This window comes from Bartonella sp. ML70XJBT (assembly GCF_028618425.1).
Classification (GTDB): Bacteria; Pseudomonadota; Alphaproteobacteria; order Rhizobiales; family Rhizobiaceae; genus Bartonella.
The window spans coordinates 1-108,257 of the sequence record NZ_JAQISX010000005.1 but is presented as its reverse complement, the minus strand read 5'-3'; the positions used below and the strand labels follow the sequence as shown (position 1 = coordinate 108,257).

Sequence of the window (108,257 nt, the reverse complement as noted above, 5' to 3'; positions counted from 1 at the left end):
GACTTTGCCGTGCTGTGGGCAGTGGTTCTTTAAGCCTTGAGGGGCGCCCTGAAATCATGGCGGGTCAACCGCTGCTGCTTCAAGGGTTTCGAGGCGAAATCAATGGACCATGGAAAGCCGCTACCGTTACCCATCGCTATGAAAAGCAAAGTGGTTACACCACAGAAATCATCTTAGAGGCACCAAATCAAGGAAAGGAAAAAAAAATAGAGGCTGGGCTGGTCAACCCAGCCAACGGGAGAAGTTTTGCGAACACCCCGTCCGATGCAACTTAACTTAACATCGCAGCCACTTCTTATCACTTAAAGCAATGAGAAGATGGCTAATATAGATGAAAGAGTGTTAAAAAATTATGGATACACTTTGTAAAGAAACATTAAAATCTGTTGATCCTACGGAACCAGCTGCTGCTTATGTTGGTGGCAAAATCAAGTTGGCGAAGACCATTATTAAAATCATTGAAGGCATTCCCCATCGCACTTATGCTGAGCCTTTTGTTGGAATGGGGGGAATATTCTTCAGGCGGAAATTGATTCCCTTATATGAAGTCATCAATGACCGCTCAGGTGATGTGGTAAATTTTTTTCGGGTGTTGCAACGCCATTATCACCCTTTTATGGATCTGTTGGAGTTCCAGATAAGCAGTCGTGAGACGTTTCAGCGTTTCACTCTACAAGATCCAAAGACCCTGACAGATTTAGAGCGGGCTTTGCGGTTTTTATATCTCCAGCGGTTGAGTTTTGCTGGGCAGGTGACTAAACGAACATTTGGCGTTGATCCTAACCGTGGTGCACGGTTTAACAGTTTCAAACTTGAAGGCTTATTAAAGCTTATATACCGCCGTTTATCGGGTGTGACCATTGAACATTTAGACTGGTCTGAGTTTATCAGGCGCTATGACCGGCCTACCACTTTGTTTTATCTAGATCCGCCTTATTTTGGCGTTGAGGATTACTATGGGAAGGATTTGTTTAAGCGTGAGGATTATCAGACGATGTCTGCGCTGCTTACGCAATTAAAGGGGAAGTTTCTGCTCTCTCTCAATGATGTGCCTGAGATCCGGAAAATCTTTAGCCAATTTAAGATAAAAGAGGTGAATACATCTTATACGTGTGGTTCAAATAATCCGACTCCGGCTCAAGAGCTCATCATCTCAAATTGTGATTTATAGGAGAAGAGAAAAAAGATTCATTAAAGGGTCTTTAAATACCCTTTGAAAGGCCTTTAAAGACCCTTTGAGACCCCCTTAAAAATCATGTGAAAAAAAATAAATTGGTACAAAACCTGGTGTCAAAATATACAAAACCTGCTGGCAAGCTACAGCTGGCAAGCTACACAAGCTACAGCTACATCTAAAGATGGTAGCGGAGGAGGGATTTGAACCCCCGACACAAGGATTATGATTCCTCTGCTCTAACCTACTGAGCTACTCCGCCAAAATAAAATTATAAGTGCAAATAATTACATTTTCTGCGGATATAAGGGGTAGAATAGTAAGATGTCAAGCATCGTTTTTAAGCTTTTTGCTTGTCATTCTATTTTATCCTAGATATGTAAAAGTATAATTTTATATGATAAGATAAGGTAAGGCATAAAAATGGTGCCACGTGTAGCGGTTTTAGGATGCGGTCATTGGGGTGAAAACCATATACGGACACTCCACTCTCTTGGGGCTTTAGCGGCAGTTTCTGATATTAATGCTGATCGTGCTGCCAGTTTTGCAGCGATGTATGGTGTAGAGGTTGTTCCACCAGATGATCTTTTTGCTCATCGAAATATTGATGCGCTCGTATTAGCTCTGCCGCCACAATTTCATACGGAAAATGTGCTGCGTGCTGTTAAAAATGGTAAAGATGTTTTGGTGGAAAAACCAATAGCTTTGAATATTACTGATGCTGAATGCCAAGTCCAAATTGCTCGTCAGTACGAACGGATTTTAATGGTGGGTCATATTTTACGTTTTCATCCGGCTTTTGAAAAAATGTGTGAATTGGTGAAAAACGGGGAATTGGGGGAGGTGCGATATATTTACTCTCATCGATTAGGCTTTGGAAAATTTCACACACACAGTGATGCTTTATGGGATCTTGCCCCTCATGATCTCTCAATGATTTTAGCGTTGACAGGATGTGAACCCTCTGAAATTCGCGGTGAGGGGGCTGCTGTTGTTGATCAGATTTCTGATTTTTCTCATGTTCATATGACTTTTCCAAATGGTGTACGTAGTCATCTTTTTGCTTCACGTTTAAGCCCTTATCGTGAGAGGCGTTTAACTGTTGTTGGGACAAAGGCTATGCTCGTTTTTGATGATATGGAATCGTGGAACCGTAAATTGGCAATGCACTATTTTGCCGTTTGGAAAGAAAATCAAGAGTGGGCTTTTAGCATGGATGAGCTGAGTTACATTGATGTTTGTGAAGATTTGCCACTTACTTGTGAATTACGGCATTTTCTTTATTGTATTCAAACGCGTCAATTGCCTCGTACACATGGTAGTGATGCTATTGCGGTTTTACGGATTTTAACAGCTGCTGGTGTCAATTATAATAAATAAAAGAGATAAGTAGTGCTTTTGTATTCTTATGATGATCAATGGAGTTAATATGCAATTCATCGACCTTGGGGCGCAGCGGGCGCGTATTGAAGATAAAATTAATTCTGCAATTGCGCATGTGGTTGCGAGTGGTCAGTATATTTTGGGGCCAAAAGTAACGGAGTTTGAAGAGAAATTGGCTGAGTATCTTGGCGTTAAACATGTCATTGCATGTGCGAATGGAACAGATGCTTTGAAGATGCCTCTTATGGCTAAAAATATTGGTCTAGGGGATGCTGTATTTTGTCCTAGCTTTACGTTTTCGGCAACAGCTGAAGTCGTTGCTTTGGTGGGAGCTGAGCCTGTTTTTGTGGATGTTTTACCCGATACGTTTAATATTGATGTTGAAAAACTGTCTCACGCTATTGAAATGGTTAAAAAAGAGGGAAGGTTAAAGCCAAAGGCTATTATTGCTGTTGATTTATTTGGGCTTCCTGCTGACTATGTGCAAATTGCTCAAGTGGCTGCAAAGGAAAATCTTTTTGTCATTGAAGATGCTGCTCAATCTATGGGTGGAAGAAGCGGTAATACGATGTGTGGTGCTTTTGGTGAGGTGGCTGCCACAAGTTTTTATCCTGCAAAACCATTAGGGTGTTATGGCGATGGAGGTGCTATGATCACTAATAATGATGATTTGGCAGAACTTTTACGCTCTATTTTGTTTCATGGGAAAGGTGAAACACAATATGATAATGTACGGATTGGTATGAATTCACGTCTTGATAGTATTCAGGCTGCAATTTTACTCGAAAAGTTTGTGATTTTTGAAGATGAAATGGAAAAGCGTGGAGAAATTGCTCAACGCTATTCCAATGGTTTAAGAGATATTGTTACAGTTCCAGAAATAGGAAAGAATATTCGTTCTGCTTATGCACAATATACAATTAAGGTAAAAGAGCGTGATAAATTAAAAGATTTTTTACAAAAAAATTCTATCCCTACAATGATTTATTATAAAGCTCCTTTACATCAACAGCCAGCTTATAAACGCTTTCCTTATGTAAAGGATTCCCTTTCTGTTTCAGAATCTTTAGGGGAATGTGTGTTAAGTTTACCAATGCATCCTTACTTAGCGCAAACGGATCAGGATATCATTATCCAAAAAATAAGAGATTTTTATCACTCTTGAAAGTGTGTTTTTATCTTTAAAATTTGTGTAAAAGCTTTATGGGACCATCCTAGATGGTATTTTTTGCTAGAATGTATGATGCGTATTTTTAATGGGGTCACGCCCCTCACGTAAAACAGAACGCCATCCTGTTGCCAATTCACGGGCTTGTTTTAAAGAAACATCTCTCAAAGCACCCAATCCCATTTCGCGACGACGCCCGTGAAGGGTATAACGATAAATCCATTGAGCACCTCCATCTTTACGCTTATGAAGAAGCAAGCCGGCACCATCATTATATTTGCCAGCCCCCAATGTTGCGACAGACCTTGCATTAAGACGGTTCATAAGGACCATTTTTACTCCTTTCTTATACAAATTTGATCCACACACTCATCCCACTTGTTATGTGCAAATGAGTGGTTTTGACTGATACAACATACACAGATTTGAAATGAGAGAATCCTACGTTATTCGAGACTCTCATTCAACATACAAAACAGTGAGTTATCATTATAAATCAGTGTGTTGACTAAGTGTTATTTGCCTTTAGGACGCATGAAATGTCGTCCTTTAGGGTGCTGATATGACAGGCAAGCGGAATCGTTAGATAAGAAGATGGATTTTTTTAAGTCGTTGTAGGGGAAGAAATTTTTCTTTAGTTTAGCGAGAAAGTCACGTTTGGTAAAAGGCATGTGAATTATGAGAGTTACAATGAACCTTTATTGATTTTTCTCTCCATTGAAAGTGTTTTAAGAAATAACTTATTTAATAGGTTTTTTTAGAGGAGAGACAAGTTATTTTTTTGCGAATGCGTGATGCTAAGTCGTTTTTGCTTTTGGGTTTTTGAATTAATGTGTTGATGGGTGATGTATGCCCCTCCTGTAGGGCTATTTGTGCAGCTAATGTTGCTGCAAGGTCTTTTGTTTCTTCACGGAGTTCTTCCAGTAGTTGGTGGTTAGCAGTCGTATCAAGCTCATGCATTTGGATTTTTTGTAAACGTTGCTGATAGTATGCGATTTTTTCACGCATCATTTTTGATTTCCTTTGAAGCTGTTTGTTTTGACAATATTTTGTTTGATGGCGATCGATTCTTTGGAAGAAGTATTTTGTGCGGGGAGGCATCGCTGATAAAGTTGTTCGGTTACTTGGCTCAGATGTATTTTTTGTTGGGCGTATTTTTTTTGCAAAGATTCGTACTTTTGTTGGTTTTTTGCTAATTCTACAGCATGTTGTGCGCGGATAAAATCTTGGTTTGCTTGTATTTCCGTGAGTGATAATGGAATTTGTGCACAAATATCTCTATGCGCAAAATGAACGGCTTTACGCCAAATGAGAGGAGATAAAAGCACCAGTAACCAAGAAGTGGAGGCAATCCCAAGAATAAAAAAAAGAAACGATTGAATAAGCATAATACCCCTTTTCAAATAAGAATACATTTAAAACGGATTCCATGTCGGTCTAGGTGTTAATTTTAAATATCCTATGTTGATACCAAGGCGTGCACCAATTCCTGTCCGTATTGGGATTAACAAGGTATCACGGTATTTGAGAACATGAAAACCAACACCTGCAATAAAATAGGCCGAACCTGAAATACCACCATAGCGGGCCCATAAATTATTTATGCTCTTAAGATTGTAAACCAAGATCATGAGACGAGAACCTTGGCCACCAAAATCCCATCCTACTGAGGGACCTTGCCAAAAAACTTTATGCTGGCCATAACTTTTGGTAAAAACTTTTCCTTCGCCATAGGTTAATCCAGCAAAAAAGGCGCCAGAAGCTTCTTCTCCTAAAATATAGGCATTGGGATAACCGTATTGTGAAAAAATATTTTGAATTGCGATCGCTAGACCACTGGTTGTTTTTCCAAAAAAAATATGACCAGAATCAATAATTTCTTGAAGTGAATAATGAGGCTCATTTTGCTCTATCGGTTTTAGTTGAGCATATGTAGTGTTTATGGTGACGAATAAAAGGAAGATTAAAGATATAATATTTTTGTACCAGTATTTTAGCAGAGAGAGAGCCATAGAGTTTTCTCCTTTTATTAGTGACAAACAAAAAGATAATATTAGAATTTTCATTCTATTCAAATAAAAAATAAGATGTAAGGTTATTTAAATTCTTGAATTTATTTCTGAATTTTTTTTAGCATGATTGTTAATGTTTTCTCTTATGCATCAGATGTTAAGAGTTTTTCTTTAAAATAGAGTTTGTTTTTTGAATTTAGGAGTTTTTAATCGTTATGACGTTCGCTATTTCTTTGAAGCCTATGGATCTTGCTGCTTTGCTTTGTAGTCGTATTTGCCATGACTTAATTTCACCTGTGGGGGCTATTCAAAATGCAATGGAGCTTTATGACGAGGGGGACGCTGAAGAAGAGGCTTTGCAACTGGTGCGGTTATCTGTTGCGAGTGCTTCTGCACGTCTACAATTTGCGCGATTGGCTTTTGGTTTTGCTGGTGCAAGTGGAGAACAAATAGATACAGGTGCTGTAGAGAAAGTTGCTCAACAATATATGCGGCAAGAAAAAGCATCTTTAAAATGGCAGGTTCCCTCTCTTTTATTACAAAAAAATGAAGTTAAACTTTTGCTTAATTTGTTATTGATTGCAAATGCAACAGTTTCTCGTGGTGGTGAAATTGTTGTTGTGATTGTGCAAGAGGAAAATAAACGTTCTTTTCGATTTGAGATTTTGGGTGAAAATCTCCGTATACCTCCACATTTTCTTGCGTTATATCATGGAGAAGCTCAAGAAGAGCTTATTGATGCGCATGTCATCCAATTTTATTACACAATGTTACTTGCTGAAGTGGCAGAGATGAAAATAAATATTGATGAAAGAGATCATTGTATTGTTTTAGAAAGTATGAAAAAGCTTTGAATTAATAGAGAAGCGCTTAAGCCGTGTTGGGGAAAAGAAACTTCGATCAAATTTACGAGCGATAAAATTATATTTGTGAATAGAGTGTGGCTAATTCTTAAGCTTTAAGCGCTTTCTATATGAGATTTTTGTGTGCAAGTTTTTTTTATTTGTGACAGAGAAAAATCTTGGGAAAAATCTCGGCCCGCTACATCCCGAGATTTTACAATGTGTATCTTCACTGCTTAAGCGGTTTTTCGTACGTTCTCTTCAATTGGATCACGCAATACATAACCACGTCCCCAAACGGTATCAATGTAACTTGCATTAGAAGAGACTGCTTCCAATTTTTTCCGTAGTTTACAGATAAAAACATCGATAATTTTCAGCTCTGGCTCATCCATTCCACCATAGAGATGATTGAGAAACATTTCCTTGGTAAGTGTTGTGCCTTTGCGCAAAGAGAGAAGCTCTAGCATTTGGTACTCTTTACCCGTTAAGTGGACAGGGCGTCCGGCAACTTCGACGGTTTTTGCGTCAAGGTTAACGGTGAGATCACCAGTAACAATAACTGATTGTGCATGTCCTTTAGAACGACGAACAACCGCATGAATACGTGCAATAAGCTCATCCTTATGAAAAGGTTTTGTCATATAATCGTCTGCCCCAGAGCCAAAACCACGAACCTTATCCTCAATGGCATTCATACCGGAAAGGATAAGGACAGGCGTTTTTATTTTTGCCAACCTTAAAGTTCGCAAAACATCATACCCGGACATATCGGGCAAATTCAGATCAAGCAGAATGATATCATAATCATAGAGTTTCCCTAAATCGATACCTTCTTCACCAAGATCAGTGATATAAACGTTAAAATTAGCTGACTTTAACATCAACTCAATGCTTTGAGTAACCGCTCTATCATCTTCAATTAATAATACGCGCATTTTAGATCCCTCACTTTGCTCCTTTACGAATCATAAGGAGCATTTCTATGCTATCAACAGTTGGTAAAACCATCGTTGATAAAAGTAATTCATGAAATCAAACACTTAGTGATAAGCGTTTATGAATATCTCAGTAGTACGCGTAACAATCACTACCAAATTCCCCACTATCCATGATAGTGGTTAACAAAATATTGTTATTTTTGAAAGAGGCTATAAAATTATTTTTAAAAAATCGCGTATTTTTTAACATAATAAGAGATGAAGGTTTTCTTCTATAAGCTTTAATCTAAAAAAAAGCCTTATAAATTACTTTTTTACAATTTTAGTGTTTATTTACGGAGCTTTAAACCTCTTCATTTTATAGTGGGAGGGAAAATAAAGAAATAGTTATGGCTCTTTAAAGAAGGTTGTGTTTGCAGATGCTTTAAGGAAGTGCGGAGTTATAGTCTCATTAATAGACTGTTTTTTTCGGCTAGATATATAACTAAAACGATATAAATTGAGTATGAATGCGCGTTTTGAGTTGGCACAATCAAGGAGTAGTGAGTATGAAGCCACGGGAAAATATGGTGCGGTTGAGAATGTTTCAGGTGCGTGGAAAGCGCCGTGAAATTGCACAGCTTGAGATGATGATTGCAGAATTTGAACGAATGGTGTTAGAACTGGAAACACAAATTTCTCATGAAGAACGTAAATCTGGAAACAATGATGTTCACCACTTTGCTTATTCTGCTCTTGCGCGTGCTGCTCGGCAAAGACGTGATAATTTGCTCAACTCCATTCGTGATTTACAGCTTCAAAAAACCAATGCTGAAATTGCTCTTCATGAAGCTCATACACAGCTACAACATGCACAGCTTTTGGAAGCACGAGAAAAAAAGGCTACCACGGATGATGAAGATATTTCGATTCAGTCTAATTTAATGGTTGGCTAATTCAATGAATGGGTGATCAAAAAAATTATTGAATTAGTTATTTTTTCAGATTTATCTTATTAAAATAATATAAAAACAGCCAAACTTAATAAAAGTTTGGCTGTTTTTATAAAGTGCTTTATGTTATTGATTAATGGTAACTTAATGCCTGTAGCGTTGAATTTTGGTCGTTCGTAATCCCGCTAAGCCGTGTTCATCGATCAAACTTTGCCATGAAAGAAATTCTTCCACAGTTAAAGTATAACGTTGACACGCTTCGTCAAGGCTTAACAATCCGCCTCTGACAGCCGCAACAACTTCAGCTTTGCGACGAATCACCCAGCGCCGTGTTGTTTGTGGCGGTAGGTCGGCAATTGTAAGCGGACTTCCATCTGGCCCAATAACATATTTCATTTGTGTTTTTATCAAATTGGTCATTCGTATCCTCTACCTCTCGTCAAGGACTTGATTCGTTTATAGAGCATGAAATTTAAAAAAGAGCTAAACGCGCTGAAAGAAAAAATTAATAAAGTGATTGAGCGTTTAAAAAAAGGCTCAAGTGAACTGTGAAGAAGCGTCTCTTGCAATATTTTGCCAGATTTTAAAAAAGAGAAAAATTTTTTCTCAATGATTTTTCTAAGTGATTTCCCCCAAGTGATTACCATGGTGCCTTATTTCTATCACTCTTTTTTATTTACAGCTGCTTTTAAGAAAAGTGATGCTATGGTTGTGGAAAAGGTAAAAAAACAATATAAAGGCAATCAATAGTATAAAAGTGGCAATAGTATAAAAGTGGTGAAGAAGCGCATATCAGAATGTTAACATATGGGTATCCATTAATAGAGCAATAAATAGAGAATGAGTATATGTTTTTAAATAGTCTTGATTTACCAGGACAACCTGAGGATTCTCGCATTGTTGTTGCAATGTCAGGGGGGGTTGATTCATCGGTCGTTGCAGGTCTTTTAAAAAAGGAAGGGTATAATGTCATTGGCATTACATTGCAGCTTTATGATCATGGGGCTGCAACGCATCGGGTAGGAGCGTGTTGTGCGGGACAAGATATTGAAGATGCGCGCCGTGTGGCAGAAACATTAGGAATACCACATTATGTTCTTGATTATGAGAAACGCTTTCGTGAAGCTGTTATTGATCCTTTTGCAGAAAGCTATGCTCATGGAGAGACTCCAGTTCCATGTATTGCGTGCAATCAGACAGTTAAATTTGCTGATTTATTAGCAACAGCCCGTGAATTGGGGGCAGATGCTTTGGCAACGGGACATTATATTCGTTCGCGTTCTCATGGAGCGCATCGAGCACTCTTTCGTCCTCTCGATAACGATCGTGATCAAAGTTATTTTCTTTTTGCAACGACACAAGAACAGATTGATTATTTGCGTTTCCCCCTTGGGGATCTTCCAAAGGTGCGCGTTCGTGAAATGGCCGCAGAAATGGGCTTTGCGGTTGCCAATAAGCATGATAGTCAGGATATTTGTTTTGTTCCACAGGGAAAATATTCAGATGTTATCGCAAAACTGCGTCCAGAGGCCGCTAATCCTGGTTTTATTGTCCATATTGATGGAAAGATTTTAGGCAAACATTCGGGGATTGTTAATTATACTGTTGGCCAACGTCGTGGTATTGGGGTGTCAACGGGGGAAGCACTTTATGTGGTTTATCTCGATGTGGAAAATGCCCGTGTTATTGTTGGTCCGCGTGAAATGTTAGAAACGCATAAGCTTTTTTTACGTGATGTGAATTGGCTTGGTGATGAGTCGTTGGATAATTTTCCTTCTCAAGGTATTGAGGTGGCGGTCAAGGTGCGTTCAACCCGTCCGCCTCATCTTGCGCGCTTGCATTATAAAGAAGGTTTTTTTTCCGTTGATCTGCTGGAATGTGAAAATGGTGTGGCACCAGGACAAGCTTGCGTTCTTTATGATGGAAATGGCCATGAGGCGCGTATTCTTGGGGGAGGATTTGTAACGCATTCAGAGCGTGCTGCTGACATTGAAATGATGTTGAAGCGTGTTTTGTGCAATCTTGAAACAGAAGATTCTGTTTCCTCTAAACTTAAAATAACAGCTTCATAAAAAGATAGTAAATTAATTTATAATGATAATTTTATCCTTCAATTTCAATGAGAGGTTTGTGTAAAACTTTCTCATTGCGGTTTTTTTTATGATTGAATCTATCAAAATCATGTCTTTTGCCTATTACAAGGAGGGATGGTGGACAAGTAGGCTTATGGTGGGTAAGTTGATAAAAAGAAATGTAAAAATGTCTTTGATGAATGCTCTCAAATGCTAGCGGATAGCAACTCGTGGGGTTGGCCAAAGAAACACACGTCATTGCAAATTTGTTACAACTTAAAATCTTATCATCTTGAGTGTTCAAAGTCGGTAAAATGGGCGAGGGCAATCCCTGAGGCTGTGGCAACATTGAGACTATCAAAGCCATCAATCATAGGAATCCGTAAGGCTTGTGATTGTTGTAGTATATAAGGTGGTAAGCCATCACCTTCTGTTCCGAAAATAAGAGCCATTCTTTTGGTTTTGTTTGCTTGCTTGAGTGTGTGAGAGGCAGAAGGGGAGAGCGCATAAAGATGAAAGTTTTCATCGTTTAGAGCAGCTATAATGTCGTTTATATCAGCATTTTGCGTATAGGGTACTTTTAGAGCAGCGCCGGCAGAAACTCTGATTGATTTGCGATAAAGTGGATCGCAAGAGGTTTTGTCGACAATAATGCCCTGACTGGCAAAGGCTGCTGCATTACGAAAAATTGATCCCATGTTATCATGATTCGAGATACCACATAAAACCAGAATCAAAGCTTTTTCTGGAAGATTTTGTAAAAAACTTTGTAATGATGGGAGCGTTTTGCGTTTACCGATGCCAAGGACGCCACGATGAACATGAAAACCGGTGATATCATCCATGACTTTTTGTGAAACGCAATAAATGGGACATCGAGGCTGTGTTTTTTCTAAAAGCGGTAGAAGTCCAGGGAGGAGTTTTGTTAGGATAAGCAGCGAGAGAGGAGAAAATTCTTTCGAATGCAATAATGCGGACAACGTTACTTTACCTTCAGCAATAAATTGCTGTTGTCGTCCAACGAGATCTTTTTCACGGATATTATGATAGTCTTTTAGGCGTGGGTCATTTGTTTCGTCGATTGTTGTGATATTTAAATACATGCGAGATTCTTAATGCTTTTTTCTTTCAATTTCCAGTTGTTAGAATTTGTTTTATTTTTAAAAAGAGAGATAAAAAATATTATTTTAAAACTTATGGTAGAATCTATATTGACAACCTATATAAATGGGTGTATTGTAAAAATACTGATGCGGGATAAATTTTATTTTCGTATCGGGTGCAGTGTCTTGGGTCCCCGCTATTTCCCAAGTTCTGTATACCCTTAATGATAAGGGAAAAGAATCTGGGTCCCCAATGCCCAGATTCTTTTTGGGGTCTATAAATCTTTTTCTAAGTTTTTTGGCAATCATATTTTAAAACTTCCTTAAGCTGTAAAGGTATAGGGGAGTTCTCAGTCATTTTTTCTAAAGTGCAGAGATGCTTATAGATGGTGTCATCATGCATATCATAAAATGTAAAAAATAATGCGTGATCATGGCACATTTGAGCAAAAGTAGGTTTTTCGTTCATAAAAGGTGGGATGGCTTTAAGTTGTTCAAAAGATGATTCTATGAAGGGGATTTATTTGTTTATGCCTTACTCTCTTCATCCTTTATTGCTGATGTCCGTGTGACCGGGGAATTTTTTGCAGATAACAAGGGTGCGTTGAGGCGTTTAGTGTATAGTAAAACTTCTGTAATATTGAGAAAATATTGGCGATATGTCACAAATATCGTTATAGAGTTGAAGAATATTATTCCTTGTTTCGTAAAGAAAAGGATGGGTTTCATGAAAGTGAAAATCAATATACAAAGCTTAACTTTATACTCTATTTTTATTGCCTGTATTGTTTTTGCTTTGAAATATTGGGCTTATCATATCACAGGGTCGGTTGCACTTTATTCTGATACCTTGGAATCAATTGTCAATATTCTTGCGTCATTGGCGGCATGGTGGGCTGTTAAAGTGAGTATGAAGCCAGCGGATCATGACCATCCTTTTGGACATCATAAAGCGGAATATTTTTCTGCGATTCTTGAAGGAGTTCTCATTATTATTGCGGCAATTGTTATTTTAAGAGAAGCATGGATAGCACTTGCCAGCGTTAAATTATTGCAGAAACCTGGAATGTGGCTTGTTATTCATCTTGTTGCAACTGTTATAAATTTCATATGGGGTATGGTTCTGATTTGGCAGGGAAAACATCATCGTTCACCGGCTCTTAAAGCTGATGGGGTACATTTTATAACGGATGTTTTTACTTCGCTTGCAATTTTAATTGGTCTGATTGCTGGTTTTGTAGGGGGATGGGGTGTTTTAGATCCTATTTTAGCGATAATCGTTGCTGTTAATATTCTCTTACAGGGTTGGAAGGTGATTAGGAATGCTGTTCAAGGATTAATGGATGTTGGCGTTGAATTGAATGAAACTATGCGGATTCGGGAGCTTATTTCTGCAAATGCAGATGGCGCACTTGAGATCCATGATTTACGCACGCGTGTTGCTGGGAGGGTTACTTTTATAGAGTTTCATTTGGTTGTACCTGCTGTCATGCAGGTCGGGGAAGCCCATAAAATTTGTGATAAAATTGAAGGTGTTCTTCAAAAAGAATTTGATAATGTGCGTATTTCTATTCATGTTGAGCCTGAAGATGAGGCAAAATTGCCTCTCGGTACAACAATGATACCTTTTGTATAAAAAGTTTTTTTCAAATTTCCTGTCACGTTACGAATGTTAATTTTTTACGGTGAGGTAGTTTATATTTCTTGAAAATACAATGATGTTCTTTCTATGATTTTATTGTGGCATCAATAAAATGGAAGGTTAAACTGACTATCTAAGACAAGATTTATTCTGTTGCCGTACGCTATCATTTAAGGGGTGGTGAGATAAGAGCTATAAAATTTGATTTATTAACTTCTTTTAGAGTGTGCGGTAAATATTCAGTAGTAAGGCTTACCGGTGGAGCTTAAGTGAATCACATGAAAATGGTTTGCTGCTGAAATTCCTTTAAGAAGATGGACTGTTTATAGGACTGACGGGAATAGATCTCTTGTTTTTTAGGATGAGGGGGAAATGAAGTTTAATTATAAATTTTATATAAAATACTTTATGAGACAACATCCATAAGATATCTGGCTTTACTTATTCCTACAAAAAATATGCCTTTTATATTCATAAAAATTAGAGTGCGGTAATCTATAGATCATTCTTGGTTGAGAGTATAAAAAGGAAGTGTGATACGATAACAGAGTTTTGCGTGCCTTTAGCTTTCAGTCAGTAAGATAATTTTAAATCTGTAATTTTCCCAAAATGATCTTATTCGTGTAGTTTGTACGAAATTAGAGGTTTATTGAATAACTTTAGTATTTCTATTAAAAATAGAGAAATTATTTTCATATCGCTATGATGTTATTAAAGAGCCCTTAAAACAATGATTCCTGGTATTTTTGCAACATAATCCATAAAAGGGGAATCAACGACTTTTTCGTTTTCTTTTCGTGAAGAGGCATTTCGTAACATTGGGCCTTTATCCGTCATGATAAAGAACCCCACATGTGTTACATCCAATCCAGCAAGTTTTGTGTAAATGCCAATGAAATCACCTGATTTTAAACGACTTATAACTTCTTCATTAATAAAGTTACTGGGAATATACGTTATTGTGCGTTTTACAACTGGAAGTCCAGGAAGATAGTTTCCATCATCAGCTTTTTTATTGAGATATTTTTCTACGCTGATTGCGTGAGGGCTTATTTCAGCGGTAATATCAGTGGCACGTTTATATTCTCTATAAGCCCAGTCTGTAAAAAAATGTTTTCGATTTAAAAAATGAACTTTACCCTTAATGTAACGCGTTTTTATGACGTTATTGATGAACTCTTTTGGAGATTTTGATTTACGCAATGCTTCAACATAGTCCAGATAAGTGAAGCAATCTAAGCCTCTAAAATCAATAATGAGTTTTTCTGGTATCTTTTCTGATCCATGTAACATATTTGCTTTGTAAGGTGTTCCTAAAAAAGCTTTAGAAAAAAAATCAATCAGAGTTCCTTTTTCGTGATCATTTATTTCTGAACGCTTTTGGAGAAGAGCATTTAATTTATTTAAAGTGTAGGGATCTAGCTCTACGTTGGTTGTTTGTTGACTTTCTATTTTATTTTCTAAAATACCCTCTTGTGAATCAGAATTTTGAACATCACATCCTGTCACAAACATTAAAGTGAGAATTAATAGGGATATTTTTTGCATTTTATACACCATTTTTAAATTCACAGCTCACGGTCAACTCTCACTAAAAGTGGTATTTCCTCATGCTTATTCGTTAGATTATTATTGGGTTTAATAATAACATATAATCATTGATGGCCTCAATAAATATGCTCCGTTTTTATAGTGCTAAGTTATTCTGATGATGCTTCTTTAACTCTATCGTATATTTTGAGGATGAGAAAAAACTTTAAAAGATTATCTCTTTTAGGTTTTAATGATTATAGTATATCTCTTCAATAGAATTAAATTTTTTTAAGATGCGATAATGGAAATAATGTTTAATAAAATAAATTATAATATCTCTAAAATTGTTGAGCTTTTCTATTATTTTGTATGTGAAATTTATGCGGTATAGAATACTTAAAAAAGGAAAAGATAAAAGAAAGCGGGGGTAGTGTGCGTGTAAAATAAGTAACTGAGTGTAAAATAGTATGTATGTTATGCAAAATCACATGTTCAATCGCAAAATTTGTTCGGCGTGGGCTCATTTTAGTGTTCATCACTTTATTGTTAGATAGGTATTGTAATTATTTGTCCTGTTTTACTTGTTTCTATTATTTGCTTTGCTCTTGATAATATAGCATGGTGTTATTCTATGTTATTTATCGGGCGTTTTTTGTCAGGAATAAGTGGTGCTAGTTTTGCAACGTATACAGCTTATCTTACTGATATATCTGATGAAAAAAACGTACATGTAATTTTAGGTCTATTGGGCGTTGCATCCTCATTAGGATTTATTTTAGGGTCATTTATTGGTGTTTTTTTTAGGTCAGTTTGATCTGCGTATACTGTTTTATTTCGCTGCTGGTTTTTCACTCATTAATTTTATTTTTTCTTGGGTTATGGTTCCTGAAACTCTTTCTTTATGAAATAAGCGCTTTTTTGATATTAAGCAGGAAAATCCCTTAGGTGCTGTTTGGCAACTGAAGTAATATCCGATGGTTCTTTGGATATTGTTGGTCTTTTTTCTTCATTGGTTTGCGGAATCTATATGGCTTAAGTATTTGGGCATTCATTGCAAAAGAACGCTATGAGTGGAATTCATTTTGCATTAGTTTATATATAGTAGCGTTTTGGGAATAGGTCAATTTACTGTCGTCGCTCTTATTTTGCCTTGTTTTTCTGAACGATGGAGCGATTGGCGTATTACGATAGTGAAGCTTTTGTTTGCATCGGTCGCTATGCTAGGTTATACATTCACAACAAAGGAGTGGATGGTTTTTATATGGTTTGTGCGTGTACAATGCTTGAATATTTTGTTCATGCTCTTATACGTACTATTGCTTCAGTGTAGGTGCCGACAAATGTACAAGGAGCCATGACATCTGTTGTTTCATTAAGTTTAATATTTGATTCTGTTTTTTTATGTGTTTTTCTTTGAGTGTTTTACAGATAAAAATGCACTGTTTTATTTTTTTGGTGCTCTTTTTGTTGAAGGCTTCTTGTCGTTGCAATGGTTATTTTTACCTTGCGCGTAGGTTAATTTGTTGAAGGGGGCTGGTAAGAATATTTTGCTAGAGAATGCAATTTTTTTGTGATATTTGTTTTGCAATATGGGGCTGAATCGTAAAGCTCGTGTTTTTTTTCATTACCCTTCAGTATTCATGAAGCAGTACGTTGAAAAAATGCTCCAGTGTTAGATGCATCAGTGTTGTACGAATAATTTCAAATTTTTGATACTCAAATTGGAAGTAAAATACTGCGTATATTTATTTGCATAATTTCTGGAATCAGAAGCAAATCTCATTTGTGAAGAATATAAAATTATAAAATTGAAAAACCGTTTTTAGCTCTCCTCTTTTCATTCGACGTACCATTTTCAAAATTATTATTTACGCAAATATTTTTTTTAAAGCAGGGATTTATTGCCTTATCTCACACTTTTGTTTATTTCATTTTTTAATAGAAGTGATGCCTCTGAGCCCGAGTAAGAATATTTAGAACTGTATTGTAAATCTAACACTTGTTTTGAGAGGATCGTTTTCAATGGGGCTGTACCAATTTCATGATCATGTCGATGAAAAATGGAAGGGAATAGTTTCTATAAATGGTATAAGATCCACAATACACTTCTCTTTATTTATAAAAGATACATCATCATTTACCTTACCAGTTTTCAATGTTACGACAGCTCTTAGTTAGGCAATAAATATTGAAACTCATCTTGTTTGTGGGGTGTGTAAGCCCGTGATTTTGATTAATACAATCTTAAAAGGAAAGGTATGAGGACGAACAGGAGGAGAGGATGAGAATTTTACGCTATTCAGCATTTTTATTTAAGTTGTAAAATAATGAAAATAATACTTATTCCATAAATTGTCGGTAAAAATACCGTTATGGGTAGGAAAATGATATAATTCGAAGACGAGAAGCAAGAAGGTGAGGCATTTTATTTTAAGATATTTTTTTATAATTCATAATGAGATCAGAAAAATGTTGAAAGAGGTAGTGACTATCTTGTGGTCCCGGAGAAGCTTCGGGATGATATTGAACAGAAAAAACAGGTTTTCCAATGATTCGAATACCACAGTTTGAACCGTCAAAGAGAGAGATATGGGTTTCTTGAACATGTTTTGGTAAAGAGGTAGTATCGACAGCAAAACCGTGATTCATCGATACAATTTCAACTTTTCCACTGTTAAGGTCTTTAACAGGGTGGTTTGCACCATGATGTCCTTGGTGCATTTTTACGGTTTTTGCGCCAACCGTGAGGGCGAGGAGTTGATGACCAAGACATATTCCAAAAATTGGTAAATTATGATCAATCAATGTGTTGATTGTTGGGATGGCATATTGAGCTGTTGCTGCAGGATCTCCTGGCCCATTAGAAAGAAAAACACCATCAGGATTCATTGCCAGAATTTCTTGTGCCGTTGTGTGGGCGGGCACAACAGTGATGCGTGCTTTTTGTGTTGCCATAAGGCGGAGAATATTGCGTTTAATACCATAGTCAATGGCAACGATATGAAGATTGTGCACATTGTTTGTGCTATATCCTTTATTCCAACGCCATGGTTTTTCATCCCATTGCATTGACGATTGAGATGTCACTTCTTTCGTAAGATCAAGATTGACGAGACCATGCCATTTTTGTGCACGTTTTTTTAAAGAAGGAATATCAAAATTTCCATCAGGATTATGCGCAATAACAGCATTTTGCGCACCTTTTTCACGAATAAGGATTGTAAGTGCACGTGTATCAATACCACAAAGTGCAATAATTTTACGGGCTTTAAGCCATTGATGAAGGTTTTCATTGGCACGATAGTTTGAAGGATGTGTAATATCTGCCTTGAAAATAGCCCCAACAGCACCGTGATTGTTGAGAGGTGTAACAGCTTCAATATCTTCACTATTTGCCCCTACATTTCCTATATGAGGAAATGTAAAATTAACGATTTGTTGTGTGTATGATGGGTCTGTGAGGATTTCTTCATAGCCTGTGATGGCGGTATTAAAACATACCTCAGCTTCAGCAATACCTGTCGCACCTGTTCCTTTGCCTTCAATGACGGTTCCATCAGCAAGGACTAAGAGGGCTGTAGGTTTGCTAACACTCCAAGGGCTGTTCGATGAAACTGTTTGTATCATAGTGCTTATCCACAATTTACTTTCTGAAAGGTATAATGGTTAACTTTACACAAAAATCATACCTCTAACAGATGCTGTGTCTATTATTCTAGTCATGTTTCGCTTAAAACAGGAAGTATAAGGATATTCCATGAAGAGGTAAAGTCTTGTTTTTATCTTTTCTAAGATCGAGCTCTCAATTATTTTTTTATCCTCCATTGCAAGATGAATAAAGATTGGTTAAAAGGCATTTCCCGTTTGAACAAAATTGGATAAATTTATGTTGCGTGATCAGATTGATGGGGCTCTTAAGGCTGCTTTGAAAGTGCAGGATAGCGCGCGTCTTGCTACACTTCGTTTAATGAATGCTGCGGTTAGGGATCGTGATATTCTTTATTATGATGAAGGAAAACTAGAAGTCGATGATCAGCAGATACAGTCTGTTTTTACGAAAATGCTTCAACAGCGTGAAGCGTTAATGCGTGTGTATAAAGAATCTGGTTGCTTGGAGTTAGCAGAGAGAGAACAAGCAGAAATAGAAGTTATTCGTGAATTTCTTCCCTATCAGCTTAAAGAGATGGAAGTAGAACAGGTTATTTGTGAAGCTTTGGCACAAACGAAAGCTAAAAAATTACGTGATATCGGTAAGGTAATGGCGTGGCTTAAGGAACGGTATGCAGGGCAAATGAATTTTTCTAAAGTGTGCAATAATCTTCGTAAAAAATTGCAATAGATCTTATCAATTCAAAGGAATTGGACAATGATCTTTTGAAATGAGCCGGTTGTTTTTGGGGGCTTATAGGGCAATAGGACGTTTTTTTCTATCTTACATTTTTCTGTTTTTCAAAGCTGTTACATCATAAAAGAACAAAAAGATTATAGTTTTTTACTTTTAAAAAGATTTATTGTCGTCTTTTGTGATGTTTCAAAGCATCTTTTTGATAAAGAGTTGCTGTTATTTTTTAAGAGTGATGATTATTTAGCAAGAAGTTTAAATGCAGATGGTTTTACCAGTATGGGGAGTATCTGCTTAATTCAAGCGCTGGTTTTCATGATTGTGATAAGGAAGGAAAAACTTTAAAATGCTTTTTTATGAAAAATATTTTTAAGCTGAGATAAAGAAATATTCCGAATAGAAGTCTTTGTTTGTAATTTGTTTTGAAATGGCTTTAAGGATTTTTTGCTCTGATACCTCCCTTAAAACTATGAAAAATCTGTACATTGCGCAAAATAAAATGAGTATCCTCATTGATGGTGGGAGTGCAGTGGTGAGTCTTTTAAAAACAGCTCAGTGAGCAACAATGGCTTCCCCGTTAGCCGCAAACGGGAACGGCGTGCCCATAGCGTTCCTTGTTGGCCAATATGAATGTAATCGCGGGTTAGTTTGTCACTGTTAAATAAATAGTGGCCTAAGGGGATCGTTCCTAAATGCATCAAGGCTTGATTGTGGTGAAGGGTTTCTTGTGGAATGACAGTGCGTCCAAGGAGCCAAGGTTTATTATCACCCATCAATATGACTTCGCGTAACCAATAACGCGCACTTTTGGGAAGATGTTCTGCTTCTTCCTTTAATTTATCTCGTGTAATAAAACATTCGCGTTGTTGTTGAACTTGGAAGCAGGTGCAATATTTTTTTAATCGAAGCGTCATCGAACCCGTTTCCATGAGCCAATCCCGAATGTTTTCTGGTATGGAAGGATTTTGATCAAAGAGCCACTTCAGAGGTGGTAAGATGGAAACTTCAAGATCAGACATCGTTTTACTCCACATCTAAAATCCTATTCCACATGTTATGCTGAGTGCGCTAAAGAGATGGCTTTATTGTAGCACAGACGTATAAAAGCAGCGAGATTTTAATAGGAAAATATCAAATGAAAAATCGAAAGAAAAGATCTTTAAAAGAAGATATGTAAAAATAGGTTATGGAGTATTTTCTACTTTAACATTCGTTTGTAATTGCATAGGAAAAGGGATGAAGAGTAAAGAAAAAATTTTAAGAAGAGTAAAGCCCCTTATATTATATTTTAAAAAGCGGGATACTCAAACCTTTTAGATTAAGATGAAACGGTTATCGTATTTTTTATAATAAAAGTAGCATTATTTAGATAGATTTTAAGTTATATTAATGATTATTAATATCTTTTCATCGTTAAAAATCAATGCACAGAATGTATCATCATTTAAATTTTTTATTCAATGCTTTTGATCCCTTTAATTGATAATAATAAAAATATGGAAAAGGAGGATATCAACTTTATAGCGTTTATTCTTTTATTTTTATCATTTACGCTTACTCCTTATATTTTAAAAATATAAAAGAGCTCTTCGTTTTTTTTAGTAAAAATAGTCTTGTTGATGAAGTGTATAAACGTTAAGTATTACGCGGTAGGATCTTTAATTACCATGATTGGTTTTAGTCGCCTTTGTAGATTGCCATGACAGTGCAATGAGCTGGATTTGCAGGTTTGGTGCCAAGACGCGGTACAAAGTAAGTTCGTATTTTATTAAAATAATGCATACAGCTTTCCGTAATATGCGTAGGCTATAGATATAGAATGGCGTATTATAAAAGTTTTTACCGCTTTTTGTTAGATGTATGATGGTGTATGCTAGAAGTCGTAACTTAAGCACTTCACCATCATACCAAAAATGATATCAATGCGTTACGGGAAAATATTTCAAAATATTCCAATTCTATATTGAACACCCAAAGGTATTTGAATAAATAAATATTTTATGATCGGATTTTTTGTCCTATCCATATAAGAATACAGGCTCCTATAAAACCTGAAATAAGATAACCAAGCCAACCAGCAAAACTTATGCCTAAAAGACTAAAAAGGAAGCTCGCTAAGGCAGCGCCAATAATCCCTAAGATAATGTTTAACAATATTCCTGTTTGGCTTTTCATAATATACTGTGCAGCCCAACCAGCAACCCCGCCGATAATGATCGCTGCGATCCAACCGATATTTGCATTTTCCATTGTACTCTCCTTTGCCTGAATTTAGATTGTAACTAGAGTAAACTTTGTAAAGATCAAGGTTTATTCCCTTTTTACCCAGTGGAAAGGATATTTTGCTGAAGACTTTACTTATTAAGTTTCTCTATATTTAAATAGTATTAATATAATATAGTTATAAATATATTGAGTATGTTTATATATAATAAATTTTATTTATTATACTTTTAAAATAATTGTTTTATACAAAGTTTTTAAATAAAAAATTGTGATTAAAAACAATAAGTCAAATGGATATTTAAATATTTTTAGCTTTCCAATTGATATCAATATTGTTTTTAATGAGATTTAAAAATTTTTTGTTCATACTTTATAAAATACTGTATAAATTCAATCTCTAGAAATATTGATATAAATGTTGCAATTAGGGGGCATTTTGCATTCCTCATCGGATATTTCTTTATTTTCCTACTCCTGTGAAGTGGTCGCTTTTTTCCAAGGTGAATTTAGGCTGGCACGATCATACTTTTGCCATCTCCTTACGCCCCCTCTTTCAAAGCTTCTAAGCTTCATTTTACGACGGTGCTCGTAAAGGGTGATAAATTCATTGAGCATCTCCATCTTTGGGCTTCATAAAAGAGCAAGCCGGTAGTATAACACACTTGTCTCGAATAGTTCTTTGTTCTTAAGACAGTTCATAAGAGGTGTTTTAAGTCTTTTTTTGTATCATCTTATTCCATGCAGAATTATCCACATTTTAATGTGTAAGTGAATGGTTTTGATTGATTTAACAGGGAACGGCTTTGGAATGAAAGGATCTTACAATATCTTGGGGGCTCACTCAATATAAATGAGTAAATTATCATTATAAATCAATCTATTGCTTTATATAAAACACAGCTTTTGCTTTGAAAAGGCGAGACATTCTTTGTTCAAGAGCTTTATTCTACACGAGTTATGGGTCAAACCACTTAAGTACAAGAAAATAATTTTGAGAAATTCATTATGGATAGATTAAAAATGAAAGAAATTTACTCTATTGAAGAGAGTTCATTTAAAACGTCTAAAATACTTATTAAATCAATATATTAAGCAAGATATTTGAAGATTCAAAATTGAATAATTGATGGGGTCTGTTTCTTGTTTGATTTATTTTATAAGTTTAAGATTTTTCTATCTGTTCTTCAGTAGGATTGCATAGGCGCGAACTTTGAAGAAGCCCCTGTTCTTCCAAAATAGGGTAGATCATTGAGGTCAACAGAGAGTTAATTTGTTTAAGATCACGGACAGTATCAAGATGAAGGCTGGATGATTCTACATTTTTGAGATCCCCCTCACGTAAGCGTTTAAAATGTTTTAAACTCATCTCTTTTTCTAAGTTTCGTAGTTGATCTTTTTTTTGGACCAATAGATGGGCAGTGTGAGTATCACGGGAGACGAGAACATTAAATGCGATATGCGCGTTGGCCAGTACAATGGCATGGAAACGAAGGAGATCATTCCAGCCTTCGTTGCTGAACTTTAGATTTTTTTGTTGCTTCTTTTTAACCAGCATCAGCATATTATGAATAATGATATCGCCTGCTTGGTCTAATTTTATACAGGCGCCTAAAAGTTCTTGTGTTTGAAGAGCTTCTTCATCCGATAATTTTTGTCCTGCTAATCGTGCAAGATAAAGTTTGATGGCGATATGTTTTTTGTCCAATATGGTGTTTAGTTGATTGAGCTCAGCAATAATATTGGGATCTGGTTCTTCATAAAGTCCCATGATTTTTTCTAGCATGATGTCTACAAGATCACAAATATGAATAACTTCACGCATGACATTGGAGAGCGCTAGAGCTGGGCGTTCAAGAACGCTATCGTCAAGAGCTGTTTGATCCGATAAATTAAGCGTTTTATCGGTTTGCGTTTTTTTTGTACTCATATGAACGATTTGAGTGGTTAATTTTAAAACCCATTTTGAAAGTGGTATTCCAGCGAGGAGAATGAAAACATTAAAAATGATATGGGCGTTGATCACTTGAGTAGGTGCGTTGTTGCCAAGCCATGTGATGGGAGGTTGAAAAGACAGATATAAGATAAGCACAAGGATTGAACCAGCTCCACGCATGAGTAAATTCCCCAAAGGAACAAGGCGGGTATTCGGAGAAGCATTGCGTGTTAAAAGCGGTGCTATAAGAGAAGAGCCAAAGTTAACACCAAGAACCATGACAACGCAAAGTTGTGTATGGATAAGGTCGTAGTTGGCAAAATTAACCAGTAAAATGATTCCTGCAATGGATGAATGCAAGAGATAGGTTAAAGCCGCAGCTAACAAAAAAGTTGAAACAGAATCGGTTGAAAGGTAACGAATGATGCTCGGCAAAATTTCACTATCCCGCAAAGGTTCTGTCGCTGTACTGATCATTTGTAAAGATAAAATCAAAAGACCAATACCGATGACAATACGTCCTATTTGGCGCCATTCACGTTTTTGTGTTGTCATGAAGATACAAGTACCAATTAAAAGACAAAGGGGCACAACAAGTGTGAGATCGTAGGTGAGAATTTTAACAACGAGTGCTGATCCTAATTCTCCTCCACGTACAGCCATAAGTCCTGCTATTCCAGAGACAAAACCAGATTCAACAAAAGAACCAACGAGAAGCGTTATGGCGGTAGAGCTCTGTAAGATCATCGCTGTAAAAAGCCCAAAACTTACCGCAAACAATGGTTTTGAAATGACGTGGCGCAGGTTATCTTTAAGCTTGTCACCATAGGCACGTTCAATTCCTGTGCGCACCATGCGTGTCGCCCAGAGAAGTAAAGAAACAGCGCCAGCAAGATGAAGGAGTACCAATGAACCATTCATGATACTTTTTCTTTCTCTTTTGTTTATGAATAGGGTTAACTCAAAATTGATAACTTGAAGTTTATTGCTTTTACTTTGCTTTTGCTTTGAATGCTTGATTAAAATCAGAACCGCTTGGATTTTGAAAAACCTTTAGACCAAAACAGTGAAGAATGGAATAAAGATGATCGAAAATATCACCTTGAATTTGTTCATAGTCTAGCCAAACAGTTGTGTTCGTAAAGCAATAGATTTCCAAGGGCAAACCATTTTCTGTAGGGGGCAGTTGTCGGGCCATAAAGGTCATATTGGGGTTGATGTTGAGATGCTGTTGTAGATAAGCAAAAACATAAGCACGAAAAGTTCCAATGTTGGTTAAACGGCGCGTATTGGCTACAACGTCATGATTTTTATCTAATTGAGCGTTCCATTGATCAATTTCTGCTCTTTTTTGCGTGAAATAATTTTCTAATAAATTAAATCGGGAAAGATATTCTTGTTCTTCTTCTGTGAGAAAATGGATACTGGATTGATCAATAAAAAGAGAGCGTTTGATGCGTCTGCCACCTGATTCTTGCATTCCACGCCAATTTTTAAAAGGGTCGGTTACAAGCTTACGGATTGGTACTGAGGTGATGGTGTTGTCGAAATTTTGAACTTTAACAGTATGAAGGGCAATTTCAATAACATCACCATCAGCACCAAGATTGGGAATTTCAATCCAATCACCAACACGAACCATATCGGTGGATGAAATTTGAATACCGGCAACAAGAGAAAGAAGTGTATCTTGAAAAATTAACATGAGAACTGCGGCCATTGCACCAAGACCGGAGAAAAGAATAAGAGGGGAACGGTCAATTAATGTGGCGACCATTAAAACTGCCGCAATCGCAAAAAGTGCAATTTTAGCAATTTGAATATACCCTTTTATTGGTTTTAGTCGGGCTGTTGGCCGTTGTTCGTAAAGGATATTAATGATATTGAGACAGGCAGAAATTGTTAGAACAACGAAAAAGATAATGAAGGCATTGGCAACATTATTGATGACAGTGCTGAATGCATCGGGCAATGTTGGTATAAAATTAACACCGACTGAAAGAATAAAAGCTGAAATGATATTTGCTAGGTATTGAATAGCATTTTTAATATCAGTTGTTGTATTCTTGGGGAGGAGAGAAGAAAGTTTTTTTGCTCCGTGGATGAGTAATTTTCGTCCTACAAAGTTGATTAAAAGGGCAAATATAGTAAGAATAACAAGCCAAGAAATAGCTTCTAACCACGGATATTGAACAAAAAAATCGATCACTTTTACTCTCCATTTCTAAAATTATAGGCAGTTGAGAGATTAAAATTTTACAACTGCTTAAGAGGAAGTCTTGGAATTATGCTCTAAAGTCATTAAATATGCAAAAAAGAATTTTTAAACTCTGTGAGAGATAATGCGTTTCCCGCCTGATTTTCTTAATGAACTGCGTAGCAGACTTCCAATTTCAATAGTGATTGGTCAACGGGTGGACTTTGATCCTCGAAAAAGTAAGCCTTCACGGGGAGATTTTTGGTGTTGTTGTCCATTTCATGGTGAGAAAACGCCCAGTTTTCATTGTGATGATCATAAAGGGCGTTATTATTGTTTTGGTTGTGGGGTCAGCGGAGATATTTTTACCTTCCTGTGCGAGCTTGATGGATTGCATTTTTCAGAAAGTGTCGAGCGTTTGGCTGATTTTGCAGGAATGAAACTCCCTCTTTTGGATCCACAAAGTCATCAACGTCAAATGGAAAAAGCTGACCTTTATGATGTGATGAAGATTGCGACAGATTTTTTTCAATATCATTTACGCGATCAAGAAGGTGCGCAGGCACGTCGTTATCTGGAGGAACGTGGTGTTACGCAAAAACTTATAGAGCGTTTTCGAATTGGTTTTGCACCGGTAAGGCGTACAGCTTTGAAAGAAGCTTTAAGTGCCCGTGGTATCTCAATAAAGCAAATGGAAGAATGTGGACTTCTCACAGGGCATGAGGAGAGGGGGGCTTCTTATGATCGATTTAGAAATCGCATTATGTTTCCTATCGAAGATTTGCGTGGACGTGTGGTGGCTTTCGGAGGGCGCGCGTTAGAAAAAGAGACGCGCGCAAAATATCTTAACAGCCCGGAAACAGTGCTCTTTCATAAAGGAAATATACTTTATAATGCGGCAGCGGCTCGCAAAAATAGTCGCTTTGTTGGCGATGAAAAAATTCATTCACTTCTGGTTGTCGAGGGGTATATGGATGTCATTGCATTGACTAAAGCCGGTTTTGAGGGAGTCGTAGCACCCTTAGGAACAGCATTGACGGAAGCGCAAATTGAGCTTTTATGGCAGATGGGAAAGGAGCCCATTTTGTGTTTTGATGGTGATGCTGCTGGTTTAAAGGCTGCTTTTCGCGTTGCTGATCGGGTATTGCCTCTTTTAAAGGTTGGGGTTTGTGTCTACTTTGTTTTGTTGCCACAAGGAAAAGATCCTGATGAAATTGTTTGTGCTGGTGGTGCGTCCCTTTTTTCTTCTTTTTTGCAAAAAGCCATACCTTTGATTGAGCTTTTATGGTGGCGGGCTACCTATGGAAAGCATTTTGAAACGCCAGAGGCACGAGCGGCGCTTGAAAAACAACTCAAACAACAAATTTTTACGATTAAGGATGAAGATGTCCGTCGTTATTATTTGCAAGATATAAAACAACGTCTTTTTGATTTTTTTCGTCCCTCTTTTTCAAAAAAGAAGGGGGGAGGACGCTATGAACAGGCTTCACCCAATAGGATCTTTAAAGATCAATCCTTTTCTTTGTTAGAAAATTCTGAAATAGTACGAAATTCTTCGCAGGCTATTCCTTTACGTGAAGCTGTGATTTTACTTACTTTAGCTTACTATCCTGAGTTATGGCATGAAAATTTTGAGATTCTCTCTGAGTTAGAATTAAAAAATACACAATTGATGTATTTTCACCAAACGATGTTGGAAATTCTTGGGAATCAACTGCTTCATGATAAAGAAACAATGGTTGCGTTCTTAGAAAAAAGAGGGCAAAAGGCTTTATTAGAGCGTATGAAACATCTTGTGCAAAATATTGGTATGCGTATTATCTTTGCTGGAGCTCCTATAGAAGATGCACGTGCTATATTAAAACAAGCTGTCTACTTGCATCTTCAGGAATACCACCTACATAAGAGGTTACAGGATATTGAAGAACAACTTGTAGAAAATCCTAAGAGTGAGGTTTTTGATCTGCTTCGGGAGATAAAAAATGAGCTGGAGCAGATGCAGGCGACAGAAGCATTAATTGAAGGGTTTGGAAGTTGGTTGGATGAAAAAATAGACGGGAATACACAAGATACGATAAAATGATTCGCTTTTTTAATGCGAATCAGTCACTTAAATTTTAGATGAGGAAGTGTATGTGGAATGACATTTTCATAAAGATGATAATGAAATTTTAGAATGAATTTTAGGAAAAGCGGGAAATTGGTTCTTAACGATAGGGTACAGAGATTATCTCAGAAGGGCTGAGAGGTGTCGGGGAAACTTCTGGAGTTTTCCCGCGTTTTTGTCTGGATGATAAGTTTATCTGGATATTAAGGCATATACAAAATGTATTCTTTCCAATAGTAATCTCTTAAAAGGAAGTATATATGAGAAACTGTTGGTCGATTTAAGTGAGAACAAAAAAGCTGGTCACATGGAAACTATGGTTACATGGAAGCTATGAAGTGATCGAGTGGAGTTTATGGTATGGCAACAAAGGTTAAACAGAAAGATAATACGGAAGTAACAACCCAAGCGAGTTTGGATGGTCCTCTTCTTGATTTTTCTGATGATGCCATCAAGAAAATGATTAAACTTGCCAAAAAAAATGGTTACGTAACGATGGATGAACTTAATGCTGTTCTTCCTTCCGATGAGGTTACGTCCGAACAAATTGAAGATATCTTGGCGATGTTTTCTGAGATGGGGGTTAATGTTGTCGATGATGAGGATGAAGTTGAGTCCGAAAATTATGAAGACGAAGTTACGGTAGAGGGGGGGGATTTAGTAGAGGCCTCTAGCCACGCACTTGCAACGACAACGAATAAACGCGAAGTAACAGATCGTACGGATGATCCGGTGCGTATGTATTTACGTGAGATGGGAGCTGTTGAGCTTCTGTCACGGGAAGGCGAAATTGCCATTGCTAAGCGTATTGAGGCAGGGCGTGAGACAATGATTGCGGGACTTTGTGAGAGCCCTTTAACTTTTCAGGCCCTGATTATCTGGCGTGATGAGTTAAAAGAACAGCGCATTCTTCTTCGTGAAATTATTGATCTTGAAACGACTTATGCTGGTCCAGAAGCAAAACAGGCTCCTGTTATTGAACGAAGTGAAGTTGATAAGATAAAAGAAGAAAAGATGTCTTCTGCTATACGTAATATGGGGGAAAATATAGGAGAAAGAAGCATTGAAGAAGATGATGAAGAAGACGATGATGATGTTAACTTATCCCTTGCAGCAATGGAAAATGAACTTTGTCCTCAAGTTATGGAAACATTGGACTTTATTGCTCAAACCTATGTAAAATTACGCAAATTACAAGATCAGCATGTTGAAAGCAGTTTGGCAGAGCGTAAAGAGGGGGCTCTTACAGCTTCTCAAAAGAAAAAATATATTCAACTAAAGGGTGAGTTGATTCAAGCCGTAAAGTCTCTCTCTTTGAACCAAAATCGTATTGAAGCTTTGGTTGAACAGCTTTATGACATCAATAAGAGATTGATTCATAATGAAGGTAAGCTAAAACGAATTGCGAACAGTTATGGCATTGGCCATGAAGATTTTTTAAAGGAATATCAAGGCCGTGAATTAGATGCGGATTGGATGAATTATATTGCCGCTTTGCCTGCACCGGGTTGGAAAGAATTTTCAATGCGTGAAGCAAAAGAAATTCAAAAACTGCGGAGTGAAATACAAAATCTCGCGCAAGAAACGGCTATTTCTATTGGTGAATTTCGCCGGATTGTGATGCAGGTGCAGAAAGGTGAGCGCGAATCAACCATTGCGAAAAAAGAGATGGTCGAATCTAATTTACGTCTTGTCATTTCAATTGCAAAAAAATACACGAATCGTGGTTTGCAGTTTCTTGACCTTATTCAAGAGGGAAATATCGGTTTGATGAAGGCTGTGGATAAGTTTGAATATCGGCGCGGCTACAAATTTTCAACTTATGCCACATGGTGGATTCGTCAAGCCATTACGCGGTCAATTGCAGATCAGGCACGCACTATTCGTATCCCTGTTCATATGATTGAAACAATTAATAAAATCGTTCGTACTTCACGTCAGATTCTCCATGAAATTGGACGAGAGCCAACACCAGAAGAATTATCTAGCAAGCTTTCTATGCCGTTAGAAAAAGTGAGAAAGGTTCTAAAAATTGCAAAGGAACCTATTTCGCTCGAAACACCTGTTGGTGATGAAGATGATTCTCATTTGGGTGATTTTATCGAGGATAGGAATGCATTATTACCCATTGATGCTGCTATTCAAGCAAACTTACGCGATACGACAACCCGCGTTCTTGCTTCATTAACACCACGCGAAGAACGTGTTTTGCGGATGCGTTTTGGGATAGGGATGAATACAGATCATACTCTAGAAGAAGTAGGACAACAGTTCTCAGTTACAAGAGAACGCATTCGTCAGATTGAAGCAAAGGCACTTCGTAAATTGAAGCATCCTAGCCGCTCACGAAAATTACGCAGTTTTCTCGATTCTTAAATAAAGAAATTGGTGCATTTAAATCATTTTCCCTTTCTTCTTCATAGAGGAGGAGGTTTGTTAATGTGTACTTAGAGATTTTTTGAGAAAAATATGGGAAGACTTCAAATAATCTAGAAAACTTACGATATTTAACGTTTTTTATAGCTTTGAGGTTTTGTACTTCTCTGTTTCAAAAGAATAGATATAAGGCAAAGAGTGGTCATGAAGCAGAGAGGTGAGGGGAGCTTTTAAGAAATGAACGATAAAATATTATCTTGCCTGGAGCGGTTCGTTTTTTCTAAGATGGGATATCTTAAAAATAAATTTACCGTACAGCGTACTGTCTTTTTGATGAGAAAGATGTATTCTTTGTAAGAATTATTCACTTGTTTTTACACAACGCATTTTACTCCTTGTCAGTTTACAAAGGGATTTTTCAATGGGTTATATTCATTTATATGCGCTATTTTTTGAATATGCCTTTTTCTTCAGATCAATTTTAAGAAAATTGTATGAAGTAAGCATTGAGCTGAATCTTTTTAAGAGACAGAAATCAATAAAATTATAGAAATTAAACTTCTAATTTTTTTTATTAATCGTTTTAATTAAAAAGGTGTGTCTGAGTTTATGAGTAGAGAACTTCCTTTTTGGAAAGTAAAAAAATTAGAAGAACTTTCCTTTTCTGAGTGGGAAAGCCTTTGTGATGGCTGTGGTCGTTGTTGTCTCCATAAAGTTGAGGATGATGATACGGGCGATCTATATGTGACTAGTATTGCTTGTCGTCTTTTAGATGGGGAAACTTGCCAGTGTCGAGACTATGTTCATCGTAAATCAATTGTACCAGATTGTATATCGTTAGATATTACAACAGTTAAAACGGCGCGTTGGCTTCCAAGAAGTTGTGCTTATAAATTAATTCATGAAGGAAAAGATCTCCCATGGTGGCATCCATTGATATCAGGAGATTGTCAGACGGTGCATAACGCACACATTTCTGCACGTGGATACATAGAGATCTACGAAGATGAATTGTCATCTGAAGAAGATTACCTTACTCATATTACTGGTCTCCTATGCGAAGGCCAGTAATATGAGCGTTTTATACAATGGTTGGTGATTTAATCGATCGCAAAGACGACAGTGACACTCACATTATAATTTAATTCACCCCCGGCAAAATTTGTATCTGCGTAGCTTGCATCTGCTGCTCTACTCATGAGACGCGGGGTTGGACGATAGTAATCATCTTTTTCATTGATTTCAATAATTTTTCCTAATTTTAAATCAGCCGCTTTTGCTATTGTTTGCGCTTTTTCAATGGCTTCAGTAATGGCTTTTTTACGTGCTTCTTGATAAAATGGCTTTGTATCTGCGTTGGTAAAAGTGATGCCATTCACTGAATTAACTCCCAAGGCCATTGCTTGGTCAAAGATTTTACCAGCATTGTTAAGATCACGAATGCGTACAGTTAAAGAATTTGAAACGTGATAGAGTTTTTCATTATTCTTTTTTTCGTGGGACGACTGATAAATAGATAAACCTGATGTTTGTAAATCATTGGCTTGGATGCCATTATTTTTAAAAGCTTTTATAATATCGTTGACTGATTGATTATTGGACGCTAATGCTTTCTGAGCTGTTTTATCATGGGTGACAACGGCGAGATTAATAATTGCCATATCCGGTGCAGCTTGACTCTCTCCCACTGCGGTCACTGTAATCGTTGCATCTCTTTTATTTTCTTCAGCATAAGCACGTACAATAGTCAACGAAGTGGCTAAGAGTGTGAATATTAATATAGCTATTTTAACCAAAGAACTCTTCAATGGTTGAATTTTCTTTTCTATCATATCTATTCCTTTACATTTGTTATGACTACTCTCTCATTTTTGAGAGTTCTTGTAAAGAAATTAGGGCATTAGAAAAAAAACCAATAGAAAAGAGAAAAAGATGGGTTATAATCCACGTCAGCTCTTGTATCATAGAGCATTTTAGTTTAGAGAGAGACCACCTATATGGGGCCTGTAGCTCAATTGGTTAGAGCCAGCGGCTCATAACCGCTTGGTTGGGGGTTCGAGTCCCTCCGGGCCCACCAATAGGGGATTGTCCAATAGGAAAATGAATACTTAGTGAAAGTTTGAAGATGCTCCTTTGCTTCGTTTTTTGATTTATTTCTCCGTTTGTTCTTGATTGTTTTGTCATTTTTTGTTGCAGTGTTTTTCTATAAATCATTTTAATATATAGAATGATGATATATTTTTCAGTCTCATCAAAAAAATGCTTTCATTTGCAACATTGGGGAAATTTGGATTAATTTGATGTGTGTTTCTGCTTACACTCTTAATTCATATACTGTTTTTTACTTTATTCTGTGAGATGTTTTTCATAAAGTAGGAGTTTAACCTCTTCATGAGGTGAGTTTGTCTATGCTTGTTCTGCAAATGACAGGATCGAATAAAATCAAAGCTAAACATTGTGTTTGTTCATAGCAAATGTCGCGGAAAACGGTGAGTGTCAATCCACTTTCTTTGAATGATCTCTACCTTTTGGGATGTTTGAATAACATCTTCTGCCGCATGCTCAAATTGTTATTGAACTCAGAAAATCTTTTTTGACCTTATTCTCATAAGGAATCGTCCGTATTTTGGTAAATCTTCCATTTTTTTATATTAATTATGAAAAGAGTTTTCTCTTTTCTGCAAAATGACTAACAAGGAAAGTAATTTTTTGTTGGGAAAGTACACTTTTTTTCAAAGATCATAATTTTTTATTTACGTGAGAGAATTTCTTCCTTGTTGTAAATCTATATACAATTTACGTATGGAGATCATAGGTGATGATTCATTTTATTTTTTAAACATCGCCATTTTTATTCATGATAGAGAATTAGTATTTAAAGAGTGTTTTTAGAGGGAGATTGCTTTGTAAATGCATTACAGGGTTTTAGGGATCGTGACTGTTTATAAGGACTTATTCCTATAACATTGTTATATTCTTATTTTGTAATATTGTTTAAAAAACATAGATGGTTCTATGTAGAATAAGATTATGGTATATTTTTCTTTTGAAATAAGCTTTTTCGTATTCTCTTATAAAGAGTTCAGGGATATTTTCACATTAATTTGTTATTGGTCCGAATCATAGGATTTTCGTAATATTATTTGCGTTGTTGATAGGTCGTACCAATTTTCATAAGAAAGTTTGGATCGAGCGATGCTTTCTTTTTCACCATGGTACATAACTCATAGAATTTTATCTTATTTTATAAAATAAGTTTGTACACAATTGCTTCCATACTGCCTATTGCAAATATTTTTTTCTAAGGTATGAGATATATTTAAACGCTTTAGCGTTATATTGTTTGACAATATGGAGTGTGACTATGAAGAGTGATGAAAAATTTGAGGCGACTTTATCGGATATTATTGTTAAATGGGAGTCTTTATCAACCTCTCAAAAGCAAGCAATATTGGATAGAGTAGAAAATTCTACAACTGCTTCTCATTCAACAGAACATTTAAAGCCTCAATCTTCTTTTTATCTCCAGACGAAATCAAAGCTATAAGTTTTAAGTCTTCATCGGAGATGTTGAAGCCAGTTATGACATATATGGCGCTAGCATTTCCGAGTGTATTTAGAATAGCCATCAGTTTATCGACTGAAGGTCTCTTGCCTCCTTTTATCATTTGTTGGACATAGTTTTGTCCACATCCTGCTGCTCTGCTTATTTCGATCATTGTCCGTCCGTCACTTTTTATCAATTCAATTAAGCGTTGGAACCAATCTTTTTCAGTCTTTGTCATTTTTAGACCTTTACACATTTACGCTATAGCGTTAATATTGCGTCGCGAATCCATAATATATGATACAAGGAGCGTGAAAATATCCATGCGTAGCTCTTCGCTAATGAAGCATATAGAGTTGTTTTTAACTAATAACAAAATGTCCCCATACACTTTTAGATTCGAATCAATAAAAATGGTTCCTTAGTTCCACGGTTGTGAAGAAATCAGCGCGTATACCAGAAACGGTAATACGCATGCGTGTTTTCATAAGATTTCGCTGTGATAGTATACGTAGCAGCATTATAAATCAAGATATACCCCAACATCAGCATTTGTAAAAATTCTGTGTTAAGTCGGTATGTGAGCATATGATGAAGCTTTACAGCCTTAAGATATAAAATCGTGATTATAGAAAAAACATAAATTCATAAGTTTAAAATGCTCATTTCTCTTTTATTGTAATAAATTAGGTCACTATCAGATGGTACGTCGTATGTATGTGTTAAAAAACTTTGGAAATATCAAAAAAAGTGATTTTGCTATTTTTATAGAACATAAAAATAATTTGGGGCACGAAGATGGTTGTGTGGGGAATAGAATACACGCAACCAATACTCCTATGAAGATGGGGGTACTTTTGATGATACGACAGTTTATAATAAAATCTGTGTTTATGACAATGCGCTAATATATGATCGTCTAAGGTGGTCAAGAATTTGCATGTTTATGAGGGGGGGGGAGAATTTTTTGTCATTTGAATATGAGTGGAGAGGTATATGTTTATACTAACGTAGTCGTTTTGGGTTAAATTTTGAATGCTTAATATCTCAATATATTGAAGTTTGTAGAGATACTCGTGATTATAGAAAGGCTCGTGTTTATAATAATGTTTTGGTTTGTGGTGATGTAAAAATTTGTGGGAAGGTACAACTTTACAGAAAAGCTGTGTTTTGTGACGCTGAAGATTTTTGTAATAATGAAAAAATTTTCACATACATCCATATTCCATACAGCGAAAAGAGGAAGATAGGGACATTTCAAAGAAGGCGTGTATTGGTTTTATCACATTATTCGTTTTGTTAGGAGTTCCTTATTTTTTATATTTTGGATCAGTAAATATGTCGCAAGTAATTGGTGAGAGCGTGTGGATTTAGCCGCTTTCAGAGTGTTTTTTTGCGTCATTTATCAATGTTTTAATGGAGAAAATAGGAATTCCGAGGGCGATTATTCGCACTTGGAATATGTGGTTTATTGCCTTCTTTTTTGATGGAGGATGAATCAAAACAAATTGCTTAAGATGATCACTTGAGCGGTAATGAGAGGAGATCAAAATGAGTGTAAACGAAATTTTATTGGGAGCAATGATTGTTGTTTTGTTGTTCAGTGGAGTTATATTTCGGTTTTCTTTATATTATCGCAGTCAAATTAAAGCTCTAAAAGAGGAATCCAGAAGGATAAAGCATGAGTTTTTGAGGGATTCTATGAAGATGACTGAAGAACGAGATAGAACTCTTAGAGAGCAAAATATGGTGATTAAAAGACGAGATAAAGCAATTGAAAAACTAAAAAAACAAATTAGGCAATATGAAGAAAATGAAAAAAAATATCAAAAAGTGCTTAAATCTGAAGATAATAAAAGCTAATCATATTCATATTTTGCATCCAATTTATCCATTAAAGGATTTTTAGATGCGTTAGAAAGATTAGAAATAATAAGAAAGAGACATGACTTTCATAAAGTTTATAATGATGCTTATAGAGAGGTTGTCTTGGAAAAGAATATTCAAGGTTACTCTGATCAATAATTTATAAAATCGTTAAAGTTTATAGAAAGGTAATCGTTGGCGACAAAATAAAATTTATGATACTGTCCCAGTTTATAGCTATGCTAGAGCATTAAAAAGGGGATCTATACGGTCCGGCTATTGTTATATTATGTAGAAAACAATTTTGCGTATTCTTCTTAGGTTTTAGGTATAATGTTGCGATAGTTTCAAGGAATAGGCATAAAAAATTGCATGATAATAAAAAGAAAGAGATATTTTATTTTTATGATGATGAAGGGATAAGTCAGTTATGATAATTCGATATAAAATAGAACGATAAATGCAAACGATATTGACAGCTAGGAAAGCACTTACATTCCCAATTTATAATCTATTTTCTCTTCATGGACGTTGTTCTATGAAGAAATGCAGGGCTTGTGGAATTTTTCGCTTGATAGATGCTATAAAAATTCAATTATATCTGAATATAATACACACTCTACAAACATTTAATTGTTACGCACACGTACTAAAAATAATGCAAAAAACTTCTTTATTGAGAAAAAATCAGTCACCTCTCATTCATTACAAAAATGTAACCAGCAATCTCATTATACAAATTAAACTCTTAACCTTAATGGTAAAGAATGTTAAGACTGCAGTTCTTTAATAAGAGCTTTATGGGTAATTTCTTTGATTTGCTCAATATTCATTAAGATATCTTGTTTTGTTGGATATCCTTTACTCGAAAAAGCAATTTTTTGTGCATCTCCTGAGATCAAACGCCAATACCACTGATTGTGAACACCTTGAAACACCTCAAAATACATGTTTCTAACCTCATAAAATAGCTGATAATTTTCAGGATGAATACTCAACTAACCCATTTACAAATACTAATGTATGTCTCTATAGGAAGTCGTCAATATATTCCCCTTAAATTTTTTGACCTTTAAAAATAATTTCTATGAGAGCTATTATTCTTCTAACAAGAAAAAATTTCTTGTCAATAAGATATGAATAAGAATTTTATACTATAAAATTATTTTTCTAAGTTAATGACAATATATGTTTATTTACAATACAAATATTTTTCTTTTACAAAAATAAATTTTATAGAGCGCAAAAACTTCCACCAGGATGGATAGAGGAAAGATACTTGTCTCCATGCTGGTGGCGCTTAATCACTTCTTGTTTTTTTGAAGTAGACGTTTATTGATTAGCAATAACTTCTTTTTGGGATACGCTTCGAATGAGTAAATCAATGAATAAGCTAAGGGTATAAGAATTAGCCATTTTGGCTTTCATGTCGATCAGAGAGGTTGCAGTTTTAGGGTTAAGGCCATTTGATAAACCTTGTCTTGATAAATATTGCTGCAATTTTTCATAAGAGCTATCGATTTTTTCTTGATTTATTTTTTCATTACGATCACACTTGGTAAGTGTTTCTTCTAACCCCTCAATTTTTTTTATAAAATAATTCCAGTCAAAATCACCTTTTGTATATTCGGAGTCAAACATTTTTCCTTGTCCGGTTAAAAGCCAATTAATGTTGACACCATATAGCGTGCGATATGTTTGTAAGACACTAAGATTGGGTTCTCTCTCTCCACGCTCATAAAAAGCAATGGAATTTTTTGTCATACTAAAACTTTTAGCTAAGGTTTCACGTGATGGATCGCCTAAAGCAAGACGTACATAACGTAAACGTTTTCCAAATATGGTTTTTGATTCAGTTTCAGGACGTGCCACGAATTATCTCCCTCAGTAAATCATCATGGTATAAATCATTAAATAATAAAAGCACACTATGTATTAATATTCTATGACACAATGTCAATATTTATCGTTTTAATTTTTCTTTATTTTTTTGTTTTAATGGATAAAAAATACTCTCCCAACTCTCTTGTGTTGACGATTAACATTCATTTCAAAACAAAATTCTTTGTTTACTGCATTTGTCTTTTACTTTTTTGAGAAAATTTCCATGTAACTTTACCATATATATTCTATACACCTCTGTATTAAGAGATGCAACTTTAAAGAAATACAAGCTTTTGATTTGTATTATGTGTGTTCTGTAGGTGAATTAGAAAATAAACTTTGAGGAATGATCATGTCCCTATTACGCTATTTTGGTTTTGCTTTTTTTTTCACCATTATTGGTGTTTTTTTAGGAGGGGTTATCGGTTGGTTTGAAACGGAAAGCATTACTGGTTTTTTTAGATATTTTTTTATTTGCTGTGTTTTAGGGGTTTTGGAAATTTCTTTATCCTTTGATAATTCTATTATTAATGCACGTGTTCTTAGTAAAATGAATCCGTTATGGCGTCGTCGTTTTCTTATATGGGGTATTTTGATTGCTGTATTTGGGATGCGGATTGTTTTCCCGTTGTTAGTAGTTGTCGTGGCTGTTGGGATTAATCCAATTGCGGCAGTTAAATTAGCAATAGGGGAACCACATCGATATGCCGAAGTTTTAACCAATGCGCATATGGGAATTGCCGCTTTTGGAGGAACTTTCCTTATGATGGTTGGCTTAAAATATTTTTTTGATTCTGAAAAAGAGGTACATTGGCTTGATGTTATAGAGAAAGCTGCTCAAAAGTTTGGAGCACTTGTTGGAATGGATATTGCAATTGTTTTGATTTTGATCTTATTCGTATCAGGGCAGATTGGGGCGGAAGATAAAGTCACTTTTTTATTGGCAGCCCTTTATGGACTTTTAACTTTTATAGCTGTTGAAGCTGCCGGTCATTTTTTGGATGCTTCTAAGAAAACTTTGACGACAGTAGCTCAAGGGGGACTCGGGGCATTTCTTTATTTAGAAGTTCTCGATGCGAGTTTTTCTTTCGATGGTGTGGTTGGTGCTTTTGCTTTTTCACACAATCTCTTTATTATCGCAATTGGTCTTGGGATTGGTGCATTTTACGTTCGTTCTATGACAATTATGTTGGTCGAATCAGGTACATTGTTGCATTATCGTTATTTGGAGCATGGTGCTTTTTATGCAATTTTAGTTCTTGCCGTGATTATGTATCTGCAAACGATTATATCGGTTCCTGAAGTCTTAACAGGACTTGTGGGAGTCTGTATTATTGGAATGGCATTGTATTCTTCGCTTCGTTTTAAACGTCGTCAATTGGATAAACATGTTGCGTCTTAACTAATAAAACTTCTATTTTTTTCATAATTTTGTTTATCGCATATTCGTAATAGAATTAATAGAAGAGATCTTTCGTGCAAAACAAAATGCCATTGTCTTTCTTACTTAGTGGAGTCCTTATTTTAAAGTTGAATCTATGACATGCTTCTTCCCGTGAAGGGATAATGTAAAATCTCTTGGATAGATTGGACTTAAATAAAAGGTGCAAACGGGCATTATTATTTTTTATCCGCTTTAAGGACGTCGACAGCTCTTGTATTTAACGATGTATAAGAGGCATTTTTACTGCTTTCTTGAATGATTGTTATTTTCATATTGATCCCATTTGTGACGTGTAAGAGAATAGTTCATTCATTATAAATTAGGTTTGAAATGAGAGAATCTTATCCTATTCTAGGTTTCTCACTTAATATGAAAAAATATGCAAAGAATAATTTATTTCTTATAAATCAGTGCCCTTATAATAAATCGCTAGAAAACAATATTTTAGGAAACCATTAACAGTTCGATACCAGCTTCGTTCATCGTTTTAAGCATTGTGTTCAGGGATTCGTTTACATCAATACCAGCGCAGGCATTTAATGAAACACTGACTTGAAAACCATATTGTATGGCATGTAGAGCAGAAAATCCAACACAAAAATCTGTTGCTAAGCCACACATAACGAGCTTGGTAAAACCATGTTCTTTGAGATAAACTTGTAAACCCGTTGGTGTTTTTTGATCATTTTCAAGAAAAGCAGAATAACTATCCATTTTTTGATTATAGCCTTTTCTAAGGATAAGTTGTGCCTTTTCTACTCTGAGAGATGGGTGAAATTCTGCTCCTTGTGTTCCTTGTATGCAATGATCAGGCCAAAGTATTTGAGGGCCATAGTCAAGATTGATGGTATCATAGGGCTTTTTTTCAGGATAGCAGGAAGCAAAGCTGCAATGGTTTTTGGGGTGCCAGTCTTGGGTTAAGATAACGTGATCAAAACGATTAATGAGATTATTGACGGTGGGTAAAATAGCATCACCTTGTGGTACTGCAAGTGCTCCACCAGGTAAGAAGTCATTTTGAACATCAATGACGAGTAAGGCTTTTTTTTCCATAAATATATTCCTATAGGAGATGAGCTTTTATCGTATTTTTAAAAGCTATATTTCGTCTTGAAGTTTTAAAATGGCTTGTTGAAGATTGATCTTATTTTTATAATTATCAAGCCAAAAGAGGGGAATAGGTAAGTTTTTACAGTTTATTTTATAGTTTTTTACGAAGTGTAACCACGTACCAATGGGAAGCGTACTGTCGTTATTTGTTGCGACGTGTTGACGCAAAGCTTTCATGATCATTGGGCTTGGGACGTCAGATCCCATAAGGCGGCAGTCGTTTTGTAAACGCAATTTAAGCCACATCAAGGCAAGGGGTGAAGTCCATTGTTTCCCGTAACAAAAAACTGATGAAAAGAGGGAAGGATTTTTTACTGCGTAATGCAAAGCCCATAAAGAAAAAAAAGAAGGCGCATAGAGAACTACTTTTCTTTCTGTCTCCATATTACATTGATAGGTTGGTTTAATACGGTAAAAATATAATGTTATATCTGGTATGGAAAAGAGGGGTAATGTTTGATAACATGTTTCTGGTACTGCTAAAAAGATTTTCTTTTTGCTTCTTGAAGGGATGTTTTTTTGCATTTAAAACCATACAGGGGCTTGTGAGATAAGAAAAAATGTACCAATATTAAAGCGAAAAGCTTTTGAGACGATGTAAGCTCTATTTACTGTACAGTTTCAAAAAGCGAAAGCAGTTTTTTAAAAATCCTAATCTTTAATATCGCACAATATAAAAAGAAATTTATATAAAGAGAAATTTATGGCACGTCAATTTATCTACCATATGGCTGGGCTCAACAAGTTTTACGGCAATAAAAAAATTTTAGAAAATATTCATTTGTCTTTTTATCCAGATGCGAAGATCGGCATTTTAGGACCAAATGGTGCGGGTAAATCGACTATTCTACGGATTATGGCTGGGCTAGATAAAGAATATACAGGAGAAGCATGGCTTTCTGAAGGGGCACGCTGTGGCTATCTACCACAGGAACCTTTGCTTGATGCAAGTAAAGATGTGCGTGGCAATGTGATGGAAGGTGTTGCGGATAAACAGGCTATTCTTGAGCGTTATAACGAATTGATGATGAATTATAGCGAGGAAACGGCTGATGAAAGTGCAAAGCTTCAGGATATTATTGACAGTCAGAATCTTTGGGATTTAGAAAGTCAAGTGGAAATGGCGATGGCTGCTCTTGGTTGTCCGCCAGCTCAGGGTGATGTGACAAAACTTTCGGGTGGTGAAAAGCGGCGTGTGGCGCTTTGTAAATTGCTTTTGTCAAAACCTGATTTGTTGCTTTTGGATGAACCAACAAACCACTTAGATGCTGAAACGACGGCTTGGCTTGAAAGGTATCTGCGTGAATATCCTGGCGCTGTACTTTTAATAACCCATGATCGTTACTTTCTCGACAATGTTACGGGATGGATTTTAGAGTTAGATCGTGGTAAAGGTATCCCTTATGAGGGGAACTACTCTGCTTATTTGGGGGCTAAAGCTAAGCGTTTGGCTCAAGAAGGGCGTGAAGAGGCGGCGCGTCAACGTGCTTTATCACGTGAGAAAGAATGGATTGCTTCTAGTCCAAAAGGGAGACAAGCAAAGTCAAAAGCGCGGATTAAAGCTTATGATGAGTTGGTTCAGGCGGCACGTGAACGCCGTCCTGGAGAGGCGCAAATCATTATTCCTATTGGAGAAAGATTAGGGCAGGTTGTTATTGAAGTTGATCATCTCTCTAAAGCTTATGGTGAACGAGTGTTGATTGATTCTCTCTCTTTTAAACTTCCTGCTGGGGGCATTGTTGGCGTTATTGGGGCCAATGGTATGGGAAAGTCGACCTTGTTTAAAATATTGACGGGACAAGAACAGCCCGATTCAGGTCAAATACGGATTGGTGAAACAGTTCACATGAGTTATGTGGATCAGAGTCGCGATTCCTTGGCTGGGGATAAAACTGTTTGGGAGGAGATTTCTGGCGGAAATGACATTATTAAGTTAGGCAAATATGAGATGAATAGTCGTGCTTATTGCGGTGCTTTTAATTTCAAAGGGACTGATCAACAGCAAAGGGTAGCGAATTTGTCAGGAGGGCAGCGCAATCGCGTCCATTTGGCTAAACTTCTAAAAGAGGGGGGGAATGTGCTGCTTCTTGATGAACCAACAAATGATCTTGATACTGAAACGTTGGGTGCATTGGAAGATGCATTAGAAAATTTTGCTGGTTGTGCAGTGATTATATCGCATGATCGTATGTTTCTTGATCGATTGGCAACGCATATTTTAGCCTTCGAAGGTGATGGTCATGTGGAATGGTTTGAAGGGAATTTTGCTGAATATGAGGCTGATAAAGTTCGCCGCCTTGGGGCAGAATCCCTTAATCCTAAGCATGTAAATTATAAGCCTCTTACACGCTAGAATTTCTTAATCTTATTGGAACTTTATTGAGAAAATAAGTGTGTTTTTGTGTTGATGATATTCATCAATAAAGTCGTGTTTGCTTTGTGAAAGTTTTTATTCATTGAAAAAAGGAGAGACTCTTTTATGAGTCCATGGTGTAAATAACGCCATTCTACTCGTGATATAGCTGTTCTTATTTATAAAGTTGCCATGAAGAGGGAGAATCTTTTTATGGAAAATGCTATTCTGCAAATGCTCTGGTCATAATGAAGATTACGCATTGCCTCACGCTTTCGTTTATTGCGTTCTTTAATGGGGGCACGCCCCTCATGTAAAACAGAACGCCACCCAGTTGCCAATTCACGTGCTTTTTTAAAGAGACGTTTTTCAACGCTCCTAAACCCATTTCGCGACGACGCCCGTGAAGAGTATAACGATAAAGCCATTGAGCACCACCATCTTTACGCTTGTGGAGAAGCAGGCCGGCACCATCATTATATTTACCAGCTCCCAATGTTGCGACAGCCTTAGCATTAAGACGGTGAGTGGTTTTGATTGATTCAAGATAGAGAGATTTGAAATGAGAGAATCTTACGTTATTCGAGGGTCTAACTCAATATGAATAACGCTAGATTATCATTATAAATCAATTGGTTATATTAAGAATGAGCGTCTTTTCTTAAAAAGCGAAAAGTAAAACCATCTTATTATTTATTCTCTCTCCATATTGGATCGTTTTTGTTTTGAGATAGTTATGAAGAGGCATTTTATTTACCTTCATGTTTTTTATTCATAGGTCACTGTTTCTGAGGTGCTAGAGAATGGTTTTATTTGATTTACCATGAATAGGTTCGAAATGAGAAAAAATTACGATACTTTAGCCTTTTATTTAAGTTAAAAATGATAAATAACTATTATAAATCAAAATGTTATAATTATTTTTGGCAATGAAATAAGAGCTATTCATTTTTTATAGTGACCCATTTTTTTCGTAGTATAATAAAAAGTGGGAATGAAATAGATAAGAATATGCGCATTATGCTTGATTTTTGTTCTTATAAATAAATCTTTATAGGAAAGGTTAGGGAATAATTATGAAAAAAAGTGCAAGTTTAGATGCGATGATTGTGCTGCTGAAAGCAGTTGCAGAAGTGAGTCATTTACGTGTTCTCAGACTCTTAAATCATGAAGATTTAACAATTCCTGATTTTATTTTTATTCTTAATCAGTCGCAAGCGTGTATATTGCGACATTTGTGTTTATTGTACGAAGCACGATTGATTGGGCGTTATCAGAAGGAAGGTTGTCTTTATTTTAAGCTTTGTCATGATTTTTGGGGTAAAGATATTGTGATGAGCATTCTTTTGTCTTTGCCAAAGCATGATATGTTGTTAGCGCACGATTTAGAACGTTTGAAGGATATCAAAAAGCAACGTCAAAAAATGAGGAAGAAACATTTCTTACAAAATACGTCGCAATGGGATGTCTTGCGATCCTCTTATGTGGCAGATCATGGTGTGGAAAAGGCTTTACTTAAAATCGTGGGTGATAAGCCATTTCAGACGATGCTCAATATTGGAATGGGGGGAGATTCTCTCTTAAAATTGTTTTCTGATCTTTATACGCATGCGGTTGAAGTTGTGCTTGATCGTGATATTTTGCATTTGCCTGTTGGAGAGACGACTTTTGATTTAGTCATTCTTCATTGGGTTTTACATTTTCTTGAAAACTCTGAAATGGTTCTTCATAAGATATCAGACGTTTTGCGTCCTCATGGGCGTTTATTGATTGTGGATTTTTGTTATCATAAAGTTCAGTCTTCGCATTCTGATCAAGTGCCTATGCATTTTGGATTTTCGGCTTTACAAATAGAACAATGGCTTAAAAATACGGGGCTTGTTTTAGAGCAAACGATTTGTCTTACTCCTATACAAAATAAAAACAGTGAGGCGTGTGTGGTGACAATTTGGCTTGCTCGTGATCCGCGTTTATTGGTTGATGATATAAAAGATAAACAAATCGATTTTGCATAAACCGTGTTTGTTAACATGCTTTATTCTCTAATTTTTTTCAAGGAATAGCGCAATGATAAAACTTTATTCAATTATTGAGAAGTTATTATTTTTTTGTATTTGTATTATATCTTGATATCATATTATTAATTCATCAATGAATTGATTTTAAAAGATGAATGATCTTTTAAAATTCCAATAAGGTCTTCCAATACAAGAATGTTTTTCATTTTTACAATCAAAAAGCATCTGTTTTTCTGTTACAAAGAGAGGTTTTTGTGTCAATAAAACCGTTTGAAAAAGGCAATAAACCTTTCATACATATTGCTCAATATGAGAGTAGCTACAATATAATATGGTGGTGGTTTGTATCTTCATAAATGTCAAAGATGGTGCTTTTCAATTTTATCTTACAAGCATTCATATATATGCTTTGTGTTATATTTATAAAAATTAGATTAGCAGTGATTTATGGGTAATACGTGATTGAAAGCAATAAGAAAAAGCATCATATCACATGAAATCTTTGTATTTCTTGATCATGAAAAATCATGAAGGTTATTAAATAAGTCCATTTTTCTTGCCAAAGGTGAATTTCTTTTTTTCTTATGCGGGCATCTTACGGTACAGTTTATGAATGATATAGCGTAAAATTCATGGAGCGGTGTCTTTTTTCGTTTAAATAAAAATTGTAAGCCTGCATCATCATTTTATTTTCAGTTTTCAATATTGTGTCATCCTTGCTTTAAAATGGCTCATCGGAGATATTTTGACTCTTTTTTTATTACTTTTATTCCTATGCCAATCTTATTTATGATATTCTGAGAGTGTGGCTGTGATTGATTCAATATTGGAAGATTTAAGATAGGGGGTGCTTATTAAGATTGGGAACGGCCATTTAATATAAAAATGATCAATAATTATTAAAATCAATATCTTGATATGTGAAAAGAGTAGAGAGATTTTTGAATACAAAAATTGTTTTATTGATCATTTTGTAAGGCAGTTTAAGTGGTAAAGATTAAAAGGTCTGTATTTATCGTTTTTGTTACGATAGCATAGAGGGGGTGGTTGGCTATTGTAAGGTAGTTTATTGTTATTGAGAATGATCATGAGGCATGATTCGAAATAAATGCCTTTAGAATTCTCATTTTTTGTAAGCTGTTTCAATTCTCTTCATTGATGCTAGCAGTCAAGAGATTTGATAGTATTTTTTTAAGGGCTATTTTCAGAAACTTTTATGAAGATAGATAAGATTTTTTCTCTCTAATTTATTGTTTTTATTAAAATAATTTATCTGTTCTTTTGAACAGATGTTTCTACTGTTATTGTAGTAAGGCTTAAAGACGGCGTTTTTCTTTTGCAGTGATCGCTGTTGGACAAGTAATTCTGCTGATTCTATTTTTTATAGGATGAATATATACAGATTACTTGTTTTTTAATGATGATCACTAAAGTTGTGAAAGAAATTATTATAAAAAATTATGATGGTTGTAGATTCTGATTAATATTTTAGAGAATAAAATTGCTTCAAATTGGGTCATTTTAAATTTTTTTTGCCTAAATTCTACCATTTTTAAACAATTTATAATTCTTTTTTGTTTTTTTGCGTAGAAGATGATAAGAATTTCTTGTTGTTTAAAGCATTTTATTCCATAGCAAGAATATTGCATCGGCTATCTTAGTGGTCGATGCGAGAAGACGATCGGGGAACCTCCTCCCCCCCCCCCCCGCGTGGATCCCCTAGATCGTCTGGCCTGACTGAGGATTTCCTCAGTCAGGTTTTTTTATAAATTATTTTAGGGCTTGGTAAGGTGTTTTTAGGGGCCTTAAAAGGTGTCAAATTTATTATTACGTAGCATGTAGTTTTAGGGGGATAAGAGTTCGTTGAGTGGTTCGTGTTATCGTGTTCGTTTTCAATAATGAGAGTTTTTCTTTATTGAAAAATCATTGAATGCTATAAAGAGAAACTGTGTTTGATTCTGTGGTCTTTAGGTAAGAGATAATGGGATTTTCCTCCAGTCGTATTGTTTTTATTTTATTTATATTTCTTCTTTTTGGCGCGGCTATTTTTGCTTCTCGCAGTGTTGTGGTTCATAAGCTCCTTTCTAGCTACCTGTTCTCTTCTTCCTCCTCTTCTTCTCAGCAGGTTGAGGTAACAGAGGCGTTATTGCTAGAGAGATGGGCGATGGCTTTTCCAGATGTTATTGAGCGTCTTTCTAAGATGAGTCCTCAGCAGCAAGAGCTGTTTATTGAGCAAGTGCGTCGCGATGCGGTTTTATTTGCTTCGGAGAGTGGTCAGAGTCGTGAAGAGGCCCACAAGTTTGGTGAAACTGTTGCTATGGCTCTCTCAAAAGCGATGTCTCGTCCTTCCATTGCAAATGCTTATTTTTAATTATTTTTTTTATCGCGCTTTTGGGTTTGATTTTGAGGGGTAGGGCTTTTTGTGATGTTTTGAAAAGTGCATGGAAAATAGTCAATTTGTGAGATCATTCGCAAAATTTATATTACCTAAAATGTAAAATAATCTGAAAGCGCTTGTTGCTAATAAAGCAAAGGCATGGGTTATTATAATAAAGCATGTTAAGCGGATTTATATGTCCGTTATTTTTTTGTTTGAGTTAAGAGAATAGAAAGTTCTCAAAAGGCTTGATCTTCCTTTTCTTGCGGATTTTAAGATGTTTATTCATTTGTACGATTTGTAAAGATGAGGTGCAAGACTGATAAGGTGATAATCTGGGATCAAGTAAAAAATATTTAGATGAGGATGAGAGGTCTATTTTCCTTCAAAAGGCTTTGAGGATATTGCATTTTCAAGAATTAAAAAACAGATAAAAATAATTATTAATCTTTGTTGTATGAACAAAGAAGGATATTGTTTTTAATAGTCATTTTTCCTTTTATACGTGAAGTTTGAATCTCGAATATTGTGGAATTCTCTTGTTTCCAATCTGTTAAAGAAATCAAGATCAGTTTTTTACACAACACAAAGCAAGGGGACATTTGTGGATAAAAACTCTTTTTAGAAAGAAGCAAAAAGCTTCTTTAAGTTATCTCAAATATCAAAGGCTGTTGCTACATTTTGAATTGATAAAGATTATGAGAATTTTGGTATATTTATGAGCTTTTTATGCACGATGCTGAGGTAAGAGATTGGTTTTGGGTTAATGGTTTATTGATGATAAAAAGTGTTGCCGGTTATTTATTGGCGCGTGAGAAGCATGGATAACGGTTTTTATTTTTTGTGAAACTTTTGCGATATCGAGGCTCTTCAATAAAGATGATTTTGTCTCTATTGCTTTGTTGAATTAATTTCAATAAAGAATTTAATCATTGCTTGTAAAAAATATTATGCCTATTTAAATTGCTATCTTTGTACTATAAAATTGGTGATACGACAGCAATAATAGAAATGGATCGAATATATCATATTCATTGAATATGCTATAAGATTAACTATAGTTTCTTTATTTTTTTATTTTATGATATAGGCCAATCTATAATTTGTGCATAAAGAGATTTTCTTTTGATACAGAATTTTATCTTGAAATTATCTTAGTATTTCCTTTTTTAAGCCGTTCTTTTGCTTGCTTTTTTTGTACAATATGCTTGCAAATTATTTGCGGATAGAATTTGAGAATGTTGTGAAGAGAAAGAAAATGCAATTTTTAAAAATCTTGTTAAATACAGCGTGTGCTGTATTTTTTATATTTGATATAAACTGGACTCATAGTGCCTTAAATATTGCAGAATCAAAAGAAGGCTCAGTGATTGTTGCTTCTAAGACACCTGCGCGTCCTTATGAGTTTCTTATTCGGAAACTTGCAACGAAGCATAATGTTCCCGTTAATTTAGCACATGCTGTTGTAAAAGTTGAAAGTAATTATAAGGCAAGCATAAAAGGGGCCGCGGGCGAAATAGGTTTGATGCAAATAAAACCTTCTACAGCACGAGGGTTGGGCTTTAATGGTTCTGTAAAAGATTTGTACGATCCTGCGACCAATCTTGAATATGGTATGCGTTATTTGGCGCGAGCCTATAAGCTCAGTGGTGGAAGTACGTGTGGTACAATCCTTAAATATAACGCAGGTCATGCTGCAAAAAAAATGAATTCCATTTCGGCAAAATATTGCGCAAAAGTGAAAATGTATTTAGCTTCATTAAAATAAAAACGTCTTCTGAAAGGGAGGGGCTATAAAATATTTTTAAGAGGCTATTTTCACGGAGCAGAAAATGTTTTATGATTTAACACGTCAGTCGGCTGGGCAGCCGCGCTTGTCCAATGCTGAAAAGCGGCAGGTGAGGAAAGTCCGGGCTCCATGGAAAGACGGTGCCGGGTAACACCCGGCGGGGGTGACCCTAGGGAAAGTGCCACAGAAAGTAAACCGCCTATTTTTATAGGTAAGGGTGAAAGGGTGGAGTAAGAGCCCACCGCGCATTCAGTAATGAATGTGGCAAGGTAAACCCCACCGGGAGCAAGACCAAATAGAAATGACGTGCAAGATTTAATTGCAGCCGATTTCCGGGCGAGTCATTCGGGTAGGTTGCACGAGGCGGGTGGTAACATCCGTCCCAGATGAATGGTTGCCATGTAAAGTATGAGCTTTACTATACAGAACCCGGCTTATAGGCCGACTGATGTTTCGTGATGATATGCGATATTTTATACGTTCAGTGACGTATGGGCTTTTATGAAGTCTGTATTTGAAATGGGTACTTGAATAAAGAGTATTTTAAAAAATTATAACATTTCTTTAAGTATAATACACTAGGATATGTCTTGGGATAACTTTAGCTTTTTTTATTCATAGTCATTAATATGAAAGTTAAGGATTGGGTTATTCTTATATCGGTTGTTATGAGAGAGCTGTTGATTTGAAACAGCATAACTTCAAGACGGATTATTTTGACAAAACAGGATCAAAGAGCTGAACGCCATATTCCAGTGTTGTTGCAGCCAGTTTTGGCTGGGCTTATGCCATTGGTTGGAGCAAAAGTGATTGATGGCACCTTTGGTGCTGGTGGTTATACGCGCGCCTTGTTAAAGGCAGGGGCACAGGTGATTGCTCTTGATCGTGATCCTCATGCTATTGGTGCGGGGCAATCTCTTGTTGATGAATTTTTTCCACGGCTTCGTTTGGTTCATATGGAATTTTCACAGCTCGATCGTGTCGTTGAAGAGAAAGTGGATGCAGTTATTTTGGATATTGGTGTTTCTTCAATGCAGCTTGATGAAGCAGAAAGAGGCTTTTCTTTCCAAAAAGATGGTCCCTTAGATATGAGAATGGCTCAGACGGGTTTTACAGCAAGTGATGTTGTAAATCATCTACAAGCAAGAGATTTAGCACGTATTTTTAAGATATTAGGAGAAGAGCGTTATGCGGGACGAATTGCACGAATGATTGAAAAGCGTCGTGTTGTTCAGCCTTTTTTGCGTACAGGTGATCTTGCGCATGCCATTGAGGTGTTGGTAGGGCGTAAGCCTGGAGATCGCATTCATCCTGCAACACGTGTATTTCAGGCTCTTCGTATCTATGTTAATGATGAAATTGGTGAATTAGCGCGTGGTTTATTTGCTGCTGAACGCGTTTTAAAAGCTGGAGGACGTTTGGGTGTTGTCAGTTTTCATTCTCTTGAAGATCGTATGGTCAAAAGATTTTTTGTCGCTCGTTCTGGAGAAGGTATGAGATCACGCCATTTACCTGAAACAAAGCATTCTCCAGCAACATTTTTCCCTTTGTTTAAAGGGGGAATAACGGCAAATAAAGAGGAATTACAGCAAAATCCTCGTTCACGTTCTGCGAGATTGCGTGTAGGGGTGCGGACTGATGCAGAAGCTCTTGCAGAGGATATAAAGTTATTTGGTTTAGCAGAGATTGCCGGTTTTAAAGGTGGCAAAAAATGACAGTTTTCCGTACATTTGATATGATTTTAGTGATGATTATGATTTGTATGGCTGGTCTTACTTATAAAATAAAATATGATGTTCAAAAACGAATGAGCGAGGTTCGTCATCTTGAGCATGAAATTGCTGCAGCAAAAAATACGGTGAGTTTGCTTCATGCTGAGTGGGCTGTCATGATAAAGCCTTCACGCATGCAAAAACTTGCGAAACGTTATCAAAAACAACTTGGGTTAGAGGTTATACAGCCGCATCAAATCGTGGAGCTTAAAGATATTCCTGTACGAGAACACGATCCAATTGAAGATATAATTAAACAAAATATCTTGGAAGATAATCAGGATATTTTAGTAAATAATAGGGCTTCTCAAGTCAATCGCGTTGTTCAAAAAGGCGTACAGCAATGAAATCGGCTTGTTTATCCTCACAGAAAAAAAAGCGCTTAAAGGATTCGTTGAATCATCCTAATGTTTCTATTCATCGTTCGTATTCTAGTCGTCCACGTTTGCTTTTTTCGTTGTTCTGTTTTTTGGTTTTATATGGCATCATGGGAGCTTGCCTGATTTCTTATGGGTTGGAAGGTGGACAGATTGAAGAAGCAAAAGGGCCAAGCGTTCTTCAATTGACGGCACGGCCTGATATTGTTGATCGTAATGGTCGTTTATTAGCAACAGATATCAAAACCTATTCACTTTTTGCTGAGCCACGACGTATTATTGATGTAGATGAAACAATTGAATTGCTTTCAACAGTTTTACCGGATCTGAATTGGCAGGAAACTTATAAACGTTTAAAAAGAAAAACCGGTTTTTCTTGGATACAGCGTGGGTTAACACCTATGCAGAAAACGCAAATTATGGCTCTTGGCATCCCAGGAATTGGTTTTCGGACTGAAATTCGTCGTTTTTATCCCGATGGAGCTATAACTTCCCATATTCTCGGCATGGTCAATGTGGATAATCAGGGCATTGCAGGTATGGAAAAATATATCGATGATACGGGGTTGAGTGCTTTGCGTGCTGCTGGTCTTGCCGTGGAAGAATCATTAAAACAAGTTCAGCTTTCGATTGATGTGCGACTTCAGACAATTGTTCATGATGAACTTATTCAGGCTATGAAGCGTTATAAGGCAATTGCTGCAGGTGCTGTTATTTTAAATATACATACGGGGGAAATTTTGGCTTTGGCATCACTCCCAGATTTTGATCCTGGAAATCCTATTGAAGCTTTAAAAAGTGATCGTCTTAATCGGATGACGGCTGGAACCTTTGAAATGGGGTCGATCATTAAAAGTTTTACGACCGCCATGGCCCTTGATTCCGGTATTTTTCACTTAAACAGTGTTATTGATGCTTCAAAGCCTATAAAAGCAAGTAGTGGCTATACGATTCATGATTTTCACGGAAAAAATCGTCCTTTAACGTTATGGGAGGTTTTTATTTATTCTTCCAACATTGGTTCTGCTAAAGAGGCTTTGGCGATAGGGATTGATAAACATCGTGGTTTTTTGCAAAAACTTGGGCTTTTGGATCGTCTTACAACAGAGTTGCCTGAAGTTGCCCATCCTATTGTGCCCCATCATTGGAAGGATATCCATTCTATGACAATTTCTTTTGGGCATGGTATGGCGACAACACCTTTGCAAACAGCTGTTGGGGCTGCTGCTTTAATGAATGGTGGTTGGTTGATTACACCGACATTTTTAAAACGGACAAAAGAACAAACTTTGCACCATGCAAAACAGGTTTTGAAGGCCAAAACAAGTCAAAATATGCGTTACCTTTATAAATTAAATAGTGATATTGGCTCTGGACGTAATGCAAAAGTAGAAGGCTATCGGGTGGGTGGAAAGACAGGAACAGCTGAGAAAGTTGAAAATGGGAAATATTCTAAAACAAAAAATTTCAATAGTTTTCTGGCTGCTTTTCCGATTGATGATCCTGCTTATGTTGTTTTAACAATTATTGATGAACCTAAGCCAGAGGAGGGAAAACATTCCGCAACAGCAGGGATGAATGCTGGACCAATGCTTGCGAATATTGTTCGTCGCTCAGCCAGTTTTCTTGGTATAAAACCTGATTTCAAAAAAGAATATGAGCCTTTTTTAGGTAAAAAGAGCCATTCAAGTTTCGTTAAACAGCGGTAAAATAAATATAAAGGTGTGTCGTTATGTTGTTTGGAACAGTTTTTACAGAATGTCTTGAAGATCAGAAGCTTTCTTCAATAGAAATAACAGGGATCAGTGCAGATTCTCGACAAGTTTTGCCGGGCTATGTTTTTGTCGCTGTTCGAGGAACGAAAGGGGATGGAAGAGACTATATCAATGATGCGATAAAGCGGGGAGCGCGCGCAATTGTTACTGATTACGAGGCGGTTCTTGAGGATTTATCTGTTCCGATTTTACGGGTTACTAATGTTCGTCATAGTCTCGCGTTGGCGGCTGCACGTTTTTATGGCTCTCAGCCTGAAACAGTCGTTGCTGTGACCGGTACAAGTGGTAAAACATCTGTTGTCTCTTTTGTTCGGCAAATTTGGACTCATGTTGGATTGTGTGCTGCCAGTATAGGAACGGTTGGTGTTGTTTCTCCTCACCGGAATGATTATGGTTCTCTCACAACACCTGATCCGGTTGTCTTGCACCGTCTTCTTTATGAAATTTCTCATGAAGGTGTGACTCATGCAGCTCTTGAGGCTTCTTCACATGGACTTGATCAAGGACGCCTTGATGGAGTCCGTTTAACGGCTGGTGCCTTTACCAATTTAGGGCGAGATCACATGGACTATCACAGGTGTGTAGAGGATTATTTGCGGGCGAAAATGAGGTTGTTTGATACACTGTTGCCTGAAGATGCTCCTGCTCTGGTTTTTGCTGATGATGTCTATTCACAAAAGGTTATTAATGCTGTTACACAAGCGCGCCGCCGTATCTTGACAATTGGACGTAAGGGACAATTTATCACGATTAATCGTGTTGAACATCAACGTTCAAAACAGTGTATCGAATGTCGTGTGGAAAACAAGATTTATACATTTGATTTGCCTTTAGCTGGAGATTTTCAGGTAACCAATGCTCTGGTGGCGGCTGGGCTAGCCATTGCAACAGGTCTTTCTCCTGATAAGGTTTTTTCTGCACTTGAAATTTTGCAGGGGGCCCCTGGTCGGTTGGAGCTTGTTGGAAAGAAAGAAAATAATGCGCCTGTCTATATTGATTATGCGCATAAACCAGAAGCTTTGGAGCAGGTTTTGCTTTCTGTTCGTCCCTTTACGCAAGGGCGTTTGGTTGTTGTTTTTGGTTGTGGAGGAGATCGAGATCAAGGGAAAAGAGCTTTGATGGGAAAAATTGCAGCGGATAAAGCGGATATTGTTATTGTAACGGATGATAATCCGCGCACAGAAATACCAGAAAAAATACGCAAGGATATTTTGCAGGCGGTACCAACAGCAATAGAGATAGCAGATCGTGGTGAAGCTATTTCTTATGCGGTGGGGCTTTTGAAAGCTGGTGATACACTCATCATTGCTGGAAAAGGTCATGAAGATGGCCAAATTATAGGGCAGACAACTTATCCTTTTTCAGATCGTCTGAAGACTATAGAAGCTCTAAAGGATCAGAGGAGATGACAGCTTTATGGGATAAACAAGCACTTGTTGCGGCCATTGATGGTATTGGTATAGGAAGCGTGCCGGAAACTTTTTCTGGGGTTTCCATTGATAGCCGTACTCTTGTAGAAGGCGATATTTTTTTCTGCATTAAGGGGAATTATTTCGATGGTCATGATTTTGCTGCGCAGGCTTATGCACGAGGTGCAGGCGTTCTTATTGTTGCGGAAAATCGTTTGAAGGATATGGAAAAGATATCAGCTCCATTGATTGTTGTTCCTGATGTTTTGCAAGCCCTAGAAAAACTTGGAAAAGCCGCACGAAAACGTTCAAGAGCTAGAATTATCGCGATAACAGGATCGGTGGGAAAAACAACAACAAAAGAAGCTTTAAAACAAGTCCTTGCAATGGCTGGGAATGTTCATGGCAATCTCGCTTCTTTAAATAATTGCTGGGGGGTTCCACTTACTTTGGCGCGAATGCCTAAAGAGAGTGATTATGGTATCTTTGAAATTGGTATGAATCATAAGGATGAAATTCGTCCTCTGGTTAAACTGGTTTGTCCGCATGTTGCTCTCATTACGCATATTTGTGCAGGACATATGGGTTTTTTTAAAGATCTTGAAGAAATAGCAGAGGCAAAAGCTGAAATTTTTGAAGGATTGAATGAGGAAGGCATTGCCATTTTAAATGCAGATAGTGATTTTTTTTCTTATCTCGTTCAAAAAGCAATGCAATGCGGTGTGAAAAAGATCTTAAGCTTTGGTGAGACTGAAAATGCTGATTATCAGGCACGGGATATACGTCTTTTAACCGATTATTCTTCTATGATGGTGCACATTGGAGGACAGGATAGGGAGGTCCAAATTGGTGCTCCTGGACGCCATATTGTGCAAAATAGTTTAGCTGTTCTTGCTGTTTGTGATGCTATTGGTGTTGATTTAGACCCTATTGTGTTTTCTTTGAGTCATTTTTCTTCTCAAAAAGGGCGGGGTGTTCGTTATCGGTTGTCTTTATCAAATGAAGGTGAATTTTATCTCATTGATGAAAGCTATAATGCTAATCCCGCATCTATGCGTGCGGCTCTTGAGCTTCTTGCGACAGGAGCAGTCGGGGAAGGGGGGCGGCGAATTGCTGTTTTAGGGGATATGCTAGAGTTAGGAGAGTATAGTGAAAAGCTTCATCGTGATTTAATAAAGCCCATACGTCTTTCTGGAGCTAATCCCGTTTTTTTATTTGGTAAGGCGATGAAATCTTTAGTCAGTGATTTATCTGCTGATGTTGAGGTTCATTATGCTGAAAATATTGAGAAAATTTTACCGCTTCTTTTGGCAGAAATTTCTCCTGGAGATCTCTTGATGATTAAATCATCCAATAGCCTTTGTTCATCAAATATTGTTACGGCATTGCTTGAGCGCTATAAAGCGGTTTCTTCATAGTTTTAAAAGGTTTTTTGTCCCATGATGCTGTTTTTTTCTTCGTTTAGTGATTGGCTTCCAGGTGTGAATGTTTTCCGCTACATTACTTTTCGTACGATAGCAGCGATGCTGACTTCTGGACTCATTGTTTTTTTGTTCGGACCTAGCATCATTGCTTCTCTTAAGTTGCGGCAGGGCAAAGGGCAACCAATTCGTGCCGATGGCCCTCAAACACATTTTAAAAAGGCTGGAACACCTACAATGGGTGGATTAATGATTTTAACCGGCATTGTTGTATCAGCATTTTTGTGGTGTAATTTATCGAATATTTATTTTTGGGTATCGCTCTTGGTTATGCTTTCTTTTGGGGCAATTGGATTTTATGATGATTATCTTAAGGTTACAAAACAAACAGACAAAGGATTTTCTGGGAAAGCACGTTTAAGTCTTGAGTTTGTTGTTGCAGCAATTGCTGCTTTTATCATCCTGCAAATTGGCTCATCTGGATTCGCTTTGCCTTTTTTAAAAGATTATCTTATCAATTTGGGTTGGTTTTTCATTCCTTTTTCTGCTTTTGTTATTGTGGCGACAGGGAATGCGGTTAATTTGACCGATGGTCTTGATGGTCTTGCTATTGTTCCTGTGATGGTTGCTGCCTTATCTTTTGCTCTGATTGCTTATCTTTGTGGTAATATGAATTTTGCTGATTACCTCCAAATACACTATGTATCGGGAACAGGTGAATTGGCTGTTTTATTGGGAGCTGTTGTAGGGGCAGGGCTTGGCTTTTTATGGTTTAATGCACCGCCTGCTGCTATTTTTATGGGGGATACTGGTTCGTTGGCTCTTGGAGGTTTATTGGGGACTGTTGCGGTTGCTACAAAGCACGAAATTGTGTTGGCTCTTATTGGTGGACTGTTTGTTGTGGAAGCTTTTTCGGTCGTTATTCAGGTTGGTTATTTCAAATTGACAAGAAAACGCGTGTTTCTTATGGCACCAATCCATCATCATTTTGAAAAAAAAGGCTGGACTGAAAGCCAAGTGGTGATACGGTTTTGGATTATTTCAATTGTTCTTGCTCTCATTGGTCTTTCAACACTTAAATTGCGGTGAGATTTTGATTTCTATTGCGTGTTATAAGGGGAAAAAAGTTGCTTTGTTTGGATTAGGAAAGTCTGGATTAGCAACGGCACAAGCGTTGATGTGTGGTGGTGCAGAAGTGGTGGCATGGGATGATAATCCTGCGAGCGTGCAAGAAGCTTTTCGGCAAAATATTCCAACAAGAGATCTCCACAGTGAAGATTGGTCAGAATTTGTAGCATTGATTCTCGCCCCTGGCGTTCCTTTAAATTATCCTCAACCTCATTGGGTTGTTAAAAAAGCACGTCAAGCGAATATAGAAATTATCGGTGATATTGAATTATTTGTTCGTGCGCGCCATCATTTTTTACAGCGTTATGGTTTTTGTGATGAGGATGTTCCTTTCATTGCGATTACGGGTACGAATGGAAAGTCGACAACAACGGCTTTGCTTGCACATTTGTTGGAAAAAATGGGTTATGATGTGCAAATGGGGGGAAATATTGGAAATGCAATATTGATGCTTAAGCCTTTTGTTAAACAACGTATCTATGTGATTGAATGTTCATCATTTCAAATTAATCTTACGCCCTCTCTTCAGCCAACCATTGGGCTTTTATTAAACTTGACACCTGATCATATTGATCGTCATGGGAGTTTTGCGCATTATGTGCAAACCAAAAGGCATTTGGTTGCTCAGGCTTCTAAGGCTTTTATTTCAGTTGATGATGCCGCTTGTGAGATGTTGTATCAACAATTGCTTTACGAGGGGCATCAAATTGAGGCAGTTTCCAAGGATCATATGCTAGAAAATGGTTTTTATGCAGAGGGGACCAAGCTCTTTTCTGTTCGTCAAGGACAGCGATATATGCTTGCAGATCTTGCTTCTGTGCCTTCTTTGCGTGGAGGTCATAATGCGCAAAATGCTCTTATGGCTTTGGCAACGTTGCAGGCTTTAAAAATAACCGATCCTTTTATGGACAAGTATTTAGCAAGCTATAAAGGATTGCCTCATCGTATGCAGCAGGTGCGTAAAATGGGGGCGGTTTTATTTATCAATGATAGCAAGGCGACGAATGCGGATGCAACAGCGCCTGCACTTTGCGCCTTTAATGATATTTTTTGGATTGTTGGGGGGCAGGCAAAAAAGGGAGGAATTGAGTCTCTTAGAGATTTTTTTCCTAAAATTCGTAAGGCCTATTTGATTGGGAGTGCGGCAGAAGAATTTGCTCGCATTATTGGTTCTGCTTTTCCTTTTTCAATGAGTTTAACTTTGGAGAATGCGGTGCATGAAGCGAGCATTGATGCAATGCATTGCAAGGCAAAGGAGGTGGTGGTTCTTTTGTCACCTGCTTGTGCAAGTTATGACCAATTTAAAAATTATGAGGTGCGGGGTGAAGCATTTGTCTCTTTGGTGATGCAGTTACAATAAAAAAGTATCAATTATAAAAAAATATTTTTGCGTTAAGACTCCAGAATCTTTTTTTGTATAATTTAGTTTTTAAAGTGTTTGTTAGGCAGGTTGGGGAACCTTATCACTTTGAGACGATTTATAAAACGGATAAGGTGGATATAAATGATTACGCGTGCAGATAGAGACCCAATTGCGAATTGGTGGTGGACAATTGATCGCTCTATTTTTGCTGCTTGTTTAATTTTAATGGGGATTGGCATTATGCTGTCTTTTGCTGCTAGTCCCACTATTGCAAAAAAAATCGGAATTGCTGATAGTTTTTATTTTGTTCGCTGGCATATCATTTTTAGCATTTTAGCATTTTTTACAATGGTTACTATTTCCTTTTTTTCGCTTCCTAATATTCGTCGTTTATGTGCTCTTTTGCTCATTGTAACGCTTGTTCTTATGGTTGTAACTCTATTTTGGGGTCCTGAATTAAAGGGAGCACGGCGGTGGATTTTGCTCTTTGGTTTTTCTGTACAAGCTTCAGAGTTTATGAAGCCGGCTTTTGTGGTGATGTCCGCTTGGCTTTTTTCAGAACAGATACGTAAGAGGGGAATTCCAGGTTACATGTTAGCAACTCTACTTTATGCCATTTGTTGTGTTCTTCTGGTTTTACAGCCTGATATTGGACAAACAATTTTAATAAGTGCAACATGGGGAGGGCTTTTTTTTATTGCTGGTGTGCCTCTTACGGTTATTTTTTTCTTTCTCATTTTTGGCGTTGTAGGAATTATTCTTGCTTATCTTTTTCTGCCTCATGTGCGCGATCGTATCAATGGTTTTTTGACAGGGGAAGGAGATACCTTCCAAGTGGATGTAGGACGTGAGGCTATTTTAAATGGTGGTTGGTTTGGCCAAGGTCCTGGAGAGGGAACAGTAAAACGGATCATTCCTGATAGCCATACAGATTTTGTATTTTCTGTTGCTGCTGAAGAATATGGTATTATTCTTTGTTTGTTAATTATGATGCTTTTTGGCTTTATCGTTATGCGCTCATTGTATATAGCTATGAATACGCGTGATTCCTTTATACGTCTAGGTATTACGGGCATAGCCATGATGATAGGCTTTCAATCAGCGATTAATATGGCTGTTAATCTTCACTTAATCCCTCCCAAAGGCATGACATTGCCGTTTATTTCTTATGGTGGTTCATCAATGGTGGCGATTGCATTTTCAATGGGAATTTTACTCAGTTTAACACGTCGTTGGCCAGAGTCCCGTCTTTCAGCTGTTTCTTCTTCTGTCTTGGATACCTCTTCATGAATGATAAAAAAGTTATTGTTTTGGTGGCGGGGGGGACAGGTGGACATCTTTTTCCTGCTGAGGCCCTTGCTGTTGAATTAAGGTGGCGTGGATATGATGTTCATTTAATAACAGACGAAAGAGCGCGATCTTTTGTACGCAGCTTTGATGAAGAGCATATACATATCGTTTCATCGGCAACATTTATACGACGCCATCCTTTTGCTTTGATAAAAACGTTTTGGTCTTTGCTAAAAGGTATGGGGCAATCGTTGGCGTTATTTTACAAATTACGTCCTGTTCTCGTTGGTGGTTTTGGGGGGTATCCCAGTTTCCCTCCTCTTTTTATGGCGGCTTTAACGAGGCGTGTAACATTTATTCATGAGCAAAATGCTGTTATGGGGCGTGCTAACCGAGTGTTGGCAATTTTTGTGCGTGCAATCGCTGGTGGTTTGTTGTCACCACATGGTCCTTATGCTCATAAAACGCTTTTAACGGGGAATCCAGTGCGTGAGGCTGTGTTGAAAGCGGCAAAAATTCCTTATCAGTCTTCTATAGGTGATGAGCCATTTTATTTTTTGGTTTTTGGGGGTAGCCAAGGGGCTTCTTTTTTTTCACATATTGTTCCAGAAGCGATTGCTTTTCTCGATGATCAGAACCGTAAACGCTTACGCATTGTACAGCAAATTCGTGGTGACGCTGAAGAGTTGATTAAAACCTATCGTGATATGGGGGTACAAGCTGAGGTTGCTCCTTTCTTTGATGATATGGCTGAACGTATGGCACATGCCCATTTTATTTTGTCGCGCGCAGGGGCTTCAACGGTTTGTGAGATAGCGGTGATTGGTCGACCTGCTTTACTTGTTCCTTATCCTCATGCTTTGGATCATGATCAGGCTGCCAATGCTGCTCTTCTTGCACGTATGGGTGGTGCGCAAATTATATTAGAAAAAGATTTAAATGCACAAAAGCTTTCTGCTCTTCTAACGCAAGCTTATTGTGCACCCCATTTATTGGAAGAACAAGCGCTTGCTGCAAAAAAAGTTGGGCAACCTCATGCAACACGGTGCCTTGCTGATATGGCTGAATCCTTAATTGCAGGGCGATTGTTGTCAGATATAAAAGAGGAGCTTTTTGATGAAAATGCCACTTGATATAGGCGTTATCCATTTTATTGGAATCGGGGGGATTGGTATGAGTGGAATTGCGGAGGTTTTTTATAATCTTGGCTATAAAGTTCAAGGGTCCGATCAAATTGAGAGTGCCAATGTTGAACGTTTACGGAGAAAAGGAATTAATATTCATATCGGTCATTGTGCTGAAAATTTAGGAAATGCAGAGGTTGTTGTTTTTTCTACTGCCGTTAAAAAAACAAATCCTGAATATATTGCTGCAAAAGAAAGACATTTGCCGCTTGTCAGACGTGCAGAAATGCTGGCGGAACTAATGCGATTTCGGCGCGCAATCGCGGTGGGTGGTACACATGGTAAAACAACGACTACATCAATGGTTGCAGCGCTTCTTGATGCTGGTCGTTTTGATCCAGTGGTGATTAATGGCGGTATTATTAATGCCTATGGTACGAATTCTCGTACGGGAGAGGGCGATTGGATGATTGTTGAAGCCGATGAAAGCGATGGAACATTTTTAAAGCTGCCTGCTGATATTGCTGTTGTTACCAATATTGATGCTGAGCATTTGGATCATTATGGAAGTTTTGATGCTGTGCGCGCAGCTTTTCGGCAATTCGTCGAAAATGTTCCTTTTTATGGTTTCGCTGTTTTGTGTCTTGATCATCCAGAGGTTCAGTCATTGGCGGGCCGTATTGATGATCGTTGGGTGATTACTTATGGTGCAAATCCACAAGCGGATGTTCGTTTTCTTAATCTTTCGATGGATGGTCAAAAAACCTATTTTGATGTTCTTGTTCGTTCACGCAAGACAGGAAGGACGATTGAGTTGAAAAATTTGCTTTTGCCCATGGCAGGAGAGCATAATGTTGCCAATGCAACAGCAGCGATAGCGATTGCGTATGAACTTGGCATTTCAAATGAATTAATAAAGAAGGGGTTAGCGGAATTTGGAGGCGTAAAACGGCGTTTTACACGAACAGGAAGTTGGCATGGCATTGAAATATTTGATGATTATGGACATCACCCTGTTGAAATAAAAGCTGTTTTGCGTGCGGCGCGTGAGAGTGCAAAAGGGCGTGTCATTGCCATTGCACAACCCCATCGTTATTCGCGTTTGTATCATTTATTTGATGAGTTTGCTGCTTGTTTTAATGATGCCGATACAGTGTTGATTGCCCCTGTTTATGCTGCTGGAGAAGAGCCTATTGTAGGGTTTGGTTCGAAAGAACTAGTAGAACATATTAAAATGGCGGGTCATCGTGATGTGCGCTTGATAAACAGTCTGGAAGACGTTGTATCTCTCGTCTCAAAATTTGCTCAGGCAGAGGATTATGTTGTTTTTCTTGGTGCTGGCAATATTACACAATGGGCTTGTGCGTTGCCTCATCAGTTGTCGGGACTTGATGGTCATGATAAATTTTCAGCACATTGATGGTGAGGCGCTATTGGCGCAATTGCAGCCGCTGTTGGGAGGTATAAGAGGCAAGCTTACCCCTAATGTTGAGATGCGTAAGGTGACATGGTTTCGCACCGGCGGGTTGGCAGAGCTTTTTTATCAGCCTGTTGATGAAGAAGATTTAGCTCTCTTTCTTCAAAATTTGCCTGAAACTGTTCCTGTGACAATTGTAGGTATTGGTTCTAATCTTCTGGTGCGTGATGGCGGTGTTCCTGGGGTTGTGATTCGTCTTTCGCCCAAAAATTTTGGGCAAGTGCAGCAAGTTTCTCCAAAAGGCTTTTTAGTTGGCGCTGGTACCGCGGATAAACATTTAGCAGTTGCCGCTTTAAAGGCAGAAATTGCAGGTTTTCATTTTTATCATGGTATTCCTGGTGGTCTTGGAGGGGCTCTCAAAATGAATGCCGGTGCAAATGATGTTGAAACAGCAGCACGTGTTGTTGAGGTCTATGCACTGGATCGTAAGGGACAACGTCATATCTTGAGTTTAAAAGATATGCATTACTCCTATCGTCATTGTGATATTCCTAAAGGTTTTATTTTTACGGCCGCTTTATTGGAAGGGGAACCCAGTCATAAAGATACTATTCGTGCTGCTATGGATGAAGTTGCTCTCCACAGAGAAACTGTGCAACCTATTCGTGAAAAGACAGGGGGATCAACTTTCAAAAATCCTAAAGATACATCTGCTTGGCGTGTGATTGATGAAGCAGGGTGTCGAGGTTTACGGATTGGTGGGGCTCAAATGAGTGAAATGCACTGTAATTTTATGATTAATACAGGGCAAGCAACAGGATATGATCTTGAAGCATTGGGAGAAACAGTGCGTGCGCGTGTTTTTGCACATTCGGCTCACCTTTTACAATGGGAAATAGAGCGTATTGGTCAATTTGAGCAGGGTCGAAGTGTTTCTCCTTTTGATCCATTTCATTGATTTATTGTTCACTAAAAAAGTATCAATAAAAAATTGAGTCATTTCAAAGAGATAATAAAAAATTTCTATTAAGAATCAATAAATTAACAAAGAATATCTTGCATCAAGCTTTTGAGTCTGATTCATTATGCAAAATGCTAGGTTATTGATTCGCAAGGATAAACTGTGTTTTTTCTGTATGTGGTACTGATGTCTTCTATATAGGCTACATATAGTATGCGAAAGAGGGTGATTTATTATGAAAGATAAACATATAGCTGTGTTAATGGGAGGTTTTTCTTCTGAACGCTCTGTAAGTTTATCTTCAGGGGCGGCTTGTGCTGATGTTCTTGAGGCACAAGGGTATCGCGTGAGCCGCGTGGATGTTGACACTCATATTGCTTCTGTTCTTGAACAGTTGCAGCCCGATATTGCCTTCAATGCATTGCATGGTCCATTTGGTGAAGATGGTCGGATTCAGGGGATTCTTGAATATTTAAAAATTCCTTATACCCATTCTGGTGTGATGGCATCTGCTTTGGCTATGGATAAGGGGCGTGCAAAAATTATTGTTGCAAGTGTTGGGGTTTGTGTTGCTCCTTCTCGTATTATGAACCGCTTTGCTGTTGGGCAGGTACATCCCATGGAGCCTCCTTATGTTATTAAACCTGTGTGTGAAGGATCAAGCTTTGGTGTTGTCATTGTCCAAGAAAATGAAGCTGCACCACCGCATAGTATTGGGGGGGGAGAATGGGAATATGCCGATGAGGTGATGGTTGAAAAATATATTCCTGGTCGTGAATTGACTTGTGCTGTTTTAGGCAATGAAGTGCTGGATGTGTGTGAAATTCTTCCCAGCCAATATTTTCGGTTCTACGATTATGACTCAAAATATAAGATAGGTGGTTCTCTTCACATTTGTCCTGCACAACTTTCACTAAATATTTACCAAAGTGTGCAAAGAATGTCTTTAGCAGCCCATCAGGCGATAGGGTGTCGAGGTGTTAGCCGTTCTGATTTTCGTTTTGATGAGAAAACAGGAGAATTGGTTTGGCTTGAAATTAATACGCAACCGGGTATGACATCGACGTCTCTTCTTCCTGATATTGCAAAAGCGAGCGGTCGTACTTACGGCGATATTGTTCAATGGATGGTGGAGGACGCATCATGTATGCGTTGAATGTTAATAAAATAAATGTTCCGATGGAGGTGCTTTCAGTGCCGGCTTTGCCACGTCTTTATCGTCGTTTTCTTCGGTTTATGTTTGAGTTTGCTTTTGTCAGCATTCATATTCCACGCCATTTCGGCTCTTTTGCTGTTGTATGGTTTTTCTTTATGACAGCTTTTTATGGACTTTCATCAAGTGGTCAGATGCCTATGGTCGTAAACACAATTATATCGGATAGTGGTTTTGTGGTCGTTGATATTGATATCAGTGGTAATAAGCGTTTGACAAAGCAAGATATTTTGAAAATTTTAGAACTTGATGTTGCACCTTCTATATTCACTTTTGATGTTGAAAGAGCACGTTCTCTTTTGGAAAAACAAGCTTGGGTTCAATCGGCAAATGTTCAGAAAATTTATCCCAATAGAATGCGTATTTCCGTCGTGGAGCGTGAACCTTATGCTATTTGGCAACATGATAGCATAATGGATATTGTTGATCATACGGGGCGTGTTATTGTGTCCTTTAAAGGAGAAACTGTTCGGGATTTGCCTCTTGTGGTTGGGCAGGGTGCGCAAAATGCAGCTAAAGGATTTATTCAAGCGCTGTCAGTTTATCGGCAAGTGTATGATCGTGTTCGTTCTTTTGTACGGGTAGGTGATCGGCGTTGGGATCTTGTTTTGGATAATGGAATGCGCCTTATGTTGCCTGAAAATGGTGCTCTTGAAAGACTTTCCTCTCTTGTTTCATCTGGTATAATGCAAGATCTTTTATCACGCGATATTCTCAGTATTGATTTACGTCTTGCTGATCGAATTACTGTTTCTTTATCAGATGAAACGTTGGAGCGTTATCAAGCTCGTGTCGCAGAAGAAGAACGTATTTTAAAGACGCGAAAGGTAGGAAACCCATGATGTTGCTCAGATCACATCATCGGGGGGGGCGTAAGACACGTTTTTTAACGGTTCTTGATGTTGGCTCAAGTAAGATTGTCTGTCTTATTGCCTGTTTACGTCCTTTGAAATATGCGCACTATTTGCATGGTCGTACGCATTCTATGGAAATTCTAGGCTTTGGAGTACAGCGTTCACGCGGTATTAAATCCGGTGTTGTCATGGATATGTTTGCAGCAGAACAATCAATACGCTTGGCGGTTGATGCGGCAGAAAAAATGGCTGGTTTGGTGGTGGATTCAGTAATTGTGAATTTTTCTTCAAGTCGATTACAAAGTACTTTGATTCAGGGAAAGGTCGATTTGAATGGTCGTGAAGTCACTAAGCGTGATATGCGTATGGCCTTTTCAGATGTTTCGCGTAAAGCTTTTGATGCTGAACGTCATATTATGCACTCAGTTCCAGTTTCTTATATCTTGGATGGAGATAAAGGAATTTCTGATCCTATTGGCATGACAGGGGAAACATTTGGTGTCAACGTGCATGTGGTAACAGCAGAAACAGCTTCTTTGCGCAATTTAGAAACGTGTATTAATCGTGCGCATTTGAGTGTTGAAGCAATGGTTGCTACTCCCTTTGCAAGTGGTCTTGCTGTCTTGATGAATGATGAGGCGCATTTAGGAGCTGCTTGTATTGATTTTGGTGGTGGAACAACAACGTTTTCAGTGTTTTTTGAGGGAAAATTTGTTCATGCGGATGCTTTGGCAGTTGGTGGGCATCATGTCACTCTTGATGTTGCGCGCGGATTTTCTATGTCTCTAACAGAGGCGGAACGTTTAAAAGTGGTTTATGGTTCAGCACTTTTAACAAGTGCTGATGAGCGGCAAATGATTAATGTAGCAGAAATTGGAAGTGAACAACGTGAAATTCAATATCCTCGTGCGGTTCTTGGGCGCATCATTCGTGCGCGTGTTGAAGAAATTTTAGAAATGGTTCGTGATTGTTTAAATCGTTCTGGTTTTGGTCACATCATTGGTAAGCGTGTTATTTTGACTGGGGGAGCAAGTCAGTTAACGGGATTGCCGGAAATGGCACGTACTATATTAGGAAGAAATGTTCGTATCGGGCGGCCTTTAGGGATTTCGAGGCTTCCTTCTCTTGCAAAAGGGGCGGCGTTTACATCTGCTGTGGGGTTGTTAATTTATCCCCAATTGGTGGGTTTTGAAGAAAAAACAATGCAGGCAGCAGGAAATCATTTATCGATGGGCACGCGTGGGTATTTTCAGCGTGTTGGTCAGTGGTTGCGTGAGAGTTTTTAGTTAAGTCTAGTTGGATAAATTTCATCGCTTTGGCTTGCGGTGTCTTATGAGAAGGAAAAGAAAATGACGATTAATCTGCATCGGCCAGATATCGCGGAATTGAAGCCACGCATTACCGTTTTTGGTGTTGGCGGTGGTGGTGGGAATGCCGTGAATAATATGATAAATGCTGGTCTTCAGGGAGTTGACTTTGTTGTTGCAAATACGGATGCACAGGCTTTGGCTATGTCAAAGGCTGAACGTGTTATTCAGCTTGGTGCTGCTGTGACAGAAGGTTTGGGTGCTGGGGCTTTACCAGAAGTTGGACAAGCCGCGGCAGAGGAATGTATTGATGAAATTATTGATCATCTTGCAGATTCTCATATGGTTTTTATTACTGCTGGTATGGGGGGAGGAACTGGAACAGGGGCTGCTCCCGTTGTTGCTCGTGCAGCACGTGAAAAAGGTATTTTGACCGTTGGTGTAGTGACAAAGCCATTTCAGTTCGAAGGGGCTCGTCGTATGAAAACGGCCGAGGCTGGTATTGAAGAATTACAAAAGTCTGTCGATACATTGATTGTTATTCCCAATCAAAATCTTTTCCGTATTGCAAATGATAAAACAACGTTTGCTGATGCTTTTGCTATGGCTGACCAAGTGCTTTATTCTGGTGTTGCTTCCATTACGGATTTGATGATTAAAGAGGGCTTGATTAACCTCGATTTTGCTGATGTTCGTTCTGTTATGCACGAAATGGGTCGAGCCATGATGGGAACGGGTGAGGCATCTGGTGATGGGCGTGCTTTGGCTGCTGCTGAAGCGGCTATTGCGAACCCATTGTTAGATGATACCTCTATGCGTGGAGCACGTGGTTTATTGATTTCTATTACGGGCGGGCGTGATATGACTCTCTTTGAGGTTGATGAAGCTGCTAATCGTATTCGTGAAGAAGTGGATGCTGATGCGAATGTGATCTTTGGGGCCATTGATGATGAGTCATTGGAAGGTGTTATTCGTGTTTCTGTGGTTGCCACCGGTATTGATCGTGAGGTTAGTGATGTGATTCAGCCATCTCAGCCTCAACTTCAAAGACCGACCTCTTCAATACGCAAGAACGATCCCGGAACGTCACACAGTTCTTTTCATGTTCAGTCATCGCCCTTACGTTCTGAATCAATGGTTGAAGTCATTGAATCGCTTGAAATAGAAAAAGGGAAGCCAACAGGTGAACAGTTTCGTCCTAAAAGTCAAATTTTTGCACAGCCTGCAGAAGCAATGACGACGCGAAGTGCGACAAAAGCTGTTGCTTATGGTTCAAATATTGTGCAGGATCAGATATCAAATGCTCCACGTATGCAAGGAGGTCGTACTTCTCAACAAACTATGACGGCTCCTGTGAGCATGGAGGCTACAGCGCATGTTCTTGATGAGATGACAGGGGTTGTGAAGCAAAAAGAAAAGCTAGTGCAACCAAAACAAACGCAACAGATGCAAGCGCGTGCTCCAATGCGGATGCCTGAGCTAAAGGATTTTCCTCCTGTTGCTCATGGACAGAGACAAAGAACGTCTGTGACTGATCAAGGCCCTCGTAATCTTTGGCAGCGTTTGAAACAGAGCTTAACACATCGCGAGGATGAAGAGCCAGAAGCAAGGTTGGAACCTGCTGTAAGATCCTCACAGCAGCAAGAGTCTTCTCTTTACAATAAAAACTCTCAGGCGCTTTCTCAAGATGCTTCTGTTTATGTTCCACGTCGTTCTGGTGAGTTGCATCCTCAAGTTCCACAAGATCAGCGTACTTTTATCAGTGAAGAAGATCAGTTAGAAATACCAGCGTTTTTACGTCGTCAGGCAAATTAATTTGTAAGAAATGAGGAAAAGTAAAAAATTTTATAATCTCTTTTGACGATGAGACAGAAATTATAAAGTAAAATATACTGTTGTTTTAGATAAAATACTTTGTTTAAAAAAAAACCGCTTATAACAAGCGGTTTTTTTTATTATTTACTATGAATATTTTCTTTATGGTTTTATAAATTTTGTTAAAAGATGTAAAAGAAATGCAATAAAATAATATGATGAATTTGGTGCCAAGATATCAGTCTACTCTTAAAAAAGCAGTAATATTTAAGGGGATTGGCGTTCACAGTGGCTGTTTGTCAGTGGTAAAGGTTTGTCCAGCAGATGTTGGGTGTGGTATTCTTTTTAAGCGTTGTGGATTAGACGGAACAGAAAAAATATTTCAAGCCCATGCATCGCAAACGGGAGAAACTGAGTTATCAACGATGCTTGGAGATGGAGAAGTAAGAGTTGAAACAATTGAACATTTGATGGCAGCCATTGCTGCTTATAATTTAGACAATCTTGTTATTGAAGTGTCACATAATGAGATTCCTATTTTAGATGGTTCTGCATGGCAATATTGCCAAGCTTTTGAAAATGTTGGCATTGTCCAGCAAAATGCACTCCGTTCTTATTTCATGATAAAAAAGCCGTTACGGGTTGAAGAATCTCATGGTTTTGCAGAGCTTTTGCCATTTGATGGACGCCGTTTTGATATAACGATTTCTTTTCCTTCTCCAGCCATCGGTAAGCAACATTTTAGTTTTGATCTTACGACACAAGGGTTTCGCGATGATTTGTCACGTGCACGCACTTTTGGTTTTATCAAAGAGGTGGAAAAATTACGGCTTTCTGGAAAGGCGAGGGGCGCTTCTTTAGAAAATTCTCTTGTTATCGGTTTTAATGATAAAATTTTAAATTCTAATGGTCCTTATTGGAAAAATGAATGTGTTCGTCATAAGATGCTTGATGCGATTGGTGATACTGCTTTGCTCGGGGGACCTTTTATTGGATTATTTCGTTCTTATTGTAGTGGCCATAGAATTAATGCACAATTGGTGAAAGCTCTTTTGGCAGATGAATCATATTATGAAAAAAGCTCTTTAGAGAAAGAGTAAAAGAAAATTGACAAGATTTTTTTATTGTTTATTTGATTTTTAAGGGGATGATTGACCTAAACTGCTAAATTGGTTATGTGCATTTTAAAGTGATATGGTATAAAAGCTTTTAATAAATTATTTTTGCTGCAAGATGATGTTCTGTGGAGGCCGGGAAAATTATGAAAAAATCTCATGTGTGCATTAGAAATATGGCATATAGGAAATCTAACATTGTACGCAAGATATTAGGTGTGGTGCTTTTGGGAAGCACCTGTATGTTAGCGGGATGTCTCTTTAAAGAGAAAAATACCCTTGATCCATCTGCTTATGTTTTGAAAATAGATCCACCAGATGTTCTTTATAATCAGGGGCTTGCTAGCCTTGAGAGTGGGCGGCTTGGAGATGCAGCAAAAAAGTTTTTGAAGATTGAAAAACAGTATGCTTATACAGACTGGGGCCGTAAATCTTTAGTCATGGGTGCTTTTACAAATTATCGTCTCGGAAAATATGATGATTCAATTAGTATGGCTCAACGCTATATTACTCTTTATCCTGGGTCTAGTGACTCGGCTTATGCGTACTATATTATTGGTCTTTCTTCTTTTCGTCGGATTCCTGATGTTACGCGTGATCAACGTGATACAAAACGCGCTATTGCTGCGATGCAGCTTCTTATAGAGCGTTATCCTCATTCTGAATATGTCAAAGATGCTAAAGATAAAATTCGTTTTGGGCGCGAACAGTTGGCTGGTAAAGAAATGCAGATTGGCCGCTATTATGAAGAAGGGCGGCGTTATCTTGCTGCAAGTAGACGGTTTCGTACCGTCGTTGAAGAATATTCCGATACAAATCAAATTGAAGAAGCGCTTTTCCGCTTGACAGAGGTTAATCTGGCTCTTGGTTTAACGGCTGAAGCACAGACGGCAGCAGCTATTTTAGGGCGTAATTATCCTAAAAGTGAGTGGTATAAATTTTCTTATAATCTTTTGAAGAAGAATAAAATAGCGCCACATGAGCATAAATCTTCTTGGATCTCGAATGCTTTAGGTAGTGATAAGAAGAGGGCACGTTGATTCTCTCATGCTGATACAGCTTTCGATTCATAATATTGTTTTGATCGAAACGCTCGATATTAATTTTACGGCGGGGTTGACTGTTTTAACTGGTGAAACAGGGGCGGGGAAGTCTATTCTCCTTGATGCTTTGTCGCTGGCTCTTGGGGGACGAGGGGATGCTTCACTTGTGCGTCATGGTAGTGATCGTGGGCAGGTCACCGCTGTTTTTGATGTCCCTCTTTTACATCCTGCACGTCAACTTATTCGTGAGAATGGTCTTAATGATGAGGGGGATATCATTTTACGACGTGTGCAATCGAGTGATGGACGCAGTCGTGTCTTTATCAATGATCAGGTGGCGAGTGTTGCCTTAATGCGGAGTGTTGGTCGTCACTTGGTTGAAATCCATGGACAGCATGATGATCGTGCACTTGTTGATGTTGCGTCGCACCGCCAGTTATTAGATGCTTTTGGCGGACTTGAAGATGATGTGAAAAATTTACGTCAATGTTATCGGGTATGGCATGAATGTGAAGAGCGTTTGCACCAACAGCGTCTTAAAGTAGAGAATGCAACGCGTGAGATGGATTATCTTCGGGCATGTGTAGAAGAGCTTGAAAAGCTTGATTTTCAATTTGGTGAGGAAAATGCTCTTTCTTTGCGTCGTGCTGATATGCTTAAATTAGAAAAAATAGCGACGGATATTAAAGAAGCAGATGATCTTTTAAGTGGTCAAAAATCGCCAATACCCGTTCTTTCTAATTTGGTAAGGCGTTTTGAGCGGAAAATTCCTGAGGCAGAAGAGCTTATTACACCAGTGGTGAAATCTCTTGATGAGGCATTGCATGCACTTGCAACAGCACAGGAAGGGATTGAGGCGGCTATGCGGGCATTGGATTTTGAACCTGATGAATTAGAACGGATAGAAGAACGCCTTTTTACGCTTCGCGGTTTTGCTCGTAAATATCAAGTTTCTGCGGATGAATTGGTTCAGTTACGCGATAAAATGGATGCTGAACTTACTGATTTTGAAGAGGCTCAGAACACGTTAACGCGTTTTGAAGATGAGGCGGGGCAAGCACAGAAAAATTATGATACATTGGCACAAGCTTTAACAATAAAGCGTCGAGAGACAGCAAAGCATTTATCTGAAAGTGTTATGGCTGAGTTGCCGGCATTAAAATTAGAAAAGGCAGAATTTATTGTTGAAATGCAGACTGATTTTGAAAGGCGAAGTGCAGAGGGGTGTGATCGTATTGAATATTTTGTTCGAACCAATCCTGGAACACGGGCTGGCCCCATGCTGAGTGTTGCTTCTGGTGGTGAACTATCTCGTTTTTTATTGGCATTGAAGGTTGTGTTATCTGACCGCGGATCGGCTCCTACATTGATTTTTGATGAAATTGATACAGGTGCTGGGGGCGCAGTTGCGGCCGCTATTGGGCAACGATTACAGCGTTTATCGGAGAGAATTCAGGTTTTTGCTATTACACATGCACCCCAAGTCGCATCAAAAGCGCACAGTCATTTTCTTATTTCAAAGATGGAAAATGATGATAAAGGGCACTTTGTTACAGCTATTCATAAAATGGAAGAGCAGGAACGTGCAGAAGAAATTGCTCGTATGTTGGCAGGAGAACAGATTACTGAGGAGGCACGAGCGGCTGCTCAAAAGCTTCTTGCTTAGTCATCATTGGGATAAGATAAAAAGATTGACAAGCATGTGCTTATTTAAGTTCACTTTTTAATTAAAGAGTTGAGATTTTTATGACGATAGTCCACCATTTGGAATAGATTTTATGAATAAGGACGGAATTAAGAACCTTACTGCTCTTGAAGCAGAAAGTGAATTAGAGTGGTTAGCAAAAGAGATTGCACGTCATGATGTGCTTTATAATCGTGATGATCAACCTGAAATTTCTGATGCAGAATATGATGCCCTTCGCCGGCGTAATGCGGAAATTGAAGCTCTCTTTCCTGAACTGATTCGTATAGATTCTCCTTCACATAAAATTGGAGCACCGGTTTTGGAGAAGTTTGAAAAATCTGTTCATACACAACCGATGCTTTCCCTTGATAATGCGTTTAGTTTTGAAGATGTTACTGAATTTGTTGAACGTGTGCGTCGTTTTTTACGGCTTTCAGAAACACAAATGTTAGAAATAACAGCAGAGCCAAAAATTGATGGTTTATCGTTGTCTTTGCGCTATGAAAAGGGGCGGCTTGTATGTGCCGCAACGCGGGGTGATGGAACTGTTGGAGAAAATGTGACAGCGAATGCACGAACAATTTCTGATATTCCAAAAGTTTTGCAAGGAAAAATTCCTGATATTCTTGAGGTTCGCGGTGAAGTTTATATGGGGCGGGAAGATTTTCAAGCACTTAATATCAGCCAGCAAGAAAAGGGTAAGTTAACTTTTGCCAATCCTCGAAATGCGGCGGCTGGTTCATTGCGTCAACTGGATTCACGGATAACTGCCAGCAGAAAGCTGCAATTTTTTGCTTATGCTTGTGGTGAGGTGAGTGAAATATTTGCAGAAAGCCAAATGGAGATGATGAAAAAGCTCAAAGAATATGGCTTTATTATCAATCCATTAACAAGAGTTTTTAAGACAGTAGAAGAAATTATTTCCTATTATCATAATATAGAAGGACGCCGTTATTCTTTAAATTATGATATTGATGGCATTGTTTATAAAGTTAATGATTTGATGCTCCAAAAGCGTTTGGGGTTTGTTTCTCGTTCGCCGCGTTGGGCTATTGCACATAAATTTCCAGCAGAAAAGGCTATGACTCTTTTAGAGGGTATTGATATTCAAGTGGGGCGCACCGGTGCATTAACACCTGTTGCGCGTCTTACGCCTATCACTGTTGGTGGGGTGGTGGTGACCAATGCTAGTTTGCATAATGAGGATTATATTAAAGGAATTGGTCATAAAGGAGAGCCCATTCGTGAGGGGCGTGATATTCGTATCGGCGACACGGTGATTATACAACGTGCTGGTGATGTAATTCCTCAAGTTGTTGACATTGTAGTGGAAAAACGTCCAAAAGACTCTTCTGCTTTTGTTTTCCCTCATCTTTGCCCTGCTTGTGGAAGTCATGCGGTTCGTGAAGCAGAAGAAGCGGTACGTCGATGTACAGGGGGGCTTATTTGTCCTGCACAAGCGATTGAGCGTATTCGTCATTTCGTTGCACGCAATGCTTTTGATATTGAGGGTTTGGGTAAAAAACAAGTAGAGTTTTTTTTCCACGCTCAAGATGAAGCGCTTCGAATTCATACACCAGCTGATATTTTTACTTTACAGCGGCGCCAAGAAAATTCGTTAGTACGTTTGGAAAATATGGAGGGTTTTGGTGCTGTTTCCGTGCGTAAACTTTATGATGCCATTAATGCACGCCGCAAAATTCCTCTCAGCCGTTTTTTGTTTGCTCTAGGAATTCGTCATGTTGGTGAGGTGAATGCGCGACGTCTTGCACGTGCTTATCAAACTTATACAGCTTTTGAAACTGCGGCAATGGAAGCACTTATGCCATGTGAGCAGGAAGATAAAGAAGGTAATGAAGCTTGGCTAGAGCTTACCAATATCGAAGGAATTGGACCACAGGTAGGGTGCGCAATTATTGATTTTTATAAGGAAGCCCATAATCGTGAGGTTTTGTCTGTTTTGCTTGAAGAAGTGACTCCTCTCGATGAGGAGCCTGTTTTGAAAGCATCTTCACCGTTAGCGGAAAAGATCATTGTTTTTACAGGAACTTTGATGCATATGTCTCGCGATGAAGCAAAAGCATTGGCAGAGCGACTAGGGGCAAAGACTTCCGGTTCTCTCTCTAAAAAAACAGATCTTCTTATTGCAGGACCTGGAGCGGGATCAAAATTGACTAAAGCTGGGGAGTTAGGTGTTGAGATTATTGATGAAGAGGCTTGGCTACAGCTGATTGAGGAACATAATGTTTAGGGAGGGGGAATGATGCTCAAGCATTGATGGACATTCTTCTCATTTTTCCTCATTCGAAACGATTTACTGATATTGAAAGCCAATTTATAGTTGTTTTTTTATGTTGTAAGATAGTGTTTTATCAAGATGAAATAATGGAGAGTTTTAATTATTTCCTTATGTTTAGTTTACATTTTTGCTTGAAAAAGGGGTGGGGTTGTTTTTGTTGAAAGCTTTAAGAGGTATCTGTGTTTTTTCACTTAAAGGGGTTTTGTTGCTTCGTTTGCCCATTCTTTCTCTTCTTCATTTAAATAAGGTGCATTCATCTGATAAACACGTGCGTGGTAATTATTGAGCCATTGTCGTTCTTCTTGTGTTAAAAGCTCCGGAAGAATGAGCTTTCGATCAATGGGGCAATGAGTGAGTGTTTCAAACGAGAGCATTTCTTTCTCTCCACCAGAAGTTTTTTGTGCTGGCTTTACAATGAGTAAATTTTCAATACGAATACCAAATGCACCTTCACGATAATATCCAGGCTCATTAGAAACAATCATTCCGGGGATCAATTCTTGGCATCCTTTGCGCGAAATATTTTGTGGTCCTTCATGAACAGAAAGATAAGAACCAACGCCATGACCCGTACCATGGGCATAATCAAAACCAGCTTTCCACAAGGCAATGCGTGCTAGAACATCAATATCTTGTCCGCGTGTTCCTTTTGGAAAGAGTGCTGTTGAAAGAGAAATCATGCCTTTAAGAACCAAAGTAAAACAGCGTTTTTCTTCTTCTCCAATATCGCCAATTGCTATCGTGCGTGTAACATCTGTGGTGCCATCACGGTATTGTCCTCCTGAATCAACAAGATAAAGTTCACCACCCTTGAGTGTTTTATTGGTTTCATTCGTTACACGGTAATGGATAATAGCTCCATTTGCACCTGCGGCTGAGATTGTATCAAAAGAAAGATCTTCAAGTTTTTTTCCCATGTCTTTTGCTGTCTTTATGCGAAATTCTTCTAATTTCTGAGCAGCAGAAATTTCATTTATTGTGCTTGGTGTTTGTTTGTCTAACCAAGCAAAAAAACGGGTAAGAGCAACACCATCGCACAGGTGAGCTTTGCGCGCACCTTCTCGTTCTGTGTCATTTTTAATGGCACGGGGTAGAGCAGCAGGATCGGTTAGTGGGATGAAAGATTTTCCATCTTCTTCAAGTGCAGTGCGTAACTTTTCGCATGCTAACTGTGGGTCTAAGGCGAAAATCATGCCTTTTTGACTATAATCTTTGATCTTGGCAATAAATTGTTCTGGTTCATATAATTTTGTATAGCGTTCCAGATATCGTTTTTGTTCTTCACCAAGCTTTTTACTGTCAATGAATAAGGTTGGTGATTCTTCTATAGGGATTAGAGAAAAACAAAGAGAAAATGGTGTGTTGGAAACATCATTACCCCGTATATTGAATATCCATGCAATAGAGGAGGGATCTGTAAAAATAAAAGCATCTGCATGGGCTTGTTGTATGGTTTTGCGGATTAAAGAGAGCTTTTCATCGCTATCCCATCCTGCATATTGGAGAGGGTGAAGCGATAAGGCAGATTGCGGTGATGGTGGTTGATCATGCCAGATAAGATCGATAGGATTTCGTTGAACTGCTATAAGCGTTCCACCTGTTTTTATCTCTAAGGATTTTTTCAATGCATCTATAGCGGAAATGGTGTGGAGCCATGGGTCAAAGCCAATAGAAAGTTGTTTTCCATTTTTTTCAAGCCATTGTGAGGGAGGACAAGTGATGAGATCTTCATATTCAAAAATATGCGGATCAGTTTGTTGGCGAACTTGGAGTTTATAGCGTCCATCAGTAAAGATAATAGCTTTATTTTTTAAAACGAGCGCCATACCCGCTGACCCCGTAAAGCCAGTAAGCCAGCTTAAGCGTTGAGCATGGGGGGGGACGTATTCTCCTTGGTGTTCATCGCTACGGGGAACAAGAAAACCATCAAGCCCAAGACGATCAAGCTCTTTACGAAGGGATGAAATACGCTCGAGAGCATGGGTGGGATTTGTTGTTGCTTCAAAAGATTGATACATAACAACGTCCTTTTCATTTATTTAAGATGTATCGTAACCCATCCTTGATGGTGGTATGTTTCAAGATGTTTGAGTCCCTGTTTTACATAGGCTCCCAATACGAGATCATGTTGTTCTTCAAGAATTCCAGAAAGTACAAGTGATCCACCTTTTTGAAGAAATTGAACCATTTCTGGTGCAAGTTCAATAAGCGGATTAGCAAGGATATTGGCAATGATGAGATCAAAGGGCGCACGTGATGCAATTTCATCATGGGCAAAGCCTATTGCTGTAATTGCCGTAATATATTTTTCTACACTATTGAGTGTGATATTGTGTTTTGCAACTTTGATAGCAATGGGATCAATATCAGATGCAAGTATAGCAATAGGTTTGAGCTTTGCCATGCCAATGGCTAAGACACCACTGCCAGTTCCAAGATCAAGGGCATTGTGTGGATTTTCGTGTTTCATAATTTTGGCAATCATTTCCAAACAACCGGCTGTTGTTCCATGATGTCCAGTGCCAAAAGCTTGATTTGCATCAATTTCAATGGGAAAAACACCTTGGGGGATGTCGTTACGGTTATGGCTTCCATGGAGAAAAAAAGGACCAGCATGTATAGGTTGTAATCCTTCTAGGCTTTTTTGTACCCAATCAATATTGGGTAAAATTTCATGGTTAATTTTATGAGGATCTATAGAAAGGATCTGTGCAAAACGTTGCAAAACACGCTCTTGATTGTCTTGCTCTACATAAAGTGAAAGTTCATAGATGGTGTTTTTTTCATCTATTTCTGTAAGAGCCAAAGGATACCCTTCTTCGTCAAAAGCTGCTTCTATAAGCGTATAAAATCGCTCTGCTTCACTTTTAAAAGTGGTATAATACAGACGAATTTGCTGTGACATCCTGTTCTTTCTTTATAATTGGCTTTTTATTTAGTTTGAGACAAGTTTTTTGAGTTGTTCAATGGCAATTTGGTCTTTTAACTCATTATTATCCTCGTTGGGTTCATAAGGAATAATACCAGCGAGTTTGCCACCTTTTTTAAGCAAAAAAATTGCAGCCGTATGGTCGTAAGTATAATTTCCATCTGTCCCTGGTATTTTTTCAGCAAAGATATTAAAGGAATTGACCATTTTATGAACTTTTTCAGGATCTCCACTAATGCCAATAATTTTATTGTTAAAATTACTGAGATATTCATGAAGTACTTCAGGGGTGTCACGCTCAGGGTCAACAGTCACAAACCATTTTCCTAATTTATCACTCTCAGGCCCAAGAGCTGTTAACCATCGATCAAGATTCATTAATGTCGTAGGACAGATTTCAGGGCACATCGTAAAACCGAAGAAAATAATTGAAGGTTTACTGCGAACATCAGCTTGCGTAACAGTTTGTCCATTTGAATCGGTGAGAGTAAAGTCATCACCTAAAGGCTTATTGATCAATGTATCATAAATGAAAATCCCCGTAAGAAATATAACTGTTAGTCCTAAGATGCGGATTACATTTTTCATCGCTTGTCTCTCTTAAAAGTGTTGAAAAAATCTAGCATTGGTTGGTTTGTTTTGCAATGTTTGTTTCATGGTTGATTTTATGGATTTGCTTGGTATGTCTTTCCATATCTCTTGATGAAATAATTGATGGAAGGTAATATGAATATTGAGAACGATCTTCGATTTCACGAAAGTAAACCGCGTATCCATACAACGGCACGATTGCATGCTTGTAAATTAGGGCGCTATGTGGCAATTAATGAGCGGGTGATTTTGCGGAATGTGATCGTTGGAGATTTTTCTTATTTAGAACGTAGCAGTGAGGCTATTTATAGCGATATTGGTCGTTTTTGTTCTATTGCATCTCATGTACGGATAAATGCGTTAGAGCATCCTATAGAGCGCCTTTCAACCCATAAAATAACCTATCGTCCAAATGAATATTTTCGTTATAAGTCACTCGATTGTTCTTTTCGAGAAAGGCGTTGTGCGAAACATGTTATCATTGGGCATGATGTGTGGATTGGGCATGGAGCAGTTATTATGCCTGGAGTAACAGTTGGACATGGTGCAATTATTGGCGCTAATGCTGTTATAACAAAAGATGTTATGCCTTATACGATTGTTGCTGGGGTTCCAGCTCAACAATTGCGGATGCGTTTTCCCAATCATGTGATAGGAGATCTTTTAGATATGGCTTGGTGGGATTGGCCGCTTGATAAAATTTACAACGCATTACCTGATATGCAAAACTTGTCCATTGAAGCTTTTGTTTGCAAATGGAAAAGATATTCAGAATAAAATGGCCCTTTGAAAAAACGGATTATAGTTTTCTTTCGTTAAGCTTTGTCTACAAAATTATCCAGTACACGTTTTTCTCCAGCTTTTTCAAACATTATTGTCAATTTATGATCATCTATCGCTGTAATATGGCCATAACCAAATTTTATGTGAAAAATTCGATCATTGATTGCAAAATTTGATGGCGCTTCAGAGACTGATTGAGCAATAACTTTCCCTTCAATATTTTTGTTTTTTTGTGCACGATTTTGTCTTGGTGCAGCATAGTCATTATAAAAGGATTCTTGATGTTGAAAGGAGTATTTTCCATAACCACCATAAGGTGTTTCCATGGCTATGGCTTCTATATGTTCTGCTGGTAATTCATCTAGAAAACGGGAGGGAAGAGCAGATTGCCAAAGTCCGTGAACTCTGCGGTTGGATACAAACCATATATGCAGATATTTTTTTGCTCTTGTAAGCCCTACATAAGCAAGGCGTCGTTCTTCCTCTAAGCCTGAACGTCCACCTTCATCTAATGAGCGCTGATGGGGAAAGAGCCCTTCTTCCCAACCTGGAAGAAAAACTGTTTCAAATTCAAGTCCTTTGGCTGAATGAAGTGTCATGATGTTGACGGCATCCATGTTTTCATTATTTTCTGTTTCCATAACCAGTGCAACATGTTCTAAAAAGCTTTGAAGATTTTCAAATTGCTCCATGGAACGGATCATTTCTTTAAGGTTCTCTAGTCGTGTGGGAGCTTCTGGTGAGCGATCTTCTAACCACATGGTTGTATAGCCAGAATCGTCAAGAATGATTTCGGCAAGTTCTCTGTGGGGGGTGCATTGCAGCATATTTTGCCAGCGGCGGAAGTTTTCAATAAGGCTTCGTAAAGCACTGCGTGCCTTAGGCTTTAGCTCATCTGTTTCAATGATATCAGCAGCTGCAGAAAAGAGAGAAACAGCACGTGCGCGTGCACTTTCATAAAGAATGCGCAAGGTTGCGTCTCCTATGCCGCGTTTAGGTGTATTAATAATACGCTCAAAAGCTAAATCATCAGCGGGGTGGACAACAACGCGTAAATAAGCCATGGCATCACGTATTTCCATTCGCTCATAAAAACGTGGACCACCAATGACGCGATAGTTAAGGCCAAGCGTTACAAAGCGATCTTCAAATTCACGCATTTGAAATGATGCACGTACCAAGATAGCCATATGATTTAATGCATGACCTTTTTGTTGGGCACGCTCGATTTCTTCTCCGATTGCTCGTGCTTCTTCTGCCGAATCCCATGCTGAATGAATTTTTACTTTTTCTTCCTCCCCCTTTATTTGAGCAGAAAAAAGGACTTTGCCCAGTCTTTCTTCATTATGAGCAATCAGATGAGAGGCAGCTTTAAGAATATGGGATGTCGAGCGATAATTGCGTTCTAGACGAATAATTTGGGAAGAAGGAAAATCTTTTTCAAATCGTAATATATTCTCGACTTTTGCACCACGCCATCCATAAATGGATTGATCATCATCACCAACACAACAAAGATTAACATTTCGACCTTGAGGATGTTGTGCTAAAAGGCGAAGCCAAAGATATTGTGCTGTATTTGTATCTTGATATTCATCGACAAGAATATAGCGAAATTGAGAATGGTATTTGCGAAGAATATCTGGATTGTGTTGAAAGATAGAGATAGAATGAAGCAGAAGGTCGCCAAAATCACAGGCATTAAGATCTTTTAATCGATTTTGATAACTGTGATAAAGTTCTCGCCCCATGCCGTTGCCAAAGGAATACGCATCACTTTTTGAGATATGTTCTGGTGAAAGTCCTTGATTTTTCCAAGAATCAATCATCATGGCAAGGTTTCGTGCGGGCCAACGCTTATCGTCTAAGCCTTCAGCTTGAATAAGCTGTTTTAAAAGTCGAAGAACATCATCGCTATTGAGAATTGTAAAATTTCTTTTTAAATCAACAAGCTCTGCGTGTCGGCGTAAAATTTTAGCACCAGTAGAATGAAAAGTTCCAAGCCAAGGCATTCCTTCAACAACTTCACCAATAAGTTCACCAATACGTATTTTCATTTCACGCGCAGCTTTGTTGGTGAACGTGACAGCAAGTATTTGTTGAGGAGAGGCGAGTCCAGAGCGCAGAATATGAGAAATACGGATTGTTAAGACACGTGTTTTTCCAGTACCTGCACCTGCAAGAACTAAAAGAGGGCCCTCAGTATTCATAACAGCTTGTTGTTGTTCTGGATTGAGCTGTCCTAAATAGTCTGTGTTATATGATTTTTTTTTCTTTAGAACATGAGAAGAAATCCCAGAGTCTTTTTTATCATAGGCTGGGGGGGCATCTTCTTCAAAAAAAGGTATGTGATCGGAAAAATTATTCATTATACCTTTTTTGTAATCTTTTTTTCATAAAAGTGCTAGATTTAAAAAACTTTTCTTTTAAAAGCTACAACAGTTTTAATTGAACAAGAAATGTTAAAAGAAAGTATTAAAGACGTTGAGTAAGAATACTTTGAAGGGCGTAAATGCGCAACGAGGCCGAAAGATTGACTTGTTGTGGCCTTTGGCTATCAATATCAGTGATAATAAAGGCTAAAGATTGTCCTTTTTTGCGGGCTATATCTTTGAGAATATCTAAAAATGGCGGTTCTAAAGAGACGCTGGTTGCGTGTCCATCAACGCGAACAGATATCTTTTGCGGAATGACTTTTGACCAATCCATAAAATTACTCTCGTTCATTTTTTCTCCTTTACTCATCGTTTCGCAAACGATTTTGATCAAGAAATTTTTGCGTTTTAAAAGACTTTTTTTGCTCGAAAAGTTTTTCAGTTTTTGTTCGTCCAAAACGATAACGACTTTCTTCGGCATGAAGCGCTTTTTCTGCACGCTTTTTTTGTTTTCGAAATTGGCGAAGATTTATCGGTTCAGTCATGAGAAAAATTATTTTTTCCGAAAAGAATCTAAAGAGACAACATCAGCACTTTGTTTTGTATCGTTATTTGAAGGCTCTTTACTGGTATTGAGACTTTGTTCTTTTGTGAGCATACTTTCTTTTTTTTGTTTGTTTGATGGAGCTATGAGCGTAGATGGAATATTTTCTGAAACTTCACTTTCTACAGAGGGAAGTTTTGAGGGCAGATCAAATGCTGCTTCAAATGTTGCTATAGGATCATAAAAAACTTGAATAGAAGTAAAAGGAATTACGAGCTTTTCGGTAATTTCCCTGAAAGAGAGGGTTACTTCAAAGGCTGTTTCTGAAACACTGAGATCTCTAAATTGATGTTGCAAGACAATTGTCATTTGTTCAGGATAGCGATTTTTTAGCCGAGGAGAAATTTTAACGCCTGGAGCATTTGTAAAAAAAGTTATAAAAAAATGATGGTTTCCCGGAAGTCCTGCTTTAGCAACTTCCGATAAAACTTTACGGATAACTCCACGAAGCGCATCCTGAACGAGAATATCGTAACGGATTTGATCTTTAACCATCGAAGTTTATTCCTTTTATTTCACGTAGCAGAATGGCCGTACTGATGTGTCGATATTGTGTAATAGAATGTATTTAAAAACCAGCAGTATTTTGTCTACAAGATACCTCATTGAATCAAAAAACACAAAAAATAATGTCTGATAATGTCTGAAAGATCAATCAATAACATTTTAAAAAGTGAAGGCTTCTGTTGCCAGGTGCCTTCCAACCCCGCTTAAACCTGCGACGGTTTAAGAGTCAATTTGAAACATTCACACCACCTTAGGCGGCGAGACGTGCTTCCGCATAGTTGTCATTTGCAACTACTCATTTAGCCCGATAACGGTGGTACAATGCCGAGTAAAAGAGCGATCTTTACACCCTTGTCGATCCTATTTCGCCCCCACCAAAATATAATTTTGGTTGTTTATATTTTGGTGGAGGCGCCGGGTACCGCCCCCGGGTCCAATAGGTTTATTTCATCGTCCATTTATTACCATAGCTGGAAAGCCAGCTCTTTAAATATAGATGAAGAACAGTCTTAGGAAAAGGGGGGGTTGTTAATATTTTTAATCCTCTAATTATTTATGGAGCTATATGATGCGGCTATAAAAGTATAGCCGCTCATTTTTGGAGAGGAGATGATGTAAAATGACAAATAATTTAGCAGATATTAAAGTATATGATTCAAATCCTGATGCAGCGGCAGTCGAACGACTTAGTCAGCGTTTAGCTTTGGTGATGAAAAAGCAAGATGCAGCGCTTGTTGCAACATCGGATCCAAAAGAGTTAGAACGTGTTGAAAAATGGGTTCAAGATATTTTAGAAGTTGATGAGCAGAGTGCTAAAATGGCTGTTTCAAAAGTTTCTCAGATGATGGCTGGAGAGCGTAGAAAAAGTCGTATAACTTTTTATTATTTAGTTGCTAAACAACTCAATGCACTTCATAAAATTTAAACAATATTAAATTTGTGATAATGATAAAAAAAGCCCAATTTTTTGGGCTTTTTCGTTTATAGAGGGCGTTAACGTTTTTCATCGTCTTGGAGGTATCCTCCTTGACGCATACTCGGAACAAAAAGAAGAGCAATAAAAGCCATGATCATCACGATAGTTATGTAAAAATAAAAGAGTGATTCATGACCGTATTTTTTTAATCCAAGCGCAACGTATTCAGCAGAACCACCAAATAAGGCATTCCCAATGGCATGAGAGATGCTAACGCCTAATGCACGTATGGAAGAGGGGAACATGGCTGATTTTACGACACCAGAGATGGATGTATACATGCTCATAATGAAGAGCAAGCCAATAATGACAGATAAGGCAACCCATATACTATGGGTATTTCCGATTATCCAGAGCCCAGGAAATGTAAAGATGGCAGAAAGTATACTCCAAATAATGAGTAAAGTTTTTGTTCCAATTTTATCGGCGATGATACCTGCTATGGGTTGGAACAGGATGAAAATAAACAGTACAGCTGTCATAATCGTTGTTGCGGTATGTTTATCAAAGTTAGTGGTGGTGATTAGATATTTCTGCATATAAGTCGTAAAGGTATAAAATGTAAGTGATCCTCCTGATGCAAAACAGGCAATTACGACAACGGCTTTTGTATGTTTGGTGAGAAGTTCCTTAAGACTCCCAGAGTGTTTGTGAGAGCGGCTTTCTTCCTTAGTTGTTTCATGGAGTGAACGGCGTAGATAAATCGCAACGAGCGCTCCACATCCACCAATCACAAAAGGAATACGCCATCCCCATGCTTTTAACTGATCTTCAGACAGATAAGATGCTAAAATAAATATAATGAAACTGGCAAGAAGCTGGCCTGTAATAAGGGTGGCTGATTGAAAAGAAGCAAAAAGCCCACGATGCTTTTTGAGGGCTACTTCGCTCATATATGTGGCTGCTGTACCATATTCGCCACCTGCTGAAAATCCTTGCATCATCCGAGCTAAAAGTAAAAGGATTGCTGATGTTATTCCCCAAGTTTCATAGGTGGGGAGTATGGCTATAAAAAAAGAGCCTCCACACATCATAAAAATAGAAATAAGCATGGAGCGTTTACGCCCATAACGATCGGCGACAAACCCTAAAAACCAAGCTCCAATAGGGCGCATAAGAAAGCCAATAAAAAAGATTCCTGCAGTTTTTAAGAGTGGCGTAATAGCGTCACCATTTGAAGGAAAAAATTGTGAGGCAAAATAAACCGATGCAAAGGAGTAGATATAAAAATCATACCATTCTACAAGGTTTCCTGTTGCACTCGCTATAATAGCAAAAATACGTTTTCTTGCATCCTGTGATGCTGAATCTGTTCCATTTTTCATGAATTGTTCCCCTTTTGGATTTATAATCCATATTTTTAAACATAATGTTTTATGATTGCTAGAAAAATTTAATCGTATAATGATTATTTTTTATGAAAAATATTTTAAATAACATATGTTGGGAAGTTTTATCTATTTATTATATAGTATAAATAGTTTGATTAATTTATTAAATAATTTTTATCCATAGACTAATTCTTCTTATGCGTTGCAAGAGGTATTATTGTGAGGGATTAATATAAAAAGGGTAAAGATGAGAAATTTTTGCGGTATTTAGACTTTTTATTGGATATACAAAATGATAAAAAATTATTGATAACTCAATATGTTATGAAAATGATATCTGAAGATCATAGAAAGTGTTCAATGACTTTTCATGATTGAGAGTAAGATAATGAAATGGGTTTTATACTATAAAAAATTAAGTTTTTGAGTAAATAATTACAAAAAAGCCCAATTTCTTGGGCTTTTTTATTTAGTAAATAAGTTTAATGAAGTTTGTCTTTATCAAGATATCCTCCTTTATCAATATCGGGCATTAGGAGAATAGAGATGAGGGCAATGATCATCATTCCAACGATGTAAAAAAAGAAAACAGATTCATATCCCATATTTTTTAATCCAAGCGCTACATATTCAGCAGAACCTCCAAAGAGTGCATTCCCAATGGCAAAAGCAAATCCAACACCAATTGCTCGGATTGAAGCAGGGAATAGTTCTGCTTTTATTATACCAGCAATGGACGTATAAAAACTCATAATACAGAGTATTCCAATAATAATTAAGAGTGCTGTCCATGCATTATGGGTATTTCCAATCATTTTAAGGACTGGAATGGTACAGATAATGGATAAGACACTCCAAATAATGAGTGAAGCTCTTGCTCCAATTTTATCGGCTAAGGACCCTAAAAGGGGTTGCAATAACACAAAAATAAAGAGTGCGGCAGTCATTATTGTCGTCGCAGTGTGTTTATCAAATCCGGTGGTGGTGATCAGATATTTTTGCATATAAGTGGTATACGTATAAAATGTGAGGGATCCGCCAGCTGTGAAGCCAACAACCAAAAAGAATGCTTTTTTATGATTGCGAAAGAGTTCCTTAAGACTACCGGCGTGTTGTTCAGAACGGCTTTTGAGGGTTGTTGTTTCATGAAGCAAGCTTCGCAGATAAATTGCAACGATCGCTCCAAAGCCACCAATGACAAAAGGAATTCGCCAGCCCCACGCTTTTAATTGATCTTCAGTGAGATAAATGGCTAAAATAAAAATTACCAAACTCGCGAGAAGTTGACCTGAGATTGTTGTTGCATATTGAAAAGAAGCAAAGAGCCCACGATGATTTTTGGATGCAACTTCACTCATATAAGTGGCTGCTGTACCATATTCACCACCAACGGAGAGCCCTTGAAACATGCGGATTAAAAGCAGCAGAAATGCTGCTGTTATTCCCAAAGTTTTGTAGGTGGGAAGTATAGCAATGAGAAAAGAACCTCCACACATCATAAAAACAGAAATAAGCATGGAGCGTTTACGTCCATAGCGGTCAGCAATGAAGCCAAAGAGCCATGCTCCAATAGGACGCATAAGAAAGCCAATAAAAAAGATTCCTGCAGTTTTTAACAGTTGTGTAACAATATCTTCATCTTCAGAAAAAAATTGTGATGCAAAATAAACCGATGCAAAGGAGTAAGCATAAAAGTCGTACCATTCTACTAGATTTCCTGATGCACTGGATATGATAGCAAAAATACGTTTCCTTGTATCATGTGGATCTACAGTTGTTTGGTTATTCATGAAACTTTCCCCTTTTAGATTGATACTTTTCTGCTCGTTAAAGTTGTTAATGATGTATAGCATAAAAATACAATTGTATAATGATAATTTCTTAGAAAAATATTTTAATTTTATTTGTTATAATTTTATTTTTTTTAAAATATTTTATTTAAAATTTAGACAACATAAATAATGTTTATATTATTAATAAATAAAATAAAATTTAATTTAACTATAATGTAAAATATGATTTAATTTATACTGTTTATAATTAATAAATCTTCTTTTATTTTATGATTACATTCTTTTGTAAAGATTAAAAACTTACGATAGTGAAAGAATGAGCTTGCATATTTAAAGTTTAGAACTTTCATTATAAGATTTTTCTAGAGCAATTAATGCTATTTTGAGCTTATGGTGTATTGTTTAAATTGTGTACTTTTAGAATCTTTTTAGGATTTTTTTTGTTTCATTGTGAATTATTGGCATATGAGAGTGTTTTTGAGGATATGGATATTCTTTGGCTTATAGGTTTGATGTTGTGTCGTAAAATGGTGTTATTGGCTATTATATGTGAGATTGGTGTGTGGGTAAAAATCTCTTGATGAACTATTTCAAGTATCAAGGGAATGTGCAATCTTAAGGACTAGAGAATAGAGTATAGTAGAGCTAACAAGTAGTATAATGATAGCCGTTTGCGCTTTTATTAGTATTAAGTATGAAGAGGTTGGTCCACAATGTTAAGGAGTTCTTGAGCCCTTGAGTTTTTGAGACGGTTTATAAGAGCCATTTTTAGTCCTTTCTTATACAATTTTATCCGTCATAACTTTTCCCCTACTTGTAATGTGCAAGCGAGAGGTGTTTTAAGTTGATTCAATATAAAACAAATCTCAAATGAGAAGATCTTACGTGATGTTGGGTTTTAATTCAAGTTAAAAGATGCTAGATATATCATTATAAATCAATGTATTGTGCAATTTATCCTTCTCAGAGGGCTTTACTGTTATGCTCTTTACGGGTGTCATCGTGAAATGGATTTGAGTCTATTTGAGAAATGCATCTTAAAAAAGTGCGGAAGTTCATAACGTAATGGGCCTTTTCTATTTTTCATGGGGGCTTTAATTTTGATGAGGAATAGAAGTATTAAAATAAATCAAACGTCTTTTTGTCTTCAGCAAACGAAATTCAGCCAAAGAATCATCTCTTCATAACAGTGCGGAGCCACCGCTTATTTTTATAAGTGCCCTATGTGGGAAGAGAGAAAATTTCTTCTTTAGTGAGTTTAGAGGGATAAAAATAAAAAATTGCAAGCTTTAATTTCTCGTAGAATAGATACAAAAAAAGCCCAGAATTCTGGGCTTTTTTTGTTAGGATCAAAAGTTAATCAATATCATCTCCTTGTAAATATCCTTTTTTGCGAGCATCTGGCATTAAGAGAATTGCGATGAAGGCAATAATCATCATGCCTGCTATGTAAAAATGAAATATAGATTCATAGCCGATTTTTTTAAATTCAAGCGCGACAGCTTCAGCAGAACCACCAAATAGTGCGTTAGCAATAGCATAAGAGAGACCAACCCCCATTGCTCGGATTGAAGCAGGAAACATTTCTGCTTTTACGATACCAGAGACGGACGTATAAAAGCTCATAATACAAAGCATGCCAATAATAATGGAGAGAGCAACCCACATATCATTAGTATTTCCAATAATTTTAAGTGCAGGAATTGTAAAGATGATAGATAAGGAACTCCAAATAACCAGTGAAGCTTTTGTTCCAATTTTATCGGCTAGAGAACCAAAGAGGGGTTGGAGTAGCATAAAAACAAATAGTGCGGCCGTCATTATTGTTGTCGCAGTATGTTTATCAAATCCGGTTGTTGTTATCAAATATTTTTGCATATAAGTGGTACAGGTATAAAATGTCAGCGATCCTCCCGCTGTAAAACCGATAACTAAAAGGAACGCTTTTCCGTGATTGCGTAGAAGTTCTTTAAGACTACCAGCTTGTTTTTTAGAACGGCTTTCTTTAGTGGTTGTTTCGTGAAGTGAACGACGTAGGTAAATTGCAACAATTGCGCCACATCCACCAATTGCAAAAGGAATACGCCAGCCCCATGATTTTAATTGATCTTCAGAGAGATAGAGGGCGAGAGTAAACATAACCAAACTTGCAAGGAGTTGACCTCCAATGAGCGTGGCATATTGAAACGAGCTAAAGAAACCGCGACGTTTTTTTAGAGCAACTTCACTCATATAAGTCGCTGTTGTTCCGTATTCACCGCCGACTGAGAGCCCTTGAAGCATGCGGAGTAAAATGAGAAGAATTGGCGCTACTGCTCCAATCGTTTCATATGTAGGAAGAAGGGCGATGAGAAATGAACCACCACACATCATAAAAACAGAAATTAGCAAAGATCGTTTACGTCCATAACGATCCGCAATGAATCCAAAGAGCCAACCACCAATGGGACGCATGAGAAAACCTATAAAAAAGACGAAGGAAGATTTTAAAAGTTCGGTAACAACATCTCCATTGGAGGGAAAAAACTGTGAGGCAAAATAAATAGATGTAAAAGAATAAACATAAAAATCATACCATTCCACCAGATTCCCTGATGCACTCGATATGATCGAAAGAACACGTTTCCTTGTATCATGTGGTGCTAAAGATTCTTGTTTTTCCATAGTCAATCCCTTATTTTACATTCATCCATCTTTGTTCATTATCCCTCTATGTTATTTTCTTAGAAGCTGTCTATAGTATTTTATCTTTTGCATCAAAATTTTAGTCAGATCATGATAATTTCTTGTGTAAGATGTTTTGGGAAAAAGATTTGAATTATGTTTGTACAGATTTTGTAGTTTTTATTTTCTATAATGAAAAGAATCGGACATAATAGCTCCATGAAGTCATATCTTACTCTTTTATCTCACGTCTTAAATCAGGGTATCGATCGCACAGATCGAACCGGTGTTGGAACGCGATCTATTTTTGGGTATCAGATGCGCTTTAATTTGCAAGCAGGATTTCCATTGTTGACGACAAAGAAATTACACTTGCGTTCAATTATTTATGAGCTTTTGTGGTTTCTTAAAGGCGATACAAATACCGCATGGTTGAAAGAGCATGGTGTATCTATTTGGGATGAATGGGCTGATAAACAAGGAAATCTTGGTCCTGTTTATGGGTATCAGTGGCGTTCTTGGCCAGCTCCTGATGGGCGTCATATTGATCAAATCAGTAATCTGTTGACTATGATTAAGGAGACGCCTCATTCTCGTCGTCTCATTGTATCAGCATGGAATCCCGCATTGATAGAAGAAATGGCTCTTCCACCTTGTCATTGTTTCTTTCAATTTTACATTGCTGAGGGTAAATTATCCTGTCAGCTTTACCAGCGTTCGGCGGATATTTTTTTAGGAGTTCCATTTAATATTGCGTCCTATGCATTGTTAACGATGATGATTGCGCAAGTCAGTGGCCTTAAAGTTGGTGATTTTATTCATACATTGGGGGACGCTCATCTTTATTCTAATCATTTTGAACAGGCAAAATATCAATTGTCTCGTGTACCAAATGCTTTGCCATGTATGCTTATAAATCCAGCGGTAACAGATCTTTTTTCTTTTAAATTCGAGGATTTTGAATTGCTTAATTATGAAGCACACCCCCATATTAAAGCCCCGGTAGCAATATGAAGATTTCCATTTGTTTAATTGCCGCTGTTGCAGAAAATGGTGTTATTGGTTGTAAAGGTACAATGCCTTGGCATTTATCAACAGATTTGCAACGCTTTAAGGCGTTGACGTTGGGTAAGCCTATTATAATGGGGCGAAAAACTTGGGATTCTATCGGAAGACCTTTACCAAGGCGCACAAATATTGTCATTACGCGCGATTGTACTTTCAGCGCTGAAGGGGCGGTTGTTGCACATTCTTTATCACAGGCTTGTTCTCTTGCGACAAGTGTTGCTTCTCAAAATGATGTAGAGGAAACTTTTATTATTGGTGGGGGTGAAATTTTTAAACAAGGGTTTGGACTTTCTGATAAAATATTTCTTACAGAAGTTTTAGCTTCTATAGAAGGTGATTGTTTTTTTCCTATTTTTGATAAAGAAAAATGGACTGTCGTGCAAACACAAGATATTCCAAAAGGGGATAAAGATAGTCATCCGACACGTTTTGTTGTTTACGAGCGGAAATGATTTTTGTGATATGAAGTGTAAAGGGTTTATCAGTTGCGTAATTGAGATAAGAGAAACCCTATAGGCTTTAAGTGAAGGATCGGTATTTGAATGAATGGTAATCAGTTAAAGAGGTGATAATGCCCTGGACAAATCAAAATGGTGGTGGCCCATGGAGTGGCGATAAAAATAAGAACAGTGGTGACAAAAAGACATCTGCTAAGAACATTTTTGGTTCTGGTGGCAATAATGGTGGCGGAAATGGCCCCAATCTCGATGATATTTTGCGTAAAGGACAGGATCATTTTAAACAATTTAGTCGGGGCGGCATTTTTGTTTTGTTCCTTCTGCTTGCCATGTGTTTTTTTCTCTATCAGTCACTTTATATTGTCCAACAAAATGAGCAAGCAGTAGAATTGCGTTTTGGTGTGCCTAAAGAAGAAATTATCGGTGATGGTTTACATTTTCATTTTTGGCCAATTGAAACCTATATGAAAGTACCTTTAACGGAAAAAACAATTGCAATTGGTGGACAGCCTGGACAGAGACAACAAAGTGAAGGTTTGATGCTGTCGAGTGATCAAAATATTGTGAATGTCAATTTTTCTGTTTACTATCGCATTTCATATCCAGGACAATTTTTATTCAATGTGAATGATCAAGAGGGAACTGTTCGTCAGGTCGCTGAAAGTGCAATGCGGGAAGTTATTGGCTCAAGACCTGTTGATGATGTTTTACGCGATAAAAAAGAAGAAGTTGCTAACGATGTGAGAAAGATTACCCAGTTGACTGTCGATAAGTATCAGCTCGGGGTTGAAATAAGCCGTGTATCGATCAGTGAAGCTGCTCCTCCTACCAAAGTTGCTGCGGCGTTTAATTCTGTTCAGCAGGCTGAACAGGAACGTGGACGAATGATTGAAGAAGGAAATCGTGTGCGTTTTACGAAGATTGGTTTAGCAAATGGTGAAGCTTCACGTACACGGGAAATCGCAAAAGGTGAAAAAGCACAAATGATTGAAGAGGCAACAGGGCGTGCTGAACGTTTTCAGGCCATAGCCCGTGAAGCTGCAGTTTCACCAGAGGCTGCACGGTATCGTCTTTATATGGAGACGATGGGGCGTATTTTTTCTTCACCCAATAAATTGGTTCTCGATCAAATTAATTCTCCTGCGGTGCCTTATCTTTCTTTGAATGAATTGCTGCGTCATAATTTATCAGAAAAAGAAAAAATAAAATCAGCACGTTCTACATCGCTCTTGAATACTCAGATTTCCGGAGGACGTTAATAATGCAGCAGTCTCGTTTTTTGTTTGTTTTTAGTACCATAATATTTTTTTTGATCATGTTGTGGATGTCATTTTTTATTGTCTATCCTCGTCAACAAGTTGCTATTAAGCGTTTTGGACAAATCGTTAAGGTAGAATCTAATCCTGGAATTTATGTAAAAATACCTTTTGTGGATAAGATGATTGTGGTGGATAATCGTTTATTGCGTTATGATGTTCCTACACAATCTGTGCAAGTTCGTGGGGGGGCTTATTATGAAGTGGATGCGTTCTTTATTTATCGTATTACGGATCCTAAATTGTTTTTACAACGTATTGCTTCAGGGCGCCCGCAAATTGCAGCGCGTGAAAATCTTGCACCACGTTTTATTGACGCTTTGCGAGCTGTTTATGGTAAGAGAGAATTTAAAGCAGCCTTATCGGATGAGCGAGGCGCGATGATGGCCGAGGTTCAAAGGCAATTTTCTATAGATGCAGGTTCGCTAGGTATTAGAATTGTTGATGTGCGTATTCGAAAAACCGATTTAACCGATGCTGTTTCGGAAGATGTTTATCGGCAAATGGCTGCGGAGCGGGAAGCAGTTGCGGAAAATATTCGCGCTCGTGGTCAACAAGAGCGAGATCGTATTGTCGCAGAGGCAAATCGTGAATATGAAGAAATTGTGGCGGCTGCAAAGCGTGATGCTGAAATTACGCGCGGTGAAGGACAGGCTGAAAGTATTCGCATTTTACTCAATGCGAGAGAAGCAAATCCATCTTTTTACGATTTTTGGTTAGCGATGGAACAGTATAAGAATTTAGAGAAAATACCGATGGTGATTTCACCAAATGAGGATTTCTTTTTTTATTTTAGAAATTTTCCGCAAGCAAAGAAAAAAAATTCATCAGCAATGAGTCCTAGTTTGAGTAAAACTGATTCAAAGTCCAGCGGTGAATAGATGAAACAGTGTATGGAGCGTACTCGTGTGGGAAGTATGCTCTATCGCTGCTTGTTTTTATGATGAATGTAAAAGAATGTTAAGCCATACCGATTTTGCATAATAACTATTAAGTAAGGATCTTTACAGCTTTGGTTTAAAGGCATGTCATGGGTAGAAGTATCGTGAGTAGAAATATATTTTTGAAGTTTTTTATCACAAGAGTTGTTTTTTGTGTGATTTTATTTTTATCAGGATCCATGCGTTTGTCTTGGAGCGCAGAGATAAATAAGACATTGCCTTCTGTTCCTGATTTAGCTTCTGAGCTTTTGGAAACGGTTGTAAATATTTCTACGGCACAGACTGTTGAAGGAACAGAACAGGATGAAAATACTTCGATACCCGTTATTCCAAAAGATTCATTGTTGGAAGAATATTTTAATGATTTTTTTACACCCAAAGAGGGGGAAAAAAATAGTCAATTTCAAAAGGTGCGTTCTTTGGGGTCTGGTTTTGTAATTGATGCGCAAAAAGGGCTTATCGTTACAAATTATCATGTTATCGTTGATGCTGATGATATTGAAGTGAATTTTACGGATGGTGCAAAACTTAAGGCGAAGCTTCTTGGCAAGGATAGTAAAACGGATTTGGCGTTGCTTCAAGTGGATGCGGGAAGTAAAAAATTAAAAGCTGTGCGTTTTGGTGATTCAGAAAAAGCACGTATTGGTGATTGGGTTATGGCGATTGGTAACCCTTATGGTTTTGGAGGGAGTGTAACGGTTGGTATTATTTCTGCACGTAATCGTGATCTTAATGCTGGTCCTTATGATAATTTTATTCAAACAGATGCAGCGATTAATCGAGGGAATTCTGGTGGTCCGTTATTTGATAGAAATGGTGAAGTCATTGGCATTAATACAGCCATTGTTTCTCCTTCTGGAGGATCGATCGGTATTGGGTTTGCTATTCCATCGGATATGGCTCTTTCTATTATTAATCAATTGCGTGATTTTGGAGAAATAAGACGTGGTTGGCTGGCTATTCGTATTCAACCGGTGACAGAAGATATTGCAAAAAGTTTAAAACTAGAAAACGCTGTAGGAGCGTTGGTGGCTGGTAAAATAGAACAAATGGAAAAAAATAATGTCGATAATAGCCAGTTGCAAACAGGAGATGTTATTCTGTCTTTTGGGAATGCCAAAATTAAGCATGCACGTGATTTACCCCGTTTAGTCGCGGAGAGTTCAGAAGGGAGCGTTGTGGATGTTACTATTTTACGGAATGGGCAAGAAAAAATCGTAAAGGTTACGCTTGGACGTTTGATTGAGACCGATGACAATGAAGATACAGAAGAAGAAGTCGATGATAAAGAAAATAATGATCTGCCGAAAAGTGTGACAATGCAATTGATGGGCATGACATTATCTGAATTAACAGAGGATTTGCGTCATCGTTATTCAATTTCAGATAAACTTCGAGGACTCGTGGTGACATCTGTTACACAAAATAGTACTGCGGATAAAAAGCGTATTCGCGTTGGTGAAGTGATTGTTGATATCAATCAGAGTGCTATTACAACAATTGATGATGCTAAAAAACGTTTTTATAAATTACGTGAAGCTGGACGCAAAAATGTTTTACTCATTGTAGCGCGTCCAGATGGAGAGTTGCGGTTCGTAACGATCCCAATGGATTGATGCCTAATGGATTGATGTTTGAAGAATTTGTTTTTATTAGTCTTACATATATAGGTATTTAGGTAGCTCAGTGTGACATCTATCTAGTATCTTTAAGCTCATTTCATGATGGAGCGTATTGATTGTATGACATAAAGTCCATTGGATGGCTCCATTTTGCGCTAAATAAAAGTGCAAGTTAGCAATTGTATTTACCGTCTTTCTTAAAGTAACTTTCATCTCTTTGGATTACGCAGGTGAATGGTATTGATCTCATGCCTTATGAGAGAGGGGGAAAAATAAATCAATCTTATGGAGCTTGCAGGTAAATTGCAAAACGCTTAATTATTATTGTAAATAATGTTTTACTGAGGGAAACTTTCAGCCTTTGTAATTATATTTTTTGTACTGTAGAGAACGTTTTTTCTCTTCAGTTTGAAAAAGTTATTCCATAGAAAAATCGTATTATACTCAATCAAGTTATTGATGTATTAACATCTTATCTTTATGACAAATGAAAAAATAGTTATAAAAAAGAAAGCATGAAGAAAAAAGCTTTAGAGCCTCTTATTATAAGTCAGAGCAATATGCTGGTGTTATAGGAAAAATAAATCTGTTTGATTTTATAAGGTTAGCTTAGTATTATTGTCATAAATGAGAATGAAAAGCCTACTTTTAGTGGTCTAATGGACAAAATGATTATGGCTAGGGTTTATTATTGAAGTATGATCGCAAAGATTCTTGGAAAATTACTTTGATGTTGTTATTAAACCCATTTTTTTTCTTTTATAATTTTTATAAAGGTTTTCTTTATATTTAAGGTGAGGTCTTGTTCGTATTTTTATAAAGGTTTTCTTTATGATAATGAAGAAAAATACAGAGGCTTTGCAGGTAGTTATGCATGTTGCAATAAGTTTCTGATTGATAGGAATTGCTCTTCATGACACAGAGAACAATTACATTGATAGCAGGGCCCACGGCAAGTGGAAAATCAGAACTTGCTTTGCAAATGGCTCAAGAAAGAAATGCTCTCATTATTAATACGGATTCCATGCAGGTTTATGACGTTTTAAATATTTTAACGGCACGGCCGAGGGTGGCTGATACCGTGATTGTTCCACATTATTTGTATGGTCATGTGAATCCTTCAGTGAATTATTCAGTAGGACAATGGTTGTGTGATGTTGAGAAGCTGTTGGTTACTTTTACATCGAGATCCATTATTTTCGTTGGTGGAACAGGACTTTATTTTCGTGCTCTTTTGGAGGGGATTTCGCAAATTCCTCATGTTCCAGATGTTGTGCGGCAGAAATGGCGCTTGCTGCTTGATAAAGAGGGACCTGAAAGTCTTTATCGTCAGTTGTTACAGATTGATGCTGTTGTTGCTGAAAAAATTTCTTCGCAAGATGGGCAGCGTATTGTTCGTGCTTTGGAAGTTTATGATGCAACAGGTAAGAAATTAAGTTGGTGGCAGAAGCAAAAAACAACGCCTCTCATTGCGTCCCATTGTGCTGAAAAAATTCTTCTCATGCTACCACGTTCTTTGCTTTATGAACGCATTCATAAACGTTTGGACTCTATGATTGAAAGAGGGGCATTAGAAGAGGTGGTGGCCATAAAGAAACTTATGCTTTCCTCTTCGTTACCAGCGATGAAAGCGATTGGTATACCTGAATTTATGGCTTATTTGGATGGATATAGAAGCTTTGAAAATGCTCTGGAAGCGGTGAAAACACAAACGAGAAGATATGCAAAAAGACAAATGACATGGTTTCGTCATCAATTTGATGAAGAATGGAGGCTTAGTTCTTAATGAAAAAACTGGAGCTTTAAGAAGAAACTTTGGAGAAAATATTAATTTTTTATTGACGAATGGGTTCAATGGAATTAGAGATTTTTCTGTAAAGGATTTTTTTTATATATTTTGTGCATTAGAATAATGGGGGAGATCATACAATATGTGTTGTGTAGAGGACTCCTTGAGAGTCTTTTTTTATGGGCTCCGTTAGGGGCTTTTTTATTGTCCTATCAAGTAGGTGAGTGGGAAAAATGACAAATGATCCAAGACAGCAAGAGAGTGTAGATGGAAAAGTAATGTCGGGGGCTGAAATAGTGGTTCAAGCTCTTATAGATCAAGGGGTTAAACATATTTTTGGTTACCCTGGTGGGGCTGTTCTTCCTATTTTTGACGTTCTTTATCATCAAGATACACTCCAGCATATTTTGGTGCGTCATGAACAGGCGGCGGGTCATGCTGCTGAAGGTTATGCACGCAGTACTGGAAAGGTCGGTGTTATGCTGGTGACTTCTGGTCCAGGGGCAACGAATGCTGTGACACCTTTGCAAGATGCACTTATGGATTCTATTCCTCTTGTTTGTTTTTCTGGTCAGGTAGCGACAACGCTGATTGGAACAAATGCTTTTCAAGAGGCTGATACGGTTGGAATTACAAAGCCTTGTACGAAGCGTAATTGGTTGGTTAAAAATGTCAATGATCTTGCAGATATTATTCATGAAGCTTTTTCTTTTGCACGTTCGGGACGCCCAGGACCGGTTTTGATTGATATTCCTAAGGATGTTCAGTTTGCTTCAGGATTTTATAGGGCGCCTCAAGTCCAAGAATCTTTGCATTCTTCTCTACCGCTGAAAGGGAATAATCGTGATGCCATCAAATCGGCTGTTTCTCTTTTAGTTGAGGCAAAACGCCCTGTTATTTATTCTGGTGGTGGTGTGATTTCATCGGGGGGGGAGGCTATCCAGCTTTTGCGTAATTTGGTTCAATGGGGAGATTTTCCAATTACTTCAACCTTAATGGGACTTGGTGCGTATCCTGCTTCTCATAAAAATTGGCTTGGAATGCTGGGAATGCATGGAACCTATGAGGCGAATATGGCTATGCATGATTGTGATGTCATGTTGGCTGTTGGTGCGCGGTTTGATGATCGTATCACGGGGCGATTGGATGCATTTGCACCTCATGCACGTATTATTCATATTGATATTGATCCTTCTTCAGTCAATAAAATCATCAAAGCAGAAGTTCCACTGATTGGCGATGTGGAGCATATTTTGACAGATATAATGCAACATTTGCATAGAGATCAATTAAAGTTTGATCAAGAAAGTCGAAAAATATGGTGGATGCAAATTAATCGCTGGAGAGCTCGTAATTCATTGACATATATGAAAAAAAAAGATGTTATCATGCCCCAATATGCTCTTGAACGGCTTTATGCACTGACCAAAGAGGGGGATACTTATGTGACGACGGATGTCGGACAGCATCAGATGTGGGCAGCACAATATTATCACTTTGATGAACCAAAACATTGGATGACTTCTGGTGGTCTTGGAACTATGGGGTATGGTCTTCCTGCGGCAATTGGTGTTCAAATAGCCCATCCTGATGCACTTGTTGTTTGTATTTCTGGTGATGCTTCCATTCAGATGAATATTCAAGAACTTGCAACAGCAATTCAGCATAATACGCCAGTGAAAATTTTTATTTTAAATAATCAGTATATGGGAATGGTTCGCCAGTGGCAGCAATTACTGCATGGTAATCGCCTTTCTCATTCTTATACAGAATCGATGCCTGACTTTGTGAAATTGGCACAAGCTTATGGAGCGGTGGGAATTTATTGTTCAAAACCCGATGAACTTGATGATAAAATTCAGCAAATGATTGATTGTGATAAGCCTGTTCTCTTCGATTGTCGTGTTTATCATTTAGAAAATTGTTTTCCTATGATCCCATCGGGATGTGCCCATAATGAGATGTTATTACCCGATGAGGCAAGCGAGGAAGCTGTTGCAAATGCTGTTTCTTCCGAGGGAAAGATTCTTGTATAAAATGAATATGTTAACAAAATAGTGAAGGATGGTGATGATGAAGACTTTGGAGTCTTCATCTCTGTCTCTTCTTTATGGAGAGTTCCTATTATCCTTAGAGCTTATTTTATGATTTTCATTTTTTGTTTAAAGACATGGGGTGTATTATTACTTGCTCATCTAAAAAATGTTATAAGTCGTGTGCCCAACTATGTTTGAATTTATTTGTACGCGATGTTTGTTTTTTAAATTCATATGTTCACATTAATAGCTATTTCGTTGCATTTTTTAGATAATACATTGAATTATCTGTTATAAATTAATTATGTTGTCTCATATATGAAAGATTCCATCGTGCAAGAAAAAAAGTCACTGTGCTTGAAGGGTGCAACCATGCAAACCGTTATACTTGTGAAAACAATAGAAGAGTTTGTCACTATGTTTTGGTTTCGCATTATGAAATTACTCCAAATCGCTCTTTCAAGGGCTTAATAGGAAAAGCCCCCTAGCGGCTTGAAAGGAAGGGCAAAAATAACAAAGATCAAATGCAGCCATAGAAAATCAATGGGCTACTATAGCTTATAATTAGATAGTCACCTCACCTGATTATGCGGGAGAAATCTATACATATGAGATATGTCGTCAATATATATAATACTCAACATTATATCATTATCAGGACATTAGCATTGAAAATCAAAGACTCTTTCTTTTATTTGTTCTACATATCTATGATTCCATAAGTCTGCAGACACAAATACTCTTTGAATCCACCGCATTGGGTTTTCATAAGGATCAAATGATCCAGAAAATTTATCTCTAGAGTGTAGAGCCATTCTGTTATCAATGTATAATAATCTTCCTGGTTGTACATCAATTCCAAAAGATACAGCCTTTATAGCTTCATAAAAATGATCTAAAGCGTCCTTGGCTTTTTTTGACTGTGGTTCTAACATGCCCGGATAAAAAACAGCGCTGATATCTGGGAATTCACCGTCCCCTTGAACGAGGGGCACTTTACTTGTAGAGGTTACCCCATTTTTTCTCCATCTCATAGGGAACATTAATTATATATAAATTATCCCTTAAACTCCTCAAATCCTCTTCACTTAAAAGTTTTAAAGCTAGACGTGCATCAGATATTCTCGTTAACGGGCCATCAACATCATTGCGAACACCAGTTAAAAGTATCCCTTTAGGAGATAAATTTAAACCTTTTATAAATTTTAGTGCAGCATTTTCTATATGAAAATCTAACTCAACTTCAGATCCTAATCCTGTATAATCTTTTTTATTATCCTCTAAAGGAACTAGGTTATTTACTATATGTTCACCTTCAAACTTAATTGAATAAGGCTCTCCGATTAATAAAGAAAACATCATAATTAAATTTTCGCTTATATAACCGCTTTTACAAGACGAATCTAAATTATAAGGATTAGGTGACGTATTAATTTTTCTATCAATAGGAAGGTTTTCAAAGATTAAATATGGTCTAGGGGTAATAGACATCTTTTGATTCATAAGAATTGCCAAGATTCTATGGGGTAGCAGCGAAAATGCTATTTTTTTAGCTTAACCGAATATTCAATACCACCGTATGGATCATAAATAATATGGTCTAAAGCCTCCCAAAGATTGTCTCTTTCGACATTGCTCAACTCAAAAGTATTTTCATTTATCATTGCAATTTCCTCCCCAATTATATTCCCCTACTTTTTTATTAAGAAAAGTGAAAAAACAATCATTAAAATTAAAATCAACCATGTTAGTAAATAAGTGTCTGTAAAATCTTGGATTAATCCAAATAATGGTGGAGCAGCAATAATTGCGATTTGATTGACAGACATTGCTAATCCCAGAGAAAAGCCAACGCTTTCTTTCGGCGAGGAGTCTACAATATAAGCAACCCAAGGGCCATACCATCCTAATCCAAAAAAACCTAACCAAGCAGATAAAAGAGTTAAATAAATTATGGATCCATTCATGCCCAAAATTAATATTAAAAATCCAAAAACGACTGCAATCATGCAAAACAAGACAGGAAAAAATCGTCCTTTTTTACAATGATCACTCCACGCTGCTAAAATAATTCTTCCTAAGGCACCAGAAGCCTGTGAAACAAAAAACAAATAAGCACTTTTATCTAGAGGCAGGTGATAGATTCTATAAAAATAAACAGTTATAAAAATGGTTAAAACATATTGGACGATCACAAGTGAAACGCCTGAAAAAATAATATTCTTCATATGCGGCGCAGCCAACATCGCAAGACGAGACCTTACATTTGCATAGAACGAAACTTTTGCCTTGCTTTTGGGAACGATAGCGACAACTTTTGCTGGTGCGTGATAAAAGATAATAAAGATACATCCCCCTAAAAAAGAAACGATGGCACCGACCAAAAACGCACCTTCTATGCCATAGACAAGCGCACTCGCAGGAAGAACCATCCCAGCTAATGCCCCACCTAATGGTAGCCCCGCCTGTCTTATTCCCATTGCAAATCCGCGTTGCGATTGTGGAAACCATGCAGAAACAGATTTAGCGCCACCAGGTTGAGCAGAACTATAAAATCCCCCTACAATGAGCAAACAAACCAAAAGGAAAATATAGTTATCTGCGATTGCTCCCAACAAAAGAGCGACAGAAACGCCGAGTGCGCCAACGCCAACAATATAGCGCTCGTTAAACTTGTCTAGTAATTCGCCAGCTATAAGTAAGCCAATAATAGGTAGGAATTGCGCTGCTGAAGACAGCAAACCTATCTGAGAGTCACTCAGCAAGAAATCCTTCTTAAAAAATTCAGCTAAAGGACCAATCCCTTGAACAAAGAAGCAGGCTGATGCTTGAGCGATAGTGGCAACAAGCAATACAACCCATCGATAATAATTTTTTTCTATAAATTGATGATTGCTCACTCAGCCCCCTACAATGAAAGTGCCCTTGTAGCCTTTTTAATAATGATTGCAACAATAAATGAGGTATTTTATGCGGATGACATAAAAATCTGTCAATATGATTGGTATTAATATACAAGCTAAGGAATATGCTTCATTTAAGGAAATAAGCTATTATGTGTCGTGCAAATTTGATACGCTAGCGATATAAGATAAATTTTACAAACATTAGCTCAGCCGGCATTAAGCGTCTTCATAAAAGACGCTATATTTTGGCAAGCTTTTTCCATATAATTCTCAAAGCTTTCTTCAGTCACATAGCCCAGATGTGGTGTGCAAAGAACTCTCTCTGATTGCAATAATTTGCTCTCATATACTGGCTCGCTGTCATAAACATCCAGTGCAAAGTAAGTTGAATTTTCCAAACTTAATATTTTTTCTATCGCCCCGTTTTCAACCAAAGCTGAACGCGCTGTGTTGACAAAAAGAGCATGAGGTTTCATGCGCAATAGATCATCTAATTGAATGATTTCTCTGGTTTTATCACTTAAACGTAAATGTACGGATATAATGTCAGGACGTGTAAAAAATTCATCTTTTGAATGCGTAAAATGATAACCTAAATTTTTTGCTTCTTGCGTTGAACGCTCGCTCCCATAAACCAAAATGGACATGCCAAAAGCTTGAGCATATTGAGCAACCATTTTACCAATACGCCCAAACCCGAATATTCCAAGAGTAGCCCCCTTCATTTGGTTGCCAAATGTTGTTTGCCATCGTCCTTTTTTCATATCAGACACAGATTTACAGAGTTTTCTACGCGCAGACATCATTAAGAGCCAGGCAAATTCAGCAGCAGAAGTTGGATCTCCACCACCATCTAATATTTCAATTCCTAAGTCTCTACAAGCTTCTATATCAATATGTGAACCTATAGGGCCTGTTTGACAGATTAATTTTAAATTTGGCAGTTTCAGGAGAAGATTTCTATCAACTATAGTCCGCTCTCTGATTAAGATAAGAATATCTATCTCTTTGAGCTTATCTTCTAAATCACATTCTTGAGCTAAATTATTTATAACCAGCACTTCATGCGATTTCATTAATTTTTTAATAGACTGTAATGTTAGGGTGGCTTTTTGATAGTCATCTGGAATTAATATTTTCAATTTAAATCCCCCGTTTTATTCATCAATATTTGAGCCATTATTTCATTTCTAAAACAACCAAAAAGCAATCTCACTGCTGATTTTTTGACATAATGCCAAGCTATTAACAAATTGTACACCTTGATTTCATTGTATTTCTAGCAATAAGAATAGTATTAATCAGTTAGTCTTTATAAACTTTAACACATTGCGACAAAAAGAAAAAGTTTGACGCAGTAGATGGAGAATTGCGCTTTTCTCATATTCTCGGGGACAAACCTGAAGTGCTACGCTGGACATGAAACCATGTCCCAGTTTCCTTATAATAGACTAGCAAGAAGGTCATACTTACGAACCAGATTTTATTGTCGAAACAGAAAAAGCTCCATATTTGTGCGAGATAAAGCGTGCTTCATATAAGCGTGATGTCTCTCTTTATCGTTGAGATATAACTTATTTGTAGCATGAAGAGTCAATTTATTAAAATCATGATAAGAGGGAGATAGGAACTTTATAGCTGTATCATCATAGGATTAATTAGGCTTGTTGAGAGCTATTTCTCTTTCTGCCAAAAGGTTCTTGATATATTTCATTATTATTTCGTAAGAGTGGATGTACTTTATTTTTATGTGCAAGAAAGCCGATTGATTGTGTAAAATAGTATTCATAAAATTACATTATTTTTATCTTGTTAAGGACATTTTTTCTAGCAAGGGTTTTGCAATTGCAATGCTCTTTTTCTCATTCTAAATTTTGGTTAGAAAAAGTGTATAGAGGTGTTATTTTAAATTTAAGATATGCATATTCCATTGTTGGTGTTACTGTTGTAAAAAATGATATTTTATTTGATAAGTATAAGGTGTTACAAAGAAGATCGATGTATAGATAAAATTTAGATTGTTACAATATCTTGAAAAAGCAATGGGTAAATAATTGATAATTGTGCTACGAAAGTTGTTAGATGGGCGTGTGTCAGCAATTCTTAATAAAAAAGTTTTTCTTGATAGTCGTTTTTTTTCAAAATACTGCTCTTTTTATGCAAATCTTATGTTGGTAAGCTATGCAGTTTTCACGGGAACAGGATAATGCATTGAAGGCTGTTGGTGCGTGGTTGAAGGAAGGGCGTTCTCCACTTTTTCGCCTCTTTGGCTATGCGGGGACAGGCAAGACGACACTTGCGCGCTATTTTGCTGAAACAGTTGATGGCTCTGTCCAATTTGCTGCTTTTACAGGAAAAGCGGCACAGGTTTTGCGTTCTAAAGGTGCAAGCAATGCTTGTACTATTCATTCGTTGATCTATTGTCCGCGTGGAGAAGAAGAAGTTTCCGACGAAGTAACAGGGAAAAAGTCTATTGCACCGACATTTGCACTCAATCGGAAAAGTGCTGCTGCGCAAGCTGCGCTTATCATTGTTGATGAGTGTTCGATGGTGGACGAACAATTGGCACGTGATTTAATGAGCTTTCGAACACCTATTCTTGTTCTGGGTGATCCAGGCCAATTGCCTCCTATCTCAGGAGGGGGCTTTTTTTCTAATGGTGAGCCGGATTTTCTTCTTTCAGAAATTCATCGGCAAGCACGTGATAATCCGATTGTCCGTTTGGCTATGGGTGTGCGTGAAGGACGTGATATTACTTATGGTGATTATGGAGCAGCGCGCGTTATTACACGCAAAGAAGTGGATCAACAATTGGTGTTGGAAGCTGATCAGGTGTTGGTAGGAATTAACCGAACACGCCATCTTTATAATAAGCGTTTGCGTGCGCTGAAGGGATTTACATCAGATTATCCTCAAGCAGGAGATAAGCTTGTTTGTTTGCGCAATGATCCTCCTAAAGGCTTATTGAATGGTTCTTTATGGAAAGTGATGACTTCGCAGAAGGAAACTGTTAAGCCAAGTATGAGCCTTCTTATTAAACCAGAAGAAAGCGAGCGTGGGGTAGCGAAAATTAAGCTTTTAAAAGCAGTGTTTGAAAATCCTGATCATGAGATTTCGTGGGCGTTAAAAAAGAGATATGATGATTTTGATTATGGATATGCATTAACTGTTCATAAAGCACAAGGATCTCAATGGGATAATGTTGTTTTGTTTGATGAGAGTTTTGCATTTCGCGATATGTATGCGCGGTGGCTCTATACAGGAATTACGCGTGCGGCAGAGCGTTTAACAATTGTTCGCTAGATAAAGATTTTATTTTCTGGAATTATAGGGCTGAGGGTCTTTTTTCTGTCTTTAAGTATAGAAATAGAGGAGTGTGTATGGCAATCAAACTTTCTGTTAATCTTAATGCTATTGCTGTTTTGCGCAATCGGCGTAATCTTCCTTGGCCAAGTATCAACAATATTGGGCATATAGCACTTACAGCTGGTGCTGCGGGTTTGACAGTTCATCCACGTCCTGATGAAAGACATATTCGTTTTGCTGATTTACCAGATATACATGGTTTAATTCACAGCATGTTTCCTCGTGCTGAATTTAATATTGAAGGTTATCCAAGCGAGACGTTTTTGGATAGAGCAGAAAAGTATGCTGATCAGATTACTCTTGTACCTGATGATCCTGCACAATCAACTTCTGATCATGGTTGGGATTTTGCGCGTCATGCAGAATTTTTAGCACCTATTATTCAACGCTTGAAAGCAAGAAAAATTCGGGTATCACTGTTTGCTGATCCTATTGTTGATGGTCTTGATATTGCTAAAGAGATTGGTGCTGATCGCGTGGAATTTTATACTGGACCTTATGGGGGAGCATTTAACGATAAGACAAAACAGGAGCAAGAACTCAATAAGCTTGTTTTAGCAGCAAGAAAAGCTCAAGAGCTGAAGCTTGGTGTTAATGCAGGGCATGATCTGACAATGACAAATCTGTCTGCTCTTGTTCATCATATTCCTTGGCTTGATGAAGTTTCTATTGGGCATGGGCTTATTGCTGATGCGTTAGAGTATGGAATGCATAACACTGTTCAACGTTTCATTCGGCTATTGGGGTGATTTTTCTCTATACAATAAGACATAGTGCGTTTTTATACAGTTCTGTTTTTTTGTAAAAAAAATGATTTTGCATAGGTTTTGTGAAATAACATTGTTGCATGTATAATGATAGCAACAGCAATACCATGCTTCATTACACATAATCGGCAATGATTTTCATTATATTCGTTCGGAACGGAAGACAACAAAGCTTTGTAGCTTTGGCGCCCTCTTTTAAAAGAGCAGGAACTCAACAGTAGATTTTATGAGAAACATAAGATTTCTATTCGTTTTTGAGAATGTTTTTGGAGAAGAAAAAACTTTTTAATTTATGGTCGCTATGCAGTGAGGAGTATCATCATACATGATAAGCAGTGGTTGCTTCGGAGCTTTTTAAAAAGAGCAATGTTTGATAAAATTGTACAGATATTGATCGGTATAAATACTTTGCTGTTATTGCTCTATTGAAAAGGTATTCAGCAAAAATACATGATATTACCTGTAATAGGGCTGGCAAAATTAATGGCTGTACAAAGAATGTTATTGATTATGGGAAAGGAAAAATTGAGATAGTGTGCTCAGGATAAAATATAAAAACGATGTCCTTTATTTATAATTTTTCTTGCTATCCATTTTGATTTGGTTCATGTTAAAATCGTATGGTGTATCTTTAGTTTTAAGGATACATGCCTCATGATGCAGAAGAAGAGAACTTTATTACATGTATTTCTTTTCAGAAGCGTTTTTTTGTACAATATATCGTTTTTGTAGAGCAGCATTTGAAGCCTATTTGGGAATCCAGATAGGTTCTTGGAAGGTTGGGGGCCATAGTTTTTTATGCAGTGTATAAATTTTAAAAGATTGCCCAATTGCTTTGTTATTATAAGCAGTGTTTCTGTTATTTATAGTGTGTGAAGCACTGAAGGTCGTTTTTTACTTTTTATTGAATAAAAATAATCTGAAATTTAGTTTAAATGTTAGAAAGAAGGAAGTATTTTTATGCGTGTTTATTATGATCGTGATGCAAATGTTGATTTGATAAAAGGAAAAAAAGTAGCCATTGTTGGTTATGGTTCACAAGGGCGTGCACATGCTTTAAACTTAAAAGATTCCGGTGTTCAGAATGTGCAAATTGCTTTGCGTGCAGGGTCGGCGACAGCTAAAAAGGCTACAGTAGATGGCTTTGAAGTTGTGAGTGTTGCTGAGGCTGCAAAATGGGCAGATCTTATTATGATGGCAACACCAGATGAATTACAAGCGGATATTTATAAAGAACATATTCATGATTATTTACGTGATGGTGCGGTCATTGCTTTTGCACATGGCTTGAGTATTCATTTTGGCCTCATTGAACCTAAAAAAACAGTTGATGTTGTGATGATTGCTCCTAAAGGTCCAGGCCATACTGTCCGCAATGAATATCAACGGGGTTGCGGTGTTCCTTGCTTAATTGCAGTTGCACAGGATGCATCAGGACAAGCCCATGATGTGGCATTGTCTTATGCATGTGGTCTTGGTGGTGGACGTGCAGGGGTGATTGAAACAACATTTAAAGAAGAATGCGAAACGGACCTTTTTGGTGAACAAGCGGTTCTCTGTGGTGGTCTTGTTGAGCTTATTCGAGCAGGTTATGAAACACTAACAGAAGCAGGTTATGCGCCAGAAATGGCTTATTTTGAGTGTTTACATGAGGTTAAATTGATTGTTGATCTTATGTATGAAGGTGGCATTGCAAATATGAATTATTCAATTTCCAATACAGCGGAGTGGGGAGAATATATGTCTGGCCCACGCGTGATTACCGATGAAACAAGAGTAGAAATGAAGCGTATTTTGAAAGATATTCAGACGGGCAAATTTACATCAAATTGGATTCAAGAATATAAAGCTGGTGCTGCTCACTTTAAAACTATGCGGCGTTTAAATGATAATCATCCTATTGAAGAAGTTGGTAAAAAACTCCGCTCTATGATGCCTTGGATAAAATCTAATGCTTTGGTTGATAAAGAACGTAATTGAAGTCTCTCCAGAGATATTTTTATCATTTTAATAGATAAATACCCAAAAAGGGTAACTTAGGTTACCCTTTTTTGATGTGTTTCTTGCACATAGGTTTTACTTTTTAGGAGCTTTATTTTTTAAGTTTTTGCATAATTTTTTCTTCCAAAAAGAAAATATACAATGCCTAAAAATATAAACCATGCTGGAGTGTATTTTAAAGCTATGGCTGTATCTGCTTCTAATGATAATAAATAAATAATGAATGCAAAGAAAACGAGAAGCGCCCAACACATAACAATGCCCCCCGGCATTTTATAGGGAGAGACAGTATGCTGGAGAGGACGATTGCGACGATAGACAATATAGCTGATCAAAATGATAGACCATACAAATATAAACAATGTTGCGGCAATTGTCGTAACAATTGTAAAAGCAGCTATGAGGGTTTGAGATAACGTTACAACCGTGTAACCTATTAAGATGCATATACATGAAAAGAATAATGCGTTGGCTGGAACGTGATTACGAGAAAGTTTTCCTAAAAATTTAGGAGCCCCTTTTTGTGTTGCTAGACCATATAGCATACGGCTGGTAGAAAAAATTCCACTATTTGCAGAAGAAGCGGCTGCTGTGAGAACAACAAAATTCATCAAACCAGCAGCAATTGGAATGCCGATAAGTGCATACATTGTTACAAAAGGGCTTTTTTCTGGACTGATTTGATCCCAAGGTGTTACTGACATAATCACAAGAAGAGAAAAAATATAAAAGAATATAATGCGGATTGGTATTGAATTGACAGCTTGTGGTAGGGCTATTTGAGGCTCTTTTACTTCAGCCGCCGCTGTTCCTGCGAGCTCAATGCCAACAAAAGCAAAAATAACAATTTGAAATCCAGCAAAAAATCCTGTAATCCCTTGTGGAAAAAGATTTCCACCATTCCATATATTGCTAAGAGAAGCAACTGTACCGTTTGGAGAGATAAAACCGGTGAAAATCATATAAAATCCCACAACAATTAAAACCAAAATTGCTACGATTTTGATAAAACCAAACCAAAACTCAAGTTCGCCAAAGAGTTTTACGGCGACGAGGTTAAGGATTAAAAAGGACATAAGACCAATGATAACAGGAATCCATGGATTGAGTTCAGGCCACCAAAAGTGTGCATAAGTGACAATAGCAATAATTTCAGCAGTTCCAGTAACAATCCAACACAACCAATATGTCCAGCCAATAAAAAAGCCAGCACATGGCCCTAGAAGATCGGTCGAGAAGTCAATAAAAGATCGATATTGTGTATTAGAAAGCAATAATTCTCCCATAGCACGCATGACAAAGTATAAAGCACAACCAATAATTGCGTAAACGAGGAGGATTGAGGGACCTGCTACACTGATTGTTTTTCCTGATCCCATAAAGAGACCTGTTCCAATTGCACCACCAAGGGCTATAAGTTGTATGTGGCGGTTATGGAGTCCACGTTGCAATTTCTTCTTCGTTTTTTTTTCTAAATTTTGTTTGTTCATTTTTGGGAGTTTCCCTTTAGTTATTTTAAAATAAAAATTACCTTAAAAAAGATAATCTCTTCTATCGGAACATGATATGCTGGAGGAGTAAAGGATTTTTTTTCTATTATTTTATATAAATAAAGAAAAAAATCACAAATTAATGAAATAATTATTTTATAAAAATTTATGCCAGATAATTTTTATTATAAAGTTTTATTTTT

General features: G+C 37.5%; 81 protein-coding genes, 2 tRNA genes, 2 other RNA genes and 4 pseudogenes. 53 read left to right on the top strand and 36 right to left on the bottom strand.

Annotation, left to right across the window (positions count from 1 at the left end):
* Both PVV65_RS03820 and PVV65_RS03815 read left to right on the top strand, forming a co-directional pair.
* Positions 1-275 (top strand): annotated as a pseudogene (locus PVV65_RS03820) (hypothetical protein); the annotation flags it as partial.
* A 77-nt stretch (positions 276-352) separates the two neighbouring features.
* The gene (locus tag PVV65_RS03815; protein ID WP_273755068.1) at positions 353-1,171 is read left to right on the top strand and encodes a DNA adenine methylase; all 819 of its coding nucleotides are present in this window, start codon (positions 353-355) and stop codon (positions 1,169-1,171) included.
* 188 nt (positions 1,172-1,359) lie between these two features.
* Here PVV65_RS03815 and PVV65_RS03810 read toward each other — a convergent pair.
* Positions 1,360-1,436: transfer RNA gene (locus tag PVV65_RS03810), tRNA-Met, on the bottom strand.
* Positions 1,437-1,597: 161 nt separating this feature from the next.
* Between PVV65_RS03810 and PVV65_RS03805 the strand changes: the two genes are divergently transcribed.
* Together PVV65_RS03805 and PVV65_RS03800 are read left to right on the top strand one after the other, a co-directional pair.
* Entirely contained in the window at positions 1,598-2,554 is a 957-nt protein-coding gene (locus tag PVV65_RS03805; protein ID WP_273789277.1) for a Gfo/Idh/MocA family protein, read from the top strand.
* Between the two features lie 49 nt (positions 2,555-2,603).
* Positions 2,604-3,722 carry a DegT/DnrJ/EryC1/StrS aminotransferase family protein gene (locus PVV65_RS03800; RefSeq protein ID WP_273789276.1) on the top strand — a complete coding sequence of 373 codons (1,119 nt, stop codon included), beginning with the start codon at positions 2,604-2,606 and terminating at the stop codon, positions 3,720-3,722.
* An 87-nt stretch (positions 3,723-3,809) separates the two neighbouring features.
* Here the strand turns inward: PVV65_RS03800 and PVV65_RS03795 are convergent.
* The 3 genes and pseudogenes from PVV65_RS03795 to PVV65_RS03785 form a co-directional block, all read right to left on the bottom strand.
* Positions 3,810-4,058, bottom strand: a pseudogene (locus tag PVV65_RS03795) (Arm DNA-binding domain-containing protein); the annotation flags it as partial.
* Between the two features lie 411 nt (positions 4,059-4,469).
* Positions 4,470-5,113 (bottom strand): annotated as a pseudogene (locus tag PVV65_RS03790) (hypothetical protein).
* Positions 5,114-5,140: 27 nt separating this feature from the next.
* Positions 5,141-5,737, bottom strand: coding sequence for a DUF1134 domain-containing protein (locus tag PVV65_RS03785; RefSeq protein WP_273755071.1), 597 nt, complete (start codon positions 5,735-5,737; stop codon positions 5,141-5,143).
* A 215-nt stretch (positions 5,738-5,952) separates the two neighbouring features.
* On the opposite strand from PVV65_RS03785, the gene chpT reads away from it, so the two are divergent.
* Positions 5,953-6,591: a histidine phosphotransferase ChpT gene (gene chpT, locus PVV65_RS03780; RefSeq protein WP_273789275.1), complete on the top strand. Its 639-nt coding sequence runs from the start codon at positions 5,953-5,955 to the stop codon at positions 6,589-6,591.
* Between the two features lie 224 nt (positions 6,592-6,815).
* Here chpT and ctrA read toward each other — a convergent pair whose 3' ends face one another.
* Positions 6,816-7,517 carry a response regulator transcription factor CtrA gene (gene ctrA / locus PVV65_RS03775; RefSeq protein WP_273789274.1) on the bottom strand — a complete coding sequence of 234 codons (702 nt, stop codon included), beginning with the start codon at positions 7,515-7,517 and terminating at the stop codon, positions 6,816-6,818.
* Between the two features lie 551 nt (positions 7,518-8,068).
* Between ctrA and PVV65_RS03770 the strand changes: the two genes are divergently transcribed.
* Positions 8,069-8,455, top strand: a complete 387-nt coding sequence (locus PVV65_RS03770) for a flagellar export protein FliJ (protein ID WP_273789273.1) — start codon at positions 8,069-8,071, stop codon at positions 8,453-8,455.
* A 141-nt stretch (positions 8,456-8,596) separates the two neighbouring features.
* Here PVV65_RS03770 and PVV65_RS03765 read toward each other — a convergent pair whose 3' ends face one another.
* Entirely contained in the window at positions 8,597-8,872 is a 276-nt protein-coding gene (locus PVV65_RS03765) for a DUF1153 domain-containing protein (protein ID WP_273789272.1), read from the bottom strand.
* Between the two features lie 428 nt (positions 8,873-9,300).
* On the opposite strand from PVV65_RS03765, the gene mnmA reads away from it, so the two are divergent.
* On the top strand, positions 9,301-10,524 hold the full coding sequence (mnmA, locus tag PVV65_RS03760) for a tRNA 2-thiouridine(34) synthase MnmA (RefSeq protein ID WP_273789271.1): 1,224 nt from the start codon (positions 9,301-9,303) through the stop codon (positions 10,522-10,524).
* 287 nt (positions 10,525-10,811) lie between these two features.
* Here the strand turns inward: mnmA and PVV65_RS03755 are convergent, their stop codons facing one another.
* Entirely contained in the window at positions 10,812-11,627 is an 816-nt protein-coding gene (locus PVV65_RS03755) for an RNA methyltransferase (RefSeq protein WP_273789270.1), read from the bottom strand.
* 727 nt (positions 11,628-12,354) lie between these two features.
* On the opposite strand from PVV65_RS03755, the gene PVV65_RS03750 reads away from it, so the two are divergent.
* Positions 12,355-13,263 carry a cation diffusion facilitator family transporter gene (locus PVV65_RS03750; RefSeq protein WP_273789269.1) on the top strand — a complete coding sequence of 303 codons (909 nt, stop codon included), beginning with the start codon at positions 12,355-12,357 and terminating at the stop codon, positions 13,261-13,263.
* A 717-nt stretch (positions 13,264-13,980) separates the two neighbouring features.
* Here PVV65_RS03750 and PVV65_RS03745 read toward each other — a convergent pair.
* Positions 13,981-14,817 (bottom strand): DUF1460 domain-containing protein, encoded by an 837-nt coding sequence (locus PVV65_RS03745; protein WP_273789268.1) that lies wholly within the window; start codon positions 14,815-14,817, stop codon positions 13,981-13,983.
* A 535-nt stretch (positions 14,818-15,352) separates the two neighbouring features.
* On the opposite strand from PVV65_RS03745, the gene PVV65_RS10000 reads away from it, so the two are divergent.
* Complete coding sequence (locus PVV65_RS10000; RefSeq protein ID WP_404978390.1) at positions 15,353-15,616, top strand: MFS transporter; 264 nt, start codon at positions 15,353-15,355, stop codon at positions 15,614-15,616.
* 1,616 nt (positions 15,617-17,232) lie between these two features.
* Here PVV65_RS10000 and carA read toward each other — a convergent pair.
* Positions 17,233-18,429 (bottom strand): glutamine-hydrolyzing carbamoyl-phosphate synthase small subunit, encoded by a 1,197-nt coding sequence (gene carA, locus PVV65_RS03735; RefSeq protein WP_273755079.1) that lies wholly within the window; start codon positions 18,427-18,429, stop codon positions 17,233-17,235.
* 259 nt (positions 18,430-18,688) lie between these two features.
* On the opposite strand from carA, the gene PVV65_RS03730 reads away from it, so the two are divergent.
* The gene (locus tag PVV65_RS03730; RefSeq protein WP_273789267.1) at positions 18,689-19,141 is read left to right on the top strand and encodes a GatB/YqeY domain-containing protein; all 453 of its coding nucleotides are present in this window, start codon (positions 18,689-18,691) and stop codon (positions 19,139-19,141) included.
* A gap of 512 nt (positions 19,142-19,653) precedes the next feature.
* Here PVV65_RS03730 and ubiC read toward each other — a convergent pair.
* The 4 genes from ubiC to PVV65_RS03710 form a co-directional block, all read right to left on the bottom strand.
* Positions 19,654-20,163, bottom strand: a complete 510-nt coding sequence (gene ubiC, locus PVV65_RS03725; RefSeq protein ID WP_273789266.1) for a chorismate lyase — start codon at positions 20,161-20,163, stop codon at positions 19,654-19,656.
* Between the two features lie 979 nt (positions 20,164-21,142).
* Positions 21,143-21,394 (bottom strand): GlsB/YeaQ/YmgE family stress response membrane protein, encoded by a 252-nt coding sequence (locus PVV65_RS03720; RefSeq protein WP_273755083.1) that lies wholly within the window; start codon positions 21,392-21,394, stop codon positions 21,143-21,145.
* A gap of 1,138 nt (positions 21,395-22,532) precedes the next feature.
* The gene (locus tag PVV65_RS03715; protein ID WP_273789265.1) at positions 22,533-24,224 is read right to left on the bottom strand and encodes a Na/Pi cotransporter family protein; all 1,692 of its coding nucleotides are present in this window, start codon (positions 24,222-24,224) and stop codon (positions 22,533-22,535) included.
* 70 nt (positions 24,225-24,294) lie between these two features.
* The gene (locus PVV65_RS03710; protein WP_273789264.1) at positions 24,295-25,512 is read right to left on the bottom strand and encodes a mechanosensitive ion channel family protein; all 1,218 of its coding nucleotides are present in this window, start codon (positions 25,510-25,512) and stop codon (positions 24,295-24,297) included.
* Positions 25,513-25,645: 133 nt separating this feature from the next.
* Here PVV65_RS03710 and dnaG point away from each other — a divergent pair, with 133 nt between their 5' ends.
* The 3 genes from dnaG to PVV65_RS03695 all read left to right on the top strand — a co-directional run bounded on the left by dnaG (position 25,646) and on the right by PVV65_RS03695 (position 31,054).
* Positions 25,646-27,583: a DNA primase gene (gene dnaG, locus PVV65_RS03705; protein WP_273789263.1), complete on the top strand. Its 1,938-nt coding sequence runs from the start codon at positions 25,646-25,648 to the stop codon at positions 27,581-27,583.
* Between the two features lie 384 nt (positions 27,584-27,967).
* Complete coding sequence (gene rpoD / locus PVV65_RS03700; protein ID WP_273789262.1) at positions 27,968-29,983, top strand: RNA polymerase sigma factor RpoD; 2,016 nt, start codon at positions 27,968-27,970, stop codon at positions 29,981-29,983.
* A 609-nt stretch (positions 29,984-30,592) separates the two neighbouring features.
* The gene (locus PVV65_RS03695; protein ID WP_273789261.1) at positions 30,593-31,054 is read left to right on the top strand and encodes a YcgN family cysteine cluster protein; all 462 of its coding nucleotides are present in this window, start codon (positions 30,593-30,595) and stop codon (positions 31,052-31,054) included.
* A gap of 29 nt (positions 31,055-31,083) precedes the next feature.
* On the opposite strand, the gene PVV65_RS03690 is transcribed toward PVV65_RS03695, so the two are convergent.
* Positions 31,084-31,815 (bottom strand): SIMPL domain-containing protein, encoded by a 732-nt coding sequence (locus PVV65_RS03690; protein ID WP_273789260.1) that lies wholly within the window; start codon positions 31,813-31,815, stop codon positions 31,084-31,086.
* A 168-nt stretch (positions 31,816-31,983) separates the two neighbouring features.
* Between PVV65_RS03690 and PVV65_RS03685 the strand changes: the two genes are divergently transcribed.
* Positions 31,984-32,060 (top strand) — tRNA-Ile (locus tag PVV65_RS03685).
* A gap of 1,287 nt (positions 32,061-33,347) precedes the next feature.
* The gene (locus PVV65_RS03680) at positions 33,348-33,530 is read left to right on the top strand and encodes a hypothetical protein (RefSeq protein ID WP_120122556.1); all 183 of its coding nucleotides are present in this window, start codon (positions 33,348-33,350) and stop codon (positions 33,528-33,530) included.
* Here the strand turns inward: PVV65_RS03680 and PVV65_RS03675 are convergent.
* Positions 33,454-33,768 (bottom strand): helix-turn-helix domain-containing protein, encoded by a 315-nt coding sequence (locus PVV65_RS03675; protein ID WP_005773173.1) that lies wholly within the window; start codon positions 33,766-33,768, stop codon positions 33,454-33,456. The genes PVV65_RS03680 and PVV65_RS03675 overlap by 77 nt on opposite strands.
* Before the next feature lie 1,313 nt (positions 33,769-35,081).
* Here PVV65_RS03675 and PVV65_RS03670 point away from each other — a divergent pair.
* Positions 35,082-35,393, top strand: a complete 312-nt coding sequence (locus PVV65_RS03670; RefSeq protein ID WP_273755091.1) for a hypothetical protein — start codon at positions 35,082-35,084, stop codon at positions 35,391-35,393.
* Positions 35,394-36,166: 773 nt separating this feature from the next.
* Here PVV65_RS03670 and PVV65_RS03665 read toward each other — a convergent pair.
* Positions 36,167-36,346, bottom strand: coding sequence for a YegP family protein (locus PVV65_RS03665; RefSeq protein WP_139413477.1), 180 nt, complete (start codon positions 36,344-36,346; stop codon positions 36,167-36,169).
* 382 nt (positions 36,347-36,728) lie between these two features.
* Entirely contained in the window at positions 36,729-37,268 is a 540-nt protein-coding gene (locus PVV65_RS03660; RefSeq protein WP_273789259.1) for a helix-turn-helix transcriptional regulator, read from the bottom strand.
* 364 nt (positions 37,269-37,632) lie between these two features.
* Between PVV65_RS03660 and PVV65_RS03655 the strand changes: the two genes are divergently transcribed.
* Positions 37,633-38,682, top strand: a complete 1,050-nt coding sequence (locus PVV65_RS03655) for a DUF475 domain-containing protein (protein ID WP_273789258.1) — start codon at positions 37,633-37,635, stop codon at positions 38,680-38,682.
* Positions 38,683-39,168: 486 nt separating this feature from the next.
* On the opposite strand, the gene pncA is transcribed toward PVV65_RS03655, so the two are convergent.
* Both pncA and PVV65_RS03645 read right to left on the bottom strand, forming a co-directional pair.
* Complete coding sequence (gene pncA / locus PVV65_RS03650) at positions 39,169-39,777, bottom strand: bifunctional nicotinamidase/pyrazinamidase (RefSeq protein ID WP_273789257.1); 609 nt, start codon at positions 39,775-39,777, stop codon at positions 39,169-39,171.
* Between the two features lie 45 nt (positions 39,778-39,822).
* Complete coding sequence (locus PVV65_RS03645) at positions 39,823-40,359, bottom strand: hypothetical protein (RefSeq protein ID WP_273789256.1); 537 nt, start codon at positions 40,357-40,359, stop codon at positions 39,823-39,825.
* Between the two features lie 178 nt (positions 40,360-40,537).
* Between PVV65_RS03645 and ettA the strand changes: the two genes are divergently transcribed.
* Positions 40,538-42,187 (top strand): energy-dependent translational throttle protein EttA, encoded by a 1,650-nt coding sequence (gene ettA, locus PVV65_RS03640; RefSeq protein WP_273789255.1) that lies wholly within the window; start codon positions 40,538-40,540, stop codon positions 42,185-42,187.
* 197 nt (positions 42,188-42,384) lie between these two features.
* Here the strand turns inward: ettA and PVV65_RS03635 are convergent.
* Positions 42,385-42,725: pseudogene (locus tag PVV65_RS03635) on the bottom strand (Arm DNA-binding domain-containing protein); the annotation flags it as partial.
* A 538-nt stretch (positions 42,726-43,263) separates the two neighbouring features.
* Between PVV65_RS03635 and PVV65_RS03630 the strand changes: the two are divergent.
* The 23 genes from PVV65_RS03630 (at position 43,264) to ligA (ending at position 73,693) form a co-directional block, all read left to right on the top strand.
* Positions 43,264-44,202, top strand: coding sequence for a methyltransferase domain-containing protein (locus PVV65_RS03630; RefSeq protein ID WP_273789254.1), 939 nt, complete (start codon positions 43,264-43,266; stop codon positions 44,200-44,202).
* 1,984 nt (positions 44,203-46,186) lie between these two features.
* Positions 46,187-46,576, top strand: a complete 390-nt coding sequence (locus PVV65_RS03625) for a hypothetical protein (RefSeq protein WP_273789253.1) — start codon at positions 46,187-46,189, stop codon at positions 46,574-46,576.
* Between the two features lie 1,264 nt (positions 46,577-47,840).
* Positions 47,841-48,350 carry a lytic transglycosylase domain-containing protein gene (locus tag PVV65_RS03620; protein ID WP_273789252.1) on the top strand — a complete coding sequence of 170 codons (510 nt, stop codon included), beginning with the start codon at positions 47,841-47,843 and terminating at the stop codon, positions 48,348-48,350.
* 84 nt (positions 48,351-48,434) lie between these two features.
* Positions 48,435-48,824, top strand: an RNA gene (gene rnpB / locus PVV65_RS03615) — RNase P RNA component class A.
* A gap of 263 nt (positions 48,825-49,087) precedes the next feature.
* Positions 49,088-50,086 (top strand): 16S rRNA (cytosine(1402)-N(4))-methyltransferase RsmH, encoded by a 999-nt coding sequence (rsmH, locus tag PVV65_RS03610; RefSeq protein ID WP_273789251.1) that lies wholly within the window; start codon positions 49,088-49,090, stop codon positions 50,084-50,086.
* Entirely contained in the window at positions 50,083-50,490 is a 408-nt protein-coding gene (locus PVV65_RS03605) for a hypothetical protein (protein ID WP_273755106.1), read from the top strand. The genes rsmH and PVV65_RS03605 overlap by 4 nt, the downstream gene beginning before the upstream one ends.
* Positions 50,487-52,229 (top strand): penicillin-binding protein 2, encoded by a 1,743-nt coding sequence (locus PVV65_RS03600; protein WP_273755108.1) that lies wholly within the window; start codon positions 50,487-50,489, stop codon positions 52,227-52,229. The genes PVV65_RS03605 and PVV65_RS03600 overlap by 4 nt, the downstream gene beginning before the upstream one ends.
* 23 nt (positions 52,230-52,252) lie before the next feature.
* The gene (locus PVV65_RS03595; RefSeq protein WP_273755110.1) at positions 52,253-53,704 is read left to right on the top strand and encodes a UDP-N-acetylmuramoyl-L-alanyl-D-glutamate--2,6-diaminopimelate ligase; all 1,452 of its coding nucleotides are present in this window, start codon (positions 52,253-52,255) and stop codon (positions 53,702-53,704) included.
* The gene (murF, locus tag PVV65_RS03590) at positions 53,701-55,122 is read left to right on the top strand and encodes a UDP-N-acetylmuramoyl-tripeptide--D-alanyl-D-alanine ligase (RefSeq protein ID WP_273789250.1); all 1,422 of its coding nucleotides are present in this window, start codon (positions 53,701-53,703) and stop codon (positions 55,120-55,122) included. The genes PVV65_RS03595 and murF overlap by 4 nt, the downstream gene beginning before the upstream one ends.
* Positions 55,123-55,143: 21 nt before the next feature.
* Entirely contained in the window at positions 55,144-56,214 is a 1,071-nt protein-coding gene (gene mraY, locus PVV65_RS03585) for a phospho-N-acetylmuramoyl-pentapeptide-transferase (protein WP_120122537.1), read from the top strand.
* Positions 56,215-56,218: 4 nt separating this feature from the next.
* The gene (gene murD, locus PVV65_RS03580) at positions 56,219-57,613 is read left to right on the top strand and encodes a UDP-N-acetylmuramoyl-L-alanine--D-glutamate ligase (RefSeq protein WP_273789249.1); all 1,395 of its coding nucleotides are present in this window, start codon (positions 56,219-56,221) and stop codon (positions 57,611-57,613) included.
* Between the two features lie 144 nt (positions 57,614-57,757).
* The gene (locus PVV65_RS03575; RefSeq protein ID WP_273755118.1) at positions 57,758-58,906 is read left to right on the top strand and encodes an FtsW/RodA/SpoVE family cell cycle protein; all 1,149 of its coding nucleotides are present in this window, start codon (positions 57,758-57,760) and stop codon (positions 58,904-58,906) included.
* Positions 58,903-60,039: an undecaprenyldiphospho-muramoylpentapeptide beta-N-acetylglucosaminyltransferase gene (gene murG, locus PVV65_RS03570; RefSeq protein ID WP_273789248.1), complete on the top strand. Its 1,137-nt coding sequence runs from the start codon at positions 58,903-58,905 to the stop codon at positions 60,037-60,039. Before PVV65_RS03575 ends, murG begins: the two co-directional genes overlap by 4 nt.
* A complete protein-coding gene (gene murC / locus PVV65_RS03565; RefSeq protein ID WP_273789247.1) occupies positions 60,023-61,450 on the top strand; it encodes a UDP-N-acetylmuramate--L-alanine ligase in 1,428 nt (475 codons plus the stop codon). Before murG ends, murC begins: the two co-directional genes overlap by 17 nt.
* Positions 61,428-62,405 (top strand): UDP-N-acetylmuramate dehydrogenase, encoded by a 978-nt coding sequence (gene murB / locus PVV65_RS03560; protein WP_273789246.1) that lies wholly within the window; start codon positions 61,428-61,430, stop codon positions 62,403-62,405. Before murC ends, murB begins: the two co-directional genes overlap by 23 nt.
* 238 nt (positions 62,406-62,643) lie before the next feature.
* Positions 62,644-63,564: a D-alanine--D-alanine ligase gene (locus tag PVV65_RS03555; protein WP_273755125.1), complete on the top strand. Its 921-nt coding sequence runs from the start codon at positions 62,644-62,646 to the stop codon at positions 63,562-63,564.
* A complete protein-coding gene (locus PVV65_RS03550; protein ID WP_273789245.1) occupies positions 63,552-64,463 on the top strand; it encodes a cell division protein FtsQ/DivIB in 912 nt (303 codons plus the stop codon). The genes PVV65_RS03555 and PVV65_RS03550 overlap by 13 nt, the downstream gene beginning before the upstream one ends.
* Positions 64,460-65,761 carry a cell division protein FtsA gene (gene ftsA / locus PVV65_RS03545; RefSeq protein ID WP_273789244.1) on the top strand — a complete coding sequence of 434 codons (1,302 nt, stop codon included), beginning with the start codon at positions 64,460-64,462 and terminating at the stop codon, positions 65,759-65,761. Before PVV65_RS03550 ends, ftsA begins: the two co-directional genes overlap by 4 nt.
* 63 nt (positions 65,762-65,824) lie before the next feature.
* The gene (gene ftsZ / locus PVV65_RS03540; RefSeq protein WP_273789243.1) at positions 65,825-67,597 is read left to right on the top strand and encodes a cell division protein FtsZ; all 1,773 of its coding nucleotides are present in this window, start codon (positions 65,825-65,827) and stop codon (positions 67,595-67,597) included.
* Positions 67,598-67,812: 215 nt separating this feature from the next.
* Positions 67,813-68,697 (top strand): UDP-3-O-acyl-N-acetylglucosamine deacetylase, encoded by an 885-nt coding sequence (gene lpxC / locus PVV65_RS03535; RefSeq protein ID WP_273789242.1) that lies wholly within the window; start codon positions 67,813-67,815, stop codon positions 68,695-68,697.
* 161 nt (positions 68,698-68,858) lie between these two features.
* Positions 68,859-69,752 (top strand): outer membrane protein assembly factor BamD, encoded by an 894-nt coding sequence (locus PVV65_RS03530; RefSeq protein WP_273755134.1) that lies wholly within the window; start codon positions 68,859-68,861, stop codon positions 69,750-69,752.
* Between the two features lie 7 nt (positions 69,753-69,759).
* Positions 69,760-71,421: a DNA repair protein RecN gene (gene recN / locus PVV65_RS03525; RefSeq protein ID WP_273789241.1), complete on the top strand. Its 1,662-nt coding sequence runs from the start codon at positions 69,760-69,762 to the stop codon at positions 71,419-71,421.
* A gap of 112 nt (positions 71,422-71,533) precedes the next feature.
* On the top strand, positions 71,534-73,693 hold the full coding sequence (ligA, locus tag PVV65_RS03520; RefSeq protein WP_273789240.1) for an NAD-dependent DNA ligase LigA: 2,160 nt from the start codon (positions 71,534-71,536) through the stop codon (positions 73,691-73,693).
* Between the two features lie 239 nt (positions 73,694-73,932).
* Here the strand turns inward: ligA and PVV65_RS03515 are convergent, their stop codons facing one another.
* From PVV65_RS03515 to PVV65_RS03505, 3 genes are read right to left on the bottom strand one after another with little or no spacing between them, the layout of a single operon-like run.
* Positions 73,933-75,759, bottom strand: a complete 1,827-nt coding sequence (locus PVV65_RS03515; protein WP_273755138.1) for an aminopeptidase P family protein — start codon at positions 75,757-75,759, stop codon at positions 73,933-73,935.
* 17 nt (positions 75,760-75,776) lie between these two features.
* A complete protein-coding gene (locus PVV65_RS03510; RefSeq protein WP_273755140.1) occupies positions 75,777-76,646 on the bottom strand; it encodes a 50S ribosomal protein L11 methyltransferase in 870 nt (289 codons plus the stop codon).
* A gap of 30 nt (positions 76,647-76,676) precedes the next feature.
* Positions 76,677-77,258: an SCO family protein gene (locus PVV65_RS03505; protein WP_273789239.1), complete on the bottom strand. Its 582-nt coding sequence runs from the start codon at positions 77,256-77,258 to the stop codon at positions 76,677-76,679.
* 138 nt (positions 77,259-77,396) lie between these two features.
* Here PVV65_RS03505 and PVV65_RS03500 point away from each other — a divergent pair, with 138 nt between their 5' ends.
* A complete protein-coding gene (locus tag PVV65_RS03500; RefSeq protein WP_273789238.1) occupies positions 77,397-78,038 on the top strand; it encodes a DapH/DapD/GlmU-related protein in 642 nt (213 codons plus the stop codon).
* A gap of 38 nt (positions 78,039-78,076) precedes the next feature.
* On the opposite strand, the gene PVV65_RS03495 is transcribed toward PVV65_RS03500, so the two are convergent.
* The 5 genes from PVV65_RS03495 to ssrA all read right to left on the bottom strand — a co-directional run bounded on the left by PVV65_RS03495 (position 78,077) and on the right by ssrA (position 82,052).
* Entirely contained in the window at positions 78,077-80,413 is a 2,337-nt protein-coding gene (locus tag PVV65_RS03495) for an ATP-dependent helicase (RefSeq protein WP_273789237.1), read from the bottom strand.
* A gap of 106 nt (positions 80,414-80,519) precedes the next feature.
* Complete coding sequence (locus PVV65_RS03490; RefSeq protein WP_273755146.1) at positions 80,520-80,771, bottom strand: ribbon-helix-helix domain-containing protein; 252 nt, start codon at positions 80,769-80,771, stop codon at positions 80,520-80,522.
* 10 nt (positions 80,772-80,781) lie between these two features.
* Complete coding sequence (locus PVV65_RS03485) at positions 80,782-80,964, bottom strand: DUF4169 family protein (protein ID WP_273789236.1); 183 nt, start codon at positions 80,962-80,964, stop codon at positions 80,782-80,784.
* 8 nt (positions 80,965-80,972) lie between these two features.
* Complete coding sequence (locus tag PVV65_RS03480) at positions 80,973-81,518, bottom strand: SspB family protein (RefSeq protein WP_273789235.1); 546 nt, start codon at positions 81,516-81,518, stop codon at positions 80,973-80,975.
* A 177-nt stretch (positions 81,519-81,695) separates the two neighbouring features.
* Positions 81,696-82,052: a transfer-messenger RNA gene (gene ssrA / locus PVV65_RS03475) on the bottom strand.
* A gap of 97 nt (positions 82,053-82,149) precedes the next feature.
* Between ssrA and PVV65_RS03470 the strand changes: the two genes are divergently transcribed.
* Positions 82,150-82,455 carry a DUF2853 family protein gene (locus PVV65_RS03470; protein ID WP_273789234.1) on the top strand — a complete coding sequence of 102 codons (306 nt, stop codon included), beginning with the start codon at positions 82,150-82,152 and terminating at the stop codon, positions 82,453-82,455.
* Positions 82,456-82,523: 68 nt separating this feature from the next.
* Here PVV65_RS03470 and PVV65_RS03465 read toward each other — a convergent pair whose 3' ends face one another.
* From PVV65_RS03465 to PVV65_RS03455, 3 genes are all read right to left on the bottom strand, one after another.
* Positions 82,524-83,831: an MFS transporter gene (locus PVV65_RS03465; protein WP_273789233.1), complete on the bottom strand. Its 1,308-nt coding sequence runs from the start codon at positions 83,829-83,831 to the stop codon at positions 82,524-82,526.
* Positions 83,832-84,319: 488 nt separating this feature from the next.
* On the bottom strand, positions 84,320-85,627 hold the full coding sequence (locus tag PVV65_RS03460; RefSeq protein ID WP_273789232.1) for an MFS family transporter: 1,308 nt from the start codon (positions 85,625-85,627) through the stop codon (positions 84,320-84,322).
* Between the two features lie 1,359 nt (positions 85,628-86,986).
* Complete coding sequence (locus PVV65_RS03455; RefSeq protein WP_273789231.1) at positions 86,987-88,294, bottom strand: MFS family transporter; 1,308 nt, start codon at positions 88,292-88,294, stop codon at positions 86,987-86,989.
* A gap of 219 nt (positions 88,295-88,513) precedes the next feature.
* Here PVV65_RS03455 and PVV65_RS03450 point away from each other — a divergent pair, with 219 nt between their 5' ends.
* The 7 genes from PVV65_RS03450 to PVV65_RS03420 all read left to right on the top strand — a co-directional run bounded on the left by PVV65_RS03450 (position 88,514) and on the right by PVV65_RS03420 (position 97,524).
* Positions 88,514-89,308 carry a thymidylate synthase gene (locus PVV65_RS03450; protein WP_273789230.1) on the top strand — a complete coding sequence of 265 codons (795 nt, stop codon included), beginning with the start codon at positions 88,514-88,516 and terminating at the stop codon, positions 89,306-89,308.
* Complete coding sequence (locus PVV65_RS03445; RefSeq protein WP_273789229.1) at positions 89,305-89,814, top strand: dihydrofolate reductase; 510 nt, start codon at positions 89,305-89,307, stop codon at positions 89,812-89,814. Before PVV65_RS03450 ends, PVV65_RS03445 begins: the two co-directional genes overlap by 4 nt.
* 119 nt (positions 89,815-89,933) lie before the next feature.
* Positions 89,934-91,079 carry an FtsH protease activity modulator HflK gene (gene hflK / locus PVV65_RS03440; RefSeq protein ID WP_273789228.1) on the top strand — a complete coding sequence of 382 codons (1,146 nt, stop codon included), beginning with the start codon at positions 89,934-89,936 and terminating at the stop codon, positions 91,077-91,079.
* Positions 91,080-91,081: 2 nt separating this feature from the next.
* Complete coding sequence (hflC, locus tag PVV65_RS03435) at positions 91,082-92,017, top strand: protease modulator HflC (protein ID WP_273755370.1); 936 nt, start codon at positions 91,082-91,084, stop codon at positions 92,015-92,017.
* Between the two features lie 149 nt (positions 92,018-92,166).
* A complete protein-coding gene (locus tag PVV65_RS03430; protein WP_273789227.1) occupies positions 92,167-93,693 on the top strand; it encodes a Do family serine endopeptidase in 1,527 nt (508 codons plus the stop codon).
* A 919-nt stretch (positions 93,694-94,612) separates the two neighbouring features.
* The gene (miaA, locus tag PVV65_RS03425; RefSeq protein ID WP_273755372.1) at positions 94,613-95,485 is read left to right on the top strand and encodes a tRNA (adenosine(37)-N6)-dimethylallyltransferase MiaA; all 873 of its coding nucleotides are present in this window, start codon (positions 94,613-94,615) and stop codon (positions 95,483-95,485) included.
* Positions 95,486-95,721: 236 nt separating this feature from the next.
* Complete coding sequence (locus PVV65_RS03420) at positions 95,722-97,524, top strand: acetolactate synthase 3 large subunit (protein WP_273789226.1); 1,803 nt, start codon at positions 95,722-95,724, stop codon at positions 97,522-97,524.
* Positions 97,525-98,186: 662 nt separating this feature from the next.
* Here PVV65_RS03420 and PVV65_RS03415 read toward each other — a convergent pair.
* From PVV65_RS03415 to PVV65_RS03400, 4 genes are all read right to left on the bottom strand, one after another.
* Entirely contained in the window at positions 98,187-98,459 is a 273-nt protein-coding gene (locus PVV65_RS03415; RefSeq protein WP_273789225.1) for a TauD/TfdA family dioxygenase, read from the bottom strand.
* Between the two features lie 61 nt (positions 98,460-98,520).
* Positions 98,521-99,027, bottom strand: a complete 507-nt coding sequence (locus PVV65_RS03410) for a hypothetical protein (protein WP_273789224.1) — start codon at positions 99,025-99,027, stop codon at positions 98,521-98,523.
* Positions 99,028-99,215: 188 nt separating this feature from the next.
* A complete protein-coding gene (locus tag PVV65_RS03405; protein ID WP_273789223.1) occupies positions 99,216-100,424 on the bottom strand; it encodes an MFS transporter in 1,209 nt (402 codons plus the stop codon).
* A 212-nt stretch (positions 100,425-100,636) separates the two neighbouring features.
* Positions 100,637-101,572 (bottom strand): D-2-hydroxyacid dehydrogenase family protein, encoded by a 936-nt coding sequence (locus tag PVV65_RS03400; protein ID WP_273789222.1) that lies wholly within the window; start codon positions 101,570-101,572, stop codon positions 100,637-100,639.
* Between the two features lie 1,039 nt (positions 101,573-102,611).
* Between PVV65_RS03400 and PVV65_RS03395 the strand changes: the two genes are divergently transcribed.
* From PVV65_RS03395 to ilvC, 3 genes are all read left to right on the top strand, one after another.
* A complete protein-coding gene (locus tag PVV65_RS03395; protein ID WP_273789221.1) occupies positions 102,612-103,733 on the top strand; it encodes an ATP-dependent RecD-like DNA helicase in 1,122 nt (373 codons plus the stop codon).
* A 77-nt stretch (positions 103,734-103,810) separates the two neighbouring features.
* The gene (locus PVV65_RS03390; RefSeq protein ID WP_273789220.1) at positions 103,811-104,545 is read left to right on the top strand and encodes a pyridoxine 5'-phosphate synthase; all 735 of its coding nucleotides are present in this window, start codon (positions 103,811-103,813) and stop codon (positions 104,543-104,545) included.
* Between the two features lie 978 nt (positions 104,546-105,523).
* Positions 105,524-106,543 (top strand): ketol-acid reductoisomerase, encoded by a 1,020-nt coding sequence (gene ilvC / locus PVV65_RS03385; protein WP_273789219.1) that lies wholly within the window; start codon positions 105,524-105,526, stop codon positions 106,541-106,543.
* A 119-nt stretch (positions 106,544-106,662) separates the two neighbouring features.
* On the opposite strand, the gene PVV65_RS03380 is transcribed toward ilvC, so the two are convergent.
* The gene (locus PVV65_RS03380) at positions 106,663-108,054 is read right to left on the bottom strand and encodes an amino acid permease (protein ID WP_273789218.1); all 1,392 of its coding nucleotides are present in this window, start codon (positions 108,052-108,054) and stop codon (positions 106,663-106,665) included.
* Positions 108,055-108,257: the final 203 nt, after the last annotated feature.

Bases quoted from the DNA above. Each gene is read 5' to 3' on its own strand.
- PVV65_RS03815 (WP_273755068.1), top strand. From the start codon at position 353: ATGGATACACTTTGTAAAGAAACATTAAAATCTGTTGATCCTACGGAA.
- PVV65_RS03805 (WP_273789277.1), top strand. From the start codon at position 1,598: ATGGTGCCACGTGTAGCGGTTTTAGGATGCGGTCATTGGGGTGAAAAC.
- PVV65_RS03800 (WP_273789276.1), top strand. From the start codon at position 2,604: ATGCAATTCATCGACCTTGGGGCGCAGCGGGCGCGTATTGAAGATAAA.
- PVV65_RS03785 (WP_273755071.1), bottom strand. From the start codon at position 5,737: ATGGCTCTCTCTCTGCTAAAATACTGGTACAAAAATATTATATCTTTA.
- chpT (WP_273789275.1), top strand. From the start codon at position 5,953: ATGACGTTCGCTATTTCTTTGAAGCCTATGGATCTTGCTGCTTTGCTT.
- ctrA (WP_273789274.1), bottom strand. From the start codon at position 7,517: ATGCGCGTATTATTAATTGAAGATGATAGAGCGGTTACTCAAAGCATT.
- PVV65_RS03770 (WP_273789273.1), top strand. From the start codon at position 8,069: ATGAAGCCACGGGAAAATATGGTGCGGTTGAGAATGTTTCAGGTGCGT.
- PVV65_RS03765 (WP_273789272.1), bottom strand. From the start codon at position 8,872: ATGACCAATTTGATAAAAACACAAATGAAATATGTTATTGGGCCAGAT.
- mnmA (WP_273789271.1), top strand. From the start codon at position 9,301: ATGTTTTTAAATAGTCTTGATTTACCAGGACAACCTGAGGATTCTCGC.
- PVV65_RS03755 (WP_273789270.1), bottom strand. From the start codon at position 11,627: ATGTATTTAAATATCACAACAATCGACGAAACAAATGACCCACGCCTA.
- PVV65_RS03750 (WP_273789269.1), top strand. From the start codon at position 12,355: ATGAAAGTGAAAATCAATATACAAAGCTTAACTTTATACTCTATTTTT.
- PVV65_RS03745 (WP_273789268.1), bottom strand. From the start codon at position 14,817: ATGCAAAAAATATCCCTATTAATTCTCACTTTAATGTTTGTGACAGGA.
- carA (WP_273755079.1), bottom strand. From the start codon at position 18,429: ATGATACAAACAGTTTCATCGAACAGCCCTTGGAGTGTTAGCAAACCT.
- PVV65_RS03730 (WP_273789267.1), top strand. From the start codon at position 18,689: ATGTTGCGTGATCAGATTGATGGGGCTCTTAAGGCTGCTTTGAAAGTG.
- ubiC (WP_273789266.1), bottom strand. From the start codon at position 20,163: ATGTCTGATCTTGAAGTTTCCATCTTACCACCTCTGAAGTGGCTCTTT.
- PVV65_RS03720 (WP_273755083.1), bottom strand. From the start codon at position 21,394: ATGGAAAATGCAAATATCGGTTGGATCGCAGCGATCATTATCGGCGGG.
- PVV65_RS03715 (WP_273789265.1), bottom strand. From the start codon at position 24,224: ATGAATGGTTCATTGGTACTCCTTCATCTTGCTGGCGCTGTTTCTTTA.
- dnaG (WP_273789263.1), top strand. From the start codon at position 25,646: ATGCGTTTCCCGCCTGATTTTCTTAATGAACTGCGTAGCAGACTTCCA.
- rpoD (WP_273789262.1), top strand. From the start codon at position 27,968: ATGGCAACAAAGGTTAAACAGAAAGATAATACGGAAGTAACAACCCAA.
- PVV65_RS03695 (WP_273789261.1), top strand. From the start codon at position 30,593: ATGAGTAGAGAACTTCCTTTTTGGAAAGTAAAAAAATTAGAAGAACTT.
- PVV65_RS03690 (WP_273789260.1), bottom strand. From the start codon at position 31,815: ATGATAGAAAAGAAAATTCAACCATTGAAGAGTTCTTTGGTTAAAATA.
- PVV65_RS03680 (WP_120122556.1), top strand. From the start codon at position 33,348: ATGAAGAGTGATGAAAAATTTGAGGCGACTTTATCGGATATTATTGTT.
- PVV65_RS03675 (WP_005773173.1), bottom strand. From the start codon at position 33,768: ATGACAAAGACTGAAAAAGATTGGTTCCAACGCTTAATTGAATTGATA.
- PVV65_RS03670 (WP_273755091.1), top strand. From the start codon at position 35,082: ATGAGTGTAAACGAAATTTTATTGGGAGCAATGATTGTTGTTTTGTTG.
- PVV65_RS03665 (WP_139413477.1), bottom strand. From the start codon at position 36,346: ATGTATTTTGAGGTGTTTCAAGGTGTTCACAATCAGTGGTATTGGCGT.
- PVV65_RS03655 (WP_273789258.1), top strand. From the start codon at position 37,633: ATGTCCCTATTACGCTATTTTGGTTTTGCTTTTTTTTTCACCATTATT.
- pncA (WP_273789257.1), bottom strand. From the start codon at position 39,777: ATGGAAAAAAAAGCCTTACTCGTCATTGATGTTCAAAATGACTTCTTA.
- PVV65_RS03645 (WP_273789256.1), bottom strand. From the start codon at position 40,359: ATGCAAAAAAACATCCCTTCAAGAAGCAAAAAGAAAATCTTTTTAGCA.
- ettA (WP_273789255.1), top strand. From the start codon at position 40,538: ATGGCACGTCAATTTATCTACCATATGGCTGGGCTCAACAAGTTTTAC.
- PVV65_RS03630 (WP_273789254.1), top strand. From the start codon at position 43,264: ATGAAAAAAAGTGCAAGTTTAGATGCGATGATTGTGCTGCTGAAAGCA.
- PVV65_RS03625 (WP_273789253.1), top strand. From the start codon at position 46,187: ATGGGATTTTCCTCCAGTCGTATTGTTTTTATTTTATTTATATTTCTT.
- PVV65_RS03620 (WP_273789252.1), top strand. From the start codon at position 47,841: ATGCAATTTTTAAAAATCTTGTTAAATACAGCGTGTGCTGTATTTTTT.
- PVV65_RS03605 (WP_273755106.1), top strand. From the start codon at position 50,083: ATGACAGTTTTCCGTACATTTGATATGATTTTAGTGATGATTATGATT.
- PVV65_RS03600 (WP_273755108.1), top strand. From the start codon at position 50,487: ATGAAATCGGCTTGTTTATCCTCACAGAAAAAAAAGCGCTTAAAGGAT.
- PVV65_RS03595 (WP_273755110.1), top strand. From the start codon at position 52,253: ATGTTGTTTGGAACAGTTTTTACAGAATGTCTTGAAGATCAGAAGCTT.
- murF (WP_273789250.1), top strand. From the start codon at position 53,701: ATGACAGCTTTATGGGATAAACAAGCACTTGTTGCGGCCATTGATGGT.
- mraY (WP_120122537.1), top strand. From the start codon at position 55,144: ATGATGCTGTTTTTTTCTTCGTTTAGTGATTGGCTTCCAGGTGTGAAT.
- PVV65_RS03575 (WP_273755118.1), top strand. From the start codon at position 57,758: ATGATTACGCGTGCAGATAGAGACCCAATTGCGAATTGGTGGTGGACA.
- murG (WP_273789248.1), top strand. From the start codon at position 58,903: ATGAATGATAAAAAAGTTATTGTTTTGGTGGCGGGGGGGACAGGTGGA.
- murC (WP_273789247.1), top strand. From the start codon at position 60,023: ATGAAAATGCCACTTGATATAGGCGTTATCCATTTTATTGGAATCGGG.
- murB (WP_273789246.1), top strand. From the start codon at position 61,428: ATGATAAATTTTCAGCACATTGATGGTGAGGCGCTATTGGCGCAATTG.
- PVV65_RS03555 (WP_273755125.1), top strand. From the start codon at position 62,644: ATGAAAGATAAACATATAGCTGTGTTAATGGGAGGTTTTTCTTCTGAA.
- PVV65_RS03550 (WP_273789245.1), top strand. From the start codon at position 63,552: ATGTATGCGTTGAATGTTAATAAAATAAATGTTCCGATGGAGGTGCTT.
- ftsA (WP_273789244.1), top strand. From the start codon at position 64,460: ATGATGTTGCTCAGATCACATCATCGGGGGGGGCGTAAGACACGTTTT.
- ftsZ (WP_273789243.1), top strand. From the start codon at position 65,825: ATGACGATTAATCTGCATCGGCCAGATATCGCGGAATTGAAGCCACGC.
- lpxC (WP_273789242.1), top strand. From the start codon at position 67,813: ATGATGAATTTGGTGCCAAGATATCAGTCTACTCTTAAAAAAGCAGTA.
- PVV65_RS03530 (WP_273755134.1), top strand. From the start codon at position 68,859: ATGAAAAAATCTCATGTGTGCATTAGAAATATGGCATATAGGAAATCT.
- recN (WP_273789241.1), top strand. From the start codon at position 69,760: ATGCTGATACAGCTTTCGATTCATAATATTGTTTTGATCGAAACGCTC.
- ligA (WP_273789240.1), top strand. From the start codon at position 71,534: ATGAATAAGGACGGAATTAAGAACCTTACTGCTCTTGAAGCAGAAAGT.
- PVV65_RS03515 (WP_273755138.1), bottom strand. From the start codon at position 75,759: ATGTATCAATCTTTTGAAGCAACAACAAATCCCACCCATGCTCTCGAG.
- PVV65_RS03510 (WP_273755140.1), bottom strand. From the start codon at position 76,646: ATGTCACAGCAAATTCGTCTGTATTATACCACTTTTAAAAGTGAAGCA.
- PVV65_RS03505 (WP_273789239.1), bottom strand. From the start codon at position 77,258: ATGAAAAATGTAATCCGCATCTTAGGACTAACAGTTATATTTCTTACG.
- PVV65_RS03500 (WP_273789238.1), top strand. From the start codon at position 77,397: ATGAATATTGAGAACGATCTTCGATTTCACGAAAGTAAACCGCGTATC.
- PVV65_RS03495 (WP_273789237.1), bottom strand. From the start codon at position 80,413: ATGAATAATTTTTCCGATCACATACCTTTTTTTGAAGAAGATGCCCCC.
- PVV65_RS03490 (WP_273755146.1), bottom strand. From the start codon at position 80,771: ATGAACGAGAGTAATTTTATGGATTGGTCAAAAGTCATTCCGCAAAAG.
- PVV65_RS03485 (WP_273789236.1), bottom strand. From the start codon at position 80,964: ATGACTGAACCGATAAATCTTCGCCAATTTCGAAAACAAAAAAAGCGT.
- PVV65_RS03480 (WP_273789235.1), bottom strand. From the start codon at position 81,518: ATGGTTAAAGATCAAATCCGTTACGATATTCTCGTTCAGGATGCGCTT.
- PVV65_RS03470 (WP_273789234.1), top strand. From the start codon at position 82,150: ATGACAAATAATTTAGCAGATATTAAAGTATATGATTCAAATCCTGAT.
- PVV65_RS03465 (WP_273789233.1), bottom strand. From the start codon at position 83,831: ATGAAAAATGGAACAGATTCAGCATCACAGGATGCAAGAAAACGTATT.
- PVV65_RS03460 (WP_273789232.1), bottom strand. From the start codon at position 85,627: ATGAATAACCAAACAACTGTAGATCCACATGATACAAGGAAACGTATT.
- PVV65_RS03455 (WP_273789231.1), bottom strand. From the start codon at position 88,294: ATGGAAAAACAAGAATCTTTAGCACCACATGATACAAGGAAACGTGTT.
- PVV65_RS03450 (WP_273789230.1), top strand. From the start codon at position 88,514: ATGAAGTCATATCTTACTCTTTTATCTCACGTCTTAAATCAGGGTATC.
- PVV65_RS03445 (WP_273789229.1), top strand. From the start codon at position 89,305: ATGAAGATTTCCATTTGTTTAATTGCCGCTGTTGCAGAAAATGGTGTT.
- hflK (WP_273789228.1), top strand. From the start codon at position 89,934: ATGCCCTGGACAAATCAAAATGGTGGTGGCCCATGGAGTGGCGATAAA.
- hflC (WP_273755370.1), top strand. From the start codon at position 91,082: ATGCAGCAGTCTCGTTTTTTGTTTGTTTTTAGTACCATAATATTTTTT.
- PVV65_RS03430 (WP_273789227.1), top strand. From the start codon at position 92,167: ATGGGTAGAAGTATCGTGAGTAGAAATATATTTTTGAAGTTTTTTATC.
- miaA (WP_273755372.1), top strand. From the start codon at position 94,613: ATGACACAGAGAACAATTACATTGATAGCAGGGCCCACGGCAAGTGGA.
- PVV65_RS03420 (WP_273789226.1), top strand. From the start codon at position 95,722: ATGACAAATGATCCAAGACAGCAAGAGAGTGTAGATGGAAAAGTAATG.
- PVV65_RS03415 (WP_273789225.1), bottom strand. From the start codon at position 98,459: ATGTTAGAACCACAGTCAAAAAAAGCCAAGGACGCTTTAGATCATTTT.
- PVV65_RS03410 (WP_273789224.1), bottom strand. From the start codon at position 99,027: ATGAATCAAAAGATGTCTATTACCCCTAGACCATATTTAATCTTTGAA.
- PVV65_RS03395 (WP_273789221.1), top strand. From the start codon at position 102,612: ATGCAGTTTTCACGGGAACAGGATAATGCATTGAAGGCTGTTGGTGCG.
- PVV65_RS03390 (WP_273789220.1), top strand. From the start codon at position 103,811: ATGGCAATCAAACTTTCTGTTAATCTTAATGCTATTGCTGTTTTGCGC.
- ilvC (WP_273789219.1), top strand. From the start codon at position 105,524: ATGCGTGTTTATTATGATCGTGATGCAAATGTTGATTTGATAAAAGGA.
- PVV65_RS03380 (WP_273789218.1), bottom strand. From the start codon at position 108,054: ATGAACAAACAAAATTTAGAAAAAAAAACGAAGAAGAAATTGCAACGT.